A 112,985-nucleotide genomic window follows, 5' to 3' on the forward strand; every position below is an offset into this window, starting at 1 on the left:
ACTCGACGCACGCCGTCGCCTTCGCCCAGGCGCGCTGTCCGATCCCCGTGCTCGGGACGACGCACGCCGACACCTTCAACGGGCCCGTCCCCGTGACGGCGGACCTCAGCGCCGAGCAGTGCGCGAAGGACTACGAGTACAACACCGGGCAGGTGATCGTCGCCCGGCTCGACGGCGATCCCCGCCGGGCGGAAGAGGTCCCCGGAGCGCTCGTCTCACGGCACGGCCCCTTCACCTGGGGCCCGACCGCGAAGGCCGCGCTGGAGAACGCCATCGTCTGCGAGGCCGTGGCGGAGATGGCGCTGCACACGCTGGCGCTGGGGTCCCGCCTCGGGGACGCCTCCGAACCGCCGAGGCATCTGCTGGAGCGGCACTTCACCCGTAAGCACGGACCGGACGCCTACTACGGCAACCCCCCTCACGGACGGGGCGCCTGAGGCGGGTGGCTGCCGCAGCCGCTGCCGTCCGACGGCAGTGTGACCGGCTGCGGCCCCCCGTTCCCCGCGAGAGGTTACGTCCGGGTCCACCGCTGGTTGCTGCCGGCCGAGCAGGAGTAGAGCTGGATCAGGGTGCCGTTGGCCGTGCCGTTGCCGGCGGCGTCGAGGCAGAGGCCGGACTGGACTCCTACGATGGATCCGTCGGAGTTGAGGCGCCATTTCTGGTTGTCGCCGCCCCAGCAGCTGTAGATCTGGACCTTGGCGCCGTTTCCGGTGCCGGCGGCGTCCAGGCACTTGTTGCCGTAGACCCTGAGCTCGCCCGCGGCGGTGTACGACCACTGCTGGTTGGTGCGGTTGTTGCAGTCCCACAGGTTCAGCTGGGTGCCGTCGGTGGTGCTGGCGCCGGGCACGTCCAGGCAGCGGCCCGACCCGACGCCCTTGATCTGTCCGGAGCCGGTCCCGGGCGAGCCGGAGTTGAGCGCGTTGAGCACGGAGGCGTAGGCCGGCTTCTTGTTGCCGTTGCCGTCGAACAGCAGCGGTGACTGCTCCGAGCGCCAGGAATCGGTGTCGCGCACACCCCAGACGGTGATGCCGAGGCAGCGCGGGACGGCCAGGCAGTCGTTGGTCACGTTGGCGTAGGTCGCCGCCGCGGCACCCTGGATGTCGAGTTCGGTGACGGCCACGTCGACGCCGAGCGCGGCGAAGTTCTGCAGGGTGGTGCGGAAGTTGCTGTTGTACGGGCTGTCGTTGTTGAAGTGTGACTGGAAGCCGACGCAGTCGATCGGCACACCGCGCTGCTTGAAGTCCCGGACCATGGCGTACATGGCCTGGGTCTTGGCCCAGGTCCAGTTCTCCACGTTGTAGTCGTTGTAGCAGAGCTTGGCGGCCGGGTCGGCGGCGCGCGCGGTGCGGAAGGCGACCTCGATCCAGTCATTGCCGGTGCGTTGCAGGTTGGAGTCGCGCCTGGCTCCCGAACTGCCGTCCGCGAAGGCCTCGTTCACGACGTCCCACTGGACCACCTTGCCCTTGTAGTGGGCCATCACGCCGTTGATGTGGTTGGTCATCGCCTGGCGCAGCGCGCCGCCGCTGAGGCTCTGCATCCAGCCGGGCTGCTGGGAGTGCCAGGCCAGGGTGTGGCCGCGTACCTGCTTGCCGTTCTGTACCGCCCAGTTGTGGACGCGGTCACCGGCGGCGAAGTTGAACTGGCCCTGCTGCGGTTCGGTGGCGTCGATCTTCATCTCGTTCTCGGGCGTCACCGAGTTGAACTCGCGGCCGGCGATCGACGTGTACGCCGCGTCGCCCAGCCTGCCCGAGGCGATGGCGGTGCCGAAGTAGCGGCCGCTCTGCGCCGCCGCGGCGCCGAGCGTGCTCTCGGCGGCGTGCGAGGCGGGTGGAGCCACCATTACGGCGGCCGAACCGAGGACGCCGACGAGCAGGGCCGTACGAAGACCGCCGATCAGTCGGCGGACGGTGCGTGGGGGAATGGCATGTGAGCCCATGAAAGAGCCTCCAGGACGGAAATGCGGGGAAGGACGGGAGCGCGGTCAGCGTGAATCCGTGTGAACGACGCCCGCGTCCCGTGACGAAGGACGCTCATCGCGAGGGCGTACAGATCCAAGGCGGCCGACACCCGGCACCCGGACGAAGACGTGACACCACGTCAGACCTCAGTCTGGAAACCCCGCCGAAACAAGTCAAGGGTTTCGAAAGCATTTCGAAAATCCAGGGCCCCTTGGGCTCTTTATAGGCCCCTCAGCATAAAGCGACCCCATCGAAAGTATTTCGACGGGGATCGCTCAAGAAAGAGGAGGGCGTGTATTTCGCTCCGGCCGCCTCTCCGTACGCGGTCAGCGCAGGACCGTGCTGAACTCCAGGGCCGGGTGGGCGTTGCGGACGAGGGACTTGGCCTGGTCCGGCCACCACACGCCGGCCGCGGGGTCGACGATGCCGTACTCCGGGTCGATGGTGCCGCCCGGGATGCCGCGGTTGCACTGGCCGTCGGACTGGCCGACGGTTTTGATCCACAGGTAGGCGTCGACGAGCGGGACGCGGGTGTTCGCGGTCGGCCGGTCGCCTATGCCGCGGCCGGGGGCGTTGCACCAGGTCTGCGGGTCGCCGCTGTACTTGCCCGGCGGCGGGGTCCAGGCGCCCCTGCCGTTGCGGCTGGTGTCGACGACGAAGTGGGTGAGCTCCTGTGCGGGCGGGCTGCCGACGTTCTGCTCGAACCACTGGTCGGTCCAGTGCCAGGTGGACGGGTCGTCCACGTTCACGGAGTTGCCCGGCTGCCCGTCGTTCGGTGCCGCGGGGGAGTAGTACTGGCTCGCGCACCAGTCGGGGTGGCCCCTGGCCCAGTCCGGGCCCTCGGTGGCGAACCACAGGCACTGGGAGACCCAGCTGCCGTAGTGGGTGGACAGATCGGTGGCCAGATAGTTCGACACGTTCAGCGAGAAGCCCTGGGTACGGGTGACGCCGGCCTGGAGCAGGCGTTGCGCGATGTCGCCGACGCTGCGCCAGTGGCTGTTGCCGGCGTCCAGGTAGACGACGCTGTTCGGCTGTCGTCCCAGTACGTCGATCGCGTGGTTCAGGTCGGCGAAGCGTCCGGTGGTGATCGCGCCGGTGGGGTCGCTGTCGGGACCGCAGTCGGAGGGAAGGTTGGCCAGCCCGTCCGGTTCGAGGACGACGACGGCCTTGCTGCGGCCGATCCCCCGGGCGAAGGCGCTGATCCAGGCCTGGTACTCGGCGTCGGACTGCGCACCGCCGGAGGAGTACTGGGAGCAGTCCCGCAGCGGGATGTTGTAGGCCACCAGGACGGGCACCGTCCGGGTTCGCTCGGCGCGGCGTACGAGGTCGCGTACGCGGGATTCGACCTGCGCCGGGGTGCCGTCGGTGAACCAGGCGGCCTCCGGCCAACTGGCCAGCTTGGCCATGGACGTGGCGCCCGCGAAGTCTCCGTGGAGGAGGTCGGTGACGGCCTGGCGGGCCGCGTCGCCGTCGGGATCGACGAAGAAGCGGGTGTTCGTGGGGAGCGTGTGGGAGTCCGGCGCCGGGCCCGTCGCCGCGGCGGCGGGGGAGGGGGCGGCGGCGCCGAGGAGCAGCGTCAGTGCGCTCGCTGCCAGGGCCCATCGGTGCAGGGGGATGCGCACGGGGTTCCTTCGGTAGGGGGTTCGGGGGCGCGGGTCCCGGCGTCGGGCCGCGTGGGGGTCGGCGGCCCGGCGCCGCGGCCCGACCGGCCGGGCTGTCTTCGGCGGGGGCAGGGCTCAGTAGCCGTAGACCATCTTGTAGGCGACCTCCGGCAGGAACTGGCCCGCCGAAGAGCCAGCACCCACACCGCAGTTGCCGTCCGACTCGCCGGGGATCTTGATCCACAGCAGCATCTCGGCGCCGCCGCCGCGCTGGCTGGGCGTACCGATCCGGCGGCCGGCGGGGTTGCACCACTGGCCGTTGGAGCCGTTGCCGTTGCGGCTGGTGTCGACGACGAACGGCTTGGTGTAACCGTAGGAGGAGGCCAGCGCCGAGTTGACCGCGTTGCCGTAGGAGGTGTTCTGGTCGGTGGTGAAGTAGTTGGAGACGTTCAGCGAGAAGCCGTGCGCCCCGCCGACACCGGCGGCGGCGAGCTGGTGTGCCATGGTCGAGGCGCCGACCCAGCCGGGGTTCCCGGCGTCGAGGTAGACCCAGGTGTTGGGTGCCTTCGCCTTGAACTGGGCGATGGCGTTCTTCAGCATGGCGTTGCGCTCGGCGATCTGGCCGGACGTCATACAGCTTTCGTGGCCGAGCGCGTCGGGTTCGAGGACGACGACGGCCGGACGGCTGCCGATGCCACTGGCGAAGGCGGCGATCCAGGCGTCGTACGCGGCGCGGCTCCCGGCGCCGCCGCCGGAGTGGCCGGCGCAGATGTCACGGTTGGGGATGTTGTAGGCGACCAGGATCGGGAGCTTGTCGACGGAGTCCGCGCGGCCGACGTAGGCGCCGGCGGCCGCTCCGATGTCGCCGCTCCAGTTGCCGAACCAGCGGGCTGCCGGGGTGTTGGCGATGGACGTCCGGATCGCGGCCGCCCGCCCGTCCCCCGGGTTGGCGTTGGCCCACCGCAGGGCGGAGTTGTCGGGATCGGCGTAGAAACCGCTGGTCATCGTGGTCGGGTCGGCGGCGTACGCCGGGCTGGCGTTGATCACGCCGAGGCCGCCGACGAGGACGGCGGCCAGCAGGGCGGATGCGGCTCGGACGGACTTGCGCATGGTTCTTCCTCCGATGGATGGGGAAGTGGAAGCGCTTCCAGTTTTGACGGTGCGTCGGACCGCGCTGATGGGATGATTGGGTCCGCCGCCAGGGTGTGTCAAGAGGTTGAACGCGGCAGCACCCACAACGGCCGGTATGACGCGATAGGTTGGAAGCGCTACCGGATCCAGGCCAAGGGAAGCCTCCGCGCACGGGCCCGAAGTCGGGACGGCGCATGAAATCATGGCCGCCCGTTCGCCGTTCGCCGTTCGCCGTCCGTCGCCCCGCGTGAGCCCGAGGAGCAGCCTGTCCATGGAGCCGTCACCCAAGCGCATGCCCACGCTCGACGAGGTGGCCGCACGAGCCGGTGTGTCGCGCACGGCGGCCTCCCGAGTGATCAACAACGCCCCGCACGTCAGCCGCGCCAAGCGCGAGGCGGTCCAACGAGCCGTGCGCGAGCTGGATTTCGTGCCCAACCCGTCCGCCCAGGCCCTGGCGACCCGCCGGGTCGGAGCGGTGGTGCTGGCGCTCTCCAGCGACGAGCCGGGGCTCTTCGCGGACCCGTTCTTCGCGGAGATCATCGTCGGCGTCAGTGCGGCGCTGGAGCAGACCGATCTGGAACTGATCCTTCTGCTGGCCAACACCCCGCGCGGCCGCGAGCGGTTCGAGCGGTTGCTGCGCTCCCGGCGGGCCGACGGGGTCATGCTGATGGCACTGCGCGGCGACGATCCGCTGGCCCGCCTGGGCGAGCAAGTCGACCTCCCCGTCGTCTTCGGCGGACTCCCGCTCGTCGGCGAGCCCACGTGGTACGTCGACGCCGACAACCGGGGCGGTGCCCGCCTCGCCGCCGAGCACTTCGCGCGCACGGACCGCCGACGGCCCGTCATGATCACCGGACAGGTGGACGCCAGGGCCTCCGTCGCGCGGGAGCAGGGCTTCAACGAGGGGCTGCTGTTGTCCGGCCTGACGCTGCTCGGGGTCGAGCCCGGGCAGTTCACCGAGGACGGCGGCGCCGAGGCGATGGAGCGGCTGCTGCGGGCACACCCCGGCCTCGACGCGGTGTTCGCGGCCTCCGACGCCATGGCCATCGGCGCTCTGCGCACCTTGCGGGAACGCGGGCTGCGCGTGCCCGAGGACGTCGCGGTGATCGGCTTCAACGACCTGGCGAGCGCCCGGCACACCAGCCCACCGCTGACCACGGTCCATCAGCCGGTGCGGGCGCTGGGGCAGGAGATGGCCAGGATGCTGGTCAGCGCCATAGAAGGACACCGCCCCACCCCGTTGATCCTCCCGACCCGCCTGACCGTGCGCGAGTCCGCCCCCGATGTGCCCGCGCCGGCCTGACCGGTGGGCGCGGTGAGGTGGCCGCCGTGCCGTGCCTCGACGACGACGGTGAACGTCATCCACGCTGTTGTCCAGCCGCCTCCTCCTTGCTCGGGTACCTGATGTCGAACCACGTGAAGCGGGCGTGCCGGGTGGAGGGGCGGCCGTTGGAGGAGGCGTAGAGACCGAGCTGCACGCTGGTGAACAGCGGGGTCAGGAAGGTGGCTTCGACGGTGGTTAGGTCCTGCCAGACGCCGTCGGGGCCCGCGTGGGCGAAGGTGTGGCTGAAACCGCGGATGCGGACCCCCAGACGGACGGGGCCCGGGGGGACGGGGACGCCGGCCAGGACCTCGGATCCGTGGCGCAGGCTGAGTCCTTCCGTGGTGCGGAGGAAGAGGAGATGGGCGTCGTCGTCGAGGAGCACGGCGAGGCCCGCCTCTTCCTCCGGTGCGGCGGGAGTGAAGTGCAATTCGGTGGACACGTCGCAGTCGGGCTGTTCCTGGGGGCGGACCAGGAGGGACGGGGCCGTGCGTGCACCGAGGCGTTCGGGACGGAGCCGCAGGCGCAGCCCGTCGCCGGTGGTCCAGAACCGCGTGCGGGGGGTGCGTAGTGTGTTCCAGTCGGGGCAGAGGGTGGCGAAGTCGTCGTGGACGGGCCGGCGTTGAGCGGTGTGAGCGACGGGGGAGAAGACCGGCCAGCCGTCGTCCCAGGTGATCCGGCCGAGGAAGGTCTCGCGGCCGAGGGCGGAACCGGGGCGCACGCCCAGGAGGACGGCCCGCCAGTCGCCGTGCGGGGTCTGCACGAGGTCGGCGTGCCCGGTGCAGGTGACCGGGCCCTGGGCGGGTGGGAGCACCGGGTTGCCGGGGGCGCCCACGTACGGGCCGCTCACGCGGTCGGCGCGGGCAGCCACCACGGTGTGGTCCACATCGGTGCCGCCCTCCGCGGTGAGCAGGAGGTAGGTGCCGTCGACCTTGTACAGGTGCGGGGCCTCCGACCATCGGGCGCCCGGGTGGCTTCCCGACCACAGGACGTGCTCGGGCCCGGTGAGCCGTCGCTCTCGGGGTAGGTACTCGCGCATCCAGATCTCGGTGCGCCCGGCGGCCTCGTCCAGCACGCGGGCGGCGGTGAACCAGGCCCGGCCGTCGCCGGCGCCCGCCCGATCGCCCGTCCCGTCGTCGAAGAACAGCGACGGGTCGAAGCCCTCGCCCTCCAGCCAGTGCGGCTGCGACCACGGACCCGCCGGGTCGGTCGCCGTGACGACGAAGTGGCCGGGGCCGTCCATCAGCGTGCAGACGAGGTGGAAAACCCCGTCATGGTGCCGGATCGTCGGTGCGAACAGACCTCGCGAGGGCGCGCACCCGTCGAGGTCGAGCTGGGAGGGCCGGTCGAGCGCGGAGCCGATGCGCCGCCAGTTCACGAGATCGCGGCTGTGGAACACGGGAAGGCCCGGGAACCATTCAAAACTTGACGTCACCAGGTAGTAGTCCGCTCCCACCCGGCAGACGGACGGATCGGGCCGGAACCCGGGCAGCACGGGATCACCGCAGAAGCCGTTCACGGCACCGGGACGATCTCGACCGGCACGGACAGCACCCGGTCGGCGCCCGGATGACGTACGGGACCCTCCAGGGTGAAGGAGCCCTGGAGCGGAAGGTCTCCGCTGGACCGCCCGACGGCCACGCCGATCTCCCCGGGCTCCACTCTTCTGCGCAGGTCCAGCCCCGTGAAGGAGGTCCGGTCGGCGTGGACGCGGAAGGTGATGCGGGCGGCCGCGCCCGGCCGCAGCTCGACCCTGGCGAATCCGGCGAGCCACCGCAGCGGCCGTACCACGGACGCCACCGGGTCCGAGAGGTACAGCTGGACGACCTCGGTCCCGGCCACCTCGCCCACGTTGCGTACGGTGACCGAGACCGCGACGGCCCCGTCCGTCGCGGCGACGGGGTCCACCGAGAGCTCCGAGTACGTGAAGCTGGTCCAGCTCAGCCCGTGTCCGAAGGGGAACAGCGGCGTCGGGTCCGCCGAGCTCCAGTCGGTGCGCCCGCCGAGCCGGGCGTGAAGGTAGGTGCCGGGCTGGCCGCCGGCCTGACGGGGGATGGAGACGGGCAGCCGCCCGGAGGGTTCCGCGGCGCCGCTGATGATCCGGGCCAGCGCCGTCCCGCCCTCCTCGCCGGGGAAGAAGGCCTGCACCACGGCGGAGGCGCGCTCCGCCAGCGTGCCGAGCGCGTAGGGCCGTCCGGAGACGAGGACCAGGACGGTCGGCACCCCGGAGTCCAGCACGGCGGAGGCCAGTGCGGCCTGGTCGCCGGGCAGGTCGAGGGTCTCGGCGTCGCAGCCCTCGCCGGAGGTGCCCCGGCCGAACATGCCCGCCCGGTCCCCGAGCACCAACACGTGCACGTCCGGATCGTCGTCGGTGGCGGTGGCGGTGGCGGTGGCGGTGGCGGTGGCGGTGGCGGTGGCGGTGGCGGTGTCGGTGACGGTGAATCCGGCGGCGGTGAGCGCCTCGCCGAGCGTCGGTATCCCCAGCCCGAGGTCCCCGGGCAGCGCGACGTGGTTGGGGAAGGAGTAGCAGCCGAGGAAGGACCGGGGGTCGTCGGCGTAGGGTCCGCTGACCGCCACCCGGCACGGGCGCAGCGGCAGGATGCCGTCGTTGGCGAGCAGTACGGTGGACCGTTCGGCCAGGAGTCCGGCCAGGGCCCGGTTCTCCGGCGGATCGAGGTCGACCGGCTCGGGCGTGACGGGTTCCCAGCCGGGGTCGAGCAGCCCGAGTCCGGCCTTCTGGAGCAGGACCCGTTCCGCGGCCCGGTCGATGAGCTCCTCGGACACGCCTCCCGACCGTACGAGGTCGAGCAGAGGCTCCCCGTAGCAGCGGGCCGTGGGCAGTTCGACGTCGATGCCGGCGGTCAGCGCGAGCGCGCCGGCCGCGCCGCGCGAGCCGGCGACACCGTGCCGGGTCTCCAGGAAGGAGACGGCGTAGTAGTCGGCGACGACCACACCGCCGAAACCGAGCTCGTCCCTGAGCAATCCGGTCAGCAGCCGTTCGTCGGCGGCCACCGGCACCCCGTCGACGTCGGTGTAACTGTTCATCACCGAGCGGGCGCCGCCCTCGCGCAGGGCCCGTACGAAGGGCTCGACGAGCACATCGGCGAACTCGCGCGGTCCCGAGGCGACGGGGGCCATGTTCCGGCCGCCGCGCGAGGCCGAGTACCCGGCGAAGTGCTTGAGCGTCGCCACGATTCCGGCGCCCTCCAGGCCCTGTACGTAGGCGCTGCCGATGGCTCCGACGAGATAGGGGTCCTCGCCGATGCATTCCTCGGTCCTGCCCCACCGGTAGTCGCGGACCACGTCGAGCACCGGAGCGAGCCCCTGGTGGACGCCGACCCGCCGCATCGCCGCGCCGATGGCGCCGGCCATCTCGCGCACGAGGCCGGGATCGAAGGAGGCGCCCCAGGCCAGCGGCCCGGGGAAGACCGTCGCCCCGAAGGTCATGAAGCCGGTCAGGCACTCCTCGTGGGCGAGCGCCGGGATCCCGAACCGGCCGGCTCCGGTCACCTGCCGCTGGAGCGAGGCGAGGCGCCGCATCCCGGCTTCGGCGGTGATCGGCGCGGTGCCGTACACCCGGGTGAGCTGGCCGAGCCCGTTAGCGACGATGTCGTCCAGGCCCGGCGCGGACTCGCCGGAGTCGTCCTCCATGGGCGCCACCGGGGCGCCCGTTTCCGAGGGGAGCGCCCAGAAGCCGGCGAGCTGGCCCGCCTTCTCCTCCAGCGTCATCCGTTCCAGCAGATCGGCGACTCGTACGGACACGGGCAGGAGGGGGTCGCGCCAGGGCTCGGTCAAGGAGTTCTCCTAGAGACGGGGCGGGGCGGGGGGCGGGGCGGTGGAGAGCCGGACCTTGAGCTCGGTCGAGAGCTCCATCCGGGGGCTGACCAGGGGCGGGCCGTCCAGGAGCTGGAACAGCGTGCGGGCGGCGAGCCGGCCCATCTCCTCCAGGGGCTGGCGCACGGTCGTCAGCGGCGGTGACAGCCATTCGCACATCGGCAGGTCGTCGAAGCCGACCACGCTGAGGTCCTGCGGGATGCTCAGCCCGGCCTGCCGTGCGGCTTCGTAGACGCCCATCGCCTGCTGGTCGCTGCCCGCGAAAATGGCGGTCGGCGGCTCGGGGAGGGCGAGCAGTTCCCGGGCGCACCGGAAGCCGCCCTCGTGCTGGAAGTCGCCGAACCGGATCAGGTCGCGGTCGACCTCGATCCCGGCCCGCTCCAGCGCGGCACGGTACCCGTCGATGCGGGCCTGGCTGCACAGCATCTCCTTGCGCCCGCCGATGGTGGCGATCCGGCGGTGCCCCAGCCCCAGCAGGTGCTCGGTGGCGGCGAGGCCGCCCGCCCAGTTGGTCGCGCCGATGCTCGGCACCCCGTTGCCCGGCAGGTCGATCGGGTCGATGACGACCAGCGCCACCCCGGCCTGTTCGACCTGGGCGCGCTGGGCCTGGGTGACCGAGGCGGTGACGAGGATGACGCCGTCGCTGTGGTGCAGGACGGGCAGTGCGGCCCAGCTCGACGGCGTGGCCTCGCCCGGCGGGACGAGCGATACGACGGTGCCGACGCTGCGCTGGGCGCACTCGGCCTCGACGCCGCGCAGGATCTCCACCGCCCACGCACTGTCCAGACCGCCGATGATCAGGTCGACCAGGCCCGACCTGCGCGCCCTGCCCTGCCGGCCGGGGTGGAGGTAGTTGCGGGAGCGCAGCAGGCCCTCGATGCGTTCGCGCGTCGCGGGTGCGACATCGGAGCGGCCGTTGATCACCTTGGACACGGTGGCCTGGGACACCCCCGCCTCCGCGGCGATGAGGGCCAGGGTCGGACGCTGCTCGCTCAACTTCTCTCCTCTGCGCCTACACCGTGGGCCGGGCGACACATATCGCAAACTTTCGAAGAGTTTCCGGTCGGCGCAACCTGGTTGTCAAGCCTCAAGAGGGCTGCTGTGCAAGGAAATTCGGTAAGAAGGCTTGACCGGCGGGCCGGGCGTTCCTAGTTTGTGGCAGCACTCGATCCGAGAAGGTTACGAAATGTTTTCGAGGTCGAACCGGCATCCCCCACCCCGGAGGTTCCATGCCCAGCACACCCCCGAGCCGACGTAGCTTCCTGGCGCTCTCGGGCCTGACCGTCCTGTCCGTCTCGCTGACCGCGGCCTGCGGCGGCGGCGACTCCGGCGCGGGCCCGGCCGCCGACGGCAAGGTGAGCTTCGCCTGGTGGAACATTGCCACCACGGAACCGGGCAAGTCCCTCTTCCCGCAGATCTCCTCGGCGTTCACGGACGCCCACCCGAACGTCGCCATCAAGACGACGTCGTTGGAGAACGAGGCGTTCAAGTCCAAGCTCACCGCGACCACTTCCTCGGGCCGGCTTCCCGACGTCTTCCAGACCTGGGGCGGCGGCGTGCTGCGGCAGCAGGTCGACGCGGGGCTGGTGGAGGACCTCACCGACCTGCTCGGCTGGTCGTCCGAGCTCACCCCCGTCTCGCTGGAGGCCTATCAGTTCGAGGGCCGGACGTACGCGGTGCCCTACGACGTCGGCATGGTCGGCTTCTGGTACAACAAGAAACTCTTCGCCCAGGCCGGGATCACCGCTCCGCCGGCCACCTGGACCGCGTTCCTCGACGCCGTCAGGAAGCTCAAGGCGGCCGGCCTCACCCCGATCGCCCTCGCGGGCAAGGAGAAATGGCCGGGCCACTACTACTGGGCCTACCTCGCCATGCGCGTCGCAGGACTTCCCGCGCTGCAAGAGGCGGCGAAAACCAAGGACTTCACCGGCGCCGGCTTCGTCCGGGCCGGCGTCCACCTCAGGGAGCTGGTCGACCTCCAGCCGTTCCAGACGGGGTTCCTCGGCGCCGGCTACTCCACCCCCGGCGGCCAGGCCGCGACCATGGGCAACGGCAAAGCCGCCATGGAGCTGATGGGGCAGTGGGCGCCGTCGGTGCAGAAGGACGCGGGCGCGGACCTCGGAGCGGACCTGGGCTTCTTCCCCTTCCCGACGGTCGAGGGCGGCGTCGGCCAGGTCACCGAGGTGTTCGGCGGGGGAAACGGTTTCGCGCTGCGCAAGGGCGCGCCGAAGGAGGCGCTGGAGTTCCTGAAGTTCTTCGTGCTGGAGAACGAGTCCAAGCTGCTGGCCTCCAACGGCTACCTGCCGGTGGTCAAGGGTGCCGAGAGCCAGCTCACGGAGCCCAACAGGAAGGCGGTCGCCGAAAGTCTGGTCAAGGCGACGGGCTTCCAGCTCTTCCTCGACCAGGCCTACCCGCCCGCGGTGGGCCAGGAGGTCAACGACAGCGTCGCGGACCTCATCGCGGGCAAGAAGACGCCCGAGCAGGTCACCGCGTCGATCACCGAGGCTGCGAAGGGTGCCTAGCCCCGTGGCCACCCCGACCAAGGACCCGGCCGAGGACCCGGCCGAGGAGCGCACGCGGGACGCCCAGCCGGTGCACCCGCCCGCCCCGAGGCGTTCGCTCCTGCGCCGGTGGGGGGACTGGGCGTCGGTCGCGTGGTTCCTCCTCCCGGCCCTGGCCCTCTTCCTCGTCTTCGTCCTCGCCCCGATCGCGGTCGCCGTCTACACCGGTTTCTTCAAGTGGGGCGGCGTCGGCCCCATGGACGACTTCGTCGGCTTCGGCAACTACACCAAGCTCTTCGACGACGAGGTCTTCCTCGGTGATCTGGGCCGCGGGCTGTACCTGATCGCCCTGTCGCTCACGGTGCAGTTGCCCTTCGCGCTGTTCACCGCGGTCCTGCTCAACCAGCGGCTGCGCGGCCGGGCCGTCTACCGGATGCTGTTCTTCGCGCCGTACATCCTGTCCGAGGTGGTCACGGCGGTCCTCTTCACGATGATCTTCCTGCCCGACGCCGGCATGGCCGACCACCTCGCCGGCGCGCTCGGCCTGGAGGGGCTGCAGGGCAGGTGGCTCGCCGACCCGTCGACGGTCATGCCGACCCTGTTCGTGGTCATGACGTGGAAGTACTTCGGGTTCCACATGATGCTCTTCCTCGCCGGTCTGCAGGGCATCCCGGGCGAGATCCTCGAAGCCGCCTCCATCGACGGCGCCGGCGCCTGGCAGCGCTTCCGGAACGTGACGCTGCCGCTGCTCGGCCCGACGATCAGGATCAGCGCCTTCCTCTCGGTCATCGGGGCCATCCAACTCTTCGACCTCGTCTGGGTCATGACCGCGGGCGGACCCAACCACTCCTCCGAGACGATGGCCGTCTCGATCTTCCAGTACGGGTTCAAGCGCTACCAGGTCGGCTACGCCAGCGCGATCAGCGTCGTGCTGTTCCTGATCAGCCTGGTCTTCTCCCTCTTCTACCAGCGCTACGTGCTCCGCCGCGACCTGAGCGGGGCCATCACCTCGGGAGGCGGCCGATGAACGCCCGCAGGACCGCACGCGGCCTGTCCCTGCACGCCGTCATCTGGTTGATCGGCGCGTTCGTCGCCGTGCCACTGGTCTACGCCGTGCTGTCCGGGTTCAAGAGCACCGGCGAGCTGACCACCAACCCGTTCGGGCTGCCGGAGCACTGGAAGACCGGCAACTACACCGCCATCCTCGGCGACGGAATGTTCTGGCGGCAGATCGCCAACAGCGCGGGCATCGCGATCGGTACGACCTGCTGCACGGTGGCGGTGTCCGCGATGGCGGCGTTCGTACTGGCCCGCTACGCCTTCCGCGGCCGGGAGTTGTTCTACACGCTGTTCACGATCGGGCTCATGTTCCCGTTCGCCGTGGCCGTCCTGCCGCTGTTCCTGCTGCTGCGCGACGTCGAACTGCTGGACAACCCGCTCGGGGTGATCCTCCCGCAGGCGGCCTTCGGGCTCCCCATGACGATCATCATCCTGCGCGGCTTCTTCCGGACCATCCCGGCCGAGGTCGAGGAGGCGGCCATCATGGACGGCTGCGGCAAGCTCCGCTTCTTCTGGAAGATCCTGCTGCCGATGGCCCGTCCGGCGCTCGGCACGGTGTCGGTGCTGGCGATCGTCGCGAGCTGGAACAACTTCCTCCTGCCGCTGCTGGTGTTCAACGGCCCGACCTGGCAGACGGTCCCCGTCGGAGTCCAGCAGTTCCAGGGCCAGTACTCGACCGACTACGCGCTCGTCCTCGCCTACATCGTGCTCGCCATGGTCCCCGCCCTCGCCTTCTACGCCGTCGCCGAGCGGCAGTTGATCGGCGGCCTCACCGCAGGCGCCACCAAGGGCTGACGCGTCGGGTGTGACCTGCCCCCTCCCGAGGAGACTCCGTGAAACATGTGACCGCACACCCGCGCGCGAGTTTGTTAGCGCTAACATCCCGGCGGGCGCCTTCCCGCCCCTCCCGTCCCTGACCTGCGAAGGAGCTCTTCCCATGTGGTTTCGCCATCCGTCCCCGGTCGATCTGAGGCGACGCCTGCTCGCCGTCCTCACGCCCCTGCTGCTCCTGGCCGCCTTCCTCGGTGTCCAGCCCGCCGGCGCCGCGACGACCATCGACCCCAACGCCTCGTACGTGCTGGTCAACCGCAACAGCGGCAAGGCCCTGGACGTCTACAACCTGGCGACCGGCGACGGCGCCCGCATCACCCAGTGGACCAGGAACGACCAGAACCAGCAGCAGTGGCAGTTCGTCGACTCCGGCGGCGGTTACTACCGCATCAAGTCCCGCCACTCCGGCAAGGTGCTCGACGTCCAGAACGGGTCCACCGCGAACGGCGCCCCGATCGTCCAGTGGACGGACCTGAACGCCGCCAACCAGCAGTGGCGGCTGGCCGAGAGCCCCGACGGCCATGTCAGGCTCATCGCGCGCCACAGCAACAAGGCCCTGGAAGTACAAGGCGGCTCCACCGCCGACAACGCGAACGTCGTCCAGTACGACGACTGGGGCGGCACCAACCAGCAGTGGCAGCTCGTCCGGGTCGGCGGCGGCAGCCCCGGCACCTGCGCCCTCCCCTCCACGTACCGCTGGACGTCGACGGGCCCGCTGGCGCAGCCGAAGGCGGGGTGGGCCTCGCTGAAGGACTTCACCGTCGCCCCCTACAACGGCCGACACCTCGTCTACGCGACCACGCACGACACGGGCAAGAACTGGGGCTCGATGAACTTCGGCCTGTTCACCAACTGGTCGGAGATGGCCTCGGCCAGCCAGAACACGATGTCGACGTCCACCGTCGCGCCCACGCTCTTCTACTTCGCGCCGAAGAACATCTGGGTACTGGCCTACCAGTGGGGCTCGTGGCCCTTCATCTACCGCACGTCCAGCGACCCCGCCAACCCCAACGGCTGGTCCGCGCCGCAGCCGCTGTTCACCGGCAGCCTTCCCGACTCGCCCACGGGCCCGATCGACCAGACCCTGATCGCGGACGGCCAGAACATGTACCTGTTCTTCGCCGGTGACAACGGCAAGATCTACCGGGCGAGCATGCCGATCGGGAACTTCCCGGGCAACTTCGGCTCCTCGTACACGACGGTCATGAGCGACTCGGAGAACAACCTGTTCGAGGCGCCGCAGGTCTACAAGGTCCAGGGCCAGAACCAGTACCTCATGATCGTGGAGGCGAAGGGGGCCGGCGGCCGCTACTTCCGCTCGTTCACGGCCTCCAGCCTGAGCGGTACGTGGACCCCCCAGGCCGCCACCGAGAGCAACCCCTTCGCCGGAAAGGCCAACAGCGGCGCCACCTGGACCAACGACATCAGCCACGGCGAACTGATCCGCACCAGCGCCGACCAGACCTTCACCGTCGACCCGTGCAACCTGCAGTTCCTCTACCAGGGACGCAACCCCAACGTCGGCGGCGACTACGGCCTGTGGCCCTACCGGCCGGGTCTGCTGACACTCCAGCGCTGACGGCGTGACACCGGTCCGGCTCCGCAGCGGAGCCGGACCGGTGTCACAGCTGGGGGACGTACGGGGCGAGACCGACGATCAGGACGGACCGTTCGCCCGGGCCCGCCCCCGAGGCCGCGCGGACCGGGCCGACGTAATGGCTGACCCTGTGGTCGTGGACGGCGTACCCGTCCAGCGGCTCGGCGAGCGTGAAAGCGGCGTGGACGTCCGCCCACGGGTCCTCGGGCTGGAGACCCGCGCTGCCCGGTGTCGCGATGACGTTCTGCCCGCCGGTGACGTTGGTACGGCTGATCAGATGGGCGAAGGTGAACGTACTGGCCGAACCGCCGTCCTGGTGCAGGCAGTCCGGGGACGAGACGGCGACCTGGCCCGGGTGGTCGACGCCGAGCCTGATCAGGTGGACGCCGGCCCACAGTGGCCGGCGCCCCAGGTCCCTCAGCGACAGGACCTGCTCGATGTCCCAGCGCAGGAGCCGCACCAGCAGGGCGTTGCCGCGCAGCGCCCCGGGGAGGTCGGGGAGCACGCGCCGCGTGCGCGGACGCCCGGGGTCGCCCTCGCCCTGGGAGAAGTCGGTGACCGTGCCGTGGACGGGGTCCGGGGTACCGGGGATCCAGGACAGTTCGTCCTTCCAGGGCAGGTACACGGCATGGGAGTACCGCCGGAACCGGTTCGTCCCCGGTGCGTACGGGTCGGGCGGCAGCGCCGCGCAGACCTCCCGGATCCCGGCCAGGTCCCGGGCGGCGGAGCCGGTCAGGGTGATGCCCAGCTGCTCCGCGCCGTAGCGGGCGAACCCGTGCTCGCGCAGCGCATCCCCGCCCTCACCCGGACCCGCTGCGTCCCCGTGCGGGGGCTCCGCCTTCTCCACGTGTTCCTCCCACGGGCCACCGCCCGCGCGGCGTGCGGAGGGGTCAGGGCCGGTAGTACTTTACGCACTTGAGCGGTTTGGCGTTCGCGTCGTCCAAGCAGACGACGACACTCGCGGCCCCACCGGGGGCGTCCGCGGGGATCGAGACGCTGAAGGGATACGTCACGTCGCACTTGGTACTGGTGCTCCTGGCATCGAACTGGTTGCCGGAGGCATCGTACGCGGCGAACCACGCCCTGCGGCAGCCGACGGCCCGCAGTGTCCCGTTGAATCCGACCGACCGGTTGTACCAGGTCAGGGTGCCGTGGATATAGCTCGCCCCGTAGGGGACGTCGACGGTGGTGGTCGGGTAGGCGGTGGTCTGCGCACTGGCGGCGGGAGCGCCCAGCAGCATGCCCGCGGCCAGGGCGACGGAACCGAGGGCGGCGGCGAAACGAGTCTTCATGCGATCTCCAGGAGACGATGAGCCGGTTGCGGCTTCACATCCTGGGCGGCCGGGCCGCCCGCGGCCCAGCCCTTAAGCCACGGCTTAAAGGGGGGCCGGGACAGTGGGCGCCGCGCCGCCCCCGTCTCCCTCCCCGTCTCCCTCCGCGCTTCCCGTTTCCGGCAGGGCTCCGGTCCGCAGCAGGGCCAGACCGAGCGGAGTGACGCGGTGCAGCACGGACCCGCCCCGGCGGCTGGTGGTGATGAGGCCCGCGTTCCGCAGCACGGTCGCGTGCTGACTGGCCGCCGCCGCCGTGACGCCGAGGCGGCGGGCCAGTTCGCTCGTCGTGCACCCCTGCGCCGTCACGTGCAGCGCGGCCGCTCGGGTGCGGCCGAGCAGGGGCCCCAGGTCCCGCACGGCGGCGCCCTCCGCCTCCGCCGGCCCCGCACCGGCCAGCGGCCCGCGTAGAGCCGGTACGGTCAGCCGGGGCGGCTGGGCGGTGTCCAGCGGATCCCACAGGAAGCTCACCGGGCGCTTCGAGAAGACCGTGGGCGTGATGATCAGGCCCCTCCCCTGGAGACGCACCTCGACCCGGCGCGGGTAGGGGGCTTCGAGCACCGGCGGCCGCCAGCGCACCAGGGGCGCGCCGATCGAACGCAGCAGCAGATCGATGCCTCCCTCCACCATCAGGTCCGCGCACCGGGTGGACAGCGCGACCAGGTCGGACCGTCCCCGCTGCCAGTACGGCTCCACGGTCACCCGGTGGCAGGCGCGTACGGCCCCGGCCAGCTCCCGGCGCGCCTCACGGTCGCCCTCGGCCACCCGCCCGGCCCATGACCGGTGTCCGGGGTGGAAGTCGAGACCCTCGAACTCGCGTCGCAGCCGGGACACGGGGGCGCGCAGCAAGTTGTCCACGGCGTGGTCCAGCGAGGGCACGTCGCCCATCAGGGCCAGCAGGTCGAGTCCGGGACCGCGCACCGGGACCAGGGACGTCAGGGGGCGCGTATCGGCTCCCATCCGGCCCGCGACCGCCGACCGCCACGCGCGGAAGTGGGGCAGTTCCCGCTGGTCCCTCAGCAGCTCCAGGCTGTAGTAGACCTCCGCCGCGACGCCGATCGTCGCGGCCACCCGTGTCCGGGCGAGGTCCTCCCTCGTGAAGTGGATGCGTAACACCGGTCGGCCCCCTGCCACCGAAGTCGAGCGCGCGAGCACTCCCAGCATGCCCCAACCCACCGCGCGCCACGCCGAGTTCCGCGTCGTCAGGCGGGGGCGGAACGCCCGGGGGCGGGCGTGGCCGTGGCCTCGGCGATGAGCAGGGCGACGTCGTCGTGGTCGTCGGGGTGACGCAGCGAGTCGAGGAGCCAGTGGCAGGTCTCCTCCAGCGGCCGCCGCGGCGCCTCCAGGGTGCGCAGCAGGGTGTTCAGGCGGTCGTCGATGGGATGGCGGCGGGTTTCGACGAGACCGTCGGTGTACAGGACGAGCCGGTCGCCCGTGCCCAGGTCGAAGGAGGTGGTGTGGAAGGGGACGCCGCCGACGCCGAGCGGCGCGCCGGTGGGCAGGTCCAGCAGCCGCGGGGGTCCGTCGGCGGGGGCGAGGACGGGCGGCAGGTGCCCGGCGTTGGCGATGCGGCAGGTGTGGTCGTGGGGGTCGTAGACGGCGTAGATGCACGTGGCGATGTAGTGCTCCAGCCCTTGGGTGATCTTGTCGAGGTGGTGGAGGACCTCCTCGGGGGTCAGGTCGAGGTCGGCGAAGGCGCAGGTCGCGGTGCGCAGGCGGCCCATGGTGGCGGCGGCGTCGATGCCGTTGCCCATGACGTCGCCGACCACCAGGGCGGTCCTGTCGCGTGCCAGGGGGATGACGTCGTACCAGTCGCCTCCCACCTCGTGGGTGGCCTGGGCCGGCTGGTAGAGGGAGGCGATCGTCAGCCCGGCGAGGGGAGGCGGGGGACTGGGCAGGAGGCTGCGCTGGAGGGTCTCGGCGGTGTTGCGGACGCTCTGGTGCCAGCGGGCGTTGTCGATGGCGATGGCGGCCCGGGCGGCCAGCTCGCCGGCGAGCAGGACGTCGTCCTCGTCGAAGGGCTGGGGGCTGCGCGCGCGCAGCAGGTCGAGGACGCCGAGGACCTCGTTGCGGGCGATCAGCGGCACCGCGAGGTAGGAGTGCACGCCGGCCTCGGCGAAGGCGGCCGCGGTGGCGGCGTCGCGGGCGATGTGCTGGAGATCGCTGCCGCTGGTGTGGGTGACGAGGATGGGTGCCCCGGTGTGCACGCAGCGGGTGATGAGCCGGTCGGCTCCGTAGGTCGCGAGGTCGCCGGCGGCCAGTGCGGCGGTGGCCGCGGGGGTGGGGTAGGCGGCCGCCACGGCGAGCGCCCGGAACATCTCCGGGCCCGGCTCCCGGGGCGGTGCGGCCCGGCGGAAGGCCAGGACGTCGTCGAGGACGTCGACGGTGGCGATGTCCGCGAGGTCGGGAACGGCGACGTCGACCAGCTCCCGCGCGGTGTGCTCCACCTCCAGGGTCGTGCCGACGCGGGCGGAGGCGTGGGCGATCACGGCCAGGCGGCGCCGGGCCCGGTCCGCCGCGGTGGTGGCCTGGTGGCGTTCGCTGACGTCGACCACCGAGTTCGCCACGCCGATGACGCGGCCGCCGGCGCCCTCGATGCGGAAGTACGACACCGACCAGGCGTGGTCGTGCTCCAGGTCGGCCGGGGTGCGTCCGACGGTGTACTGGTCGACCACCGGAGTGCCGGTGAGCAGTACTTGGCGCAGCGCCGACTCGATGGTGTCCACGTCGAGGAAGGTGAGGAGGTCGCGGGGGTGCTTGCCGATGTGGTCGGCGGCCGGGACGCCGTTGATGCGTTCCAGGGCCGGGTTGACCAGCAGGTAGCGCAGGTCGGTGTCGAGGAGGGCGATGCCGATGGGAGCCTGCGCCACCAGGCGCTGGGACAGTGCCAGGTCGGTCTCGACCTGCTGCAGGGTGCTCTGGTCGGCTGCGATGCCCAGGGCGTAGACGTCGCCGAGGTCGTCCAGCAGCCGCATGTTGCGGAACTCCACCAGGCGCGTGCTGCCGTCCTTGTGCCGGATCGGGAACGCCCCCGCCCAGCTCGTCCCGGTGCTCATCACCTCGGCGAACAGCCTGGTCACCAGGTCGCGGTGCTCGTCCCGTACCAGCATGGCCGCGTACTGGCCGAGCGCCTCCCTGGCGGTGTAGCCGAAGACCTCCTCCGCCTGGGGGCTCCAGAACACGATGCGCCCCCGGGTGTCGAGCACCACGGCGGCCACGCTGAGCAGATCGAGCAGCCCTCCCGGCGGCAACGGCCCCGCCGAGCGGTCCCGCTCGTCCCACCGGAGCGGCTCATGTGCGGCCATGACGGAACGCTCCCTAGAAGCGCCTGCCCGCAGGACCTTCCCGTCGGACAGGGGTCGTTCAGGTCGTTCAGCGCGTGATCGCCCCGGGTTCCCCGTCGCACGCAGGCACCTTCAACGCTACCGGCAGGTCCGAGGACGCGCACAAGGGACGTGGGGGCGTGCGGCGGTGGGCCCGCGGGTGGTGACGGCGCCGCGTGGCGGGCGTACGGGCCACCCGGTAGCGTCGAAACCGTGCGTTCCGCCTCAAACCGCTGCGGCCTGGCCCGGCAGGGCCGCCGCCGATGTCGGCAGAGGAACGAATCTCATGCCAAAGCACACCCTTCCCGCGATGACTGCCGCGGCGGCGCTGGTCTGTCTGGCGGCATTGGGCCCCACCACCGGCAGCGCCGCATCAGCACCCGCCCAGCCCACCGGGCAGCCCGACCCGGCCAGCCCGTCCCGGTTCGTGCCCGGCTCCTGCCCGAAGCCTCCCGAGCCGATCGAAGCGCTGACCGACGCACGGTGCGGTTTCCTCGAGGTCCCCGAGAACCGCTCCCGCCCCGGCGGCCGGACCATCAGGCTGGCCGTGGCCGTCATCCCGGCTGTGAACCCCGCGAAGCCCGTGCAGGCCCCCGTGGTGTTCATGGCGGGCGGCCCCGGAGCCGACACGTTCGACGACATTCCGTTCCTCATCGACTCCGGCCTGAACAAGGACCGCGAGCTGATCATCATGGCTCAGCGCGGCAACCTCTACGACCAGCCGAACCTCGCCTGCCCGGAGGTCGACCGGTTCAACGCGCAGGCCGTCGGCCTGGGCTACGACTCGCAGGAGGCAGAGCAGCGCTTCCTGAAAGCGGTGAAGGACTGCCGGGACCGCCTGACGGCCGACGGCACCGATCTGAGTGCCTACAACACCACCGAGAACGCCGCCGACTTCGCCGACCTGCGCACGGCGCTGGGCATCCCGCAGTGGAACGTCTACGGCTACTCCTACGGCAGCAACCTGGCCCTCACGTACCTGCGCCTGCACCCCGAGGGGATCCGCTCGTTCGCGATCGACTCGATCACCCCTCCCCAGGTCGTGACCCTGCCGTGGACATGGGGCAGCACCGCCGAGGGGATCGACAACATCTTCGGGGCCTGCGCGGCGCAGCCCGCCTGCGAGGACCGGTACCCGGACCTCCCCGGGACGCTGACGGAGCAGGTGCGCAAGCTGGAGGCGCAGCCCCTGACACTGAACGTCCCGCCGCCGAGCGGCGGCAAGCCGGTCAAGGTCGTCCTCGACGGGGGCGCGCTGCTGAACGCGATCGTCGCCTTCAACCCCCGTCCCAAGGACCTCCCGGCGGCGCTCGCGGAACTGAGCAACGGAAACCCGGAGCGCTTCGCGAAGGCCCGCGCGGCCGGCTCGGTCCAGAACGTGGGCGCGTTCGCCCACGGCCTGACGAACTCTGTGGTGTGCAGCGAGTGGGCCCCGGGGTACTCGGAGGCCGACGTGCTGAAGGCGGGCCGTGAGGCCTACCCCGGATGGCCGGACACGGTCCTGGCCCAGGTGCCGCAACTTCCCTTCCAGTACGCGGCATGCGGAATCTGGAACGTTCCGGATCGCGCGTCCGTCCAGCGGGTGGCCACGGTCAGCTCCGTACCGGCGCTCGTCATCTCCGGCACGTTCGACGTGAAGACCGCAGTGAGCTGGGCGAAGGACGTCGCCCGTAACCTGTCCGGCTCGACTGCCATTCAGGTCCCCGGAATCGGCCACTGGGTGGTCCCGCAGTCGCATTGCGCGCAGAGCGTGCTGGCCTCGTTCTTCGCCCGCCCGACCGCGCCCGACACCCGATGTGTGGACGACCTCAGGCCCGAACCGTTCACGATCATCCCGAAGTAGCGTGGAGGGCAGATGACACCTCGTCAAGCGCACCGCCGTCACCGCACCCCGCGACGCCTCCTGGCCCCGCCGGCCGGCATCGCCACGGGCCTCCTCGTCGCCGGCCTGCTCACAGCGCCCGCTCAGGCCCGTTCCCACGCCGACGACGGCACCGGAGCGCCGATCGGCACGACCACCCGGACGGTGGGCGACGCCCGCTACGAGCCGGGCCCCTGCCCGAAGACGGCGGAACCGATCGAGGAGCTCGAAGGGGCCCGCTGCGGCACGCTCACCGTGCCCGAGAACCGTGCCCGACCCAGCAGCAGAACGATCAGCCTCGGTGTCGCGATCGTGCCCGCCTTGGCCGGGACACCGAAACCCGACCCCATCGTGTGGCTCGCGGGCGGACCCGGAGACGACGCCGTGGGGGAGGCGAAGATGGCGGTCGACGGCGGCCTGAACCGTGACCGTGACGTGATCCTCATGTCCCAGCGCGGTACGTACTCGGCCGACCCGGATCTCCTGTGTCCCAACATCGACGAGTTCAACGCCCGCGTGGTCGGCCTCGTCTACGACGCGCCGTCCACCGAACGCCTGCACGTCGAGGCCACGAAGGCCTGCCGCGACAAGCTGGCCGGCCGCGGAACGGACCTCGGCGCCTACAACGACACCGAGAGCGCCGCCGACTACGCCGACCTGCGCACCGCGCTGGGCATCGAGCAGTGGAACCTGTACGGCATCTCGTACGGCACCCACCTGGCGCTGGTCACCATGCGCCTGCACCCCGAGGGCCTGCGGTCGGTGGGCATCGACGGCATACTGCCGCCGTCCACGTCCGGTTCGGCCTCGACCTGGAGCAGCTTCCGGCAGGGAGTCGACGGCCTGTTCAAAGCATGCGCGGACCAGCCGGCCTGCAACGAGCGCTATCCGAACCTGCCGGCCACCTTCGCCAAGCTCGTCAGCGACTTGGAGGCGAAGCCGGTCACGACCACCGTCACGCTCCCGGGCAACGACAAGCCCGTGAAGGTCGTGCTGGACGGCGGAACCCTGGTGAACTGGCTGACCTCCGCCACCCACACGGCACAGACCGTACCCATCGCGCTCGATGAGCTGGCGAACGGCGATCCGCAGCGGATCGCCCGACAGTGGGCGGGCTGGAGGACCAACCCCAAGAGCATCGGAGTGGTTTCGCACGGTCTGTCCTACGGAGTCTTCTGCAGCGAGTGGACGCCGTTCGAGAGCAAGGATGCGGCGCTGCAGGGCGGCAAGAAGGAGTTCCCCTCGTTCCCTCGATCGGTGCAGGCCCAGGCTCCGCTGCTCACCTTCCTCCATCCTGACTGCGACGCCTGGAACATTCCCGCGGCGACGCGCTCCGTCCGGGACGTCACGACCAGCGACATCCCCACCCTCGCCCTGTCGGGTGCGTTCGACGCGCAGACCGGGGCGGACAACGGGCCGTACGTCGCCCGCACGCTGAGCAAGGCCACGGTCGTCACGATTCCCTACGAGCCGCACGTGGTGTTCGCCACGTCGAAGTGCGCCCAGGAGATCACCCTCTCGTTCTTCGAGAACCCGGCCGAGCCGAAGACCGGATGCGTGAAGGGCCTGGAGCCGCCCGAGTTCGAGATCGCTCCTTGACCACCGCCATGGCCTCCACCTGGGATCCACGTCACCCACGTCAACCACGCCGCTCCGGGCCCTCGATCCTGACGGTCCTGCTTCCCCTCGCGGTGCTGATCGTGGTGGCGGTGGCGGTGGGGTCGTGGCTGCAGTTCACCGAGCGGCAGGCGCTCGATGCGGTCCACACCGTCGGATCCCGGGCCGCCGACCGGGTGGACGTGCAGGCCGACGTCCAACGCGTCGACGCCGCGGGCAGAGAGCTGGCACTGCGGGTCCGGGTCACGGCGCGCGGGGCCCTCGGTGAGGAGGATGGCACCGCCCCGGTGGCCGATCTCAGCCTCCAGACCTCCGCGCAGACCCTCGACGACTTGGAGTTCACGGCGCACGAGCGGCTCACGACCAGGGACGTGCAGGTCGCGATCACGAATGGATCGATCAGCGACTACCCCTTCGACACCTACGAGACCGACATAGAGTTCTGGGCGCAGCTCGACGGCAAGCCGGTGCCGGTGCGGATGCTGTTCACCAACAACGACACGCTCTTCTCGGTCTCCGCGTCACCCTCTGCGTCCGAGCAGGGGGCTGTGGGCGCGGGACTGAGGCTGGGGTTGGCCCGATCGGGCAGCCTACTCGTCTTCGTGGTCTTCATGATGGCCGTGATGTGGGCGCTGGCGGCAGCCGTGCTCATGGGCGCGTGGTACCTGACGACCCGGGGAGAGGGCCTGGTCTGGGCCGCCCTCGGCTGGATGGCCGCCACCCTGTTCGCACTCTCCGCCTTCCGCAACAACGCGCCCGGCACGCCGCCGATCGGCTGCGTGATGGATTGGTTCGCCTTCCTGTGGGCCGAGACCCTCATCGCCCTCTGCCTGATCGCCGTGGTCGTCGCCGGCGTCCGCACCGCCCTGCGGCACGACGCAGCGCTCTCCCCCTGACCGCCGCGGAGGGTGCGCGCCGCCGGGAGCCGGTCAGGACCCGGCGGTGCCGGGCCGGTCGAGGAGGTCGGCCAGCGGTACGTCGGGATCGGCGAGCCGCGCCGGGTCGACCGGGTGCCCGCTGGTCACCAGGGCGCGGATCGGGTCGGTGACGTCCCAGACGTTGACGTTCATGCCGGCCAGGACGCGGCCCGCGGAGAGCCAGAAGGCGATGAACTCGCGGGACTCCCGCCGGCCGCGGAAGACGACCTGGTCGTAGCCGCCGGGGTCCACGTAGCCGGTGTACTCCATGCCCAGGTCGTACTGGTCGGTGAAGAAGTACGGGACGCGGTCGTAGGCCACGTCCTGGCCGAGCATCGCCTTGGCCGCGGCCTGGGGCTGGTTGACGGCGTTGGCCCAGTGCTCGACACGGATGTGCTTGCCGAGCAGCGGGTGGAAGGCGTTGGCGACGTCCCCGGCGGCGTGGACGTCCGGGTGCGAGGTGCGCAGGCGGGCGTCGACGCGGATGCCGTTGTCGACCTCCAGGCGTGCCGCCTCGGCCAGCCCGGTGTTGGGCGTGATGCCGACCCCGACGATGACCGCGTCGGCGTCGATGCGGGTGCCGTCGGCCAGCAGTACGCCGTCCGCCCGGCCGCCGTCGCCCGTGATCTCGGCGATCCGGACACCGAAGCGCAGATCCACTCCGTGATCGGCGTGCAGGTCGGCGAAGACCTGGGAGACCTCCCGGCCTAGCACGCGCAGCAGCGGCAGCTCCGCCATCTCCAGTACGGTGACCTGCGCGCCCGCCGCGCGGGCGGCCGCCGCCGTCTCCAGGCCGATCCAGCCGGCGCCGATCACCGCGATGCGGGAGGCCGACGCGAACGACTCCCTGATGCGGTCGCTGTCGGCGAGCCGGCGCAGGTAGAGCACTCCGTCGAGGCCGGCCCCGGGCACGGTGAGGCGGCGCGGGGAGGAGCCCGTGGTCAGGAGGAGTTTCGCGTAGCCGATGCGACTGCCGTCGGCGAGCGTCACCTCGTGCCCGTCCGGGTCGATCGCGGTGACCGCGGTGCCCAGGCGCAGGTCGATGTCGTGCTCGGCGTACCACGGCTCGGGATGGACGTAGACCGTGTCCCGCTGCGTTTCTACGGTGTGGTGCCCTCGCCCGCGGCGCGCAGCTCGACGCAGCACCGCCCGGGGCCACCGGGGTGACGCGTCACCGGTCGGAGGCCTGGAGGAGCAGGAGGGCGATGTCGTCGTGGCGGGGCGCGGACGCGGTGGCGTAGGCGACGAGGCGGTCGGCGACCTCGTCCATCGTGCGGCCCTCCACGTCGGCCAGTTGGCGGGCGAGGTCGGCCGTGGTGTCGTCGATGTCGCTGCCCGGGATCTCGACGAGTCCATCGGTGTACAGGGCGAGCATGCTCCCGGGAGGCAGCGGCACCTCGGTGGTCGGGTAGCGCGCGTCGGGGTCGATGCCGAGGAGCAGACCCGGAGGCACGTGCAGCACCTCGGTGCGTCCGTCGGGGTGGCGCAGGATCGGCGGCGGGTGCCCGGCGGTGGCGAGGTGCGCCCGGTGCCGCGTGAGATCGATGTGGGCGATCAGGCAGCTGGTGAAGAGCCCCGGGTCGAGGTCGACCAGCAGGCGGTTGGTGCGGGCGAGCACCTCGCCGGGCGGGGTGCCGATGGTGGCGTGGGCGTGGACGGCGGTGCGGACCTGCCCCATCAGGGCCGCGGCGGTGATGCTGTGGCCCTGGACGTCACCGATCGCGACGGTGACCGTGGTGTCGTCGCGGCGGATGAGGTCGTAGAAGTCGCCGCCGATGTCCACGCCGCGGCCGGCGGGCAGGTAGCGGGCGGCCACGTCGAGGCCCTGCACGCGCGGGAGGGTGTGCGGCAGCAGACCCGATTGCAGGGTGTGGGCCAGCTCGTGCTTGGTGTCGTAGAGGCGGGCGCGGTCCAGTGCCTGGGCGACGAGGCCAGCCAGTGACGTCAGTACGGCGCGGTCGGCGGGCGTGAAGGAGTGGGGCTGGCCGTAGGCGAGGACCAGGGAGCCGACGACGCGGTCGGACGCGATCAACGGCAGGAAGGCCCAGGACGCCATGCCGTCGAGATGGACGGCCGAGGAGTACTCGCGCTGCAGCTCGGCGAAGGTGGTGAAGAAGCTGGGCACCCCGGTGTTCAGCACCCGCGCCGTCGGCGTGTGGGCGGTCAGCGGCTGGAGGTCGAACCGCTCCATCAGCTCGGCGGTGTATCCGCGGTAGCCGACGGTGCGGAGCCTGCCCTCCTCCGCTGTCAGCACGGCCATGGCCTGGGGGCCGAAGGCGGGCACGATCTGGTCCGCCACCAGATCGACGACCTCCTGCACCCCCACGGCCTCCGTCAGGGCAGCGGCCAGGTGCATCAGGTGGTAGAGCGAGGTCACCCCGGCCAGCTCCCCGGAGGGCAGCGGATCGCGTCGGGTGTCCGACCCCTCCGGGCCCGCGACGGGGGTGATGTGGACGCTGATGCCCGACGCGTCGGGGTACAGCTGGAACGACAGCCACGTGTCCGGTGGACGCAGCGCCGTGAACGAGGTGGGCAGGCGGCTGACCACCGCCGCCCGGTAGTGGTCTTCGAAGACGGGCTCGCGCATCCACGCCAGCACCTCCCACGGCCGGGCACCTCGCAGGACCGCGCCGTCGGCGCCGACGAGGCCGGTGGCGGCGGAGTTGATGAAGGTGATCCGGCCGTCCAGGTCCATGGCGCAGCAGCCCACCGGCAGCCGCTCCGCGAAGCTGACCCCGGCCAGCGCCTCGTCCGGATCGGGGACGCGGGAAGCGGGCGGGGGCAGCACGCGGGGCGTGTTCCCCGGCGTCAGGTGCCCGTGGTCGGCGGCCTGCCGCAGCACGCCGCACGCCGTACGGCAGAAGGAGTCGATCGCCGCCCGTTCGGCCGGGCTCGGTTCCGGCGGGCGGAAGACGGGCCACAGCAGCACGAGTCCGCCCGACGCGACGGCGCCGTCGGTGACCGGGGCGGCGGCGAGCATGAAGTCGTACGGCAGCACGAGCCCGAGCCGGGGGTAGCGTCGCGCCACCTCTTCCCGGCCGCCCAGCCACACCAGGCGGTCTTCGCGTACGGCGTCCGCGACCGGGATGGGCGCGCCCAGGTCGATGCGCGCCCACGGGGCGGTGATGTGCCCCGGGGCTCCGGCGACCACCGCCAGGTGCAGGACGCGCTCGCCGCGCGGAAGGACGTAGACGAGGGCCACGGAAGCCCCGGTGGCCTGGACCACTTCGGCTACGGCGGCGTCGAGCCGCTCCAGACCGGCCCCTGCGGCGCCATCAGCCGGCCGCACGTCTTCAGCGCCCGTCGTCCGCGGCCGCGGTGCCGTGGCAGCACCGGGCGGCGACGGACGCGCCGCACCCGCCACACCGGCCGTCACCCATAGGCCGACGATATGCCCGCCGTGCGGTGACGGCATCCCCGGCCGCGTCAGGCCCCGGTGGTGACCCGCACCCGGGGACCGCCCGCCGCCGCGCGGCGGCGCCGCACGGCCCCACCGGCCAGGACGGCGGCTCCGGCGAGGGCATACGCCACCGTGCCCGTCGCCCCGCCGAACGGCCGGGCGGCGACGTAGACGGCGGCGCCCGCGACGGCGACGCCGAGCCATTCCCAGCGGCCGTCGAGGGCGACCAGCGCGATCAGCAGGAGCGCGTACCAGGAGTAGCCGGGGGTCAGGAGCAGGAACGCGGTGCCGGTGACCAGCAGGGCGCCGCTCCACGGGCGGTCGGGATCGCCGCGGCGCACGACGTACGCCACCACCCCCGCCATCCCGGCCACGACCAGTGCCAACGCCCACGCGTCAGGAAGGAGGAGACGCAGCAGGGCGTACCGCCCGCCGGCCGTGGCGTCCTCGTAGCCCTCCTCCGCGGCGTACCCCCCGAGGTACCCGAACACGGACGAACGCGACCACAGGACGTACGGCAGGTAGACCAGCACGACGACCGCGGCGGCGGGCAGCAGCACGCGGACGACGTCCCGCCCGCGCCGCACCCCGGACAGGGCTCCGGGCAGCAGGACCGCAGGCAGCATCTTGGTGGCGACGGCCAGGCCGAACAGCGCGCCGCCCGTCACCTTGTGCCGGGCGACCACCCCCAGCGCGGCCACGGAGAGCAGTACGGCGAGGACGTCCACGTGGGCGTTGTTCACCGCCTCGACCGGCACGGCCGGACACCACGCCCAGTAGGCGGCGTTACGGGGATCACCGCGGCGGCGCAGGACCAGCAGCAGCGCGCCGGCCGTCGCCACGGACAGCAGGGCCCCGCCGGTCTGGAGGGCCTTGTGGCGCACGTGCGACGGCGACAGGGCGTGGACCAGCAGAAAGTGGCCCTCGGCCACGGGCGGGTAGACGGTGTGCACCCCGGGGCGGTTGATCCGCGTGCAGACCCCCTCGGCCAGCGCTACCCGGTCCGGCCCCGCGCAGGCGGCGGCGCCCCGCGGGAAGAGCCAGTCGTCGCGCAGGCCGGCGAGCGCGGGGGCCGAGGGAGCATGGTCGTACGGCGAGACGCCGGCGGCCTGCACCCGGCCGTCCCAGGCGTAGCGGAACGAGTCGGTACTGGTACGGGGAGCGGCGACCAGCCCGGTGGCGGCGACGGCCACCGCGCCGGCCAGCACCAGCGGGGCGACGTGCCGGGCGGGGACCGCGCGCAGGGCGTGTACGGCCGCCGCGAACAGCGCCCACGAGGCCGCGTACCACCAGAACAGCCCCGCCGGGTCGGCGAAGTAGTCGTCCTTGCGCACGGTCAGCACGAGGACGGCGGTCAGAGCCGCCAGCAGCGAGGTGGTGACGGCGGTGCGGGGGCTGGTCATGGCGACAGCCTGGCAGCGCGAGAGGGGGAACCTGCCGCACCCGGCCGGGGCGTCCGCGTTTCGTAAGGTGTCGAAGGCTCCGCGCGGTGTCCGGGGGCGCTTCGATGGGAGACATGACTCCCCGGACCCGTTGGCGCCCTGTTCTCCCGCCCGTGCGGCCGCCCTCCTTCTCGGGCCGTCTGCACGACGCCCGGACCGCGACGTCCGTCGGGCGCTGGCTGGGCCTCGCCTTCGCCGTGTGCTTCGTGACCGGCCTCATCAGCCACTACCTCCAGCATCCGCCGGGCTGGCTGGCCAACGGCCTGCCGAGCCGGCCCGTCTGGGGATACCGGCTCACCCAGGGGCTGCACATCGCCTCGGGACTCGCCGCGATCGTGCTGCTCCTGGCGAAGCTGTGGGCCGTCTACCCCCGGCTGTTCCTCTGGCCACCTCTGCGGTCCGTGCGGCACGCGCTGGAGCGGCTCTCGGTGGCGGTCCTGGTGGCCACCGCGGTCTTCCAGGTCTTCACCGGGCTGCTCAACATCGTCGAGTGGTACCCGTGGCCGTTCTCCTTCGTACCGGTGCACTTCGCCGTGGCGTGGGTGGTGGCGGGCTCGATCCTGTTGCACCTCGCGGTGAAGGCACCGGAGATCAGGGCGCATTGGAGCCGGCGGTCGGCCGGGACCCTGGAGCTGCCCGCCGAGGACGCCCGGGACCGGCGCTCGCTCCTGCTGGGTGTCGGCGCGGCGGTCGGCGCGGTGACGCTGACCACGGTCGGGCAGTCCTTCACCCCGTTGAAGCGGCTCGACCTGCTGGCTCCGCGACACCCGGATCACGGGCCGCAGCGGCTGCCGGTGAACCGTACCGCGGCCGCGGCGGGCGTGACTCCGGCGGCCCTGCGCGACTGGAGGCTGGAGGTGCTCGGGCCCCGGCCCCTCAGCCTGACGCTCGATCAGCTGCGGGCGCTGCCCCAGGCGCGGGCGAGGCTGCCGATCGCGTGCGTCGAGGGCTGGAGCGTGGAGGCGTACTGGAGCGGCGTACGGCTGCGTGACCTGGTGGCGCGCGCCGGGGGGCGCCCGGACGCGGGGGTGCGCGTGGTCTCCCTGGAAGTGCGGGGCGCCTACCGGGTGATGGAGATGGGCCGGGAGTACGTGGAGGATCCCCTGACGTTGCTCGCCCTCACCCTGAACGGCGAGGTCCTCTCGCAGGACCACGGCTACCCGGCGCGCATCATCGCGCCGAACCGGCCCGGCGTGCTGCAGACGAAGTGGGTCACCCGGCTGGAGGTCGTGTGAACGGCGAGGAGTCCGGGCCGCGCCGGGTGGGAGGCGGCCGTTGGGTGCTCGGTGCCTTCGGCCTGCTGGTGATGGGAATCGGGGGCCGGCAGCTCGCGGCGGTCGCGGCGGCCGAGGACGTGGGCGTGTGGCTCCTGGGTGCGCTGATCCTGCACGACGCGCTGATCGCCCCGCTGGTCCTGGCCGTCGGGTTCCTGATCGCCGCCGTCCCGGCCCGCGGGCCGCTGCGCGGCGCCCTGATCGCCAGCGGCTCGCTGGTGCTGATCACCCTGCCGCTGCTGGTCCGGCCGGGCGCCCCTCCCAACCCCTCCGCGCTGCCCCTGCCCTACGGGCGCAACCTGCTGCTGGTGATCGGGGCGGTGGCGGTGTGCGCCGCCCTGCTGGCGGTGGTCTCACGCCACAGGCAGCTACGCGGCACAGAGGCAGAGGCTGCCGGGCCGGAGCCCGAGTCCGAACCCGAACCGGGGCCGGGGCCCGGAAGCGGTCCGGAGCCGGGACCCGGGCCTCAGGCCCGCGGTGACGGGGTCTGAGGCCGCCGCGCGAGTTCCACGAAGACCCGCCCCGCCGTCGACCACTCGTCCGTGGGACACCAGTCGGTGGTCCGGGCGTGCCGGTGCAGGGCGCGCCTGCCGAGCCGGGCCCAGGCGAAGGGCGCGCCGAGCCCGCCCCTGCCGTTGTCGAGCCGCACCTCACAGCGCTCGTCGACGTCCACCGCCTCGCATTCGACGATGAGCCGCGCGGCGGAGCCGGTCACGTCTGCCAGGCGCGTCAGCAGGGCCGCGGGGTCCGCGCCGATGCCGATGTTGCCGTCCATGAGCAGTGCCGTGTCCCAGCGGCCCTCCGCGGGCAGTCGCTCGAACACCGACCGGCACAGGGCGAGGCCGCCCAGCCGCTCGGTACGCGCCACCGCCGCCGGACTCACGTCGACGCCCAGCGCCCGGTGCCCGCGTGCCGCCAGCGCGGCGACCAGCCGTCCCGGACCGCATCCGACGTCCAGTACCGCGCCCCGGCACCGGGCCAGCACGCTCAGGTCCGCCGCGTCCGGGGCCGCGCACCAGCGTTCCACCTCCAGGGGCAGCAGCCAGCCGTCATTGCGGCGCAGGAACAGGGGGCCTCGCCCGTCGTCCAATGCGTCGGCGTACGGGTCCTCGCACCAGGCGGTCGGCCGGGGGAGGGCGCCGGAGGCCCGGACCTCTTCCCTTGCCCCGCGGAGCCTCATCGGAGCACCGGTCCGCCGGGGGACGGTGCCGGGGCCGCCGTGAGCCGCGCGTACAGGGCCGCGAAGCGGCCGCCCGGTGCCTCACCGGCCACGATCCGGGCGTCCTGCGCGGTGTCCACGTCCCGCAGCGACGGCAGCCGTCCGACGCGGAGCCCGGCGCCGGCCAGCCGTGCGAGCTGCACCGCGCCCGTCTCCGGCACCGACATCGGTACGCCGCGCACCAGCGCGGGATCCGGTGCGGCCAGCCCGAGCGCCCAGAAGCCCCCGTCCAGGGCGGGGCCGAACCATGCCCCGTACTCCTGCCAGGCGTCCGGCCCGACCGCGGGAGCCAGCAGGGCGGGGGTGACCTGCGGCGTGTCCATGCCGATCAGCAGCGCCGGCCCGGTGCACGAGGCGAAGGCGGCGGCGAGCCGCTCGTCCAGGCCTCCGGCGCACTGCGGGACGACCTCGAACCCCCGCGGCAGCCAGGGTCCGGGACGGCCGTCCAGGACGAGGACCCGCCGCCCGGCGGGAGTGGCGGCGACCGCCTCCAGGGTGTCGGCCAGGGCGGCCTCGGCCAGCCCGGCCGCCTCGGCCGAGGTGAAGGGGGGCGTGAGCCGTGTCTTCACCCGTCCCGGCACGGGTTCCTTCGCGATCACCAGCAGGGTGGTCACCCGCGGCCCCCCGCCCCCGTCGCGGCGGTGGTGGCCACCGGTTCGGCGAGGACCCGGCTCATGTCGCGCACCGCCTGGTAGGTGCCCCGCCAGGTACCCGTGACCTTGGACCTGCCGGTCCGGGGGAGGTAGGGCACGTCCACCTCCCGGATCCGCCATCCGCAGTCGGCGGCGCGGACCACCATCTGGAGCGGGTAACCGCTGCGCCGGTCGGTGAGGCCGAGCCCGAGGAGCGCCTCGCGGCGCGCCGCCCGCATCGGTCCCAGGTCGTGCAGCCGCAGGCCCGTACGACGGCGCAGCATCCGGGACAGCACCAGGTTCCCGGCGCGGGCGTGGAGCGGCCAGGCCCCACGGCCCTGCGGCCGGCGCCGTCCGAGTACGAGGTCGGCCGCACCGGCCTCGACCGTACGGGCGAAGTCGGCCAGCAGGCCGGGGTCGAGCGAGGCGTCGCAGTCGCAGAAGCAGACGATCTCGGCTTCCGCGGCCGTCAGTCCGGCGTGGCAGGCGGCGCCGAAGCCGCGCCGCTGCTCGTGGACCACGGTGGCGCCGAGGCCGCGGGCGATCTCGGCGGATCCGTCGGTGGAGCCGTTGTCGACCACGACGGCACGCCAGCCGTCGGGGATGCGGGCGAGGACCCAGGGCAGCGCCTCGGCCTCGTTGAGGCAGGGGAGTACGACGTCTACGGTCACGGATGCGGTCACGGATTTCACCGTAGGGACGGCGGAGGGGCAGCGGGGCCACCGACTCCTTACGAAACGCGGACGTCCCCCTCAGCGGCGCCGCAGCCGGGCCGCGTGCGCGACGGACGATGAGACCCTTGGCCGCATGAGCATGGGAGACACACCGGCCAGGGTCCTCGTCGTGGACGACGACCCGACGGTCGCCGAAGTGGTGACCGGCTATCTGGCACGCGCCGGATTCACCGTGGAACACGCCGCGGACGGTGCCACGGCCCTCGCGAGCGCCGGGCGGACCTGGCCGGACCTCGTCGTCCTGGACCTCATGCTGCCCGGGATGGACGGCCTCGACGTGTGCCGCCGGCTCCGGGCGAGCGGCCCGGTGCCGGTGGTCATGCTCACCGCGCGCGGCGACGAGGAAGACCGCATCGCGGGACTGGAACTGGGCGCGGACGACTACGTCACCAAGCCCTTCAGCCCGCGCGAACTCGTCCTGCGGGTCGAGTCCGTCCTGCGCCGCAGCCGCGGCCGGACCCTTCCGGTGTCCCCGGCGCCCGGGCCCGCGCTGGGCGGCGGGGGACTGGCCCTGGACCCCGGCACCCGCCGCGCCTCGAAGGACCGTCGGCCGCTCGCCCTCACCGTGCGGGAGTTCGATCTCCTCGCGCACTTCCTGAGCCACCCCGGCCGGGCCCACCGCCGCGAAGACCTGATGCGGGAGGTGTGGGGCTGGGAGTTCGGTGACCTGTCCACCGTGACCGTCCACGTCCGCAGGCTGCGCGCCAAGATCGAGGACGACCCGGCCCAGCCGCGGTTCATCCAGACGGTGTGGGGCGTCGGATACCGCTTCGACATCCCGTCCACGGCCGGGGAGGCGCTGTGAAGGACCTGCTGCTCATCGCCGCCTTCGCGCTCGGCGGGGCCGCCTGTGCGGGAGCGGTCGGCGCAGTCGTCCTGCGCCTGCTGCGCCACCGCTCGGTCGCCGTCTCCCTCACCGTGGTGGCCGCCGTCACCGTCACCGCCATGCTCGCCGGCACCCTCGCCGTCGCCCGGGCGATGTTCCTCTCCCCGCACGACCTCACCGTCGTCACGCTCGTCGTCGCGATGGCCGCCGTGGTCTCCCTGGCGACCGCCCTCTTCCTCGGGCGGTGGGTCGTCGCCCGCAGCCGCGATCTCGCGCGCGCCGCACGCCACTTCGGGGACGACGGCAGTTTCGCCGCTCCGGCCGCCCCGGCCACCGCCGAACTCGCCGCCCTGTCCCGGGAACTGGCCGCCACCAGCGCCAGACTCGCCGCCTCCCGCGAGCGGGAACGGGCACTGGAGACCTCGCGCCGCGAGCTGGTCGCCTGGATCTCGCACGACCTGCGCACACCGCTGGCAGGCCTACGGGCCATGGCGGAGGCCCTGGAAGACGGTGTGGCCACGGACCCGGCCCGCTACCACCGGCAGATCGGCGCCGAGGTCGAACGCCTCAACGCCATGGTCGGCGACCTGTTCGAGCTCTCCCGGATCCACGCCGGCGCCCTCACCCTCACCCCCACCAGGATCTCGGTCTACGACCTCGTCGGCGACGCGCTGTCCGGCGCCGACCCGCTCGCCCACGCACACGGGGTACGGCTCGTGGGCGCCGAGGTCGAGCCGGTGCCCGTGGACGTCGACGGCAAGGAGATGACCAGGGTCCTGGCGAACCTCCTGGTCAACGCGATCCGTCACACCCCCGCCGACGGAACGGTCGCGATCGCCGCCGAACGCCGCGCCGACGCCGTGATCCTCTCGGTGACCGACGGCTGCGGCGGCATCCCCGACGAGGACCTGCCGCGCGTCTTCGACACGGGCTGGCGCGGCACCCCGGCCCGGACCCCGCCCGCCGGCGCCGGCCTCGGTCTCGCCATCGTGCGGGGCATCGTGGAAGCGCACGACGGCCGCGCCGAGGTCCGCAACGTGCCGGGCGGCTGCCGCTTCGAGGTGACCCTGCCCCTGCCCGCCCCGGTCGGCTGAGGCGGGTACCGGCCCCAGGACTACAGACGCTGGGCGGCGTCGGCCGAGGCGCGCAGGTGCGCCCGCGCGAACTCCGCCATCCCCTCGGCGAAGCCCACCCGGGGCAGCCACCCCAGCTCGCGTCGCAGCCGCGACGCATCGGCCGTGACGTGCCGCACGTCCCCGAGCCGGAACTCACCCGTCACCACCGGATCGGGCCCTCCGTGCGCGGCCGCCAGCGCCGAGGCCATCTCCCCGATCGTGTGCGGCTCACCGCTGCCCGTGTTGTAGGCGGTGAACGAACCCGCCGCGAGGCCGCCCACCGCCTCCAACGCCACCACGTTGGCCGCCGCCACGTCCCGTACGTGTACGAAGTCCCGCCGCTGGCCCCCGTCCTCGAAGACCCGCGGCGCCTCTCCCCGGGCCAGCGCCGACCGGAAGAACGAGGCCACCCCGGCGTACGGGGTGTCGCGCGGCATCCCCGGCCCGTACACGTTGTGGTAGCGCAGCGACACCGCCCGCCCGCCGGTGGACCGCGCCCAGGCCGAAGCCAGGTGCTCCTGCGCCAGCTTGGTCGTCGCGTACACGTTGCGCGGATCGGCCGGGGCGTCCTCGTCCACCAGGCCCGGGACCAGCTCCGCCCCGCACACCGGGCAGCGCGGCTCGAACAGCCCGGCCTCCAGATCGGCGACCTCGCGGGGGCCGGGCCGTACGAGCCCGTCGCGCGGGCATGCGTACCGGCCCTCCCCGTAGACCACCATCGACCCGGCCAGCACCAGCCGGGACACCCGGGCCCGCGCCGATTCGGCCAGCAGCACCGCCGTCCCCAGGTCGTTGCAGCCGACGTACGCGGGCGCGTCCGCGAAGTCCTTGCCCAGGCCGACCATCGCTGCCTGATGGCACACCGCGTCCACGCCGCGCAGAGCCGCGCGCACCGCTTCCGCGTCCCGCACGTCCGCCCGGATCAGTTCGGCGTCGGGCAGTTCGGGCGGGCCGGGGTGTGCGGTGGGCAGCAGGGCGTCCAGGACCACGGGCTCGTGGCCGCTGCTGACCAGGGCCGTGACGATGTGCGCGCCGATGAACCCCGCGCCTCCGGTGACGAGTACTCGCATGGCGCGGACGCTACGCAGTCCCGCGGGCGCAACGCCCGCTCCACGCCCGGCCGTAAGACTTCCGTCACCGGATGGGGCGCGCCGGCGCCGGTCGATACGGAACGGGCCGAGGGCGTGGGCCGTACCCGCAGCACGCGACCCGTCCTCGCTCGCACACCCGTCCGTGGCCTGCGTTAGTCTCTCGGAGCGCGGAAGCGGAACGCACATGCAGACGGGGGAGCCGTGTCCTATTCGGAGCGCTGGCAGGAGTTGTTCGGACCGGCGGACGGTCCGACGGGCGGAGCGGCGGACGGACCGACGGGCGGCGGGCCCGCGATGCGGCTCGCCTCGACGGCCCCCGAGCCCACGACCGGCGCGGGCGGGACCGGAAACCTCCAGCACAGCAAGGGCCCCTGGACCAGCGCCTCCGCCACCGCCGGCGAACTGCGCACCAGCACGGAGACCAGCCGGGCGGCGCTCGGCCCCGGCCACGAGGGCGTCGAGGCGGGAGCCGCCGGTCTCAGCTCCGTCGCGGCCCTCAAGAGCGTGCTGACGTCCTGGGAGGAACGCCTCCAGGCCGTGCGGGACGAGTGCCAGCAGCTGGAGGGGACCCTGCTGAAGGTCGCCAAGGAGATGGGCGAGACGGACGCCGCGATCGAGACCTCCTTCAAGGGCGTCGGCGGCGGCAAGGCGGATGCGAAGCGATGACCTCGACCCTCACCTGGCAGCAGCTGCGCGACCTCAAGACCTCCGAGTTCACGGAGGCGGGCGACACCTGGCACAAGGTCTCGGACCGCTCGGACTCCGACCGCGTACGGGTCGACCGCGCCATGTCCGCGAAGCTCCGGGAGACCCAGCAGAGCGAATCGGCGGCGGCGGCCCTCGGCAGACTCCAGCGCCTCAGCCGCAACTTCCAGTACCTGCACACCGAGTGCGGGCTCGTCCGTACGGTGCTCAACGGGCTCGCCGCCGATCTCGCCGAGCCCAAGAACCAGCTGAAGCAGGCCCTCGCGGACGCCGCCGCCCTGAACTTCACCGTGCACGAGGACGGTTCCGTCAGCTATCCGGCCACCGAGGTGGCGGACCTGACCGGCGCGAAGAAGCAGGCCCCGGGAAGCACCGTCCAGGGCAGCTCCCGCCTCCCGCTGGAACCGCCCGGCTTCGGTGCGCAGGGGCAGTCGCCGTTCTACCCCGGCTACTCGGGCTTCAAGCCGCTCAACCCGAACGCGGCGAAGGCGCAGGACGTGGCCGACCGCATCGCCCGGGCCGTACGGTCCGCCCGCGAGACGGACGCCCGGTACGCGAAGACCCTCGCCGCCCTCAAAGCGGAGAAGGGCCTCGACGTCACCGAGGCCACCCTGAAGGACGTCTTCCGCGACACCTCCGACGTCCGCTCCACCGCGGGCGCGTACCTCGGTGAGGGCGTTCCGCAGGACAAGAGCCCCGCCGACCGTAAGAAGTGGTGGGACGGCCTGACCGAGGAACAGCGCCAGGAGTACCTGGAGGTCGCGCCGGACCTGATCGGCGGCCTGGACGGCATCCCGGCGGTCTCCCGCGACGAGGCGAACCGCAACTACCTTCCGGTCCTCATCGACGACCTCGCGCACCGGGGCGGCGACGACGCGAAGACCAAGCTCGACGCCCTGCGCATGATCCAGGACAAACTCAACGAGCCCAGCCGCCCGCCCATGTTCCTCCTGGGCATCGGGGACGAGGGCAACGGGCGCGCGATCGTCTCCTACGGCAACCCCGACACCTCCAAGAACGTCTCGGCGTACGTCCCCGGTCTCAGCACCAGGCTGAACGAGGAGTTCGTCAAGGACACGATGAAGCGGGCCCAGGACACGGCCATCGGCGCCCAGCGACTGGACCCGTCCAGTGCCGCGATCGTCTGGCTGGGCTACGACGCCCCGCAGAACGTGGACGTGATGACGAGGGGCGACGCGCAGCGCGGCGCCCCGGCGTACAACCAGTTCATGGCGGGCCTCTCGGCGACGAACGAGAACGCGGACCCCCATGTGACGGCCATCGGCCATTCCTACGGCTCGCTCACCGTCGGCACGGCCGCCCAGCAGTCCGGCGGGATCCCGGGCGTCGACGACGTGATCCTGCTCGGCAGCCCCGGCGTGGACGCGCAGAAGGCGACGGAGCTCGGCGTGGGCAAGGACCACGTTTTCGTCGGCGCCGCCGACAACGACCCGGTCACCCATCTGCCCTCGAAGGACGAGGCGGCGCTCGGCTGGCTGGTGGGAGGCCCGCTGGGAGTCGCGGTCGGACGTGACCTCTTCGACATCGGCGACGACGACGTGTACTTCGGCAAGGATCCGGCGAGCGAGGCCTTCGGGGCACAGCGCTTCCTGGTCGACGACGGGCCCAGGATGGTCTTCGACGGCGGAGGGTTCGACGCCCACTCCCAGTACTTCACTCCGGAGAAGGACCAGACGTCGGCGAACAACATCGCCAGGATCGTCGCCGGACACCCCGAGGACATCGTGAGGGAAGATTACCGATGAAGCGCATCACCCGGACCGTTCGCCTGACCTGCGCGCTGGCCTTGGCCGGCGCGCTGCTCGCAGGATGCGGGCCGTCGGACGGCACCAAGGACGGACACGGACGAGGGACAGTGGCAGGCATGGACATGCAGGGAGCGGCGGAGCGCGCCGACGCGATGTTCTACGCGACGGTCGGCGCGATCAAGCCGGAGGTCGAATGGGTTCATTACACGACGACGACCGGCAGCTGCGACGTGACGCGCTACTGGAACGTGATGACGATCGTCTCCGAGCAGCGCCGCGGCAACTTCCTCGGAGTGGTCGAGAGCTTCTGGAAGGCCAGCGGCTATCAGATCAAGACGGTGAATCCGGACAAGGACATGCCCGAGATCGTCGCCACGTCCCCCGACGGCTTCGGCATCATGGTCCTCTTCGGTCACGAGGGGCAGGCCTTCTTCGAGGTCACCACCCCGTGCGTGAAGGAGTCGAAGGTGGCGGCGCCGACGAAGGCGGCGAACGGCCGCACGTACGAGGGCGAGATCCCCACCCCCAACGTCCGCTCCGACTTCTGGTCCGCCGAGACCCCGGCGCCGAGCCCCGCCTCCTAGGGTCGGGGGCGACGGCCCGGCACGTCACCACGCGCGTGATCCGGGGCAGGGCCCGGCGCGGCGATGAGTCCGGGTGCTCCCGTAGGTCTATCTCTTGACGGAGACAACCGACTCATCGGGAGCAAGACATGGGCCTCATCCACATCGAGATGTTCGCGACCCTCGACCTCGTCGGCCAGGCACCCGGCGGCCCCGACGAGGACCCGGCGGGTTTCCCGTTCGGCGGCTGGCAGGCGCCCCTGCTGGACGAGGTCGCCGGGGCGCAGGTCGGGGCCGCGTACGAGGACACGGACGCCCTCCTGCTCGGCCGGCGGACCTACGACATCTTCGCCGCCTACTGGCCTCACCAGGAGGGCGGCGCCGACGACGCGATCGCCACGCTCTTCAACCGCGTCCCGAAGTACGTCGCCTCCCGCGGCCGGCCCGACCTCTCCTGGGCCGGATCCACGCAGCTCGGCCCGGACCTCGCGGGCGCGGTGCGTGAGATCCGTGAACGGCACGAGCACGTGAAGGTCGTCGGCAGCCTGAACCTCGTGCAGACGCTCCTGCGGGAGAAGCTCTTCGACCGTCTCGACCTCTGGCTGCACCCGATCGTGCTCGGCGTCGGCAAGAAGGTGTTCGACGAGGGCGCGGTGCCCACCAACGTGACGCTCCTCGCGCCCCCGGCGGCCAGCCCGAACGGCATCGTCCACCTGCGCTACGGGCTCGCCGACGGCATTCCGGCGACGGGGGACATGAGTGCGCCCGACCGAGGTCTCTGAAGCGTCGACTGACTCCATTGAGCGCTGGTGGATCCAGATCCGGGGGCGCCCTGTCGAGGCAGCGCGTCGTGGTGCGCATGTGGGGGGTTCTCCTCGCGACTCGGGAAAGTGCGGGGCGTGCGAAGTGCGTGAGCACAAGCTCTGAACCAGTGGGAGCGCTCCCACTGTGGGGACCGGGGGCAGCGGCGTCAAGACGCCCGAAGAAATGAAGGCGCGCCCGGGGCAATTCGGTGACTGCCCTTTCGCACGGCGTCAGTTGCCGCTACGGTCTGGCCCCAACCAGTGGGAGCGATTCCGTCAGTCGGCGCGCCGTCAGGGCGTGGCCCTTCTGCAAGGAGTCGCTCATGCGACACCCCCCGCGTTTTTCCGCCCTGCTCGGCGGAGCGGTGCTCACCTTGGCGAGCACCGCTCTCGCCGTAGTGGGTACGGCCCCAGGAGCAGCGGCCGCACCTTCCTGCACCGTCCAGTACTCCGTCGTGAGTTCCTGGCCCGGCGGCTTCCAGGGGTCCGTCACCCTCACCAACAACAGCACACCCTTGAACGGCTGGAGCCTCGGCTTCGGCTTTCCCGACGGCCAGCAGATCAGTCAGGGCTGGGGCGCCGCCTGGTCCCAGTCCGGGGCGAGCGCCACAGCCGTGAACGAGAGCTGGAACGGGACGCTGGGCGAGGGCGCCAGCGTCACCGCCGGCTTCATCGCCTCGTGGTCGTTCTCCAACAGTGCGCCCCGCACGTTCACCCTCAACGGCGTGGCCTGCACCACAGCGCCGGGCCCCACCGACCCCACCCCCACCCCCACCCCCACCCCGACCCCTACCCCCACGCCCACCCCCACCGGTCCCACCGATCCCCCCGGCCCGGTCTCCGGGGCGCCCGAGCTGAGCGTCAGCGGGAACCGTCTCACCGACCAGAAGGGCGCCACCCGCCGCCTCCTCGGCGTCAACCGGTCCGGGGCCGAGTTCATGTGCGTCCAGGGCCACGGCATCTTCGACGGTCCCGTCGACGACGCCGCGGTGCGCGCCATCGCCGACTGGAAGGCCAACACCGTCCGCATCCCCCTCAACGAGGAGTGCTGGCTCGGCCTCGACCACATCAAGCCCGAATACCGCGGCGCGCAGTACGTCGACGCCGTCAAGGGCCTGGTGGGCCGGGTCCTGGCCCACGGCATGACCCCGATCGTCGAACTGCACTGGACGTACGGCCAGTACACCGGCAACTCCTCGGGGTGCTCCGACGTCCACGCCTCCTGCCAGAAGCCGATGCCGGACGCGCAGTACACCCCCGCCTTCTGGACCTCGGTGGCGGACACCTTCAAGAACGACCGCCGGGTCGTGTTCGACCTGTTCAACGAGCCGTACCCCGACCGGGCCACCCCCACCGCCGGCCAGGCCTGGTCCTGCTGGCGCGACGGCGGCACCTGCCCGGGCATCGGTTACGAGGTCGCCGGCATGCAGGACCTCGTGGACGCGGTCCGCGCGACCGGGGCCCGCAACCTCGTCCTCGTACCCGGCATCGCCTACTCCAACGACCTGAGCCAGTGGCTCACCCACGCACCCGTCGACCCGACGGGCAATCTGGCCGCGGCCTGGCACGTCTACAACTTCAACGCCTGTGTCAACGAAGCGTGCTGGCAGAGCAGCCTGGCACCGGTCGCGGCCAAGGTCCCCCTGGTGGCGGGCGAGATCGGTGAGAACACCTGCGGACACGGGTTCATCGACCAGGTCATGAAGTGGTTCGACGACCGCTCCCTCTCGTATCTCGGATGGACCTGGAACACCTGGAACTGTGCCTCCGGTCCCGCCCTGATCACCTCGTACGACGGCACGCCCACCGCATTCGGAGCCGGGCTGCGCGACCACCTGCGCGCCCTGACGGAAAGGAACACCTCGAAATGAGCCGCACGCCCCAGCGCACGCCCCACCGCACAACCCAGCGCACCATCAGCCGCACGACCAGCCGTACCGCCCTGCTGGCGGCCCTCGGCCTCGTCACGGCCGCCGGCGCCACCGCCACCGTGTTCGGCACCACCGCCGGCGCCGCCACCGCCGGCTGCAAGGTCGAGTACCAGGTCACCAACCAGTGGAACACCGGGTTCGGCGCCAATGTGAGCGTCACCAACACCGGCGACCCGCTCACCGCATGGACCCTGGAATGGTCCTACGGGGGCGATCAGACCGTCACCCAGGGCTGGAACGCCGCCATCACCCAGTCCGGTACGGCCGTGACCGCCAAGAACGTCTCCTACAACGGGTCCTTAGCCACGGGCGCTTCGACGTCCTTCGGCTTCAACGCCTCGTACAGCGGTACCAACGCCGTCCCCGCCACCTTCAAGCTCAACGGCGTCACCTGCAACGGCGCCACCGTGCCGACGCAGCCGCCGACCACTCCGCCCACGACGCCCCCCACGACCCCGCCGCCCTCCGGCGGCAAGGCCGACAACCCGTACGCCGGCGCCAAGGTGTACGTGAACCCCGAATGGTCCGCCAAGGCGGCTGCCGAACCGGGCGGCACCAAGGTGTCGAACCAGCCCACCGGCGTCTGGCTGGACCGCATCGCCTCCCTCCAGGGTGGGAACGGCAGGATGGGCCTGCGCGACCACCTGGACGCGGCCCTGGCGCAGAAGGGCAGCGGCGAGCTCGTCGTCCAACTGGTGGTCTACAACCTGCCGGGCCGCGACTGCTCCGCGCTCGCCTCCAACGGTGAACTGGGCCCCACCGAGATCGACAAGTACAAGACGCAGTACATCGACCCCCTCGCCGCGATCCTCGCCGACCCCAAGTACGCGGGGCTGCGGATCGTCACCACGGTCGAGATCGACTCCCTGCCGAACCTGGTCACCAACGTCTCAGGCCGCCCGACGGCCACCCCGAACTGCGACGTCATGAAGACCAACGGCAACTACATCAAGGGCGTCGGCTACGCGCTGAACAAGCTGGGCTCGATCGCCAACGTCTACAACTACGTGGACGCGGGCCACCACGGCTGGCTCGGCTGGGACGACAACTTCGGCGCCTCCGCCGAGCTGTTCAAGCAGGCGGCCACCGCCGAGGGCTCCACGCTCTCCAAGGTGCACGGCTTCATCGTGAACACGGCCAACTTCAGCGCCTTGAAGGAGGACCACTTCAAGATCGAGGACTCCGTCAACGGCACCTCCGTACGGCAGTCGAAGTGGGTCGACTGGAACCGGTACACCGACGAGTTGTCCTACGCCCAGGCCATGCGGGCCAAGGCGGTCTCCCTGGGCTTCGACGCGAACGTCGGCATGCTCATCGACACCTCCCGCAACGGGTGGGGCGGTGCGGCCCGGCCCACCGGACCCGGCGCGCTGACCAGCGTCGACACGTACGTCAACGGGGGCCGCTACGACCGGCGCATCCACCTCGGCAACTGGTGCAACCAGGCGGGGGCCGGGCTCGGCGAGCGGCCGCAGGCGGCTCCGGCCGCGGGCATCGACGCGTACGTGTGGATGAAGCCCCCGGGCGAGTCGGACGGGGCGAGCAAGGAGATCCCGAACGACGAGGGCAAGGGCTTCGACCGGATGTGCGACCCGACCTACACCGGCAACGCCCGCAACGGGAACAGCATGTCGGGTTCCCTGCCGAACGCGCCCCTGGCCGGCCAGTGGTTCTCGGCCCAGTTCCAGGAGCTCCTGAAGAACGCCCACCCGGCGCTGTGACGCAGCGCCCCTGAGGAACGCGTGAGCCGTACGGAACCCCCGGGTTCCGTACGGCTCGCGGCTCCCGTACGCACCGCCGCGTGACGCACACCACACGAACTCTCGCCTCTGCGCGGCAACTCCCGTGGCCGCGGCGGCAACTGAGGGGTGACAGAGCAGTACTCCGCCCCACCCCCCAAGGAACGCCACCCGATGCCCTCTTCCTCTCGCCGTCGCCTCCCCGCCCGTCGCCGTCTCGCCCTGGTCACCTCGGGACTCGTCACCGCGGCGGGTCTGGGCGTCCTGCCGTTCGCCGCGCGCGCCGACGCGGGCGCCGTCGATCTCGCACATGAGGCCCTGGCCGCCCAGGACGGCTGGGCGTCGAGCGGCTCCGGCACCACCGGCGGACGGGCCGCCGACGCCCAGCACGACGTCACCGTCACCACACGGGCGGAACTGGTCAAGGCGCTCCGCGCGGGCCCGTCCGGCGCCGCGCGGATCATCCGGGTGAAGGGCCGGATCGACGCCAACACCGACGACCAGGGACGCCGGTTGGGCTGTGCGGACTACGCGAAGGGCACCGGCTACACGCTCGCCGCCTACCTCAAGGCCTACGACCCCGCGGTATGGGGACGCTCCAAGCTGCCGTCCGGCCCGCAGGAGTCCGCGCGGGCCGCGGCCCAGGCCAAGCAGGCCGAGCGGGTGGGCATCACCGTGCCGTCGAACACCACGATCATCGGCGTGCCCGGCACCGACGCGGGCATCGACGGGGGCAGCCTGCTCGTGCAGAAGGCGGACAACGTCATCATCCGCAACCTCACCTTCGCCGACACCCGCGACTGCTTCCCCCAGTGGGACCCCACGGACGGCTCCGAGGGCAACTGGAACTCCGCGTACGACGCCGTCACCCTGCGAGGGTCGACGCACGTGTGGGCCGACCACAACACCTTCACCGACACCCCGAACGTCGACACCACCAACCCGCGCTACTTCGGCCGCGAGTACCAGGTCCACGACGGCGCCCTCGACATCACCAACGCCTCGGACCTGGTCACCGCCTCGTACAACCGCTTCAGCGACCACGACAAGACCATGCTCATCGGCAGCAGCGACAAGGACACGAAACTCCGCGTCACGCTGCACCACAACGTCTTCCAGGGCATCGTGCAGCGCGCACCGCTGGCCCGGGTCGGGCAGGTCCACCTCTACAACAACCACTTCGACACCACCCCGCGCAACGGCTACACCCACAGCTACAGCGTGAACGCGCGCGCAGGTGTCCAGATCGTGGCGCAGAACAACCACTGGACGCTCTCCTCCGACCGCAAGACCTCCCAGCTCCTGTCGGGCGACGGCACGGGCGCGTTCGCCGGAAGCGGCAACATGGTCAACGGCACGGTCACCGACCTCGTCGCCGCGCACAACGCGGCGAACAAGAAGAAGATCAAGCCCGAGGTCACCTGGAAGCCCGCCCTGGCCAGGGGCCTGGAGTCTTCCGCCGCGGACCTGCCCGCGTCACTCGCCCGCCGTGCCGGGGCGGGCGTCCTGAAGTGATCCACCGCCCCGCTCCCGCCCGGCGGCGGGAGCGGGGGCCGCTGCGGTCACAGGCTCGTCGGCGACGTGCTCGTCGTTCTCCCAGTTGCGAAAGCCGGGCAGGTCGCCGTTGGCGCCGCACTCGCGGGTGTTCTGGGCGGTGGGCTGCCCGTTCATCTGGAGGACGCCGGCGCCCGGCCGCCCCAGCATGCCGCGCACGAGGTGCAGGTTGTTGACCTGCACGGCGGCGGCGGTGGCCTGGTGGGACTGGTAGACGCCCTGGAGCACCGTGGACAGCAGCCTGTCGGCCGTGCCGAGCAGCTCGGCCGCCTCCCCGATCCTCGACGCGGGGACGTCACAGATGCCCGAGGCCCAGGCGGGAGTGCAGTGCGCCACCGTCTGGGCCAGCTCTTCGAAGCCGACCGTGTGGGCCTCCACGTAGGCGCGGTCGATCCGTTCCGTACGGATGATCTCGTGCAGGAGCGCGTTGAGCAGGGCCACGTTCGTCCCGCCGCGCGGGGCGAGGTGGACGGCGGCGCGGCGCGCCACCTGCGTCGGGCGGGGGTCGACGCACAGGAGGCGCGGGGGATCGGCGCCGTCGAGCCGGTCGAGGACGCGCATCCACTGCACGGGCTGCGTCTCGGCGATGTTGTGTCCGAACAGGGCGATGACGTCGGCGTGGTCGATGTCGTCGAAGCAGCCGGGCTGCCCGTCACACCCGAAGGACTGCTTGAGCGCCTCGGCCGCGGTGGAGGTGCACAGGCGCGTGTTGCCGTCCAGGTGGTTGGTGCCGATGCCGGCCCGGGCCAGGACCGCGAGCGTGTAGTACTCCTCCAGGAACAGCTGGCCGGTGGTGTAGAAGCCGATCGACCCCGGACCACGCTCGGCGAGCAGCTCGCGGGAGCGGGAGACGACCAGGTCCATGGCGGTGTCCCAGTCCGACTCGACGAGCCGGCCGCCCCGGCGTACCAGCGGCCTGGTGAGCCGGTCCGGTGAGGCGTTGGCCTGCCAGCCGAACGCGTCCTTGGGACCGAGCCGCCCGCGGTTGACCCGGTCCACGGCCCGGCCGCGCACGCCGACCACGGCGCCGTCCTTGACGGCGATGTCCATGGCGTCACCGCCCGAGTGGAGGATCGACGCGGTCTGCACCCACCGGCCGACGTCGTCCGGACCCACGCCCTCGGCCAGGTACGTGTCCAGGCGCTCGGGCCACGGCTCGTCCCGTGCGTACGGGGTACGGCCGCCCCAGGGCGACGCGATCCGGTCCACCCAGTTGCCCATGCTGCCTGCCGGCGGAACACCGGCGGCGGCCGCCGCTACGTCGGCCGCCCATCCGTGCGCGGATCCCTTCCCGCGCGGGCTCCGCTCGCATCCGGGCCGGGGGCGCTGTCACTCCTGGGACCAGGCGACTCGGCCGTTCAGGGGCGCCCCGCGTCCGCGTCCAGGAGGCGGGCCGCCGCCTCCACGGCCGGTGGCAGCGGACGACGTGAGCGCAGCGCCGCCGGAAGCCGCTTGAGCACCCCCGCCAGCGCCTGGCGGGCGTCCGGGTCGCGCGGGGCCTGCACGGCGAGTCGGCGGGTGTGCCGCACGGCGACGCCCACGGGACGCCGTAGCCACGCGGCGAGGGCGGCGTTGCGGCGCTGGACCGCGGGCCGGCCTGGCCGCACCCCACCGGTCGGCCGGTGGACGGCCACCACGTCCGGAACGTGGCACACGCCCCATCCGTACGCGGTCAGGTCGTAGGCGAGCAGGGTCTCCTCGCCTCCGAGGAACAGGACCGGGTGGTAGCCGCCCGCCTGGAGGTAGGCGTCCCGCCGGGCGACGGCGGCGCAGGCCAGGAACCCGAGCACCTGTGGCCCGGGCAGATCGACGGCGCGGCCGAGCGGGGAGGCGGCGAGCAGGCCGTTCAGCGGATCGGGGTCGGCGTCGGGGCCCACGCGGACGCAGGCGGCGACCAGCCCGAGGCGCGCGTAGCGGTCCAGCAGGTCCGCCGCGCGCGTCAGGGATCCCGCCTCCCACCAGGAGTCGTCGTCGCTGAACGCCACGTACGGCGTACGGGCGTGGCGCACGCCCAGATTCCGGCCCGGCGCTCCGAGATTGCGGCCGGGAGAAAGGAGGGTGACCTCCGGCCGCAGCCGCGCGACGGCTTCCGGGGTCCCGTCGGTCGAGGCGTTGTCGACCACGATCACGGGCGGACGCTCGGGGAGCGCTGCCAGCCGGTCGAGGGTGTGCAGCAGCTGGTCGCGGCGGTTGTGGGTGATGACGACGACGGTGGTGCGGGGGTCGGGGCTCACGGCCGGGCCACCTCGGGTGGGATCGACGGGATGGTGCGCGAGGCCCAGGGGAGGCCGGGTCGGACGGTCGCTCGCCCGGTGCGGTCGTCGGTCGTCGGTCGTCGGTCGCCGGTCGCCGGTCGCCGGTCGTCGGCCGTCGGCCGTCGGCCGGACGGTGGGGTCGGGTTCACGCGCCCAGGTGCGTGATCGCGGTGTCCAGCCGCGAAGCCAGGGCGTCGAGGTCCTGCTCGCTCGGTGTGCCGGAGGGCATCGTCGCGGCCAGATCATGGCCGGAGGCGATTTCCACGGCCCCGGAGTACGGCTCCGACGTCAGCCGGGCCGAGGGGACGACCTCCGTACGACCCTCCAGCAGCACGAGGGAGTGGTCCTCACCGGAGGGATCGAGGAGGGCGCGGACCTGCGCGCGGGTGACGGCCACGGCCCCGTCCTCCTCACCGGCTCCCGGAGCCCTTGTCCGGGCGATCCTCGGCTGTCTCCTTGGCTGTCTCCTCGGGTGCGGCCTCGACACCGGCCAACGGCTCCCCGCTCCCGGTGCCGGCCTGGTGGTAGCCCTCGCGGGCGCTCGCCGTGCCGGGTACGACACGCTCGCGCGCCTGACTCTCCGAGCCGGAGTGGGCTCCCGGTTCCTCGCTGCTCCGGGCGCGCTCGTAGCCGTTCGGCCGCGCGGCGTCCGGTGTGTGCCCGGTCATCTCCGTGTCCTTCCGTCTCGATGACCCCGTGGGGCGGCTGCCCGCGCGAGGGCGGGCGAAACGGTGAGACGGCCGGGCGCGGCGCCGGGCCGGCGGCACCCGGTCACGCGGGTGCCGCCGGCCCGGCGGAGGTCGGCGTGGGGGCGCAGGGAGGTTCAGGAAGGTTCCTTGCCCCGGCCGCTCATCGCGTCACGCAGGCGGTCGACGAGCCCGACCCCCGGGGCCAGGAGCTTGTTGGCGGGCGGCTTGTCCGGGGCGGACGGGTGCGGGCGCGTGGGGGCCGTCTTCTTGGCCTGGCGCACCTTGTCGCCGAGCTTCTCCAGCATCTCCGCGGAGCAGGCCTGCCGCAGGCGGGGGAACAGGTTGTTCTCCTCGTCGTTCACGTGGCTGCGGATCTCCGTCATCAGCTTCGTGACGAGCTCGTCGAACCGGGGATGGTCGGCGTCGCATCCCTCCAGTTCCTTCATGATGCGTTCCGCCGTGGCGTGATCCTCCAGCTCCTTGTCGGCGATGGCGTCGCCGCCCGGAACGTGCTCGCGGACGGCGGGATACAGGTACGCCTCTTCGGCCACCGAATGCCGGACGAGTTCCATGGTCACCTGGTCGGCGTACATCTTCCTGCGGGCGTCACCCGAGGGCGTTTCCTCGATGTTCGCGAAAAGCTCCTCGACCTCCTGGTGATCGGTCATCAATTCCGCGATCACGTCACCGCCATGTCCCATGGGGAGTGCCCTTCTCTGTGAGGTTCCTGGACCCCCAGTGAATCGCGCGGCGCTCACAGAGCGTGGTTCCCCTCCACCCAGCGTGTCGGTCTCAGGTGCTCGGAAAGGCCTGTGACCTGCGCCATTCCTGGAAAGGCCGGGAGGGGATACGATCCCTTTTTCCTCCTTTTCGCCTCCCCCTTACTCCGAATTGGCCACCCGTGTCGGCAGACTCCTCTCTCTCCTCGCTCATAGCGGCGACGGCCCAGTGGATCACCCACGCCTATCCCTCCGGCCGCGGCGCCTTGCAGCGCGCCCTCGCCGAGGCCCAAGCGCGCCAGGCCGTCACCGTCGCCGCGTGGCTGAGGTATCCCACGGAGATGGACGCCCAGCTGATGAACCTGACGGGGCCCGGCGGCTCCGCACGGCTGGACTGGGTCACGGGCGCGGCGACCGAGGAGTCCTCGGACCCGGAGCTGCACGCGTGGCGCACGTGGGTGGACGAGGTCGTGGCGAGCTGGGCCGCCTGCCTGCTCGGCACGCCGGACCTGGTCACCGCGGCGCTCGCCACGCTCGCCGGGTCGACGCGGGCGACGGGCGAAACGATCGATTTCCGGCGCCTGAGCCATCCGAACGAGAACGACCGGCACGCGGCCGCGCTGCTGCGCCACCCGGACCTCCTCGCCCCGGTGGCCGACCTCCATCACGCGCAGCTCAAGGACCTCCTGGAGAGCGGCGCGCCCTCCTCATCCTGACCCGGGAGCGTCCGGCGCCCCACACCGCCGCCACACCGCCGCCGCACCGCGGGCGTCTCGTCGGGCGACGTCTCGTGTTGCGCCGCCGCGCGAGTGAACGTTCCATGAGCAGATAGCCGCTCAGCCCCCTACCGGGCGGGACCGGCAGCCGGGCCCGGGTCTCGCGGGAGGTACTGCATGCTGAATCGATGGTGTTGGCGAGGCATCGCGGCGATGGCGGCCGTCCTCACCCTCACCTCCTGCGGTTCCCTCTCCGAGCGGCGTGACGGCGCCGCCGCGGAGGTCGTCCGCTTCGAGCGGGCCCTGAGCGCCGGGCAGCACGACCGGCTGTGTGCCGCCCTCGCGCCCTCCACCCGAGAAGAGCTGGAGCAGTCGGCCAAGAGCCGCTGCGAGCAGGCGATCGGCGAGGAGGAACTACCCGCGGCCGGCGCCGTGCGCACGGTGGACGTGTACGGCGACCAGGCCAGGGTGGTACTGGAGCAGGACACCGTCTTCCTGGCCCGGTTCCCCGCGGGATGGAAGGTGACCGCTGCCGGTTGTACGCCGCGGCACCAGCAGCCGTACCAATGCGCGATCAAAGGCGGGTGACACGGCCATGAGGACGCTGTTCGCGGGAACGCTGCTGCTGATCTTCCTCGGGTTGGCGTACTTCATGACGTTGGGGCTGATGCACCGATGAGCACGGAACCCGCATCCGGCAAGCAGAACGCAGCGCCCGGCCACCGGGTCGGACGCTTCCTCCACCACAACGGTCTGGGGCTGTTCTTCCTCATCGGCTTCCTGCTCGCACTGGCCGGCCAGGCCGTGGCGGGGCACGCCGACTTCAACAACCAGCTCGTCAGCGACGGTATGGCGCCCATCGGTTTCGGCGCCTACCTGACCTCGTCCGACTTCGCCGTCGACGTCACCGAGAACTGGCAGTCGGAGTACCTGCAGTTCTTCCTCTTCATCTTCGCCACCGTCTGGCTGGTGCAACGCGGCTCACCGGAATCGAAAGAACTCCACAAGGCCGGCACCGAGTCGGACAAGGAACAGATGGTGGGCCCGCACGCGAAGGAGGACTCCCCCCGCTGGGCCGCGGCCACGGACTGGCGCGGTTTCCTCTACTCGCGTTCCCTCGGCCTGGTCATGGGAGTCGTCTTCCTGCTGTCCTGGCTGGCCCAGTCCGTCGCGGGAGTCGCCGCCTACAACGAACAACAGCTGCGCGGGCTCCAGGCCCCCACCACCTGGGCCCAGTACATCTCCTCCGCGGACTTCTGGAGCCGCACGCTGCAGAACTGGCAGTCCGAGCTGCTGGCCGTGGCCTCCATGGCGATCCTCGCCATCTACCTGAGGCAGCGAGGATCGCCGGAGTCCAAGCCGGTGGGGGCACCCCACTCGGCGACCGGTGTGGAGGGCTGAGCCGAAGCTCCTGCTCCTCCCGTACGGTCACGCCTGCGCGGACCGGGCGTGCAGTGCGGCGAGTTCGCCCAGGACGCGGGCCGCCGGCGCGGGGTCGACCAGCCACTTCAGGTGGCTGCCCGCGCAGGTGCGGACGTCGTACGGATTGTCCGGCGTCAGCTCGTCGCCCTCGCGGATCAGGCGGTCCTGGAGGGCGAGGGGCAGGCTCGCGTCGTCGGCCAGGCGGATGTACGTCCTGGGGATGCGGCCCCAGGTCGCCGCCTGGGCCCGGTCGGCGGAGCCGCCCACGTCCAGGTTCTCGTCGGGCTGGAAGGTGTTCAGGAACGTGAGGAACTGCTCGTCGGTGCCGTCGGCGAGGAAGGCCGACTTGAACGCCGCGAGCGACTCCGGGTCCGCCGTGCGGAAGTTGACGCGGAGCAGGCCCAGGTCGGCGGGGCTGCCGGCCAGAGCCGAAGCGAAGGCGGCGGGGTCGACCCCGGCCATCTCCGGCTCCCCGTAGTAGTCGTTGACGTCGAGCCGGACCGGGCACCAGGCCGAGACGTAGACGACGCGGTCGATCAGATCCGGGCGGGCGTTGGCCGCGGCCGTGACCGTGACACCGCCCCGGCTGTGGGCGACGAGGATCACGGGGCCGTTGCGCTTGGCCCGTTCGAGGACCCCGATGAGGTGGGCGACGTTGTCGGCGAGGGTGACGCCCTTGATCCCACCGGGCGCACTGGCGAGGCCCGCGGGGTCCTGCGGTGCCTGGTAGGCGCGGGTGAAGGTCGCCTGGAACCCGTGGCCGGGCAGGTCGACGGCGACCGAACGGTGCCCGAGGAGGCCGAGTTCGGCCTGGAGCGGCGCGAAGGAGAAGGAGTTCGCGAAGGCTCCGTGTACCAGTACGAACGTCGGGTGCATCGGTGTGCTCACTTTCCGGCCGCCGCGGTCGGCGTCGGCCATGGCATGGTCCAGCGGACGAACGAAGGCCGGTCGGCCCCAACCGGCGCGGTCACTGCGAGGTCCGGCGCAGGACCAGGCACAGGAAGCCGAAGCTGTCCCGGTACACGCGCAGCCACTGCGCGCGCTGGGCGGTGGCCGTCTCCAGCGCCTGCGCGCCGGCCGGATCGGCGGGGTGGTCCAGGGCCCACGAGGCCAGGGAACCCCAGCAGGCCCACTCGTAGGCGTCCAGCTCACCGCGGGTGCTGATGTGGCCGTGGACGGGGGTCCATCCGTCGGCGACGATCCGGTCCACCGTGGTCGCCAGGTCGGCGAGGTCACCGAACATCTCGACGGCCTCCGGTGACGGGGCGCGGTCCCAGAACGACTCGCCGATCAGGACGCGGCCGCCGGGAGCCAGGTGCCTGCGGGCCGCCGCGAGGGTGGGGAGGAGACCGCCGAAGGCATGGGTGGCACCGACGCTGACCACCAGGTCGAACGCGTGCGGAGAGCTGAAGTCCGCGGCCTCCTGGTGGTGGAGGAGCAGGCGCTCGCCGACTCCGCGGCCGCCCGCTGCCCGGCGGGCCTGCGTCAGGGAGACTTCCGAGACGTCGACGCCCTCGGCGCGCAGGCGGGGGCGGGACTCCAGGGCGCGCAGGAGCCATTCCGCCGTGCCGCAGCCGAGGTCGAGCACCCGCTCGTCGCCTCGCGGGAGGCCGCGTTCGAGCAGCACGCTGACCGAGTCGTCGTCGAGCGGCGCCTTGATGGGGTGGTCGGCGTGGGCGATCATGGAGATCTGTTCGCGGCTCAACGGCGCGGCCTGCCCCGTCTCCAGGAGCAGCTGCGCGGCCACGGCGGCCCCGTCGGTGCGGACGGTGCCGGCGACGGCCTTCGCCCGTGCCTCCGTCTCGGGGTCCAGGGCCGTCCCGAGCGCCGCGGACAGGGACTCGAGGGTCGGGACGGGGCCGTCGTGCGCGGCGCCGATGCCCAGCTCGGCCACGCGGGCGGCCCAGTGCGGCTGGTCCACGAACTGGGGCACCACCACCTGCGGCGCACCGGCTACGGCGGCGGTGGTCGTGGTGCCCGCGCCGCCGTGGTGCACGACGGCCGCGACCCGGCGGAACAGGGCCTGGTGGTTGACGTCGCCCACGGCGAAGCAGTCGTCCGAGTCGTCCAGCGGGTCCAGGTCCGCCCAGCCCCGGGAGACGAGCACGCGCCGGCCCAGCGCACGCGCCGCCTCGACGGCCGTACGGGCGATGTCGGAGGCCGAGCCCAGGGGCATGCTGCCGAAGCCGACGTACACCGGCGCGGTCCCGGCGGCCAGGAACGCCTCCAGGTCGGCGGGCAGGGGGCGTTCGTCGGGCAGGATCCACGCACCGGTCTGCACGACGTCGAGGTCCGTCAGCCGCTCCCACGGGCCCAGCACCGGGTCCACCGCCAGCCACGGCCGCTCGGTGAAGACGTGGTCGCGGACGTTGTCCACGGGCGCGAGGCCGAGCGCCGCGCGGTGGGCGTTGAGGGGCTCCCGGTAGAGGGCGTTGACCTTTTGGGCGTCCAGGTCCCACAGGGCCTGGTGATCGGTCAGGTCCGGCGGGACCGGCGGGCCGGGCCGCGGGGACGGCCGGTAGTGCGGGGAGGGCATCTCGAACGGGTGGAAGCCCGCGTACACGTAGCGGATGCCCAGCTTCTCGGCCACCGAGCGGGCACCGGCCGGCATCAGTCCGCTCGCCACCAGCACGTCACAGCCCTCGGCCGCCTTGCCGACCGTCTCGAAGTGCGCGGCGACCAGCTCGGCCGCGAACGCGCCCGCGTCCGACGGCGGCGCTCCCGTCCGCAGCGCGCGCACGTCCCGCCCGAAGGGCACCAGTTCGGCGCCGACACCGGCCACCAGTTCCGCGAACTCCTCGTCCGGGGGCGCGCACACGCGTACCTCCGCGCCTCGTTCGCGCAATCGCGCCGCCAGTCCCGCCAGCGGCGCGACGTCGCCGCGCGATCCGTACGCCATCAACAGCACACGCATGTCGTCTTACTCATTCCTGTGGAGGCCGGCCCGGGGCGGGCCGGTGTCGGGTGGAGCCGTCCGCATCGGCTGCGCTGCCTCCGCTGCCCGCACCGTCTGCGCCCCAGCGGTCGAGGACGGCGTACGCCGGGATCCACCGCCCGGTGCAGGCGGCGTGGGCCGGCGGGGGCAGCCGGGCGAGGAGCCGCTGCGCCGTCGGTGCGTCGGTACCGTCCAGCAGCCACGGCAGCAGCAGCGCGTCCTGGTCGATGCGCTGGGCGTGGACGCGGCTGAAGCGGTCCCACTGCCCGGCCGTCAGCTCCCGCCGGATCAGCGGGAACGCCGCCTCCTCCTCGTGCTCCAGGTGGCCGGCCAGGCCGCGGACCAGCGCGTCGGTCAGCTGACCCAGCGGCAGCGAGCCGCCGCCCGGGTCGGCCAGCGCGGCGTCGATGGCGTGGATCACCGGGGTGATGGCGGCGTGTTCGGCCTCCATCACCTCCAGCAGGGCCAGGTCCTTCGGCCGGCCGGCCAGACCGCGTCGCAGCGGCGGCCACAGGGCGTCGTCCTCGGCCGTGTGGTGGGCGTGCAGGGCGTTCTTGAGCAGCGTCCACCCGGCGGCCGTGGTCAGCACCTGCCGCGGGTCGCGGTCCGCGGCCGTGGTGAGGCGGTCCAGATGGGCCAGTTCCCGGCGCAGGGCGTCGTGCGTCGCGTACAGCACGGTCAGGTCGACGGCGTCGTTCACGGACGGTTCCAGGGCGCTCGGGTGTGCTCGGCGAAGGGCGGGTCGGGCACGCGTGACGGCATGCCTCACACGATGGTGGGGCCCGCACATATGATCAACGAACACGTGTGCGTGATTCGATAACCGCTGGATTATTGATCGAGGAAGGGCCGGGGCCGGTGGAGCTGCGGGACATCCAGATCTTCCTGGTGCTGGCCGAGGAGTTGCACTTCGGCCGGACCGCGCAGCGGCTGCACGTCTCCCAGGCACGCGTCAGCCAGGCCATCAAGAAGCAGGAGCGGCGCATCGGCGCCGAGCTCTTCACCCGCACCAGCCGCGCGGTGCGCCTGACCGAGATCGGCCGGCAGTTCCGCGACGACCTGCAGCCGGTCTACGCGGGCCTGCACGACTCCATGGAGCGGGCCCAGTTGGCCGCGCGCGGCATCACCGCGCAGCTGCGCGTCAGCCTGATGCCCTTCAACGTGGCCGAACTGCACCCGTACTGGAAGGCGTTCCGCGCACGCCACCCGCACTGGGGACTGCGGGTCCGTCAGGCCACCTTCACCAACGTGTTCGGCCAGCTCCGCAGCGGTGCCATGGACGTCCTGGTCGCCTGGCTGCCGGTGGAGGAGCCGGACTTCACCGTCGGACCGCGGCTGTGCACCGACTCCCGGATCCTCTCCGTGGCCGCCGACCACCGGCTCGCCGGACGCGACCACGTACCCCTGGAGCTGCTCGCCGACTTCCCGCACGCCACCGCCCTCGGCCTGCCGGACTACTGGGAGGACAGCTACCTGCCCTTCCACACCCCCCGCGGCCGTACGATCGAGCGCGTCACGGCCGCGGCGTCGGACACCGCCGACGAGCTGATCGGCCACGTCGGCATGGGCGACATCATCCACACCTTCCCCGGTCACGTCACCCGGTACTGGGGCATGTCGCACATCCGGTGGCTTCCCCTCCCCGACATGCCCAGGCTGGACTTCGCCCTGGTCTGGAGGACCGAAGCCGAGAACGACCTCATCCGCGCTCTGGCCGATACGGTGCGCGACCTCGGCGTCTTCCGGTTCTGACCGTCCGGGCTCACGCGTCCGGCCCGCCGAGCACCGCCTCGACCACCTGGTCGACGGTGATGCGCAGGAGCCGGGCGTCGGGCCGCGAGGCGTGCGCGTCGCCCGGCCGCAAAGGGTCCTCACCGGCGCGGGGACACCACAGCACGCGGTGTCTCGGGTGCGGCGGCGGGCCCCACAGGCTGGGCGCCACGGGGCCGAAGAGCACGACGGACGAGGTGCCCAGAGCCGTGGCGAGGTGCGCGAGACCCGTGTCGCCGACCAGGACGCAGCGCGCACCGGCCACCAGCGCGCAGAGCTCGTCGAAGGGCACGTCGCCGGAGCCGCCGACCACCGCCTCCTGCGGCAGCCCGGCCCCGCGCGCCACCCGCCGCGCCAGCTCCCCCTCGCCCGCGCCCGCCGTGACGACCACGTCCAGGCCCGCCCGGCGCAGCGCCCGTGCGACCGCCGCGAACCGTTCGGCAGGCCACCGGCGTGCCCCGGCGTCGGCGCCGGGATGGACGACGACGGCGCCGGGGGCGGGGGAGGCGCAGGCCGGGGCGGCGATCGCCAGGTCCGTGGGATCGGCCTCGATGCCGTACCAGCCCAACAGGCGGCACCACCGCTCCCGCTCGTGCTCGTCGTCGCGCCACTCGGGTCCGGGGATGTCGGGGGTCCGGGCGTGCCGGTAGGCGAGGAGCCGGCGCGGCCGCAGCCGCTGGAGGAGCCGGTGGCTGGGCGGTCCGTTCCCGTGCAGGTCCACCGCCAGCTCCGGGGGCGGCCCCTCCCAGTGCAGTACGGCGGGCACGCTGCGGCCCGGCGCGGTCGTGGGCAGGACGCGGTCCACGAGGCCGGTGGCGACGGCGACCGCGGCCAGCCGGCCGGGCGCCGCCAGGACGAGGTCGTGACCCGGCAGGCTCCTGCGCAGGGCCCGCAGGCAGGGCACGATCGTCAGCAGGTCGCCGAGGCCCAGGGCCCGGAGGACTACCACGCTCGGGCGGCCGTCCGCGGCCCGGTGCTCCGTCAGGGCGGGGCCCGCTCGCTCGTGCACCGTCATGAGCCCGAGGCGGCGGCCCGGGCCGCGCGATCGGCGAGACCGGTGGTGGAACGCCCGTCGAGATAGGGCAGGACGACGGCCTGGCCGCCCCAGGCGCGCAGCGCCTGCGCCTCCGGGAGATCGTCGGCCGAGTAGTCGCCGCCCTTGACCCACACGTCCGGCCGCAGCCGGTCCAGCAGCGTCTCGGGCGTGTCCTCCTCGAAGGCCACGACGGCGTCGACGCTGCCGAGCGCCGCCAGCACCCGTATGCGGTCCTCCAACGGGTTCAGCGGGCGCCCCGGCCCCTTGAGCCGCCGCAGCGAGGCGTCCGAGTTCACGCAGACGATCAAGCAGTCACCGATCCGCCGCGCGCTCTCCAGCAGGCCGACGTGCCCGGCGTGCAGCAGGTCGAAGCAGCCGCCCGTGGCGACCACCGTGCCGCCACGGGCCCGTACGCTCGCCGCCGTCGCGAAGGCGTCGCCGCCCACGGGCCGGGCCAAGTCCGTCGCGGGGGGAGTGCGCCACAGGGCGGGGTCACCGGCGCCGCCCGCCGATACGAAGGCGGCGGCCGAGGCGACCGCCAGCTGCAGCGCCTCCTCCGGCAGGCATCCGTCGGCGAGCGCGCAGGCCGCCACGGCGGCGAAGCAGTCGCCGGCCCCGCACGGATCGCCCACGGCACGGTACGGGGGCGGTACGAGCATCGGAGCGTCCGCCCGGGGCCGGGTCAGCAGGACCCCGCGCTCGCCGAGGGTGACGGCCACCGCGGCGGCGCTCCAGCGCTCCGCCAGCTCCGCGCCGCGCCGGGCGTGCGCCGCCAGGGAGTCCCCCTCACCGGGGCACAGTGCGGTCGCCTCCGCCGCGTTCGGTGTCACCAGCCGCGCCCCGGGCACGGGCGGTCCGCCCCGCGGGTGCGGGTCCCACACCAGGGGGACGCGGCGCGCGGCGCCGGTCAGCAGGCTCCGCAGCGCCTGCGCCGTGCCCCGGCCGTAGTCCGCTACGAGGACGGCGTGCGCCTCGGCCAGGGCCCGGCCCACGGCGGCGTCGGCGCGGCCGACCTCACCGCCGCCCCGGTCGATCCGGACCAGGGGGCGGCCGTCGGCCAGCACCCGCGTCTTGACCGGCAGCGAGCCGTCCAGCGGGAGCTCCACCAGCCGGACGCGGCCGTCCAGCGCCTCCCGCACGCGGTCGCTGGCACGGTCCTCGCCCAGCGCCGTGACCAGGACGACCTCCCGGCCCGAGCGGGCCGCCAGCACGGCCGCCAGACCGGCGCCGCCGGGCCGTGAGACGTCGTCCGTGACGTCGACGACGGGCGCCGGGGCGTCCGGAGCGAGACGGGACGCGACCCCCCGGACGTCGCGGTCCAGCAGGACGTCGCCGACCACGACCAGCGGTTCGAGGCCGGTCACCGGGCCCTCCTGACGGAGGCGACGGCGCGCCGGGGCGCCGAACGCACGGTGGTGGTGGCGGAGGAGGGCGCAGAGGAGCCGAGGGCCGCGTCGAAGGCCTCGCACAGCAGGTGCACCGCCACCAGGTGTGCCTCCTGCACGGTCGCCGTGGAGGCCGCGTCGATGCACAGGGTCTGGTCGGCGGCCTCCGCCAGCGGGTTGGGGCCGGCGCCGGTCAGGGCCCAGACCTCCACGCCGGCCGCGCGGGCCGTCATCGCGGCCGACAGCAGGTTCCCGCTGCGCCCCGACGTCGACAGCAGGACCAGGACGTCACCGTCCCGGCCGTGGGCCGCCACCTGCCGGGCGAAGATCTGCTCGAATCCGTAGTCGTTGCCGATCGCGGTGACGCTGGACGTCTCGGCGTGCAGGGCGATGGCCGAGTAGGCCGGCCGCTCCTCGCGGTAGCGGCCGACCAGCTCCGCGGTCAGGTGCTGGGCCTGGGCGGCGCTGCCGCCGTTGCCGGCCGCCAGGAGGCGGCCTCCGGCGGGGAGCACCGCGGCGAGCCGGTGACCCCAGTGGGTGAGCTGGTCCAGACCGTTGACGCGCAGACGTCTCAGCGCGTCCTCGAGCGACTGGCAGTGCTGGTGGGCTCCTGTGGTTGCGGGAGATCGGCTCATGGCGTCGGGGCGGACGCTCCGCAGAGCGGTCCGCACCCCACCTCCTTCAGACGGTCGGTACGGCGCGGTAGGCGGTCCGGTCGTGGCCGACCGGAGGCGTTCGTCGGACGGGGGCGGGACGGACGGATGAGCGGCGCAGGGGGCTCACGTCCTCGTCCCGGCGCCCACGAGCCGCCCGGCGAGCACCGAACGGTAGGAGCGTTCCGTCGCGGCGGCGACCTGGGACCAGCCGTACCGGCTCAGTACGCGCCGCCGCCCGGCGGCCCCGTACGCCCGGCGTACGGAGTCGTCGGCCAGGAGCTCGGCGGTGGCCGCCGCGAGCGCGAGCGCGTCCCCGGGCGGCACGAGCCGTCCGGTCTCCCGGTCGGCCACGGTGTCCAGCTGGCCGCCGACGGCGCTGGCCACGACGGGCCGGCCGCAGGCCATCGCCTCCAGCGGCACGATGCCGAACGGCTCGTAGTCCGCCGGGCACAGCACCACGTCGGCGCTGCGCAACAGGGCGGGCACGCCGTCGCAGGGCACCGCCCCGACGAAGCGCACGCGGTCGAGGACGCCCGCTCCCCGGGCGAGGGCGCGCAGGCGCCGCACCTCCAGGTCCCCGTCGAGGTCCCCGGGCGCGGGGCCGCCCGCGATCACGAGCTCCGCCTCCGGCAGGTGGGCGAGGGCGGCGACGGACAGGGCCGCCCCCTTGCGGGGGACCAGCCGGCCCAGCTGGAGCAGCCGGTGGCGGGGGGCGCTCCCGCGCTCGGCGACCGGCCCCTCCGGCTGGAACCGCTCGGTGTCCACGCCGCAGGGAACGACGTCGGCCTTGTCCTCGGGAAGGCCCATCCGGACGAGCTCGGCGACCTCGTCGCGGCACGTCGCCACGACCCGGTCGCAGCCGAATCCGACCTCCCGCTCGCATCCGATGCGCGAGGGCGGACTGGTGTCGGCGGCGCCCTGGTGGCGTCGCTTGACGGTTCCCAGCGCGTGGTAGGTGTGCAGCATCGGCAGACCCAGCTCCCGCGCGGCCGCCAGCGAGGCCAGCCCGGACATCCAGAAGTGCGAGTGGACCAGGTCCGGTGGACCGGCCTCCCGCCAGTGGCGCATCAGGTAGTAGCCGAACTCCCTCATGTGCGGCAGCAGTTCGTCCTTGGGCAGGGGTTCGGCCGGTCCGGCCGGCACGTGGTGGACCGTCACGCCCGGGCGCAACCGGCTGACGACCGGCAGGTCCCGGGAATCCCGCCGCGTGTACACGGTGACGCGGTGACCCCGGTCGGCCAGCGCCCCGGCGAGGCAGGCCACGTGCACGTTCTGGCCGCCGGCGTCGACACCGCCGAGGGTCGCCAGGGGGCTCGCGTGCTCCGAGACCAGGGCCAGCGACAGGGGCCGGAGCCGGTGGGGCGACCGTATCGGACGGGCCGTGGGGGATGTCATGACCGTACCTCCGTCATCACGCGCTCCCAATCGGCCAGGAAGCGCTTGAGGCCGTACCGTTCGAGCGCGGCCTGCCGGGCGCGCGCGCCGTCCTCGGCGGCCGCCTGGGGTTCGTTGAGGTAGCGGGTGACCGCCCGCGCCAGCACCTCCGGCCGGGTCGACAGGACCCCGGTGCCCGGCAGGACGGCCTCCACGGCCTCCGTGGACGCCAGCGCCACGACGGGCATGCCCAGGTGCATGGCTTCCAGGAGCGACAGGCCGAGGGAGGTCCAGCGCACGGGGTGCAGGTACAGACGGCGCTCGGCCATCGCCGCGTGCAGCTCGCGCTGGGGGAGCTCGTAGGACCGGCACCGCTCCGCGGGCAGCCCCAGGTGCTCGGCGAGGCCCTCGGTGCGCATGCCGAAGACGTCCAGCGGCGCCGCCCGGGCCAGGTCGGGCAGGAGGTCCGTCCCGGTGTGACGGCCCCGCCTGATCGGCTCGTTCGTCACCACGGCCGCGCGCGGGACCGCACCGGTGTAGAGGTGCCCCGGGTCGACGATGCCGTGTTCGACGACCTCGGTGCGGGTGGCACCGTTGTCCCAGAACAGCCGGTTGAAGTGGGTGACGTGGACGAGCGTCAGATCGTCGCGGTCCGCGCAGGGGTGACGGGTGCGCGGCACGTCGCCGTCCGGGGCGTTGTGCTCCAGGTAGACGGCGGGCAGGTCGCGGCCGGGGCGCCGGCCCAGCCAGCGTTCGGCCAGCTCCAGCTCATGGGGCCGCTGGAGCACGACGAGGTCCACCGGCGCATCGGCCAGTTCGGCCGGAGTGACCTCGCGCACCGAGTCGGGCCAGCTGAAGGTGCGGGCGCGGCCCAGCCCGTCGGGGCCCCGGTCCGGGGTGACCGGGACGAGGTAGGTGTGCGGTCCCTGGACGAACGCGGTGGTCCAGGAACCGTGCACGTGCCACAGCAGGATGTTCATAGCGTCGCTCCTCGATCGGTCGCGCTCGGACGGGACGGCCGCGGGCCGCGCCCGCCCGGGGGAGCGTCCCCGAGCAGCCCGGCCACGGCCGCCAGCACCTCGTCGTCGGCCACCGAGTCCAGACAGGGATGGCCCTCCACCGGGCACACCCGCGCCCTGCTGCCCGCGCACGAGGCCCGCTGGTCGCCGAGCAGCACGTGCGGCACCCGGTACGGCCGCCACCGGCCGGCCGGCACCACGGGTGCGAACAGGCACACCACGGGCGTGCCCACGGCGGCGGCCAGATGGGTGGGGCCCGTGTTGCCCGCCACCACGACCTGCGCGGAGGCCAGGACACCGGCCAGTTCGTGCAGGTCGCCCGTGACACCGCCCAGGTCGAGCCCGTGACGGCCGGCCACTTCGGCGGTGAGCTCCTTCTCCGCGGGACTGCCGGTGACCACCACCCGGTGTCCCGCCTCGTGCAGCGCGGCCGCGGCGCGCGTGGCCCTGGCCGGGCTCCACGCGCGGGCGGCCACCGCCGCGCCCGGGTGCAGCACCACGTACGGTTCGGGACCCGTCAGCCGCGTCGTGTCGGGCGGGACGCACACCCGCAGTGCGCCGTCGTCGCCGTCGGGAAGCGAGAAACCGAAGTCGCGCACCAGGTCGAGGGCCGCGTCCGCCTCGTGCCGCTCCGGAAGCCGGTGGTGGCGCAGCGCGAGCAGGGATCCCGGGTACTCCTCGCAGTCGGCCGCGACCCGCTCCACACCCGCGAGCGCGAGCAGCAGGGCCGCCGGGAGCGGGCTCTGGTGGTGGGACACCAGGATCACGCCCCGGTCGAAGCGTCCGGCCGCCAGGGCGTCGACCAGCAGGCCGCACTCCTCGCGCGAGGTGCGGCCCGGCTCCAGCCCCACCCAGGGGGCCTCGTACACCAGTACCTGGTCCACGCCCGGCAACAGCCGCGCGGCGGCGACACCCTGGGGCCCGCAGAGCAGCGTGGTGTGGGAGGAGCCGGCCGCCACCGCGCGTACGGCGGGACCGGCCAGCAGCACGTCCCCGGCGCTGTCGAGGCGCACGACGAGACTGCGCGGGGCGTTCACCGGTCACCGCCGGGGCGGGGCGGGCGGGCGAGGAGCCGGACGGCGGCGAGCAGATCGCGCGCCGTCTCGCCGGCGGCCGCGACCTCCTCGGGGAGGGTGACGGGCGTCGGCACCAGCACCCCGCGCGCCCCGGCGGCGGCCGCGGCCCGCACGTCGGCGCCGATGTCCCCGATGACCGCCGTTCGTTCGGGGGCCGCGCCCAGCCGCTCGCACGCGGCGAGGACCAGACCCGGGGCCGGCTTGCGGCAGCCACAGCCGTCCTCGGGGCCGTGGGGGCACACCGCCCACACGTCGAACGGCCCGAAGAGCTCGTCCACGCGTCCTCGTACCGCCAGCACCTGCTCCCGCGTCAGGAGTCCGCGTGCGACACCCGACTGGTTGCTCACGACACCGACCGGGACGCCGAGCTCGCGCAGCGCGGTCACAGCGGCCCGCGCCGTGGGCATCGGAGCGACGAGGGCGGGGTCGCCGTTGTACGGGACATCGGCGACGAGCGTGCCGTCCCGGTCGAGGAGGACCGCTTCGGGAAGCCGGCCGTCCCTCCCGTACGGACGCCTGGTACGCGCCGCCCCGGGGGCCTCCCACACCCAGGGGAGGGCCACGGCGGCGGCGCCGGCGACCGAGGCGCCCCCGGCGGGCAGGTGCCTCATGACGCCACCTGATCGCGGGGAGCCGCCTGCGGGGCCGCCGAGCGGCTCGCGGGGGGCGCCGCCGGGTCCGCTCGGCGGATCCTGCGGTGCACGGCCGTCCCGCGCAGCCAGTGCCAGACCGCCACGACGGGGATGACCGCGCTCGTGACGGTCATGGTGAGGACCTCTGACGGGGTGCGCGGCCCGGGGGCGATGCGGGCAGCGGCGAACTCGGCGGTGCCCGCCGCCCAGCCGGCCGCGCACCACGCGGCGGCGCCCCTGCGGCCGGCCAGCGCACAGCCGACGGCCGCGGCGGCGGCCGCGGTCACGGCGAGGTGGCGCGGCAGCCGCCCGCGAGGGGCCCCCGCCCGGCCCCACCAGTCGTGGCCGTGCAGCCGGCCCATCAGTACGTCGTCGGCGTTGCCGGCCTGGACCCGCACGGACACCCAGCGGTCGGCGGGCCGGACCGGGTGGGTGGTACGGCGGCTTCCGGGGGCCAGGACCCAGCCGCCCTGGATCAGGCGCAGCGCCAGCTCGGCGTCCTCGCGGAAGGCGCGCCGGAAGCGCTCGTCGAAGCCGCCGGCGGCGTTCAGCGCCTCCCGGCGGAAGGCCATGTCGGCGGTGATCCAGCGGGCGGTGGCCAGACCGGCGGTGTTGCGCTCCCAGTCCGTGGGACGGCGGCCGGGCGGCAGGGGGACGTCGATGCGGGCCGTGACGGCCGCGGTGTCGTGGGAGGCGGCCACCAGATCACGAGCCAGGGCCTCGCCCCAGCCCTGTCCCGGCACCACGTCGTCGTCGAGGAAGACGATCCAGGGCACCGGACCCGCCGCCCGCGCCCCCGTGTTGCGGGCGGCCGCGGGGCCACGGGCCGGGCCGGCCACGACGGTGGTGATCGGGCGCAGCGCCGACGGGACGTCCAGAGCGGGCACAGTCCCGTCGGGGCCGGGACGGTCGTGCACGAGGACGATCCGTACGGGTCCGTGCCCTGCGGCCGTGGCGGCCGCCACGGCGTCCAGACAGGCCCGGAGACTGGGCCGGCCGAGGGTGGGCACGACGATCGCGTACGGAGGCGGGTGCGCGGACACCTCGGTCATCGCGGTCAACCTTCCTCTCCCGCACGGAAGATGGCGTCCCGGCGGACCGCGTACGGCCCGATGGCCAGCAGGTCCACCGGCGACGAGCCGAAGCACTCCAGCGCGTCCCGGGGGTCGTCGACCATCGGCCGGCCGGCGGTGTTCAGACTGGTGTTGACGACGACCGGCAGTCCGGTACGCCGCTCGAACTCGGTGAGCATCCTCGCCACCAGGGGCTCGCGCTGCGGGTCCACGGTCTGGATGCGGGCGGTGCCGTCGACGTGGACCACCGCCGGGATGCGCTCGCGCCAGCCGGGAGCCACGTCGTGCACGAACAGCATGTACGGGCTGGGCAGCGGCCCGTCGAAGATCTCGGACGCCCGCTCGGCGAGCACCATCGGGGCCACGGGGCGGAACTGCTCACGGCCCTTGACGTCGTTCAGCCGCTCCAGGTTCCCCGCGTGCCCGGGATGTGCCAGCAGCGAGCGGTGGCCGAGGGCCCGCGGGCCGAATTCGGAACGGCCCTGGAACCAGGCCACGATGGCGTTGTCGGCGAGCGCCTGCGCGACGGTGGCCGCGATGTCCGGGGGCCGCTCGAAGGGGACCCCGGCCGTCTTGAGCCAGGCGCCGAGCTCCGCGTCCGACCAGTCGCGGCCCAGGTCCGCGCCGTCCATGGGCTCGGGGTCGTCACCCGCCCCGGCGGCGAGGAGCAGCGCGGAACCGAGGGCCGTACCGGCGTCTCCGGCGGCCGGCTGGACCCACACGCGGGAGAACGGACCCTCGCGCGCGATGCGGGAGTTGGCCACGCAGTTCAGCGCGACGCCGCCGGCGAGGGTGAGCACGTCGTCGTGGGTGCGGCCGTGGAGCCAGCGGACCAGGTCCAGCAGCGTCTCCTCCAGTACGGCCTGTGCGCTCGCGGCGAGATCGGCGTGAGCCCCGTTCCACGGCTCGTCGGGGCCGCGGCGCGGGCAGAACTCGCTCCAGGGGACGCCGGTGGCGTGGAAGCCGCCGTCTCCCGTCGGGTACACGTAGCGGCGCAGTTCGGCCAGCATCCGCGGGGTGCCGTGGGAGGCGAGGGCCATCACCTTGAACTCGTCGGAGGACCTCAGGAAGCCCAGGTGGTCGGTGAGTTCCTCGTACACGAGCCCGAGCGAGTGGGGGAGGTCCTGTGCGTACAGCGGCTCCAGCCGGGCGCCCGTCCGGCGCGCCGCCAGGTGGGAGGCGCGTTCCCCGCGCCCGTCGAGGACCAGTACGGACGAGCGGGCGGCGCCCTGGGCCGCGAAGGCGCCGGACGCGGCATGGGCCATGTGGTGCGGAACGAAGCGCACGAGGCCGGGGTCGAGCCCGGGCAGCGCGGTCGCGAGGAATCCGGGGGCCTCGCGCGCGTACGTCTGGCGGAGGTGGTCCCACGGGTCGTCCAGGCCCATGGCGTCCGCCGGGAGCGCCAGGGCCGGGTCGTAGGAATACGCCACGGCGTCGAGGTCCTGCGGGCGCAGACCGGCACGCTTCAGGCACCAGGCGGCGGCCTGTTCCGGTAGTTCCCAGGCGGAGAAGGGCACCGGCCGTTTGCCGTGCTTCCGTCTGGAGAATCGTTCCTCCTCGGTGGCGGCGACCGTACGGCCGTCGATGACGAGGGCGGCGGAAGGGTCGTGGAAGAGCGCGTTGATTCCGAGAATGCGCATCGCGGAAGGGACCTTTCGGCGGAGGAGCCGGGCGGGGCCGGGCAGGGACGGGCGGGGAGGGGCGCGGCCGCCGGCGGACGTGCGTCGGGAGCCGAAGACGGTCAGTCGTCGCCTTCCGCGCGGAACCAGGCGATCGTGCGGCGCAGCCCGTCCTCGGCGGCCACCCGCGGCTCCCACTGGAGCTTGTCCCGGGCGAGCGTGATGTCGGGGCAGCGCACGGTGGGGTCGTCGGTCGGCCGCTCGACGAAGGTGATCTCCGACCGGGAACCGGTCAGTTCGACGATCCACCGGGCCAGCTCCAGCATGGTGAGCTCGTCGGGATTGCCGAGGTTCACCGGTCCCCGCATGCCGTGGTCCGCCGCCGCGAGGATCCCCGCGACGGTGTCGTCGACGTAGCACAGGGAGCGGGTCTGCAGGCCGTCGCCGGTGACGGTCAGCGGGGCGCCCGCCAGCGCCTGGCGGATGAAGGTGGGAACGGCGCGACCGTCGTAGCCCCGCATGCGCGGGCCGTAGGTGTTGAACAGCCGCACGATGCACACGTCCGTGCCCAGGGCCGAGGCGTGCGCGGTGCTCAGTGCCTCACCGAAACGCTTGGCCTCGTCGTAGACGCTGCGCGGGCCGACCGGGTTGACGTGCCCCCAGTACCGCTCGTTCTGGGGATGCTCCCGCGGATCGCCGTAGACCTCGGACGTGGAGGCCAGGACGAAGCGTGCCTCGCTGCGGTGCGCGAGTTCCAGGGCGTTGCGCGTACCGAGGCTTCCCGCCTCCAGCGTGTGCAGCGGCAGCCGGAGGTAGTCGGCGGGGGACGCGGGGGAGGCCAGGTGCAGAACGAGATCCGGGTCCCCCTCGACGGTGAAGGGGCGCGAGACGTTCGTCTCCAGCAGGGTGAAGCCGGGACGGCCGGCCAGTTCGGATATGTTCTCCGGCCGCCCCGTGCTGAAGTCGTCGACGCAGGTGACGGCGGTCCCCGCGGCCAGCAGGGCGGAGCACAGGTGGGAGCCGACGAAGCCCGCACCGCCGGTGACGACAGCATGCTTCCAGCGCGGCGCATGCGATGAGCTCACGGTGATCTCCTCGTGCGACAGGGACACGCGGGACGCAGGAACCGGGAGGGGCGCCGAGCCGGGCCCGCTCGTACCGGGATGAACCCCGCGGGGACGGCCCCAGCCTGCCGGAGCCGGGGGAGGGCGGCACGTGGGAGCGGCCAATCGGGTGAGTCCACGGCGCGGCGGACCGGGTCCTGTCCGGGAGGGTCCGCCGCCGCGCCCGGGTCCTGCCGTCGGGCCGCCGTCAGGCGAGGACGACGCAGGCGGCGGCCGGGACGTCCAGCTTTCCGGCCAGGTGCGGGCGGCCGCTGGCGGGATCGATGTCGAACCAGGTCACGTCACCGGACCACTCGTTGGTCACGTAGAGGTGCCGACCCGACGGGCCCGCCGCCAGATGCCGCGGCCAGTGACCACCGCAGCTCACGACCTCCGTGATCCGGGGCTTCTCGGGACCGTCCTCCAACGACAGGGTGACGAGGAGGTCGCTGCCCCGGATCGCCGCCCACACGAAGCGGCCGTCCCCCGAGGCGAGGGCGACCGACGGGTACTCCCGGGTGTCCGGCGCGGCCCCGGCCGAGCCCAGCGCCACCTCCGCCGTCGGCTCCAGGCGCCCGGCGCCCGCGTCCCACCGGCAGACGGTCAGCTGCGGTTCCAGCTCGTGGATCACGTACGCCACGTCCCCGCGCGGGTGGAACGCCACCTCCCGCGGACCGCTCCCGGCACGCAGCGGCGTCTCGGCCCGTACGCGCAGGGGCCCGCCTGCCGGATCGGGCGTGTACACGCGTACCGAGTCGGTCCCGAGGTCCACGCCGAGCACCCAGCGGCCGCTCGGATCGGGCGTCACCTGGTGGGCGTGCGGGCCGGCCTGACGTTCGGGGTCGGGCCCGCGGCCGCGGTGGCCGAGGACGGCGGCCGGGCCCTGCGGGCTGCCGTCGCCCGCGACGCGGATGCTGCTGACACTGCCGGACGTGTAGTTGGCGACCAGCAGCCGGTCCCCGCACACGCTCAGGTACGCGGGCCCGTCCCCGCCGACGGGCACGGGCCGCCCGAGCGGGGCGAGGGCGTCGGCCGTGATCCGGTAGGCGGCCACCAGCCCCTCGGCGCCGCCGGCGGCGTAGAGCGTCCGCCGGTCGGCGGACAGGGCCAGACACGAGGGGTCCTCGAAGCCGTCGACGACGCCCAGTGCGGTGAGCGCCCCCGTGACGGGGTCCACGGCCGCCGTGGTGATCCCGCGGCCTCCACCGGAGGTGAACGAGCCGATGTGGGCGCGCCGTCCGGCGCCCTGGTCCGTGTTCGCCGCGCCGTCCACCGGGTGGTCCTCTCGCCGTGGGTCCGCTGCCACGGGGCGAAGCTAACAGCCGCCTGCCGCGCATCCGCGTGACCGGGCCGGGACGGGGCGGCGGGCTCAGCCGCAGGGGTCAGGGCCCGGACGGGGCGGCCGGCTCAGCAGACGGGATCAGGGCCGGCGCCACCGGTCGTGTTCCATGTGAGACCCGGCCATGGGGCCCATCCGCAGCATGCCGCCGTCCACCGTCCAGGAGGCGCCGGTGACGTACGAGGCCGAGGGCCCGGCCAGGAACTCGATGACGGCGGCCACCTCGCGGGCATCGCCCGGACGGCCGGCGGGGATGCCCGGCCGGGGCTGCGTCCGCACGTCCTCGTCCTCCTGGCCGGTCATGGGGGTGGCGATCTCGCCGGGAGCCACCGCGTTCACGGTGATGCCGTGTTCGGCCAGTTCGAGTGCCATCACCTGCGTGAGGAGGCCCAGTCCGCCCTTGGCGGCGCAGTACGGGCCGGCGCCGACGCGCGGCTGGTGCTCGTGGACCGAGGTGACGTTGATGATCCGGCCGCCGGCGCCCTGACGGATCATGTGCCGCGCCGCCCGTTGACCGCACAGCAGCGGGCCCACGAGGTCGACGTCCAGGACCTGGCGCACGGTGGCCAGGTCCAGGTCCAGGAAGGGTGTGGCGGTCCCGGTGCCCGCGTTGTTCACGAGCACGTCGATGCGCCCGAGTCCGTCGGCGAGCCCGTCGATGACGTCGGCGGCGGCGGGCAGGTCGGTGAGGTCGAGCCGGGCGAGCACGGCGCGCCGGCCGCGCGCCCGGACCTCCTCGGCCGTGCGCTCGGCTCCCTCCTCGTCCTCGTGCCAGGTGATGCCGACGTCCAGGCCGGCCGTGGCCAGCCGCACGGCGACGGCGCGGCCGATTCCGGAGTCGGAACCGGTGACCACCGCCGTGGCGGGGGCGAAGTCCAGCGGACTGATCATGGTCGCGACCCTTTCCGTCAGGGCCAGGACGGTTCGCGGCGGGGCACCACGACCAGTTCGCCGACCACGCTCCCGGCGGGCACGGACAGCGCGTACATGACGGTGTCGGCCACGATGTCCGGGCTCTGGAGCAGAGCGGTGTCGGCCTCGGGGAACCGGTCCATGATGAAGGCGGTCTCCATTCCGCCGGCGATGATCCCGGTGACACCGATCCCGGTGCAGTCCCGCTGTGCCTCCTTGAACAGGGTGTGGGTGAACGCCCGCAGTCCGGACTTGCTCGCCGCGTACGGGCCCGCCTCCGTCCACGTACGGTTCGCGGCGGTGGAGAGGATGTTGACGATGTGGCCCCCGCCCGCGGTCACCATGCGCCGGTAGGTCTGCAGGCACAGGTACATCGGTCCGAGCAGGTTGGTGGTCACCACGTGCCTGACCTCCTCCGCCGTCAGGTGCTCGACGGACTTGGACACGTCGACGGCCGCGTTGTTGACGAGGACGTCCACACGGCCCCCGTCCGCCTCCACGTCCCCGAGGACGGCCGCGACCGCGTCGGGGTCGCACACGTCCATCTCGACGAAACGGGCCCGCCCGCCCGCCACCACGAGGTCCGCGCACAGCTCCTGGGCGAGGTCCTTGCGTACGTCGGCGACCAGGACCGAGGCGCCCGCCGCGGCGAGCCGCCGCGCGATGGCGGCGCCCAGGCCCCGGGCCCCGCCGGTGACCAGAGCCTGCTTGTCCGTCAGGTCGACCTGTACCGCGCTGTTCATGCTGTCCCTTGCCTTCCCTCTGTTCCGGGCGGTCCGGCGCCCTCCCGCAGGGAAGGGCCCGGCGACCGTCGCCTCTCGTGGGACCCACTCTGGGCAGGGACCGGGCACCGGGCGCGCGGGGTTAGGCCACCAGGCGGCGCGCCGCCCCCGCCCGCGTCATACGTGGCCCGTCCGCAGCAGTTTCAGGACGGCGCCCTCGACGGCCCCCTGGGTGGCCGGGCGGCCGAAGAGGCCCTCCTGGCCCAGCTTGCCGAGCACCGGGGCGATGGTCCGTCCGTCCTCGTAGAGCTCGATGACGCGGGGGTCGATGTAGGAGGACCGGCAGACGGCGGGCGTGTTGCCGAGGTAGTCGGAGACCTCGCGGACGGCGCGTGCCACGACCCGGCCGCGCCGGGCGGGGGAGGCGTCGGCCGTCTCCGCGGAGACGGCCAGGGCGACGGCGGCCAGGACGGTGGCGTACCAGGTCCTGAAGTCCTTGGCCGTCACGTCCTGCCCCGAGCGCTCGCGCAGGTAGCCGTTCAGGTCCTCGGCGCGGACCTCGCGCCACGCGCCGTGCTCCCGGTACGCGAACAGCCGCGGGCCCGGCTCCTTGCGCCGCAGCAGCGCCCGCACCACGGCGTGGGCCTGCTCGTCGACCAGGGACCGGGTCACCGTCCGGCCGGACTTGGCGGGGAAGTGCAGACGGATCTCGCCGCGCCGGCAGGTGACGTGATCCCGCAGCAGGGTGGTCAGGCCGTAGCTGCCGTTGTCGCGGGCATAGCGTTCGCCGCCGATCCGCAGGAAGCCCAGGTCCAGGATCCGGGTGAGGCAGGCCAGCACCCGGGCGCGGGTCAGACCGCGCCCGGCGAGATCCCGTGTCACGTGCTCCCGCAGCTGCGGCAGGGAGCGGGCGACGCGCTGCACGTGCTCGTGCTTGGCGGCGTCCTGCTGTTCGCGGAAGAGGGGATGGTAGAGGTACTGGCGCCGGCCCGCGGCGTCCGTCCCGACGGCCTGGATGTGGCCGTTGGGCCAGGGGCAGATCCACACCTCCTGCCAGGCAGGGGGGATCACCAGGGCGCGTACCCGGTCCCGGTCCGCCCCGGACAGGGGCCGGCCGTCGGTGTCCAGGTAACGGAACCCCCGGCCGTGGCGCATTCGGCGCCAGCCCGGCGCGTGCGGGTCGCTGGTCCGCAGTCGCACGGCAGGCACCCGTCAGTCCGCGCGCATGCCGCGCTGCGCCACCGTCCCGCCGGGTTTCCGCTGCTCTGTGTCACTCATGCGGGGCGTCTACCCGCGCAGACGCCTCCGCACGCCGGGGTCTGGGCCGTTGGTGTGGGCATGGCGCGGCGGCCGGCAACCAGGTTGCCGGCAGCCGTCGTTGGGGCCGTGCGGGGACCGTTGACGCAGGTCGTTGCTCACGGGTGGCCGGGCTGCTGCTCGGGAGGCGTCCCGCCACCCTTGCCGCCACCCTTGTGCCCTCGGTCCGTTCCGTGGGGGCGGCTCTTGCGGGCGCCCGCCGTGCCTGCCTCGTCGGCCTGCATTTCCCTGCTGTCCTGCGGTGTGGCCGCGCCGTTGCCGCTGCGCCGGGCCTCGGGCTGCTGTGGACTGGACATGCCTGCTCCCTCTGCTCGCGACGGGCCGCGCGCCGAGCCCTTTCGGCGCCGGTTCTTCTCGTACCGCTCCGGCGGCTACCCTGGCCAACAGGGGCCAACCACCGGCCGATCCGGTCGCTCGCATCCCCCCCCGGGCCTATGCCGTGCTCCCGTGCCGCGGGCTGCGGTCCAAGGGGCCCCAGTGTCCGCGCTGGCGGCGGATCTCCCGGGTGGCTTCCTCGATCACCGCCGGGTCGATCCACCCGAGGGGCCGGACGTCGGTGACGAGCGGCTCGTTGTCGGGGCCCCGCCCGTTCTCCGTGCCGTGGAGCAGCCAGGGACGCACGCGGCGGTCCTTCACGTGGGGCAGGTGGGCGTAGTCGTAGAGGCGGCGCGCGGCCCAGACCCGTAGCGGCCGGTCGCCCCACCAGGGCTCGACGTCGAGGGGGTTCGCGGACAGCCCCGGCAGGGGAATCCCCGTGAGCTCGTCACGGCTCGCGGGTGCGGGCAGGTCGGCGTCCGGTCCCATGGACCAGCGCACGTACAGACCCGTCCGCCGGGCGATGAGACCCGCCAGCTCGTCCAGTGACCTGATCGCCTGCATGTGCGTCAGGTGGTCCTCGTGGTGCACGTGGGGCGCCTACCCGGCCCTGCGGCCGCCATTCGGGAGCCGCCCGGCGTTCGACGAACCGGCAGGGCCTGCCCCATAGTTCGTTAGACAGGCGAAGAGTTTCCTTACATAATCCTTAGACATGGGAAAGACTTATGAACGCATCGACGGCCGCCTGCGCACTTTCATAGAGCAGCAGCCGATCTTCTTCACCGCGACCGCTCCGCTGGCCGGCGACGGCACGGTCAACCTTTCGCCCAAGGGCCTCAAGGGCTCCTTCGCGGTGCTCGACGAGACGACGGTCGCCTACCTCGACTTCGCGGGCAGCACGGCCGAGACCGTCGCGCACCTGCGGGAGAACGGCCGCATCACGATGATGTGGTGCGCCTTCCAGGGGCCGCCCAACATCGTCCGCGTGCACGGCCGGGGCGAGCCCGTCTTCCGTGACGACCCCCGCTTCAAGGAACTCCTCGCACACTTCCCGGACATCGACCCGACGCAGCACGGCCTGCGCGCGATCATCGTGGTGACGGCCGAACTCGTCCGCGACTCCTGTGGCTACGCGGTGCCCTTCATGTCGTACGACGAAGAGCGCGACCTGCACGGCAAGCGCTTCGCGCGCGAGGACGACGCCTCGCTGAGCGCCTACTTCGCCAAGAAGGACCACATCGCGCAGAGCCTCGACGGCCTGCCCGGGCTGCCCCTTCCGCTGCCGCCCGGTGACTTCTGAGCAACCGTCGCCCCCGTGTGATGCGGGTGCAAAGCGGGGCAGACGCGCGGCATGGCGATGTCGTCCCCGATGAAACGGAGCGCGTGATGAGTGAGAAGAAGCAGCACCACCCCGTCCCCACCCCGCCGTCGAAGGCTCCCGGCGAGAGCGGCGACCCGGAGGCCCGCAGGGAGGCGGAGGAAGCGGTGCTCCCCGAGACGCACGACGGCGAGGCCGCGGACGCACTGAGTCCGAGCACCGACGCACAGCGTCGCGCCGCGCAGAAGAAGGGCGCTGACCGGACGTCGTCCGAGTAACCGCCCGGCTGGAGCGAGGCGGCGACGGGGCGGGGCGAGGTGGGGCGAAGGGGCCCCGGGAATCAGCCGGCGCTGCGCTTTCCGGGCGGGTCCTGCGGGTCCACGCCGGTGGTGGCGGACGCGTCCTTGGTTCCGCTGGGGCGTTGCGAACGGCCCTTGGGGCCCATGTCGTGCATGCCCTCCTCGCCCCGTCCCGTCTTGCTCTGGTCCTCGCCGCGACGGCTCGTGCTCTTCGTGGGCTCACCGTGCGGATCTCCGGCCTCCTCCTTGGAGACCTTGCGCCCGGTGCCCTTTTCGGGGGCGTACTGGTCGGGGTGGAACGAGCGGTGGGCGCTCGGGTTGTCCTGCTGACGCGTCTCGTCGACGTCGGGGGACCAGCCGTGCTGCTCGGTTCCCTTGTGGGGGCTCGGGCCTTCGCCGTGCCGGGGGTGGGATGACTTCGGCTGCTTGGCCATCGTGTCCGCCTGCCTTCCGGAGAGGGGGCCTGGTCCTTCCAGCCTAGGCTCATCCGGCGGACGGCGGCGGAGTCACCGAGCCGGGGCCATGCCGCCGCAACCCGGTCCGGTAGACCTGCCGATCGCGGGTAAGCGCCCGTCATGATTGCTACCGAGATGTACGCGGCCGAAGCCCGCCCGGCGCTCCTGCTCATCCTCGCCGGAGTGGCCGTGGCCGTGCTCCTGATCAGCGCCTTCTGGTACGGCAGCCGACGCAGCGCGCGACGCCGTGCCCCCGCCCGGGCGGCCGAGCAGAACCCCGTGGCGCAGCAGCGCGCCCAGTCCTGGGAGACGCCGGACGAGGGGCCGGGCGGGCGCGAGAGCCGCCCATGAGCCCGCCCATGAGCCGGACGAGCCGGATGGGCCGAACGGGTCACAGGGGGCCGCCCGGGCCGGCGCCGCCTGACGCGAGCAGCCCGGGCCGGCCCGGCAGCCGCCTGCCGGCGCCGGCCCCCGCGGTCACATGAGGCGGAGCTCGAAGCCGCTGCGGGGCAGTGTGGGCATGCGGGACAGCGGAATGCGGAGGTCCTGGTCGGGGACCTCGTAGTCGAGCCGGGCCAGTTCCGTCGCGATGACCGCCAGCGCCGTGACGGTGATGTCCTCTCCCGGGCAGCGGTGACCGTCGGCCGGGTCCCCGCCGCCCTGGGGAATGAGGTCGTCCAGCGGGTTGTGCGGCCCGTCCGTGCTGGTGAAACGCCGCGGGTCGAACCGGTACGGGTCCTCCCACAGCGCGGGATCGTGGTTCTGCCCGTACAGGTCGAGCAGGACCATGCCGTCCTTGCGGATGTCCTCCCCCTGCCAGGTCAGGTCCTGCGCCGCGAGGCCCGCCACGAAGGGGGCGAAGGGGTAGAACCTGCGCACCTCCTGGGCGAACGCCTCGGCGTAGGCGCCCGCGCTGTCGTCGCGTAGTAGCTCGCGGTGCTGGGGCCACCGGTGCAGTGCGTGAGCGGCGAACGCGGCGAACCAGGCGATGGCGACCGTGGGCCGGATGACGTTCAGCAGCTCGACCGCGGCGGTGCGGGGGTCGAGCAGGGTCCCTTCGAGGTCGCGATGCCAGGTCACCGCCTCCAGTGCCGTACGCGCACCGCCCTTCGGCGAGGTCTGGCGCACCTCGGTGATCAGAGCGGCGAGGGCGTCCTCCTGGCGGCGACGGGCCCGGCGGGCGCGCAGGTGGCGGGGGCCGGGGGAGGCGAATCCGTCGACCATGGACGTGCAGTCGCGTGCCAGCTCGGCGGTGGCCGCGTCGGAGAGCGGCACGCCCGCCCAGTCGCGGACCGCGAGCCCCAGGACCGTGGCGGCCAGGTCGAAGACGACCACACGGTCCTCGTGCCGCGCGGCCACCGCCTCGCGCCACCGCCGACGGACGTGCCCGCCCAGGGAGGCGACGCCGTCGCCGTCCTTGAGGAGGGCGAGGAACATCGCCTTGCGCACCCGGTGCACTTCTCCGTCGAGCGTGTGGACGGCGCCCTGGCCGAAGAGGGTGTCCAGGACGGCGTCGGGCAGGGCGCAGGTGCGTACGACGTGCTTCTCGTCGTAGAAGAAGGCGACCGCGTCCGGGCCGCGCAGGGCGACGGTGGGCCGGCCCATCAGACGGGTCCGGACGACGCCGTCGGCGGCGCCGCGCATCCGGTTGGGCAGCCATGCGTAGCCGTGGGCGAGGAGCCCGAGCGTGCTGTCGTGCCAGGGGGCGGACTTCATGGAGGGAGGCATGGAGCGCGCGTACCCGGCCGGGGCCCGGGGCACGCACGAGACTGCCTGAGGTCACTCGTGCGGGGCCGTACGGGAGCGCAACGGGACGTACGGAGCCATACGCGCCCGTGCGGTCGGCACCGGCCGTGCTGCTCAGACGCGTTGGGCCCGGTGGAGGAAGGAGTGCAGGCCGTGAGGACGCAGGGCGGCGCGGGCGGCGTTCGCGCCGGGCGCGCCGTGGACCCCTCCGCCGGGATGGGCTGCGGCGGAGGCCAGGTACAGGTTCTTGACGGGGGTCTCGGGCCGGCCCGTGCCGGGGGTGGGGCGGAAGACCGTCTGCTGGTGCAGGGCGGTGGTGCCGTTGTTGATGGCTCCGTTGTGGAGGTTCTCGTCCATGGCCTGGAGGGTGGTGGGGGACAGGATCCGGCGGGCGCGGATCAGTGCGCGGAAGCCGGGCGCGCAGCGCTCCACCTGGGCTTCGACGCGGTCGGCCATGGCCTCCTCCTCGCGCGTGTCCCACCGTCCGGTGAGGCGGTCGGGGCCGGCGTCGGCGCTGACGCGCTGGGGGAGGTGGGTGTAGGCCCACGCCGACTCCGTCCCGGCGGGGGAGCGGCTGGGGTCCGCGGTGGTCATCTGGCCGAACAGGACGAACGGCTCGTCCGGCACGTGTCCCGTGGCGATCTGTGCGGCGAACCGGGTCAGGCCGTCGACGCCGTCGGCGAGGTGGACCGTACCCGCCCCGACCGCCCCCGGCGCCGTCCACGGCACCGGGCCCGTCAGCGCCCAGTCGACCTTGAAGGTCGCGAAGTCCCACTGGAAGCGCTCCAGGTCGCGCAGGAGCCGTGGCGGCAAATGGGCCTCGCCGACGAGGTCGCGGTACAGGGACTGCGCCGACGTGTCGGCCAGGACCGCGCGGCGCGCGCCGATCCTCTCCCCGCCCGCGGTCTCGACCCCGACCGCAGTGCCGCCCCGTACGTCGACCGACGTGACGCGCTCCCCGCAGCGCAGGACGCCTCCGAGACGCCGCAGGCGGCTCACGAGCGCGTCGGTCAGCGCGCCCGCTCCACCGACGGGCACCGGGAAGCCGTGGCTCTGCCCGAGCATCGACATCAGCCAGCCGAAGCCCCCGCTACCGGCGGCTTCGGGAGCCAGGTCGGCGTGCAGGGCGTTGCCGGCCAGCAGAAGACGGCCGCCCTCCCCGGCGAACTCCTCCTCACCCAGCCGGCGCACCGGCAGGGCCAGCTTGCGGGCCAGCCGCAGCCCTCCACCGGCGCGGAGCTTCGCCGCCAGCCGGAGCCCGGAGCGCACCGGGGGGAACGGGGTGAACAGGGCCTGGACGAGGTCGGGCCCCACCCGGCACCACGTCCGGTACAGGGCCTCCCAGGCCTCGGCGTCGGCGGGCGCGAAGCCCGCCAGGCCGGCGCAGGTGTCCTCCACCCGCCGCTCCAGCACCGCGCACCGGCCGTCCGGCAGCGGATGGGCCAGCACGGCCGGGGCGTGGGCCCAGCGCAGCCCCTCGGCGGCGAGGTCGAGCCTGGCCAGGACGGGGGAGGCGGCGGCCAGGGGGTAGAAGGCGCTGAAGACGTCCGTGACGTAGTCCGGGTGCACCCCGCGGTCACTGCGTACCGCTCCTCCGGGCTCGTCCTGCGCCTCCAGGACCTCCACGCTCCACCCGGCGTCGAGCAGGACGTTCGCGGCCACCAGGCCGTTGGGCCCCGCGCCGATCACCACCGCGTCAGGCACGGACCACCTCGTCGTGCCGCTTTTCCACGAGCCTGGCCAGGCGGGCCAGCATGCCCCGGTGGCGGAGCTGGATGGCCGCTTCGCTCAGGGGGTTGTGCAGCGTCCCTCCCAGACCGCGCAGCGGATGCTCGTCGCAGACGACGAGGGTCTCCTCGCCCCACGGCCTGAGCTGGAGGAAGATCCGGGCCGTGCCCAGTGCCTTGAACGCCGCCTCCAACTCCAGCTCCCGGCCGGGTTCCTGGTGGCGGACGGTCGTCGTGCCCTGCACGGACCACGGGCCGAGCCGGACCGTGTACCGCAGCCGGGAACCCGCTGCGGGCCAACCGTGGTCGAGCGGCTCGGACTCGGACGGGCCCACCACCCACTCCCCGTACAGGGACGGGTCGGCGAGCACCGCCCACACACTGCGAGGAGGACGCCGGATGAGCTGATGACGCACGGCCACGGGGGACTCCTCAGCGGCCGAGTGCGCTCTTGAGCTGGTCCTTGGTCATCGTGGAGCGGCCTTCGATGCCGCGCTTCTTCGCCTCCTGGTACAGCTCGTCCTTGGTGCGTTCGGACGAACCGCCGCCGCCACGGGACTTCTCGCCGCCGCGCTGCGAGGCGGACTTGCCCTGGGTGGAGCTGCTGCTCGCCGTCTTGCTCTCCCCGGAACGCGCGCGTTCCTTGTTCACCGTGCGGGAGGCCATCTCCTTCGCACGGTCCTCCGACATGCCGCGCTGCTCACCCGACTCCTTGATGTGTTCGTACTGACGCTCGCGCTTGGGGCTGGATCCTCGGGGCATGACAGGCCCTTTCATCGGTGGGTGGTGTCACGGTCATCGTGCGCCTACCCCGCTCGCGCCGCATCTCACACGGTCCGAACCGGGCACCCTCCGCGCACGGGTGTGGGGTCGGCCGGAGCCGCCGGGCCCGGTCACGGCAGGGGCGTACCGCCGGTGGCATTGACGATCTCGCCGGTGATGTAGCTCGCCTGGGGGGAGGCCAAGAAGACGTACGCGGGCGCCATTTCGGCGGGCTGGGCCGGGCGGCCCAAGGGCGACTGTTCGCCGAACCGCGCCACCTCGGGCATCGTGGCCGGGATCAGCGGCGTCCACACCGGGCCGGGGGCGACCCCGTTGACCCGGATGCCGCGCTCGGCGAGCATCTGCGCCAACCCGTGGGTGAAGGAGACGATCGCCGACTTCGTCATCGCGTAGTCGAGGAGGTGCGGGCTCGGCTGGTAGCCCTGTACGGAGGTGGTGTTGATGATCGCCCCGCCGCGCGGCATGTGCGCCAGCGCCTTGCGGGTGAGCCAGAACATCCCGTACAGGTTGGTCTTCATCACCCGGTCGAACTGCTCCGTGGTGATCGCCTCGATGCCGTCGGGCTGGGACATCTGGTAGGCCGCGTTGTTGACGAGGAGGTCGACGCGCCCGAAGGCGTCCACGGCCCGGTCGATCAGGGCCGTGCACTGCTCCTCGTCACGGATGTCGCAGGCGACCGGTACCGCCGTGCGGCCCGCGGCGCGGATCAGGCGCGTCGTCTCCGCTGCCTCGTCCGCCTCCTCGGGGAGGTGGGTGAAGACGACGTCCGCGCCCTCGCGCGCGAAGGCCAGGCAGACCGCCCTGCCGATTCCGGAATCGCCGCCGGTGACGACCGCCGCCCGGTCGAGCAGGACGTCGTGACCCTGGTAGGAGTCCTCCCCGTGGTCGGGTCGCGGCGACATCCGCTCCGTGGAGCCGGGATGGTCCTGCTTCCGCTCGGGAAAGGGAGGGCTGGGGTGGCGTGTCACCGGGTCGGGGACCCGGGGCGCTTCCTGGGGCATGAGATCTCCGTCGTGCGCCCTTCTCGGGCTGGTGAGGGGATGGGGGACGTCAACGTCATGGTGCGTGTCCGCGCATCTGCCCGCATCCGTCCGCCGTGAACACGAACCGGGTCGCTCCGGTCCGACGGGCCGTGAGGAGTGTGCCGCCAGGCGGTGGGTAGGCGCCGGTCAGGCCTGGTCGACCTGCCGACAGGGCGGCCCCCGGCCTTCGCGGAGAGGAGGCAGACATGTCCGCACACGTTCCAGAACCAGGCGCGGGGAACGTTCCGGAACCCGGCTCGGGGAACGTTCCGGAACCAGACGCGGGGAACGCTCCGGAATCCGGCCCTGGGAACACGTCGCGCCCGCCAGTCGGCGGCGTACCGCCGGGCGAGACTCCACCCGGTGAGTCGAGCACCGGCTCCGGCGCGGGTCCGTACCGTCCCCTCACGCGCGGCTGGGGGAAAGGTCCCCTCCTGGTCATCTGCCTGCTGGCCCTGGCCTGCGCCCTCTTCTTCCTCGCCTACGCCATCATGCTGAACGTCTGAGCGGCCCCGGGACCGCCGTGGAAGCCGTGGAACCCGCGGGGACGGCCGGCCGGGCCGACCGGGTCGACGCCGAAGACCCGGCCGACCCGGCCGACCCGGTCGGCTCGGCCGACCTGGCCGACCTGGCGCACTGGGTGGGCATCGCGTCCGTGTCGTCCGACGCGCACCGGGCCGATGACGTACGGCGCTCCGCGCGATGGCTGGCGCGGACCATGAGCCGGACCGGGTTCCCCCGTGCGGAGGTGTGGGAGACGTCCGGGCTGCCGGCCGTCTACGGCTGCTGGCCGGCCGCCGATCCGGACGCCCCGGTCCTGCTGGTCTACAGCCACCACGACGTGCATGCGGTCGAGCCCTCCGCCTGGCACGTCACCGCGCCCTTCGCACCCCTCCGGCGCGCCGGGCGCCTCCACGGGCGGGGCGCGTCCGACGCCAAGGGGCAGGTCATGTGCCACCTGTGGGCCCTGCGGACGCGCGCGGGCTCGCGCGCGGCCCCGCCCGTCACGGTGAAGTACCTGATCGAGGGGGAGGAGGAGATCGGCTCCGTGCGCATGGCCGATCTGCTGTCGGAGCACGCCGCCGACCTCGCGGCGGACGTGGTCATGGTCTCCGACTCCATGCTCTGGTCCCTGGACGAGCCGACCGTCTGCGTCGTGGTCCGCGGGTCGGTCACCGCCACCCTCACCGTCCGGGGAGCCCGGCGCGACCTCCACAGCGGAGCGGTGTCCGGCGCCGCCGCGAACGCGGCCTTCGAGTTGTGCCGGTTGCTGGACCTCCTCGTCGACTTGTCCGGCCGCATCGCCCTGCCCGGTTTCTACGACGCGGTGGCCGACCCCCGAACCGTCCTCGCCGGACTGGACTCCCTGCCCTTCGACCTGACGGCGTGGCTGGACGACACCGGGACGTTCGAAGCCGCCGGGGAGACGGGGTTCACGGTGCCCCAGCGGCTGTGGACCCGTCCCTCCGCCGAGGTCGCCCGCCTCACGGCCGGGCGCACCGAGGCTCCCGCTCTCGGACTCATCCCGGCGAAGGCCAGTGCGGACCTGCTGTTCAGGCTCGTACCGGACCAGCGGGCCGACCGGGTCGCCGACCAGCTGCGCGCCTGGCTGGACGAGCACCGCCGACCGGGTTTCGCCTACGACCTGGAGGTGTCCTCGACCATCTCCGACCCGTACCGGACGCCTCCCGACCACCCCGCGCTGGCGGCCCTGACCCGGGCGGTCAGCCACGCCTACGGAGCCCCCGCCCGGCACATCGGCAACGGCGGGGCCACCCCCGCCGCCCAGCTCGCCCGCGCCTGCGACGCCCCCGTGCTCTTCTTCGGTACGGGGCTGCCCGGGGACCGCTGGCACGCGGCCGAGGAACGGGTGGAGCTCGAAGCGCTGCGCCTCGGTGTCCGCACGCTGGCCTGTTTTCTCGGAGAGCTGGCGTCGGAGCCCGCCCTGCGCGGGGCCGCGCGGGGACGGGGGCCGTCCCCGTAACGGCACGTACCGGGCGGAATCCACCCGGTTCGTCGGCACGGCAGGGGGCACGCGCAGGGTGAGGAGCACGGCCACAGGGCCCCCGGCGGGCAGTGACCGGGCCGAGCGGCAGCACCGTCCCCAAGGAGGCGTCATGAGGGCACTCACCTGGCACGGCAAGCGCGACGTACGCGTCGACACCGTGCCCGATCCCACGATCCACGACCCCGACGACGTGATCGTCAAAGTCACCACGACGGGCCTGTGCGGCTCGGACCTCCACCTCTACGAGGTGCTCGGAGCGTTTCTCGACCCCGGCGACATCCTGGGCCACGAGCCCATGGGCACCGTGGTGGAGGTGGGACCCGAGGTCACCTCGCTCAAGGCCGGCGACCGGGTGGTCGTCCCCTTCAACATCTCGTGCGGCTCGTGCTTCATGTGCGACCGGGGCCTGCAGTCCCAGTGCGAGACGACACAGGTCCACGAGCACGGCACCGGAGCCTCCCTCTTCGGCTACACGAAGCTCTACGGGCAGGTCCCGGGCGGCCAGGCCGAGTACCTGCGCGTCCCGTTCGGGAACTCCCTGCCCATCCAGGTGCCGGTCGGGCCCTCCGACGAGCGTTTCGTCTACCTGTCCGACGTCCTGCCCACGGCCTGGCAGGCCGTCGAGTACGCGTCCGTCCCGCCGGGCGGCAGCGTCGCCGTCCTCGGCCTGGGCCCCATCGGGGACATGAGCTGCCGCATCGCCGCTCACCGCGGCGCCGACACGGTCATCGGCATCGACCTCGTCCCCGAACGCCTGGAGCGGGCCCGCAGCCGCGGCGTCCACACCCTGGACGTCCAGGAGCGCGGCGACGACCTGGTGGACGCCGTACGAGCCCTCACGGGCGGGCGCGGCCCCGACGCCGTCATCGACGCGGTGGGCATGGAGGCCCACGGCAGCCGCATGGCCGCCGCCGCGCAGGGCGTGACCACCCGTCTGCCCGACGCCCTGGCCGCTCCCCTGATGAAGCGGGCGGGAATCGACCGGCTGTCCGCGCTCCACACCGCCATCGACCTCGTCCGACGCGGCGGCACCCTGTCGGTGTCCGGGGTCTACGGAGGCGCGGTCGATCCGCTGCCGCTGCTGACGATGTTCGACAAGCAGCTCACCCTGCGCATGGGCCAGGCCAACGTCCGGCGCTGGGTCGACGACATCCTCCCCCTGCTCGTCGACGGCGATCCCCTCGGCGTCGACGACTTCGCCACGCACCGCTTGCCCCTCGAAGAGGCGCCGGACGCCTACGAGATGTTCCAGAAGAAGAAGGACGGCGCCGTGAAGGTCCTCTTCAAGCCGTGAACGAGCCGCGACCGACTGAGCACCCGACCCACTTGGGAGACACGATGACGACGAAGCACACCTCTGCGGCCCCGGAGCCCGACGGGGACGGCGTGCCGGGCAAGCCGGGACCGGTGTCCCCGCCCGTGCCCGAGCCGACGCAGCCCGCGCAGCCCCTCCCGGCGAAGCCGGACCAGGAAGGTCCGGAGACCGTGAGCCCCACCGGGCAGGCCACCGGGGCGGAGCAGGCGCGCACGGCCCAGAGCGGTGCGTACCTCACCACCGCCCAGGGGGCCAGGCTCCACGACACCGACCACGCGCTGAAGGCCGGCGCGCGGGGGCCGGTCCTGCTCCAGGACCACCATCTGCGCGAGAAGATCACTCACTTCGACCACGAGCGGATCCCGGAGCGCGTGGTCCACGCGCGCGGCGCCGCCGCGCACGGAGTCTTCCGGGGCTACGGCACGGCCTCGGAGGTGACACGGGCCGCGTTCCTGGCGAAGGACGTGGAGACCCCGGTGTTCGTGCGGTTCTCCACCGTCCTCGGATCGCGCGGTTCGGCCGACACCGTGCGCGACACCCGGGGCTTCGCGACGAAGTTCTACACCGACGAGGGCACCTTCGACCTGGTGGGCAACAACATCCCGGTGTTCTTCATCCAGGACGCGATCAAGTTCCCCGACATCATCCACGCCGGCAAGCCGCATCCGGACCGGGAGATCCCGCAGGCGCAGAGCGCGCACGACACGTTCTGGGACTTCGTGTCCCTGCACACCGAGGCCACCCACCACACCCTCTGGAACATGTCCGACCGCGGGATCCCGAGGTCGTTCCGCATGATGGAGGGCTTCGGCGTCCACACCTTCCGCCTGGTCAACGCGGCCGGTGACACCGCCCTGGTGAAGTTCCACTGGAAGCCGAAACTGGGTGTGCACTCACTGGTCTGGGAGGAAGCCCAGCTCATCAACGGCATGGATCCCGACTTCCACCGCCGGGACCTGTTCGACGCCATCGAGTCGGGTGCGTTCCCCCAGTGGGAACTGGGCATCCAGGTCTTCCCCGACACCCCGGAGCAGACGTTCGAGGGCATCGACCTCCTCGACCCGACGAAGATCGTCCCCGAGGAGCGCGCGCCGGTCCAGCCCATCGGGCTCATGACCCTGAACGCCAACACGAAGAACTTCTTCGCCGAGACGGAACAGGTCGCCTTCCACCCCGGTCACCTCGTCCCCGGTATCGACGTCACCGACGACCCGCTGCTCGCCGGCCGGCTCTTCTCCTACCTCGACACCCAGATCAGCCGGCTCGGCGGGCCCAACTTCGGCCAGATCCCGATCAACCGGCCGCAGGCCCCCGTCAACGACATGCTCCGCGACGGCATGCACCAGACCGCCGTCCACACCGGCGTCGCCCCGTACCGGCCCAACAGCCTCGACGGCGGCTGCCCCTTCCTCGCCGGAGGCGACACCGGCGCCTTCATCGAGGCACCCGTGAAGGTCCCTGCGGCGAGCAAGGTCCGCGAGGCGCCCGCATCCTTCTCGGACCACTTCTCCCAGCCGCGGCTCTTCTGGCTCAGCATGACCCCGCCCGAACGCGAACACATCATCGCCGCCTACACCTTCGAGCTGGGCAAGTGCTACGAACCAGCCGTCAAGGAACGGATGCTGACGGTCCTCGCGAACATCGATCGGCAGCTGTGCGAAGAGGTCGCCGCGGGCCTCGGCCTGCCGGCCCCGGAGGCCACCGTCCCGCACGCCGAGGTGGACCCCAGCCCGGCCCTCTCGCAGCTGGGAGGGACCTGGCCGACCGACGGCCGCGTGATCGGCATCGTCGTCGGAGCCGAGGCCGAGCCGGACGGCGTACGGGCCGCCCGGCAGGCCGTCCTGGACGCCGGCATGCTGCCCCTCGTCGTCGCCCCGACCGGCGCCGCCCTCGATTCCGACGGCGACCCGATCACCGTGCGGCGCACCTTCGCCACCGCCCGCTCGGTCGAGTTCGACGCCCTCCTGTTCGTCGGCGTGCCCGGGGCGGGTGCGGACGCTTACGGTGCCCGCGACGCCAAGGCCGGTACGGCCCGGCCCCCCGAAGCGCCCGACCCGCGCGTCCTGCTGCTCCTCACCGAGGCCTACCGGCACGGCAAGGCCATCGGCGGCTGGAACGGCGCGGAACGGCTCTTCGAGGCCGCCGGCCTCGACACGGACGGCCCCGGCATCGCCCTGGGCGAGGGTGGCGCGGCCGTCGTGGAGAGCGTCGCCGCGGCCCTGGCCGAGCACCGGGCCTGGGACAGGTTTCCGGCCGGGACCTGATCCCGGCGCGGAACGGGAGTGAGCGGACGGGTGGAGGCACAGTGATCACGCAGAGACGCACCCGGCCCCTGAGGGGCCGCACCGTCGTGGTGACCGGCGCCGCGCGCGGACTGGGAGCCGCGCTGGCGCGGGCCTTCGACGCCCGGGGCGCCCGGCTGGCCCTGCTGGGCCTGGAGCAGGCGGGTTTGCGGCGGGTGGCCGGGACACTGCGCAACGACACCGCCTGCTGGAGCGTGGACGTGACCGATGACGCGGCCATGGCGGCCACCGCCCGCGAGGTACGCACCCGCCTGGGGCCGGCGTCCGTGGTCGTGGGCAACGCCGGCATCGCCGAGGGCGGGCCGTTCGCCGACTCCGACCCGCGGACCTGGCGCCGCGTGGTCGAGGTCAACCTCATCGGCAGTGCCGCAACCGTGCGCTCCTTCCTGCCCGACCTCTTCGACACCAGCGGTTACTACCTCCAGATCGCCTCCTTGGCGTCCATGGGGGCGTCCCCGATGATGAGCGCCTACTGCGCGTCCAAGGCCGGCGTCGAGTCCATGGCCCAGGCCCTGCGGGCCGAGCTCGCACCCCGCGGTGTCGCCGTCGCGATCGCCTACATCAACTGGACGGACACCGACATGATCCGGGACGCCGACCGGCACGCCGTCCTGCGGGAACTGCGTGCCCACATGCCGCCGCCCGCGCGCACGGTGTATCCGGCGGAGCAGGTCGCGGACCGGCTGGCGAGCGCGGCGGAGCACCGGCGGCCCACGGTGTACGTACCCGCTTGGCTGCGCGCCGTCCAGCCCGTGCGTGCCGCCCTTCCGGCCCTCGTCACCCGCGTCGCACGCACCGAACTGCCCCGCCTCGAACGGGCCGCCCCCTTCGAGGCCACGGGCCTGCTGGGCGCCGGCGGGCGCGCTGACGGGGAGCGGTGGGATTCCCCCTGAAGCGCCGCTCCCCGCCCGCCCCGCTCCCCGCCCGTCCCGCGGGCACTGGGCAGGGCCCTCTCGCTCATGCGGCCGGGCCGGCCTCCTCGTTCAAGAGGCCGGTCCGCCCGGCGGGACCGGCGAGGAGTTCCTCCGCCGCGCGCAGGGCCTCGTGAGTGGTGGGACGGCCCATGAGCACGCACAGCGTGTAGGTGACGTCGTCCATGTCCCGCAGGGCCGCCGGGTCGTCGGGGGCCGCGGCCAGGCGTGCCCGGCAGACCCGCAGCCGGTTCAGCACCTCTTCGGTCCGGGCCCGGCTGGGCACGAGGGCGGTGCCGCGGATCTGCGCCACGGGCCCGGCCCTGCGCGCCGCTTCGACCGCGTGGCGCAGGGCCCGCTCCACCGGTGCGGGCAGCGGCGTGCCCCGGGAGGCGGCGGTCATCGCGGCCGCCAGGTGCTGCACGGTGGTCCGCGCGAGCTCGGCGGCCGCGGCCAGGATCGCCTTCGCGTCACGGGCCGAGCACGGCGTGGCGGCCATCAGCATCCCCACCGCCCCCGCGGTCGTCGGCGCTGCCGTGGGATCCCCGGCGTCCTGACCGGCGGCCACGACGAGGGGGAACGGGTCGGAGGGTGTGGCCATGGAGGTCCCTTCGGTCGGGCCAGGCAGCAGGAGGAGGAGGCCACAGCGCGGGCACCCCCCGGGGGTTATGCCCTGTATCGTCGCGACCGGCACACCCCGCGCCGGTGCGACACCCGCTCGCGTCGAGGCATTCCGCGGTGCCCCTGAAGGGCGCGTTCGGCTGCCTCCGTGGAGGAGGATGGAAGGAGCGGGCTGTGGCTGGAGGTGAGGCACCGTGGATCCGGTCCAACCCCAGGACGGCGAAGGACCCGAGAACGGATCGTTCCCGGGTGGCGGCCGCGAGTACGGGCGCCTGAGCGAACTCTTCCTGGGAGGCCTCGACGGATCGGCCGCCCAAGAGGCGCCGGCCGCTCTGGCGAGGGCCTGCGTCGAGCTCATGGACGTCAGCGGGGCCTCGGTCTCCCTGCACGGGGACGCGGACGTCCGCAGCGTGTGGTGGTCCAGCGACGGCGTGGCCAGCCGGCTGGCGGAGGTCCAGTACTCGCTCGGCGAGGGCCCGTGCCGCACCGTGCTGGAACAGGCCGCGCCCGTCTTCGCCCCCGACCTCACGCGGGGTCCGGACGCCGGCCGATGGCCGCTGTTCGCCCAGCAGGCCGTCGATCTCGGCGTACAGGCCGTGTTCAGCCTGCCGCTCGGCAGCAGCGGCCTGGCGATCGGCACCCTCGACCTCTACCGCGACCGGCCGGGCCCCCTCACCGAGAAGGACCGGTCCCTCGCCTTTCCCGCCGCTGAGGCGATCACCACCGCCCTGCTCGCGCTCCAGGCACAGGACCCCGGAGCGGGGACCGATCTGGACGGGTCGTGGCTGGACGCGGCCGAAACCGATCACGAGGAGGTTCACCAGGCCACTGGAATGATCATGGTGTATCTCGGGGTCGATCCCCAGGATGCACTGGCCCGCCTGAGGGCCCACGCCTTCTCCCACGGACAGTCCGTGACGGAGGCGGCTTTCGACGTGATCGCCGGGAGAATCAGGTTCCATGACTAAGCCCGCCCCCATGGACGGCTGGAGCAGGGAAACGGTGACACCGGCATGACCACCACCCGAGAGCAGCAGCTCACCGAGGCGTTCGTCGCGCTCAGCGACACCCTCGGTGACGACGTCGACCCCCTCGTCCTCCTCGGACACCTCGTCCGGCACAGTGTCGCGCTGACGTCCGCCGACGCGGCCGGCGTCATGCTCGTCAACTCACGCGGCGGCCTGCGGTCCGCGATCACCACGGAGTCCGCCGCCGAACTCACCGAAATCTGGCAGGCCGAGACCAAGCAGGGCCCCTGTATCGACGCCTTCACCACCGGCGAGGCGGTGCACGCCCCCGAGCTGGCGTCCCAGGAGGAGCGCTGGCCCGTCTTCACGCCGCTCGCCCGGGCGGCCGGCTACCAGAGCGCCCACGCCCTCCCCCTCCAGCACCGCGGGCACGTCATCGGCGCGCTCAACCTGCTGGCCCACCGGCCGACCGGCCTCACGGACGCCGACAACGCCCTCCTGCGGGCCCTGGCCGACGTCGCCACCACCGCGGTCCTGACCTGGGACCGGCAGCCGCTGCGGCCCGAGGACATCGCCCTGCGCACGCAGGCCGCCCTGGCCGGGAAAGCGGTCTTCGACACCGCCAGCGGCATGCTCGCCGCCACGGCGGACATCACCCCGTCCGAAGGCGCCCGCCACCTCTACACCTACTGCCGCCGCCACCACCTGCGCCCCACGGACGTGGCGGACCAGCTCGTACGCCGCACCCTCGACCCCCACACCGTCCTGGCGCCATGACGACCGCCGTATGGGCGAGCCTCAAGGCGAACGGCGGCCCCGTTGGCCAGGATGACGGCCAAACGGGGGGCTCGTACGCCCACCGCTGTCGTGAGGAGAACGCATTGATCAGCATGGACGCCGAAGCCCGCGGCCACACGCTCCTGATCGGCCTGGCCGGGGCCCTCGACGAGGCAGCGGCCCCGGTGCTCCAGCGGGCGCTGGACCACCTCCCGGCCGAAGCGCGGGTCCTCATGATCGATCTGCACCGGGCGACGTCCATGGACCCGGCGGGTCTGCTCCACCTCCTCGACCTGCACCGGCGCGGGGAATGCCTGGGCCTGCGCGTCCTCGTCGTGGGATGGCAGGACCAGCCCCAGCAGCTCCTGGCCGAGATCGCCGGCCTCACCGGGCCCGGCTCACTGGCCGGGGAGCGCTACGCCCTGGCCGGCTTCCGCCGCCTGATCGGCGAGCGCGCCCAGCGGGCCCAGGACCTCGGGGCCGCCGAGGCGGCCACCGACACCACCGTGACCTGCCGCTGACGGGGCTTGGCCGCGCTGCGGACGCTCGCCGCGGCCCGGACCGCGCGCGGCGGCCGCTGGCCCGAGAGCCGCTTGCCGGACAGCCCCGGCCGGGCCCAAAATCGTGACGAGAGACGTGTCGTCGGGACACCCCGTGAGGTGAGACGCCATGCAACCGGCTTTCCGCATCGCGGTCAGGCGCTCCGGAACGACCCTGTGCCTTGCTCCCTCCGGGGAACTGGACCTGGAGAGCTGCCCGGCCTTCGACCAGATCGAACAGCTGGCCGACGCGCACACCACGGCCGTGAACTGCACCATGGCGGGCGTACCGTTCATGGACCTCAGCGGCCTGCACTGCCTTCTCACCCTGGCCGCGCACCTCGAAGCCCGCGGTGTGCCCCTGGCCGTGTACGACTGGCAGCCCCAGCCCCGGCGCCTGCTCGACGTGGTGCAGCACCTCAGCAGCTTGCCCGAAGGCAGGGCCCGCGAACGTCAGGCGGCGGCCGCCGCACTGCGCGGACTGCTCAACTCCCGTGCCCGGGCAGGACGCGAGCACGGCATGCGCCAGGCCGACGGCGCGTACGCGCCCTCTCGTGCGGTGGCGGGCCGCAGCCGCAGGCCGGGCTCCTTCCGCACCCCCGCCTGACCATCCCCGCCACCACATCGCGGCGAAATGGCGCGGCCGCTGAATTACCGGGGCCGGAATTCCTGGCACTGATTATCGCGGTGACGCGCTATATGCGGAAAAGCAGCCGTGCCATGAGGCGGTCGAAGGAGTCGAAGGGGTCCTCGTACGGAGGTGGGGCGGCCGGCCGAACCCTTTCCGCGGGCGGCGGAAACGGCCGCGCCGTAGTCCCCGGCGCGGACCGCACGCGGACGGGGATCCGCACCCGGTGGCCCGCGGCGGTCTGCCCCTCCCGAGCGCGTTCGGCGTCGTAGGCGGTCCGCCGCAGCGGATCGTGCAAGGTCCGGTAGGCGTCGATGACCTCGGCGAGTTCGCCCTCGGCCGTGAGCCCGCCCGGCCGGGTGTCCGGGTGCAGGGCGCGGATCAGCGCGCGGTAGGCGCTGGTGATCTGCTGCGGGGACGCCTCCGCGGGGAGTCCGAGGACGGTGTAATGGTCGCGCGGCGGGCGCGAGCCGCCCATTTCCCTCACCTCCACGATGACCGGCACCTCTCCTCTTCCACCCGTGATAAAGCCGGTCCGCTATGTTGTCAAGGCGACCCCGTATGGGTAATCGACTGTGAGGAGAAGGTCGCAGCCGAAGGGAGGCGACGGACATGATTACCGAGATGGCCTTGGAACGGGCGGAATTCACGTGCGGCCGGTGCTGGCACCAATGGAGCATCGACTACGACGTCCAGCAGTACCGCGACGAAGAGGGCGGGACGTGGGAGTACTTCTCGCGCGACGGCATTCCCGTGCCCTCCCCGTACACGCCTGCCGGCGCCTCCCCGTGCCCGGCGTGCGGTCGGCACTGGGTGGGCCGTCTCCTGGCCCGCCGGGTGATTCCCGCGGCACCCGGAGCGGCGGACACTCCGCGCGAGAGGGTGGCCGACACCGCAGGTCACCGGCCCGAACGGCAGGGCGCACCGCTGCTCGGCGCCACCGAGCACATCCAGCCGGAACAGCTCGGCATGCCCGCTCAGCGGCCCTCCGCGCCGGCGCCCGGCTGATCGTCACCTCGTCACCTCGTCACCTCATCGCCTCATCGCCTCTACCGGCCTGGCGCACGCCAGGCCGGTACGCGTCCCTCAGGTCGCGGCACTGGTCTGTGCTTCCTCCCGGTCGGGCGGCTCGCTCACCGTCACCTGGGCCGGGCGCAGGAGGTGCTCACCGACCCGGTAGCCGCGGCGCAGCACGGTGGTGCAGGTGGGCCGGTCGACCTCATCGGACCGCTGGTAGGAGATCGCTTCGTGATGGGTGGGGTCGAAGGGCTCTCCCGGGGCCCCGACTTCCTGGAGACCGAGCGTGGCGAGCTGGGTTTCCAGCGCGTCGGCGACGGCGCGCAGGCCGGGGTCGACGTCGCCGTGATCCCGGGCGCGGTCGATCGCGTCCAGGACGGGCAGCAGCCCGGCCAGGACGTTGGCGACCGCGATCTCCCGCACCGCGAGGCGGTCGCGCTGAACCCGCTTGCGGTAGTTGTCGTATTCCGCCTTCAGGCGCTGCAGATCGGCGGTCCGTTCCGCGAGCTCGCTCTGCGGAGCGGTGCTCCCGGCGGCGGGGGCGCCGCCGGGGGAGCCGTGTCCGGCGGCGCCGGTCCGCGACGGCTCGGGACCACCGCTGTCGGCTGCCCTCAGCTGCAGGGTGACGGGGTCGATGCGCCGCTTGTCCCTGATCACGACCGGGGGCTGCTGCTTCCGCGGTCCGTCGGAGGCCTTCGGCGGGCTCATCGCGCCTCTCCTTTCGCGCTGTCCTCGTCCACGATCTCCGCGTCGACGACGTCTTCATCCGCACCACCGGACGCTCCGGGCTCGGACGCTCCGGCGCCGGACGCCTGACCGTCACCGCCCCCGGCGCTTGGCTGGGCGGCTTCGTAGAGGGCGGTGCCGATCTTCTGCGCGACGGCACCGGCATGCTCCGTCGCCGTGCGGATTGCGGCCGTGTCCTGTCCCTTCAGCTTCTCCTTCAGGTCCCCGATCGCCGTCTCGGTCTCGGTCTTCAGATCGGCCGGGATCTTGGACTCGTTGTCCCGCAGCAGCCTCTCCGTCTGGTAGACCAGCTGTTCGGCGCGGTTGCGCGTCTCGGCCTCCTCCTTGCGGCGGCGGTCCTCCTCGGCGTGCTGCTCGGCCTCGCGGACCATGCGGTCGATGTCCTGGCGGGGGAGCGAGGAGCCGCCGGTGACGGTCATCTTCTGCTCCTTGCCCGTGCCGAGGTCCTTGGCCGTGACGTGCATGATGCCGTTGGCGTCGATGTCGAAGGAGACCTCGATCTGCGGGACGCCGCGCGGGGCCGGCGGCAGGCCCGTCAGCTCGAACATGCCGAGCTTCTTGTTGTACGCCGCGATCTCGCGCTCGCCCTGGTAGACCTGGATCTGCACGGACGGCTGGTTGTCCTCGGCCGTCGTGAAGATCTCCGAGCGCTTGGTCGGGATCGTGGTGTTGCGCTCGATGAGCTTGGTCATGATGCCGCCCTTGGTCTCGATGCCCAGGGACAGCGGGGTCACGTCGAGGAGCAGGACGTCCTTGACCTCACCCTTGAGCACACCGGCCTGGAGGGTGGCGCCGATGGCGACGACCTCGTCCGGGTTGACGCCCTTGTGCGGATCCTTGCCGGTCAGCTCCCTGACCAGCTCGGTCACCGCCGGCATGCGGGTCGAGCCACCGACGAGGATGACGTGGTCGATGTCCGACACCTTGATCTTCGCGTCCTTGACCGCGTTGTGGAACGGCGCCTTGCAGCGCTCCAGCAGGTCGGCGGTCAGCTGCTCGAACTGGCTGCGGGTGAGCTTCTCGTCCAGGTGCAGCGGGCCCTCGGCGGACGCGGAGACGTACGGCAGGTTGATCGTCGTCTCCGTCGCGGCGGACAGTTCGATCTTCGCCTTCTCGGCGGCCTCCCGCAGACGCTGCAGTGCCATCTTGTCCTGGGACAGATCGATCCCGTAGGCATTGCGGAACTGCTTCACGAGGTGGTCGACGATCTTCTGGTCCCAGTCGTCGCCACCCAGGTGGGTGTCACCGTTGGTGGACTTGACCTCCACCAGCCCCTCGCCGATCTCCAGGAGCGACACGTCGAAGGTGCCGCCACCGAGGTCGAAGACGAGGATCGTCTGGTCGTTCTCCTTGTCCAGGCCGTACGCGAGCGCGGCGGACGTCGGCTCGTTGATGATGCGCAGGACGTTCAGGCCCGCGATCTCACCCGCCTCCTTCGTGGCGGTGCGCTGCGCGTCGTTGAAGTACGCCGGGACGGTGATCACGGCGTCCGTGACGTCCTCCCCGAGGTACGCCTCGGCGTCGCGCTTCAGCTTCTGCAGGACGCGCGCGGAGATCTCCTGAGCCGTGTAGCGCTTGCCGTCGATGTCGCCGGACTCCGGGAAGCGCCAGTTCGTCTCGCCGACATGGCGCTTGACGGACCGCGCGGTCCGGTCGACGTTCGTGACCGCCTGCCGCTTGGCGATCTCTCCGACGAGGACCTCTCCGCCCTTGCCGAAGGCCACCACGGAAGGGGTGGTCCTGTTTCCCTCGGTGTTGGTGATGACCGTGGGCTCGCCGCCCTCGAGGACGGCGACGACGGAGTTGGTCGTGCCCAGGTCGATCCCGACTGCGCGTGCCATCATGCGCTCCTCTCGGATCAAAAACCTCGATTGCTGATCGCTTCGACTGTTCGACGGGTCCGCCTGTTCACTGCGCCGGACGGCCGAGCAGGCCGGCCGTTCCGGTCCCGCGCAGGAGCCGCCGCACCAGGGGCGAGGTCACGCTCACCACGCGCAGGACCGTGCCCCGTTCTCCCGCACGACGGCGGGCTTCCAGCAGGACGCCGAGTCCGTAGCAGTCGCAGAACTCGACCTCGCTGAAGTCGAGCTCCACCACGCGGGCACCGTCGGACAGCGCCTCGTCGAGGATCACGCGCAGCCGCGGCGCGCTCTGGATGTCGAGCTCCCCCGACACGGCGACCTTGAGGTACCCATCGGCGCGCTGCCTGATCTCGGCCGCGAGAGGCGGCGTTTCGGGCATCACGGCGGACCTCGCTTTCTCCACCGGCCGACGTGGACGGCGGGGGAGAGGGCGGCCCCGGCGGAGGCCGCCCGTCCTCCGCGTTCCCACCGCGCGCGTCAGGCGTTGATCTCCTTGTGCGAGCCTTCTCCGGCCCTGATCTCGATCTTCCGCGGCTTCGCCTGCTCGGCGACCGGAATGGTCAGCCGCAGCACGCCGGCCTCGTAGGAGGCCTCGATGCGGTCGGCGTCCAGCGTCTCGCCGAGGAACAGCTGGCGGCTGAAGGTGCCGGAGGGGCGCTCCGCGATCAGCACGTCGCTGTCGTCGCCGGAGGCGGTGGTCCGCCGCTCCGCCTTGACGTTGAGGACGTTCTGGTCGACGTCCAGGTCGATGGACGCGGGGTCGACACCGGGCAGGTCCAGCTCGACGACGAAGGAGTCCCCCTCGCGGAAGGCGTCCAAGGGCAAGGCCGCCGCCCGGTTGGCGCTTCCCAGGACCTGCTGGGTCATACGGTCCAGTTCACGGAAGGGATCGGTTCGCATGAGCATCGTCGTTCACTCCTCTCCTGTGTGTCCCAGATGCACATGGCCACACCACCTATATAGCGCGCCGCCATAAAACTTGACAAGAGCCGACTCAAGATAAATGCGCGTCTTGGCCGGGGCGGGTGCGCCCCGTAAAGGGCCCGCTCAGCCCGAGGGGCGCCTTTGCCGAAAGATCACTCGATGGTGCATCGGGCCTGCCCGGCGCGGCTCCAGCGGCCAGACTCGAAGTGCGTGGCGGGCGAACGCCGTGACGCGCTGCTCCGTGCCGGCCGGCCCGGAGCCGGGGCGGGCCCTTCCGTGCAGGAGACATGCTGTGGCACACCATGACGGCCGCGAGCCGCGGCTGACCGAGGACGCGGTGGCCCTGGTGGCCGGTCTCGCCGATCTCGCGGTCAGCGGCCTGACCAGCGCGGTCGGCGGACTGAGCGGCCTGCTGCGCCGCGCCGATCTCGGGGACCTCCTCGTCGACGGCCAGGAGGAGACCAAGGCGCGCGGCCGGCTGTTCCTCGACCGGCACGCGGTCACGCCGCCCGCCCACCTGGAGGTCCTGGCCCGCACCCTCACCGCCCCCACCCCCGCGGAGCGCGTCGGTGACTGAACGGGAGGAGCGCGCCTCGCTCAAGCAGCGCGTCGACCACGTCCTGGACGAGTTCGTCTCCGCGGAAGCCCGGGCGCTGGCCGACATCGACGCCTCGCTGGCCCCGGTCGCAGACCAACTCCATGCGGCGACCGCGCACGGCAAGCGGCTGAGGGCGGCGTTCTGCTACTGGGGCTGGCGCGGGGTCGGCCAGCCCGACAGCGAGGCGCTGGTACGCGCCGCCGGCGCCATCGAGCTGGTCCACGCGGCCGCCGTCGTCCACGACGACCTGATCGACCACAGCCGCACCCGGCACGGCCGCCCGACCGGGCACATCGCCCTGCGCGCGGCCCTCCCCGATCACGCGCGGCCGAAGGCCGGCGCCCGGGCGCTGGCCATGCTCGTGGGTGATCTGCTGATGTCCATGGCCGGGCAGCTGTTCACCTCGTCGGGCCTGCCCGGCGCCTTCCTGAACCGGGCCCGGCCCGTGTGGACGCTCCTGGCCCGCGAACTGGTGGCCGGTGAGTGCCTGGAGGTCCTGCGCACCGGCTGCGCACCGGACCCCGACGCATCGGTGAAGGTGATCCGCTACAAGACCGCCAAATACACGGTCGAACACCCCTTGCAGATCGGCGGCCTGCTCGCCGGCGCCCCACCGCGGCTGATCCGGGCGTACAGCGACTACGGCCTGCCGCTCGGCGAGGCGTTCCAGCTCCGCGACGACCTGCTCGGCCTGTTCGGCGATCCGGAGCGGACCGGCAAGGACCCGGCCGACGACCTGGCCGGGAACCGGCCCACGGCCCTGATGGCCCACGCCCTCGCCTCCGCCACCCCGGCGGAGCGCGCGGAGCTGCACCACCTGCTCGGGCAGGCGGACCTCGGCGCACGGCAGGTGGAACGCGTGCGGGAGATCGCCCGCCGCACCGGGGCCGTCGCCCGTGTCGAGGACATGATCACCGCCAGGCTGCGGGAGGCACACGACGCCCTGGCCCACGCCGACCTGACCACCGAGGCACGCAGCGCCCTGGCGGACCTGGCGACCGTCTCGGCCACCCGCACGCACTGACCGCCCCACCCCACCCGGAACCCCCGAGCAGCCGAGCATCCGAGCACCCGAGCACCCGAGCACCCGAGCACCCGAGTACCGGAGTTTCACGATGACCTACACCCGGGCGTCCATGGACGCCCTGCGCACCACAGGGGACGAACTCGCCGACGCGACCGTGGCGGCCTTGTTCGAACGCGGCGAGGTGGGCACGTTCAACACGCTCATGCGCTACTTCTCCACCGTCGGCCAGGACCTCCCCGAGGGCCTGCCGGAGGTCGCCCGCGCCTACCTCCACGAGACCAGTGCGCCGCCGTCGTGGGTGGACTGGGGGGAGATGGAGAAGGCCCGGCTGTTCTTCATCGACAACAACGTGCACATCGCCACCGCGCTGTCGTTCGCCTCGATGCCCGCCTGCTACGTCCTGCCGCACGTGGCCAAGCTGCTGTCGGCCACCCACTCGCTGAAGTACCCCTCGAAGCGGATGGCCGAGACGGGCCAGTTCACCGTCTACCTCATGCAGCCCAACGCCTTCGAGGCGGGCAGCCGCTTCATCCCCGCCGCCCAGAAGGTACGGCTGCTGCACGCCTCCATCCGCCACCACCTCAAGCGCGAGGACCGCTGGGACACCGCCGCCCTGGGCACGCCGATCTGTCAGGAGGACATGATCGGCGGGCAGATGATGTTCTCCATCCAAGTCCTCGACGCCCTGCACCGCCTCGGCATCCACATGAGCAACGAAGGCGCCGAGTCCTACTACTACGCCTGGAGGGTGGTCGGGGCCATCCTCGGCGTCGACCAGGACCACGCCCCCGCGGACCTGCGGTCGGCCCGCGCCTTCTCCGACCTGTACATGACCCGCCACATGGGCCCCAGCGAGGAGGGCGCCCAGCTCACCCGCCAGCTCATCGACCTCTACGAAGAGGTCGTGCCCGGCACCTTCTTCGACCCGATCGTCTCCGCCCTGATCCGCTACCTGATCGGCGACACCTGCGCCGACTGGCTCCAGGTCCCCCGCACCACCTGGGACACCGTCGTCAAGGCCGCCCCCACCCTGCTGGGCGTACTGGAAACCATCGAGGACCGCTCACCGCTGGCGGGCTGGGCCCTGGACCGGCTCGGCCACCTCACCAGCCTCTTCGAACTGTCCGCCCTCACCCGCGGCCGCGTCATGCACTACGCCATCCCCGAACAGCTCAAGAGCGACTTCGGAGTCAGCGCCGCCATCCCGCCCAAGAGCCGCTGGACCCCGCCGCCCGCCACCGTCCGCTAGGCGCGTGCCCTTCACCGCTTCTGCGGGTGCCGGCCGGCCTTCCCCGGCGCCTCCCACTTGCGGTCGCGTAGGTCCGCGAAACCCTGGAAGGGAGCGCAGCGGGCAGCCGGGGGACGAGCCCGGTCGAGAGCACGGGCGCCGTCGCGCACCGGCAGTCATCCCGAGAGGGCGTGAGGATCATGGGCACGACGCAGTCGCGGCCGCCCACTGGGCACACCGATCTGGGGCGGCGCATCGCCGCCCGGCGCGAGGAGCTGGGTCTCACCCGGGAACAGGTGGGCAGGCGCTGCGGGGCCGACGCCTCGTACATCGCCTACATGGAGGAGCACGCCGCGTCCCCGGCGATCGGCTCCCTCCTGCGCCTCGCCGACGCGCTGGGGACCACGGTCGCGGAACTGACCGGGGCGACGACCGAGCTCCCGCCCGGCAGGACCACGGCCCTGCACGACGTCCAGCTGATGACGCTGGGCGACGAGGAATGCCTGCGCCTGCTGTCCACCCACGGCATCGGCAGGATCGCCGTCGTCACCCCGCAGGGTCCGGCGATCTTCCCCGTGAACTACGTGACGGCGGGCCGGGACATCGCCTTCCGGACCCTCGGTGACGCCGTACTGGCCCGGGCCGACGGGACGGAGGTGGCCTTCGAGGTCGACCACATCGACGACGTCACCAGACTCGGCTGGAGCGTCCTGGCCGTGGGCGAGGCGGAAGGCGTCATGGACCCGGAGGAACTCGTACGGCTGGACGCCCTCGCCCGCTCGCTCCCGTGGGCGGGCGGCCCCCGCACCCACTGGATGAGGGTCAGGCCGACCCGGGTCACCGGGCGCCGCCTCGTGGAGCGCTGAGGGCAGGGGTTCCGGCCGAGGAGGCGTCATGGAAGGCACCGTCAGCGGGTCCGGTCTCGGTTCCGTCATCGTCGGAGTCGACGGCTCGCAGTCCGCCCGTCAGGCGGCGCTGTGGGCCGCGGCCGAGGCCGTTCGCCGCGAGCGCCCCCTGCACGTCCTCTACGCGGCGGACACCGACGGCCGGGCCCTCTACCTGTCGGCCCCCACCGTCGAGCGCATCCACCGGGCCGGCCGCGCGCTGCTCGACGACACCGCCGCCGCGCTCGCACAGCGGCATCGGGACCTGAGCGTCACCACGGAGCTCAGCCGCGCGGCGCCCGTACCCAGCCTGCACCGGTGCGCCGGCCGGCGCGGCACGATCGTGGTGGGGAACCGGGGCCTGGGCGGCTTCAACTCCCTGATGCTCGGCTCCGTAGGACTGAAGACCGTCATGGGCGCCCAGACGCCCGTCGTCGTGGTCAGAGGCGTCGACGACGGGGCGGAGACCGGTGCGGACACCGGTGCGGAGACCGGTGCGGTGCTCGCCGCGGTCCGCGACGAGCAGGACCTCGCGGTCGCCCGCCACGCGGCGCGCGAAGCCGCCGTCCGGGGCGCCTCGCTGCGCATGCTGCACGTGTGGCACGTCCTGCAGTCGGTGGGCAGCGTCGTGAGCATGCTCGACGACGTCGAGGAGATCGCCGCTGAGCACGCACGGCGCCTGAACGCCGTGGCCGACCGGATCCGCGAGGAGTTCCCCGCCCTGAGCGTGCGGGCGGAGGCGGAGAAGAGCGTGTCCGTGGCCGGTGTCCTCGTCGAGGCCTCGCGCGACGCGGACCTGCTGGTGATGGGCGGCCGCCGCTCGTCCGCCGGCATGGGGCCCACCCTCGGGCGGGCGACGCACAGCCTCCTGCACCACTCCCACTGCCCCGTCGAGCTCCTCCCGCGCAACGCCGGGACGTCCGCGAGCGCGTCCTGACCGTGACATCAGGCGGCGGACGCACGCCGCCAGGTCGCTCAGAGGGAGGTGCCGCTGCCGTACGGGGCGTACAGGTCCAGCAGCCGGACCCGCGCGGCGTGCAGCCGCTGGGCGAGCACCTGCGCGACCCAACGCCCGATCGAGGCGCCGAAAGCGGGATCCGCCTCCATCAGCGCCAGCACGACCGCCGCGTCGAACTCGTGCGTGCGCACCGGTGTCGTCGCCTCCGCGCCCAGCCGCCACCGGTGCGGCGCCAGCATCCACGAACAGCCCACCAGCTCGCCGGGACCGAGACTCTCGATCACGGCGGCCTTCCTGCCGGGTACGTGGACGTCGAGGGCGACGACGCCCGTCCGTACGATCCAGAACCGGTCCGCGTGGCCGCCTTCGTTGAAGAGCCGGGCCCCGTCGGGGAAGTCGACCTCCCGGGCCGTGCTCATCAGCCTCTCCCGGTGGGCGGCGGGCAGTGCGGCGGCGATCCGGGTGGGGGACGGTGTGGTCATGGCAGCCTCCTCGTGCCGGTCCGCTTCCAGTATCCGGGGCCGCCGCGCATCCGGCCCGGCCGGCGGCGGCCCCGTACGGCGCGGGCTGCGGCCGGCGCACGGGGTCGTGCGGGAGCCTGGGGAGGCGACGGAGGAGGGTGCCTGATGGAGTGGCTGGTGTCGGCCGCGGGAGCGGCCCTGGTCCTGCTCATCCTGCGGGACGTGTTCCACACGCTGTGGCACCCCACCCGCCACGGCGGCTTGAGCCGCCTGGTCATGACGGCGCTCTGGCGGGCCTCCACCGTCCTCACCTCCCGCCGCGGGGCCTCCGGACTCGCCGGCCCGCTCGGCATGGTGTCGGTCGTCGCGCTGTGGGCCGTGACGGTGGTGGCGGGCTGGGCCCTGATCTACTGGCCCCACGTGCCCGGCGCCTTCGTCTACGCGGGCGGGCTGCGCCCCGCCGAGTACGGCAGCCTCCTGGACGCCGTGTACATTTCGCTGGTCCACGCCTCCACACTCGGCCTCGGCGACATCGCCCCGGCCGGAGGGTGGCTGCGCGTCCTCGCCCCGCTGGAGGCCCTGGTCGGTTTCGCACTCCTGACCGCGACGGTCTCCTGGATCCTCGGCGTCTATCCCGCGCTGGCCCGGCGCCGGGCGCTGGCGCTGCGCCTCTCCCACCTGCGCCGTACGCATCCCTCGCGGGACCAGGTCGACTCCCCGGCGGGGGCCGCCATGCTCGACGGCCTGGCCGCGCAGTTCTCGGTCGTCGCCGTCGACTTCCTCCAGTACGCCGAGTCCTACTACTTCCACGACGTCGACGACCGGACCTCGCTCGCCCACCAGATCGACTACGCCCTGGACATCGCCGACCAGGCCGCCGAGGCCCGCCACCCCGACACCCGGCTCGGCGCCGCCGTGCTGCGCACCGCGCTCGAAGACCTCGCCGACATCCTGGACCAGCGCTTCCTGCACACCGACGGCCCGCTCCGGCACGTCCTGGAGGCCTTCACCCGCGACCACGGCCGCCGGGCGGGCACCCCCGGTCAGTAGGGCCAGGACCAGTCGGTGACCTCCGGGAGGTCGGTGCCGTGGGCGCGGATCCAGGCGTGGTGGCGGAACCGCTGGTCCGCCATGGTCTGGCGCAGGGCGGCGGCGCGGCCGGTGGCGAGGCCGGGGACCCGGTCGATGACGTCCATGACGAGCCGGTAGCGGTCGAGGTCGTTGCGCACGACCATGTCGAAGGGCGTGGTCGTGGTCCCCGACTCCTTGTAGCCGCGCACGTGCAGGTCCGGATGGCCGGAGCGACGGTAGGCGAGCCGGTGGATCAGCCAGGGATAGCCGTGGTACGCGAAGACCACCGGCCTGTCCGCCGTGAACAGGGCGTCGTACTCGGCGTCCGTCATCCCGTGCGGATGCTCCTCCCGGGGCATCAGGCGGGCGATGTCCACGACGTTGACCACCCGCACGGCCAGCGAGGGCAGGTGCTCGCGCAGCAGCGCGGCGGCGGCGAGCACCTCCAGCGTCGGCACGTCGCCGGCGCACGCGAGCACGACGTCCGGGGCGCCCGCTCCCTGCTCCGTGCCCGCCCACTCCCAGATCCCGGCCCCCCGGGCGCAGTGGGCGCGCGCGGCGTCGATCGACAGCCAGTCGTGGCACGGCTGCTTGCCAGCGACGATCACGTTGACCTGGTCCCGGCTGCGCAGGACGTGATCGGCCACCGCCAGGAGGCTGTTCGCGTCGGGCGGGAAGTACGCCCGCACGACGTCGGGGCTCTTGTTGAGGACGTGGTCGACGAAGCCGGGGTCCTGGTGGGAGAAGCCGTTGTGGTCCTGGCGCCAGACGTGCGAGGTGAGGAGGTAGTTGAGGGAGGCCAGCGGTGCGCGCCAGGTCAGCTCCCGGGAGGTCTTCAGCCATTTGATGTGCTGGGCGACCATGGAGTCGACGATGTGCGCGAAGGCCTCGTAGGTGGAGAAGAGCCCGTGGCGGCCGGTGAGGAGGTAGCCCTCCAGCCAGCCCTGGCAGACGTGCTCGGAGAGGATCTCCATCACCCGCCCGTCCCGGGACAGGTTGCGGTCGGTGGGTTCGGTCAGGGCCTGCCAGGCCTTGCCCGTGACGTCGTACAGGTCGTCCAGGCGGTTGGAGGCCGTCTCGTCCGGCCCCACGACCCGGAAGTCCCGCCGCCCGGCCGTGTCCCGCATGACCTGGGTGAGGAAGCGCCCCAGCACCCGGGTCGGCTCGTGGAGGGTGACCCCCGGCTTGTCCACGGGCACGGCGTAGTCGTCGAGCGCGCGCAGCGGCAGCGGTCGCAGCCGCCGGCCCCCGTTGGCGTACGGGCTCGCCCCGAGCCGGCGCTCCGCCCCCGGCACGCACGCCAGGACCTTCGCGGTGGGCCGCCCCTCGGAGTCGAAGAGCTCCTGCGGCCGGTACGAGCGCAGCCACTCCTCCAGTTGCCTCAGGTGCGCCGGGTTCTCGCGTACGCCCGCCAGCGGGACCTGGTGGGCCCGCCAGGTGCCCTCGACCGGATCGCCGTCGACGACCGCCGGTCCGGTCCAGCCTTTGGGCGTCCGCAGGACGATCACCGGCCAGCGCGGGTACTCCCGTCCCGGGTCCGGCTCCCCGGCTCCCGCCCGCGCCTCCTGCTGGATGAGCGCGATGCGGTCGAGGGCGTGGTCCATCGCGCGCGCCATGGCCTGGTGGACCAGGGCCGGGTCACCGCCCTCGACGTACAGCGGGTGGTGGCCGTAGCCCCGCAGCAGGGCGTCGAGCTCGTCCTCGGGGATCCGGGACAGCACCGTGGGGTTGGAGATCTTGTACCCGTTCAGGTGCAGGATCGGGAGCACGGCGCCGTCGTGGACCGGGTCGAGGAACTTGTTCGAGTGCCAGGACGCGGCCAGCGGCCCCGTCTCCGCCTCGCCGTCGCCGATGACGCAGGCGACGAGCAGCCCCGGGTGGTCGAAGGCGGCTCCGTAGGCGTGGGAGAGGGCGTAACCGAGCTCACCGCCCTCGTGGACCGAGCCCGGGGTCTCCGGCGCGACATGGCTCGGCACACCGCCGGGGAAGGAGAACTGCCGGAACAGCGCCGCCATGCCGGCCGCGTCCCGCGTCACGGCCGGATAGGTCTCGCTGTACGTGCCCTCCAGCCAGGAGTTCGCGAGGACCGCCGGACCGCCGTGCCCCGGTCCCCAGATGCAGAGGGCCTCCAGCCCGCGCTCCTCGATCACACGGTTCAGGTGGGTGTGGACCAGGTTCAGCCCCGGCGAGGTGCCCCAGTGCCCGAGCAGCCGGGGCTTGATGTGCTCCGGGCGCAGCGGCTCGGTCAGCAGCGGGTTGTCCATGAGGTAGATCTGGCCGACGGCGAGGTAGTTGGCGGCGCGCCAGTGCGCGTCGAGCTCCGAGATGGGATACGCGGTCATGTGCGCTCCTCCGTGCGGCGGTCCGGGACGTGCGTCGGCTGAGCCGACGCCCCTCACCCTGCGCCCGGCCGGAGCCCGGCGCCAGGGGAGGACCGGCCCCCGGGAAGGGACGGTCGGCCCTTCTGCCCGCCTGCCCCGAACCGGCACGGTGAGTCCCGGCGGCGCCGGTTTCCCCCGGCCGGCGCCACCGGGGCCCGCCGCCCTCCCGGGAACCGTGAAGAACACCCTGGTCGCGGAGCGCCGGGCGCGTCCCGTCCGCGGCGCGGGTCAGCTGATCCGCGGGCTGCGGCGCTCCAGCAGGACCACGTCGCGCCACACGCCGTGGTGGCGGCCGATGCGCTCGCGGGTGCCGATGATCCGGAAGCCGGCCCGCTGGTGGAGGGCGAGGCTGGCACGGTTCTCGGGGAAGACGCCGGACTGGATCGTCCAGATCCCCGCGGCCTCCGTCGAGTCGATGAGCGCCGTCAGCAGGGCGGAGGCCACACCCCGGCCACGGGCCGCGGGGTGGACGTAGACCGAGTGCTCGACCACGCCCGCGTACGCGCAGCGGTCCGAGACCGCGCTCGCCGCGACCCAGCCCAGGACCTCGCCGTCCTCGCCCAGGGCGACGAAGCGGTGCTCCGGCAGCCTGCCCGCGTCGAACGCCTCCCAGGCGGGGGCGGTGGTCTCGAAGGTGGCCTGGCCCTCGTCGATCCCCGCCCGGTAGATCGCCAGGACCTGCTCCGCGTGCGCTTGCGCCAGCGGCGCGACGGTGACGCTCACGCGGCGGCCGCGCGGGTCAGCAGCTGTCCCATGGCGGCGAGCACCGAGGGCTCGACCCGGTAGTAGACCCAGGTACCGCGCCGTTCGCTGGACAGCAGTCCGGCCTCGCGCAGCTTCTTCAGGTGGTGGGAGACCGTCGGCTGGGAGACGCCCACGTCGGAGATGTCGCACACGCACGCCTCGCCGCCCTCGTGCGAGGCGACCAGCGAGAACAGCCGCAGGCGCACCGGATCGCCCAGCGCCTTGAACATGACGGCGGTCCGCTCGGCCTCCTCGGCCGTCAGCGGGCGCTCCGACAGGGGCGGGCAGCACGCCGCCCCGCCCTGCGGCTCCAGCAGCGGCAACACCTTCGTAGTCATGGCTCCATCATCCGTAAAAATTCGATGGATGTCTATGTTGACGAACGTCGATGCAAGGTCCACTCTGGAGGCGTCAGGACATCGACAGACGTCGAATCAGTCTGGAACCACCTGGAATCACGTCGAACCGACGTCCCATCACCCGGGAGCCCACCGTGAACGCATCCACCGAAACCCTGCCCGTCGTCGTGATCGGCGCCGGCCCCATCGGCCTCGCCGCGGCGGCCCGTCTCATCGAGCGGGACATCGAACCGCTGGTCCTGGAGGCCGGACCGGCCGCCGCGTCCGCGGTGCGCGACTGGTCGCACGTACGGCTCTTCTCCACCTGGTCCGAGGTCGTCGACCCCGCGGCCGAAAAGCTCCTCGCCCCCACCGGATGGGTGAAGCCGGACGGCTCCACCTACCCCTCGGGCGGCGAATGGGCCGAGCTCTACCTCCAGCCCCTGGCCGACGTGATCGGCGACCGCGTCCGCTACGACGCGACCGTCACCGGCGTCTCGCGCAGCGGCCGGGACCGCATCGTCGACGCCGACCGCGAGGACCAGCCCTTCGTGGTCCACCTCACCGGCCCCGGCGGCCGTGAGGAGAGGATCTTCGCCCGCGCCGTCATCGACGCCTCGGGAACCTGGTCCACCCCCGGCCCGGCCGGCGGCAGCGGCCTGCCCGCACTGGGCGAGAGGAGCGCGGCCGACCGCGTCACCTACCGCGTCCCCGACCTCAAGGACCCCGCCGTCCGCACCCGGTACGCGGGCAAGCGCACCGCCGTCATCGGCTCCGGCGCCTCCGCCTTCACCGCGCTGGCCTACCTCGCCGACCTCGCCGCGCACGCGGGGGACGGCGCCGGGACGCACGCGACCTGGATCCTGCGGCGCGGCATCAGCGGCTCCACCTTCGGCGGCGGCGAGGCCGACCAGCTGCCCGCCCGCGGCGCCCTCGGCCTCGCCGCCAAGGCCGCGGTCGACGGCGGCTACGCCGACGCGGTCACCGGCTTCCGCACCGACGCCGTCGAGAGGACCGCGGACGGCCGCCTGGTCCTCGTCGGCGAGGACGGCCGCCGCCTGGAGCCGGTCGACGAGGTCATCGTCCTGACGGGCTTCCGCCCCGACCTCACCTTCCTGGACGAGCTCCGCCTCGGCCTGGACGAGCGCCTCCAGGCCCCGGTCCGGCTCGCCCCGCTGATCGACCCCAACCAGCACTCCTGCGGCACCGTCTACCCGCACGGCGCCGGCGAGCTCTCCCACCCGGAGAAGGACCTCTACCTCGTCGGCATGAAGTCCTACGGCCGCGCCCCCACCTTCCTCGCCATGACCGGCTACGAGCAGGTCCGCTCGATCGCCGCCCACCTCGCGGGCGACCACGACGCCGCCGCACGCGTCGAGCTCACGCTCCCCGAGACCGGAGTCTGCGGCGGCGCAGGCCTCTTCGACCAGCCCGAGGCCGCCGAGGAGACCGGCGGCGGCTGCTGCGCCGCCCCGGCCACCCTCACCATCGGAGCCCCCGCCTCCGCCTCCGGCGGCTGCTGACCACCGTGCCCGGCACCCGGGCCGACGGGCCCCGCACCCCGGCCGACGGGCCCCGCACCCCGGCCGACGAGGCCCGCACCCCGGCCGACGAGGTTCTCACGCCAGCCGACGAGGCCGTGACCGGAACGGGGGTCCGGTCGCGGCCGCGCGCCGCCCTGCCCGCCCTGTGCGCCACCCAGATCACCGGCTGGGGCGTCGTCTACTACGCCTTTCCCGTCCTGGCCCCCCGGATCACCGCCGACACCGGCTGGTCCCCGGCCGCCACCACCGCGGCCTTCTCCGCAGCCCTGCTCGTCTCCGCTCTCGCGGGCATCCCCCTGGGCCGCGTCCTGGACCGGCGCGGCCCGCGCGCCGTCATGACGGGCGGCTCGGTCCTGGCGGCGGTGGCGATCGTGACCATCGCCTGCGCGCCGGACCTCGCCGTCTTCACCGCGGGGTGGCTGCTCGCGGGCGTGGCCATGGCCGCGACGTTCTACCGACCCGCGTTCGCGGCCCTCACCCGCTGGTGGGGCGATGACCGGGTCCGGGCCCTGACCGTCGTGACCCTGGCCGGGGGACTGGCCTCCACCGTCTTCGCGCCCCTGACCGCGGTCCTCGCCGAACACCTCACCTGGCGCGCCACCTACCTCGTCCTGGCGGGCGTCCTCGCCGTCGTGACCGTCCCCGCCCACGCCCTGGCCCTGCGGGCGCCCTGGCCGCCCGCCGCGGCGCCCCACCTCGCACCAGACGCCGCCCCGGGGCCGGCGGTGGAGCGCAGCCGCCCCTTCCTCCTCCTCGCCGCGGCCCTGACGCTGTCGGGCTTCGCCATGTACGCCGTCGTCATGGGCCTGGTGCCGCTCCTCATCGCACGCGGAGCCACCCCCACCGAAGCGGCCTGGGTCCTCGGGCTCGGAGGCGTCGGACAGACCCTCGGACGCCTGCTCTACGCCACCCTGGCCGACCGGACCGGCCCCACCGCGCGCACCGTGGCCCTGATCGCCGCCGGCGGCGTCACGACGGCGGCCCTGGCCCTCATCCCGGGCCCGCTCCTGGCCCTGGTCGCGGTCATCGCCGGCACGGTCCGCGGCAACCTGACGCTGCTCCAGGCCACCGCCGTCACCGACCGCTGGGGCGTCGCCCAGTACGGGCGCCTCTCCGGGCTCCTCACCGCGCCCGCGTCCCTCGCCGCGGCCCTCGCCCCCTTCGCCGGGGCCGCGCTGGCGGGCGCGCTCGGCCACCCGCGCCTCTTCCTCGTCCTCGCCGCTCTGTCGCTGGCCGCGGCGGCCCTCTCCCTGGGCGCGACGCCGCCCCTCGCAGCGGGAGGCGCACCGACCCGCAGTCGGCGGCCGTGGGGGCGGGAAGCGGGGGCGGGAAAACGGGGCCGGAAAACTGGTCAGCCCCGCTAAGCGGGGCTGCGACTGACACCTGCCCGGTTTCGGACGTCCCACACCTGTGCCGGGCGCTCGCACCGGCGCGCGCCGCCCGGACGCTCGTTTTCGCCGGACGCCACGGGGCAAGCGGTGCGGCATGGACCAGTCGAAGGCACCAGTACTCGATGCGTTGGCCGCCTACCACGAGAGCGGCCAGACCCCCTTCACACCCCCGGGGCACAAACAGGGACGGGGCGCCGACCGGCGGGTGCGGGCCGTGCTCGGCGACGCGGTGTTCCGGTCCGACGTCCTCGCCACCAGCGGCCTGGACGACCGTACGTCCTCCCACGGGATCGTGGAGGAGGCGCAGGCCCTGATGGCCGAGGCCGTCGGAGCCGAGCACGCGTTCTTCTCCACCTGCGGCAGTTCCCTCTCGGTCAAGTCGGCGATGCTGTCCGTCGCCGGCCCCCACGAGAAACTGCTGGTCGGGCGCGACGCCCACAAATCCGTGGTGTCGGGCCTGATCCTCTGCGGCATCCGCCCCGTCTGGGTGGATCCCCAGTGGGACGCCGAGCGCCACCTCGCCCACCCGCCGTCCGCCGCGGCCTTCGAGGTGGCGTTCGCCGAGCACCCCGACGCCCGCGGGGCGCTGGTGACCACGCCCACCCCCTACGGCACCTGCTCGGACCTCGCCGCCATCGCCGAGGTCTGCCACCGGAGGGACAGGCCCCTGATCGTCGACGAGGCCTGGGGCGCGCACCTGCCGTTCCATCCCGGCCTTCCCACCTGGGCCATGGACGCCGGGGCCGACGTGTGCGTCACCTCGGTCCACAAGATGGGTTCCGGCCTGGAGCAGAGCTCCGTCTTCCATCTCCAGGGCGATCTGGTCGACCCCGACGTGCTCAGGAGCCGTGAGGACCTGCTGGGCACCACCAGCCCCTCCGTACTGGTGTACGCGGCGCTGGACGGCTGGCGCCGGCAGATGGTCGAACACGGCAAGGCCCTCTACGACCACGCGCTCGGCCTCGCCGAGCGGACCCGAGAGCGCGTGTCCCGCATCGACGGCATGCGGGTGCACGGCCGCGAGGACTTCTGCGGACCGGGCAAGGCGCAGGACATGGACCCCCTCCAGCTCGTCATCGACCTCAGCGCCACACAGGTCAGCGGCTACCGGGCCGCCGACTGGCTGCGGCGCAACCACCGGATCAACCTCCACGTCTCCGACCACCGCCGCATCAGCGCCCAGCTCACCCACGCCGACGACAGCGACACGGCCGGGGCCCTGGTGACCGCCCTGACCGACCTGACCGCGCACGCCGAGGAGCTCCGGACGCCGCGCACCGTGCACGTCCCGCCGCCCTCGAAGCTGCGGCTGGAGCAGGCGGCGCTGCCCCGCGACGCCTTCTTCGGCCCCACGGAGCAGGTGCCCTGGGAGAAGGCGGACGGCCGCATCGCCGCCGAGATGCTCACCCCGTACCCGCCGGGCATTCCGGTGGCGGTGCCCGGCGAGCGCCTCACCGCGGACGTCCTGCGCTACCTGCGTACGGGGGTGGAGGCGGGCATGGTCGTACCGGACGCGGTCGACACGGAGGTCACGAGCGTCCGGGTGCTGCGCGAGGAGTGAGCGCCGCCTGAGGTGCGGGCGTGCGCCTGAACTGTGGGCGCGCGCCTGCGCCTCAGGCGGAAGGCCCGGCCGCGGACGGGCGGTCGGGCCTTTCGGGTCAGCGCGGGTCGGCGCGGGTCAGCCGGGCCGGACGCCCGCCCGCCCGGATCAGAGTTCTCCCGGATCCCGTCGCTCCAGCGGGTGCAGGGCCGGTCCCTGCAGGATCTCGCCGTCGATGCCGAAGCGCGAGCCGTGGCAGGGGCACTCCCACGTCCGCTCGGCGTTGTTGAAGGCGACGAGGCACCCGAGGTGCGTACAGACGGCGGACACGGCGTGCAGTTCGCCCTGATCGTCACGGTGCACGGCGCACGGTGCGCCCCCGGCCCGGACCACGGTCCCCTCACCCGGACGCAGGCTGGAGACGGGCCCGTGGGTGCCCTCGCCGAGCGTGTCCAGGCGGTCCTTGACGAATCGCTTCCCCACGTCCCACTGCGCCTTCAGGAACTCCGGCGCGGAGCGCAGGGCGGGCCCGAGGCGGCCGGGGTCGTAGAGGCCGCCCCAGGGCTCCGGTTCCCCGTTGACGAGGGAGGTGATGACCATGCCGGCCAGGACCCCGCCCGTCATGCCCCAGCCGGCGAAGCCGGTGGCGACGTAGACGTTGTCGCCGTCCGTGGGCAGCCGGCCGATGAGGGGCAGCTTGTCCGTGGCGCTGTTGTCCTGTGCCGCCCACCGGTGGGAGAGCGTGAAGCCGGGGAAGTGCTGCTGCGCCCAGGACTGCAGGCGGTCGTACCCGGCCTCGGTGTCACCCCCGGAGCCGGGGGTGAACATCTCGCCGGTGACGATCAGGAGCCGTTCGCCGTCCGAAAGCGGCGCCGTGCGGACGGACCGCTTGCCGCCCTCCTCGGTGATGTACAGCCCCTCGGGGTCCCGGTCGGCCGGGATCAAGCCCGCGATCACCAGGTCGCGGTGCTGCGTGAGGCGGGTGGCCAGCAGGGCGTGGTCGAAGACGGGGTGGTGGGTGGCCACGACGACGTGCCGGGCCGACACGGTGGCCCCGGAGGCGGTGGTGAGCCGGCACGGGTCCCCGTCGGCGAGCTCGGTGACCCGGGTGCCCTCGTGGATCCGGCCGCCGAGCGCGACGATGTCCTCGACCAGGCCGCGCAGGTACTTGAGCGGATGGAACTGTGCCTGGTCCTCCACCCGCACGGCGCCCGCGATGGGGAAGGGCAGCCCGCTCGCGGTGACGAACGAAGCGCCGAGACCGGCGGCCCGGGCCGCCTCGGCCTCGGCGCGCAGCGCCTCGACGCCCTCCGGCTGCTCGCAGTACGTGAAGGCCGGGCGCACCTCCAGCTCGCAGTCGACGCCGAGCTCCCCGGCCACGTCGATGACGCGCCGCAGCGCGGTGCTCTGGGATGCCGCGTACCGGCTTGCGGCGTCCTCTCCGTGCTTGGACCGCAGCGTGTCGTAGGCGGCGGTGTGCAGCGCGGTGAGCTTTCCCGTCGTATGGCCGGTGACACCTCCGGCGAGCCGGTCCGCTTCCAGCACGACGACCCTCAGCCCGGCGCGGGCGAGTTCCCACGCCGTGCTGAGGCCGACGATGCCGCTTCCGATGACCGCCGCATCCGCCTCCGCGTCGCCCGCGAGGGGGGCGAAGGACGGAAAGGGGGCCGTCCGCATCCAGTAGGAGCGTCCGCTGTCCAGTAGTCGGTTCATAACCGGCGACTGCCCAGGCGAACCCGCCTGATGCACCGGACGCCGTGGATCAGGAGGAGAGGGCTTCGAGGAGGTCGCCGACCTGCGGGTCGGGCAGCGAACGGGCGACATCGGCCTGGGCGACGATGCCCACGAGGCTGTGGCCGTCGATGACCGGCAGACGGCGCACCTGGTGCTCCGTCATGGTCCGCAGGATCTCCTGCGCGTCGTCGTCGGCTCCGATGGTGACGGCTTCCCCTTGTGCCAGTTCCCCGGCCTTGGTCTGCCCGGGGTCCTTCCCCGCGGCCAGGACCTTCACCACGATGTCCCGGTCGGTGAGCATGCCCTTCAGCTTGTTGTCCTCACCACAGATCGGCAGCGCACCCACTCCCAGATCGGCCATCTTCTTCGCTGCTTCCAGCACGGTCTCCTGAGCACCGATACAGGTGGCGTCCGGAGTCATGATGTCGCGTGCGGTCGTCATGATGCTCCCTCCTCACGTCGCGTGGGGGCAGTGGTGGACTTGTTCCGTGGTGCGCCTGCCCCACCTGGCGGCCCGTACGCAAGCGGGATGGGGTCGCGTTGCCCTCTTCTGCGCGAAGGAGTGAATGAGGGGGAGCAGGTGAGTCGCCCGCGTCCGGGGTAGCGGTACGGAAGACGGCTTCGGTAGGCGAGACTGGGCGTGGCCACCGCGGAACGGACCGCGGGGCCGGCCTGCCGGGAACCGGGTCCCTCGGACCCGGGGCGTGGCATGCTCGACCTATGGAGGGCGAATTCGTGCTTCCCGATGCCGGTGTCGGGGCGACACCCGAGGTGCTGGCGTTGGCCAAGGTCGTGACCAGGCTGCGTGCCGAGGTGGCGGACCTTGAGGCCCTCGCCTCGGTGACGGCCGTCGTGGAGCGCGCCAAGGGCGCTCTGATGGTCCAGGAGGGCGTGACGCCGGACGTCGCCTACCAGCTGCTCCTCGAAAGGGCCGCGCCGCACCGGCGGACCCTCCTGGAGGAGTGCTGGATCACCCTGAGCCGGACCGGCGCGGCCCCCGTGCCGCCGCAGGTGGCCGTGGCCCCCGCGCCCGCCGCGGGTCCGGAGCCCGCCCCCTCGCCCTTCCGCACGAGCCAGTACCTCTCCGACGGCGCCGCGACCGCCGGGCACCGGACCCCTCTCGCCCGGCTCGCCCAGGGCCTGGCCAGCACCAGCAGCCGTACACCGGACGACGTCGCGGAGCTGCTGCGGGCCGCGCTGGGCGACCCGGAGGGCGTCGACGCGGTGATGATCTACTCGGTGGCCGCTGCCGGAAGCCTGGAGCTGGTCGGTCACGCCGGCATCGGCGACGCGATGGCCGAGCAGTGGAGCCACATCCCTCCCCTCAGCGGTGTCGCCGCACTGGAGGCCATCGCGGGCCAGGAAGCGGTGTGGCTCGAAGACCCGGAGCGGGACGCGGTGCGGTACCTGCTGATCGGCGATCCGCCCGAGCGGTGGCCCTCGCGTGCCTGGATCCTCGTACCCGGCAACCGTCCGATGACGATGGTCGTCGGGTTCTTCCGCACCCGGCCCGGCCCTTTCGACAACGGCACCCGCACCCTGTTCAGACGGGCCGTCAGGCTGTGCGGAGGGCCCCTGAGGGAGGACCGCGGTCCTCGCGGGGCCGACACCCTCCAGCAGGACGTCGGCGCCATCCAGGCGATCTTCGACGCGCTCTCGGGACCGGCGGCCCTGCTGACCCCCCTGCGCTCGCACACGGGCGAGGTGGAGGACTACCGGATCGACGCGGCGGCGCCGCAGTCCGTCGACGTGGCCGGGCGCCGCGGCAAGGAGCTGGTCGGCCGGCGGATCCTGGAGACCTACCCCACCGTGGCGGGCACCGCCCTGTGGGACGGGTACCTGGAGACCCTGGCCACGGGCCTGGTCTACGAGGGCGAACCCTTCACCTACGAGGAGGTGGCCGCGGGAGTCCCCCAGCAGTCCGTGTTCTCGGTCCGGGTGTCCAGGCTGGGGGACCGGCTGGTGGTGACCTGGGTCCGCCACGACACCAGCGAGCGCGAGACCCGCAGGCTCGCCGAACTGCAGCGCCTGGGCAACCTCGGCTGGGCCGGCTGGAACCTGGTGACGGACACCATCACCTGGTCCGACCAGGTCTACGCCGTCTTCGACCGCGATCCCGCGCTGGGCCCGATGCGGCTGGAGGAACTGCCCGAGCACCTGGTGGCGGAGGACCTGCCGAGGCTGGGGGCGGCCGTCCAGCGGCTGCTGCGCGACGGCGAGGCCATCGACCAGTACTTCCGCATCACCTGCGCGACCGGCGTACGGCACCTGCGCATCGTCGCGGAGGCGCAGCGCGACGCGGACGGCACGCCGGTGGAGGTGCACGGCTTCTTCCAGGACCTGACCGCCCAGCGGGCCGCCGAACTGGCCCTGCGGGAGAGCGAGCGCGCCAATCTCGTCCAGCGCGGCATGCTGAAGGCCGAACGGGCGCTCGCCGCCCGGCTCCAGGACACCCTGCTGCCGATCCCGGAGCAGTCGCTGGAGCTCGCCGGTCTGCGCGTGGACGTGGCCTACCTCCCCGCCGACAGCGGCCTCAACGTCGGAGGCGACTGGTACTCCGCGATCGAACTCCCGGACCAGAGCGCGCTGTTCGTCGTCGGCGACGTGGCCGGACACGGTCTGGCGGCCGTGGGAACCATGGCCCAGCTGCGGTTCACCACCAAGGGCATGACCATCACGGGATCACCCCTCTCCGAGGTGCTGGGCCGGCTCAACACCCTGCTGCTGCACACCGCTTCGGACACCTACAGCGCCACCGCCACCATGGTCATGGGGCGCTACCAGCCCTGGGACCACCGGCTGACCTGGGTGCGGGCGGGCCACCTGCCGCCGCTGCTGATCCGCGGCGGCGAGGCGAGGTACCTCGCGCAGCCCGAGGGCAGCCTCCTCGGCGCCGCCTTCGACTCCCGGTACGGGCAGGAGGTGACCGACCTGCTGCCCGGGGACAACCTGCTCTTCTACACGGACGGTCTCGTGGAGGAGCCGGGCGAGGACATAGGGACCGGCCTCGCCCGCCTCGCCGAGACGGCACTGCGTCTCGTCCAGGAGGGCCGCAGCGGCACGCTCGCCAAGACCTTGGCCGCCCTGCGGTCGGGGAACCGTGACGACATCTGCGTAGTGGAGATCCACCTGCCCGACGCACCGTGACGAACCACGGACCGTGACGAGACCCTCGCCTGTTACCCGACGGTAAGGAATGATGGCGCAGGACCCTCCACACGGCCGGATGACGAGGTAGCGGTGACGACTTCCGAAGAAATGGCCCCGGTGCACGCCTTCCGGGACGACGCCCTGGGTGAGCACGACGCCGTGGGTCTCGCGACGGCGCTGCGCCGGGGCGAGGTGGGCGCCGCCGA

Annotated in this window: 106 protein-coding genes and 2 pseudogenes (2 of these 108 only partly in view); 48 read left to right on the forward strand and 60 right to left on the reverse strand. The window is 72.9% G+C overall.

Features of this window, described 5'->3' with window-relative positions; all coding sequences use genetic code 11:
• Nucleotides 1-437, forward strand: the 3' portion of a protein-coding gene (araD, locus tag ACF059_RS13395; RefSeq protein ID WP_392055620.1) for an L-ribulose-5-phosphate 4-epimerase AraD. The gene continues 301 nt to the left of window position 1, outside the view; the window shows 437 of its 738 coding nt (coding positions 302-738); the start codon falls outside the window, past its left edge; its stop codon occupies nt 435-437.
• A gap of 74 nt (nt 438-511) precedes the next feature.
• Here araD and ACF059_RS13400 read toward each other — a convergent pair whose 3' ends face one another.
• The 3 genes from ACF059_RS13400 to ACF059_RS13410 all read right to left on the reverse strand — a co-directional run bounded on the left by ACF059_RS13400 (nt 512) and on the right by ACF059_RS13410 (nt 4,669).
• Nucleotides 512-1,936 (reverse strand): endo-1,4-beta-xylanase, encoded by a 1,425-nt coding sequence (locus ACF059_RS13400; RefSeq protein ID WP_392055622.1) that lies wholly within the window; start codon nt 1,934-1,936, stop codon nt 512-514.
• A 348-nt stretch (nt 1,937-2,284) separates the two neighbouring features.
• Nucleotides 2,285-3,580, reverse strand: coding sequence for a glycoside hydrolase family 6 protein (locus ACF059_RS13405; RefSeq protein ID WP_392055624.1), 1,296 nt, complete (start codon nt 3,578-3,580; stop codon nt 2,285-2,287).
• Between the two features lie 114 nt (nt 3,581-3,694).
• On the reverse strand, nt 3,695-4,669 hold the full coding sequence (locus ACF059_RS13410) for a glycoside hydrolase family 6 protein (protein ID WP_392055628.1): 975 nt from the start codon (nt 4,667-4,669) through the stop codon (nt 3,695-3,697).
• A gap of 292 nt (nt 4,670-4,961) precedes the next feature.
• Here ACF059_RS13410 and ACF059_RS13415 point away from each other — a divergent pair, with 292 nt between their 5' ends.
• On the forward strand, nt 4,962-5,993 hold the full coding sequence (locus ACF059_RS13415) for a LacI family DNA-binding transcriptional regulator (RefSeq protein WP_392055631.1): 1,032 nt from the start codon (nt 4,962-4,964) through the stop codon (nt 5,991-5,993).
• 55 nt (nt 5,994-6,048) lie between these two features.
• Here the strand turns inward: ACF059_RS13415 and ACF059_RS13420 are convergent, their stop codons facing one another.
• From ACF059_RS13420 to ACF059_RS13430, 3 genes are read right to left on the reverse strand one after another with little or no spacing between them, the layout of a single operon-like run.
• Nucleotides 6,049-7,506, reverse strand: a complete 1,458-nt coding sequence (locus tag ACF059_RS13420; protein ID WP_392055634.1) for a family 43 glycosylhydrolase — start codon at nt 7,504-7,506, stop codon at nt 6,049-6,051.
• Nucleotides 7,507-7,526: 20 nt separating this feature from the next.
• A complete protein-coding gene (locus tag ACF059_RS13425; RefSeq protein ID WP_392055637.1) occupies nt 7,527-9,806 on the reverse strand; it encodes a glycoside hydrolase family 3 N-terminal domain-containing protein in 2,280 nt (759 codons plus the stop codon).
• A gap of 9 nt (nt 9,807-9,815) precedes the next feature.
• Nucleotides 9,816-10,841, reverse strand: a complete 1,026-nt coding sequence (locus ACF059_RS13430; RefSeq protein ID WP_392055640.1) for a LacI family DNA-binding transcriptional regulator — start codon at nt 10,839-10,841, stop codon at nt 9,816-9,818.
• A 233-nt stretch (nt 10,842-11,074) separates the two neighbouring features.
• On the opposite strand from ACF059_RS13430, the gene ACF059_RS13435 reads away from it, so the two are divergent.
• The 4 genes from ACF059_RS13435 to ACF059_RS13450 all read left to right on the forward strand — a co-directional run bounded on the left by ACF059_RS13435 (nt 11,075) and on the right by ACF059_RS13450 (nt 15,815).
• The gene (locus ACF059_RS13435) at nt 11,075-12,367 is read left to right on the forward strand and encodes an extracellular solute-binding protein (protein WP_392055643.1); all 1,293 of its coding nucleotides are present in this window, start codon (nt 11,075-11,077) and stop codon (nt 12,365-12,367) included.
• A gap of 4 nt (nt 12,368-12,371) precedes the next feature.
• Nucleotides 12,372-13,373: a carbohydrate ABC transporter permease gene (locus ACF059_RS13440; protein ID WP_392055646.1), complete on the forward strand. Its 1,002-nt coding sequence runs from the start codon at nt 12,372-12,374 to the stop codon at nt 13,371-13,373.
• Nucleotides 13,370-14,200 carry a carbohydrate ABC transporter permease gene (locus ACF059_RS13445; RefSeq protein ID WP_392055649.1) on the forward strand — a complete coding sequence of 277 codons (831 nt, stop codon included), beginning with the start codon at nt 13,370-13,372 and terminating at the stop codon, nt 14,198-14,200. Before ACF059_RS13440 ends, ACF059_RS13445 begins: the two co-directional genes overlap by 4 nt.
• Before the next feature lie 142 nt (nt 14,201-14,342).
• Nucleotides 14,343-15,815, forward strand: coding sequence for a non-reducing end alpha-L-arabinofuranosidase family hydrolase (locus ACF059_RS13450; protein WP_392055652.1), 1,473 nt, complete (start codon nt 14,343-14,345; stop codon nt 15,813-15,815).
• Between the two features lie 43 nt (nt 15,816-15,858).
• On the opposite strand, the gene ACF059_RS13455 is transcribed toward ACF059_RS13450, so the two are convergent.
• The 4 genes from ACF059_RS13455 to ACF059_RS13470 form a co-directional block, all read right to left on the reverse strand.
• Complete coding sequence (locus ACF059_RS13455) at nt 15,859-16,680, reverse strand: 2OG-Fe dioxygenase family protein (RefSeq protein WP_392055655.1); 822 nt, start codon at nt 16,678-16,680, stop codon at nt 15,859-15,861.
• 43 nt (nt 16,681-16,723) lie between these two features.
• Nucleotides 16,724-17,125: a hypothetical protein gene (locus tag ACF059_RS13460; RefSeq protein ID WP_392055658.1), complete on the reverse strand. Its 402-nt coding sequence runs from the start codon at nt 17,123-17,125 to the stop codon at nt 16,724-16,726.
• Between the two features lie 84 nt (nt 17,126-17,209).
• On the reverse strand, nt 17,210-18,277 hold the full coding sequence (locus tag ACF059_RS13465; RefSeq protein WP_392055661.1) for an ArsR/SmtB family transcription factor: 1,068 nt from the start codon (nt 18,275-18,277) through the stop codon (nt 17,210-17,212).
• An 86-nt stretch (nt 18,278-18,363) separates the two neighbouring features.
• Nucleotides 18,364-20,466 (reverse strand): SpoIIE family protein phosphatase, encoded by a 2,103-nt coding sequence (locus ACF059_RS13470; protein ID WP_392055664.1) that lies wholly within the window; start codon nt 20,464-20,466, stop codon nt 18,364-18,366.
• A 304-nt stretch (nt 20,467-20,770) separates the two neighbouring features.
• Here ACF059_RS13470 and ACF059_RS13475 point away from each other — a divergent pair, with 304 nt between their 5' ends.
• The 3 genes from ACF059_RS13475 to ACF059_RS13485 are packed head-to-tail and all read left to right on the forward strand — an operon-like array spanning nt 20,771 to nt 24,858.
• Complete coding sequence (locus tag ACF059_RS13475) at nt 20,771-22,327, forward strand: alpha/beta fold hydrolase (protein ID WP_392055667.1); 1,557 nt, start codon at nt 20,771-20,773, stop codon at nt 22,325-22,327.
• 12 nt (nt 22,328-22,339) lie between these two features.
• Complete coding sequence (locus ACF059_RS13480; RefSeq protein WP_392055670.1) at nt 22,340-23,944, forward strand: alpha/beta fold hydrolase; 1,605 nt, start codon at nt 22,340-22,342, stop codon at nt 23,942-23,944.
• Between the two features lie 8 nt (nt 23,945-23,952).
• Nucleotides 23,953-24,858, forward strand: coding sequence for a DUF4436 family protein (locus ACF059_RS13485; protein WP_392056679.1), 906 nt, complete (start codon nt 23,953-23,955; stop codon nt 24,856-24,858).
• Nucleotides 24,859-24,891: 33 nt separating this feature from the next.
• On the opposite strand, the gene ACF059_RS13490 is transcribed toward ACF059_RS13485, so the two are convergent.
• From ACF059_RS13490 to ACF059_RS13500, 3 genes are all read right to left on the reverse strand, one after another.
• On the reverse strand, nt 24,892-26,022 hold the full coding sequence (locus ACF059_RS13490; protein WP_392056681.1) for an NAD(P)/FAD-dependent oxidoreductase: 1,131 nt from the start codon (nt 26,020-26,022) through the stop codon (nt 24,892-24,894).
• Between the two features lie 28 nt (nt 26,023-26,050).
• The gene (locus tag ACF059_RS13495) at nt 26,051-28,168 is read right to left on the reverse strand and encodes a SpoIIE family protein phosphatase (RefSeq protein WP_392055673.1); all 2,118 of its coding nucleotides are present in this window, start codon (nt 28,166-28,168) and stop codon (nt 26,051-26,053) included.
• 137 nt (nt 28,169-28,305) lie between these two features.
• Nucleotides 28,306-29,682: a glycosyltransferase 87 family protein gene (locus tag ACF059_RS13500; protein ID WP_392055676.1), complete on the reverse strand. Its 1,377-nt coding sequence runs from the start codon at nt 29,680-29,682 to the stop codon at nt 28,306-28,308.
• Nucleotides 29,683-29,795: 113 nt separating this feature from the next.
• On the opposite strand from ACF059_RS13500, the gene ACF059_RS13505 reads away from it, so the two are divergent.
• Both ACF059_RS13505 and ACF059_RS13510 read left to right on the forward strand, forming a co-directional pair.
• Nucleotides 29,796-30,956: a molybdopterin-dependent oxidoreductase gene (locus tag ACF059_RS13505; protein ID WP_392055679.1), complete on the forward strand. Its 1,161-nt coding sequence runs from the start codon at nt 29,796-29,798 to the stop codon at nt 30,954-30,956.
• On the forward strand, nt 30,953-31,486 hold the full coding sequence (locus tag ACF059_RS13510) for a hypothetical protein (RefSeq protein WP_392055682.1): 534 nt from the start codon (nt 30,953-30,955) through the stop codon (nt 31,484-31,486). The genes ACF059_RS13505 and ACF059_RS13510 overlap by 4 nt, the downstream gene beginning before the upstream one ends.
• Here the strand turns inward: ACF059_RS13510 and ACF059_RS13515 are convergent.
• The 3 genes from ACF059_RS13515 to ACF059_RS13525 are packed head-to-tail and all read right to left on the reverse strand — an operon-like array spanning nt 31,462 to nt 33,538.
• Nucleotides 31,462-32,175: a class I SAM-dependent methyltransferase gene (locus tag ACF059_RS13515; protein WP_392055685.1), complete on the reverse strand. Its 714-nt coding sequence runs from the start codon at nt 32,173-32,175 to the stop codon at nt 31,462-31,464. The two genes, ACF059_RS13510 and ACF059_RS13515, sit on opposite strands and share 25 nt — an antisense overlap.
• Nucleotides 32,172-32,828, reverse strand: coding sequence for a DUF2064 domain-containing protein (locus ACF059_RS13520; protein ID WP_392055688.1), 657 nt, complete (start codon nt 32,826-32,828; stop codon nt 32,172-32,174). The genes ACF059_RS13515 and ACF059_RS13520 overlap by 4 nt, the downstream gene beginning before the upstream one ends.
• The gene (locus ACF059_RS13525) at nt 32,825-33,538 is read right to left on the reverse strand and encodes a glycosyltransferase family 2 protein (RefSeq protein ID WP_392055691.1); all 714 of its coding nucleotides are present in this window, start codon (nt 33,536-33,538) and stop codon (nt 32,825-32,827) included. The genes ACF059_RS13520 and ACF059_RS13525 overlap by 4 nt, the downstream gene beginning before the upstream one ends.
• 115 nt (nt 33,539-33,653) lie before the next feature.
• Here ACF059_RS13525 and ACF059_RS13530 point away from each other — a divergent pair, with 115 nt between their 5' ends.
• Entirely contained in the window at nt 33,654-34,385 is a 732-nt protein-coding gene (locus ACF059_RS13530; RefSeq protein WP_392055694.1) for a response regulator transcription factor, read from the forward strand.
• On the forward strand, nt 34,382-35,500 hold the full coding sequence (locus tag ACF059_RS13535; RefSeq protein ID WP_392055697.1) for a sensor histidine kinase: 1,119 nt from the start codon (nt 34,382-34,384) through the stop codon (nt 35,498-35,500). The genes ACF059_RS13530 and ACF059_RS13535 overlap by 4 nt, the downstream gene beginning before the upstream one ends.
• Before the next feature lie 20 nt (nt 35,501-35,520).
• Here ACF059_RS13535 and ACF059_RS13540 read toward each other — a convergent pair whose 3' ends face one another.
• On the reverse strand, nt 35,521-36,591 hold the full coding sequence (locus ACF059_RS13540) for an NAD-dependent epimerase/dehydratase family protein (protein ID WP_392055700.1): 1,071 nt from the start codon (nt 36,589-36,591) through the stop codon (nt 35,521-35,523).
• Between the two features lie 222 nt (nt 36,592-36,813).
• On the opposite strand from ACF059_RS13540, the gene ACF059_RS13545 reads away from it, so the two are divergent.
• The 7 genes from ACF059_RS13545 to ACF059_RS13575 all read left to right on the forward strand — a co-directional run bounded on the left by ACF059_RS13545 (nt 36,814) and on the right by ACF059_RS13575 (nt 45,637).
• Nucleotides 36,814-37,278: a hypothetical protein gene (locus ACF059_RS13545; protein ID WP_392055702.1), complete on the forward strand. Its 465-nt coding sequence runs from the start codon at nt 36,814-36,816 to the stop codon at nt 37,276-37,278.
• Nucleotides 37,275-39,083, forward strand: coding sequence for an alpha/beta hydrolase (locus tag ACF059_RS13550; RefSeq protein ID WP_392055705.1), 1,809 nt, complete (start codon nt 37,275-37,277; stop codon nt 39,081-39,083). The genes ACF059_RS13545 and ACF059_RS13550 overlap by 4 nt, the downstream gene beginning before the upstream one ends.
• A complete protein-coding gene (locus tag ACF059_RS13555) occupies nt 39,080-39,670 on the forward strand; it encodes a hypothetical protein (RefSeq protein ID WP_392055708.1) in 591 nt (196 codons plus the stop codon). The genes ACF059_RS13550 and ACF059_RS13555 overlap by 4 nt, the downstream gene beginning before the upstream one ends.
• Before the next feature lie 128 nt (nt 39,671-39,798).
• Nucleotides 39,799-40,431 (forward strand): dihydrofolate reductase family protein, encoded by a 633-nt coding sequence (locus ACF059_RS13560; RefSeq protein WP_392055711.1) that lies wholly within the window; start codon nt 39,799-39,801, stop codon nt 40,429-40,431.
• 344 nt (nt 40,432-40,775) lie between these two features.
• Complete coding sequence (locus tag ACF059_RS13565; RefSeq protein ID WP_392055714.1) at nt 40,776-42,323, forward strand: cellulase family glycosylhydrolase; 1,548 nt, start codon at nt 40,776-40,778, stop codon at nt 42,321-42,323.
• Nucleotides 42,320-44,104, forward strand: a complete 1,785-nt coding sequence (locus tag ACF059_RS13570) for a glycoside hydrolase family 6 protein (RefSeq protein WP_392055717.1) — start codon at nt 42,320-42,322, stop codon at nt 44,102-44,104. The genes ACF059_RS13565 and ACF059_RS13570 overlap by 4 nt, the downstream gene beginning before the upstream one ends.
• Nucleotides 44,105-44,296: 192 nt before the next feature.
• Nucleotides 44,297-45,637, forward strand: a complete 1,341-nt coding sequence (locus ACF059_RS13575) for a polysaccharide lyase family 1 protein (RefSeq protein ID WP_392055720.1) — start codon at nt 44,297-44,299, stop codon at nt 45,635-45,637.
• A gap of 57 nt (nt 45,638-45,694) precedes the next feature.
• Here ACF059_RS13575 and ACF059_RS13580 read toward each other — a convergent pair.
• The 5 genes and pseudogenes from ACF059_RS13580 to ACF059_RS13600 all read right to left on the reverse strand — a co-directional run.
• A pseudogene (locus ACF059_RS13580) lies at nt 45,695-46,897 on the reverse strand (molybdopterin-dependent oxidoreductase); the annotation flags it as partial.
• Between the two features lie 137 nt (nt 46,898-47,034).
• Nucleotides 47,035-47,910, reverse strand: a complete 876-nt coding sequence (locus ACF059_RS13585; RefSeq protein WP_392055723.1) for a glycosyltransferase family 2 protein — start codon at nt 47,908-47,910, stop codon at nt 47,035-47,037.
• A 166-nt stretch (nt 47,911-48,076) separates the two neighbouring features.
• Nucleotides 48,077-48,328, reverse strand: coding sequence for a hypothetical protein (locus ACF059_RS13590; protein WP_392055726.1), 252 nt, complete (start codon nt 48,326-48,328; stop codon nt 48,077-48,079).
• Nucleotides 48,329-48,341: 13 nt separating this feature from the next.
• Nucleotides 48,342-48,599 (reverse strand): hypothetical protein, encoded by a 258-nt coding sequence (locus ACF059_RS13595; protein ID WP_392055729.1) that lies wholly within the window; start codon nt 48,597-48,599, stop codon nt 48,342-48,344.
• 155 nt (nt 48,600-48,754) lie between these two features.
• Nucleotides 48,755-49,321, reverse strand: coding sequence for a hemerythrin domain-containing protein (locus ACF059_RS13600; protein WP_392055732.1), 567 nt, complete (start codon nt 49,319-49,321; stop codon nt 48,755-48,757).
• A gap of 200 nt (nt 49,322-49,521) precedes the next feature.
• On the opposite strand from ACF059_RS13600, the gene ACF059_RS13605 reads away from it, so the two are divergent.
• From ACF059_RS13605 to ACF059_RS13615, 3 genes are all read left to right on the forward strand, one after another.
• Nucleotides 49,522-50,055: a hypothetical protein gene (locus ACF059_RS13605; protein ID WP_392055735.1), complete on the forward strand. Its 534-nt coding sequence runs from the start codon at nt 49,522-49,524 to the stop codon at nt 50,053-50,055.
• 177 nt (nt 50,056-50,232) lie between these two features.
• On the forward strand, nt 50,233-50,643 hold the full coding sequence (locus ACF059_RS13610; protein WP_392055738.1) for a hypothetical protein: 411 nt from the start codon (nt 50,233-50,235) through the stop codon (nt 50,641-50,643).
• Nucleotides 50,644-50,730: 87 nt separating this feature from the next.
• Nucleotides 50,731-51,456, forward strand: a complete 726-nt coding sequence (locus ACF059_RS13615) for a DUF6766 family protein (protein WP_392055741.1) — start codon at nt 50,731-50,733, stop codon at nt 51,454-51,456.
• A gap of 27 nt (nt 51,457-51,483) precedes the next feature.
• Here the strand turns inward: ACF059_RS13615 and ACF059_RS13620 are convergent, their stop codons facing one another.
• The 4 genes and pseudogenes from ACF059_RS13620 to ACF059_RS13635 form a co-directional block, all read right to left on the reverse strand.
• The gene (locus ACF059_RS13620; RefSeq protein WP_392055744.1) at nt 51,484-52,353 is read right to left on the reverse strand and encodes an alpha/beta fold hydrolase; all 870 of its coding nucleotides are present in this window, start codon (nt 52,351-52,353) and stop codon (nt 51,484-51,486) included.
• A 91-nt stretch (nt 52,354-52,444) separates the two neighbouring features.
• On the reverse strand, nt 52,445-53,182 hold the full coding sequence (locus ACF059_RS13625; protein ID WP_392056684.1) for an SAM-dependent methyltransferase: 738 nt from the start codon (nt 53,180-53,182) through the stop codon (nt 52,445-52,447).
• Between the two features lie 18 nt (nt 53,183-53,200).
• Nucleotides 53,201-54,391: pseudogene (locus tag ACF059_RS13630) on the reverse strand (glycosyltransferase); the annotation flags it as partial.
• A gap of 10 nt (nt 54,392-54,401) precedes the next feature.
• Nucleotides 54,402-55,112: a hemerythrin domain-containing protein gene (locus ACF059_RS13635; protein WP_392055747.1), complete on the reverse strand. Its 711-nt coding sequence runs from the start codon at nt 55,110-55,112 to the stop codon at nt 54,402-54,404.
• A 134-nt stretch (nt 55,113-55,246) separates the two neighbouring features.
• Here ACF059_RS13635 and ACF059_RS13640 point away from each other — a divergent pair, with 134 nt between their 5' ends.
• On the forward strand, nt 55,247-56,164 hold the full coding sequence (locus ACF059_RS13640; protein ID WP_392055750.1) for a LysR family transcriptional regulator: 918 nt from the start codon (nt 55,247-55,249) through the stop codon (nt 56,162-56,164).
• 10 nt (nt 56,165-56,174) lie between these two features.
• On the opposite strand, the gene ACF059_RS13645 is transcribed toward ACF059_RS13640, so the two are convergent.
• From ACF059_RS13645 to ACF059_RS13720, 16 genes are all read right to left on the reverse strand, one after another.
• Nucleotides 56,175-57,197: a glycosyltransferase family 9 protein gene (locus tag ACF059_RS13645; protein WP_392055754.1), complete on the reverse strand. Its 1,023-nt coding sequence runs from the start codon at nt 57,195-57,197 to the stop codon at nt 56,175-56,177.
• The gene (gene rfaE2, locus ACF059_RS13650; protein WP_392055757.1) at nt 57,194-58,582 is read right to left on the reverse strand and encodes a D-glycero-beta-D-manno-heptose 1-phosphate adenylyltransferase; all 1,389 of its coding nucleotides are present in this window, start codon (nt 58,580-58,582) and stop codon (nt 57,194-57,196) included. The genes ACF059_RS13645 and rfaE2 overlap by 4 nt, the downstream gene beginning before the upstream one ends.
• Nucleotides 58,579-59,238 (reverse strand): SIS domain-containing protein, encoded by a 660-nt coding sequence (locus ACF059_RS13655; protein WP_392055760.1) that lies wholly within the window; start codon nt 59,236-59,238, stop codon nt 58,579-58,581. Before ACF059_RS13655 ends, rfaE2 begins: the two co-directional genes overlap by 4 nt.
• 144 nt (nt 59,239-59,382) lie before the next feature.
• Complete coding sequence (locus ACF059_RS13660; protein ID WP_392055763.1) at nt 59,383-60,654, reverse strand: glycosyltransferase; 1,272 nt, start codon at nt 60,652-60,654, stop codon at nt 59,383-59,385.
• On the reverse strand, nt 60,651-61,613 hold the full coding sequence (locus ACF059_RS13665; RefSeq protein WP_392055766.1) for a glycosyltransferase: 963 nt from the start codon (nt 61,611-61,613) through the stop codon (nt 60,651-60,653). The genes ACF059_RS13660 and ACF059_RS13665 overlap by 4 nt, the downstream gene beginning before the upstream one ends.
• A complete protein-coding gene (locus ACF059_RS13670; RefSeq protein WP_392055769.1) occupies nt 61,610-62,689 on the reverse strand; it encodes a glycosyltransferase family 9 protein in 1,080 nt (359 codons plus the stop codon). The genes ACF059_RS13665 and ACF059_RS13670 overlap by 4 nt, the downstream gene beginning before the upstream one ends.
• A complete protein-coding gene (locus ACF059_RS13675; RefSeq protein WP_392055772.1) occupies nt 62,686-63,339 on the reverse strand; it encodes a D-glycero-alpha-D-manno-heptose-1,7-bisphosphate 7-phosphatase in 654 nt (217 codons plus the stop codon). The genes ACF059_RS13670 and ACF059_RS13675 overlap by 4 nt, the downstream gene beginning before the upstream one ends.
• Complete coding sequence (locus tag ACF059_RS13680; RefSeq protein ID WP_392055775.1) at nt 63,336-64,412, reverse strand: glycosyltransferase family 2 protein; 1,077 nt, start codon at nt 64,410-64,412, stop codon at nt 63,336-63,338. The genes ACF059_RS13675 and ACF059_RS13680 overlap by 4 nt, the downstream gene beginning before the upstream one ends.
• 5 nt (nt 64,413-64,417) lie before the next feature.
• On the reverse strand, nt 64,418-66,073 hold the full coding sequence (locus ACF059_RS13685) for a carbamoyltransferase (protein WP_392055778.1): 1,656 nt from the start codon (nt 66,071-66,073) through the stop codon (nt 64,418-64,420).
• 101 nt (nt 66,074-66,174) lie between these two features.
• Nucleotides 66,175-67,137, reverse strand: coding sequence for an NAD-dependent epimerase/dehydratase family protein (locus ACF059_RS13690; RefSeq protein WP_392055781.1), 963 nt, complete (start codon nt 67,135-67,137; stop codon nt 66,175-66,177).
• Nucleotides 67,138-67,363: 226 nt separating this feature from the next.
• A complete protein-coding gene (locus ACF059_RS13695) occupies nt 67,364-68,461 on the reverse strand; it encodes a lactonase family protein (RefSeq protein ID WP_392055784.1) in 1,098 nt (365 codons plus the stop codon).
• 114 nt (nt 68,462-68,575) lie between these two features.
• Nucleotides 68,576-69,385, reverse strand: coding sequence for an SDR family oxidoreductase (locus ACF059_RS13700; RefSeq protein WP_392055787.1), 810 nt, complete (start codon nt 69,383-69,385; stop codon nt 68,576-68,578).
• Between the two features lie 17 nt (nt 69,386-69,402).
• Nucleotides 69,403-70,149 (reverse strand): SDR family oxidoreductase, encoded by a 747-nt coding sequence (locus tag ACF059_RS13705; RefSeq protein ID WP_392055790.1) that lies wholly within the window; start codon nt 70,147-70,149, stop codon nt 69,403-69,405.
• Between the two features lie 156 nt (nt 70,150-70,305).
• On the reverse strand, nt 70,306-71,328 hold the full coding sequence (locus ACF059_RS13710; RefSeq protein WP_392055793.1) for a DNA topoisomerase IB: 1,023 nt from the start codon (nt 71,326-71,328) through the stop codon (nt 70,306-70,308).
• A gap of 215 nt (nt 71,329-71,543) precedes the next feature.
• Complete coding sequence (locus tag ACF059_RS13715) at nt 71,544-71,741, reverse strand: hypothetical protein (protein ID WP_392055796.1); 198 nt, start codon at nt 71,739-71,741, stop codon at nt 71,544-71,546.
• 136 nt (nt 71,742-71,877) lie between these two features.
• Complete coding sequence (locus ACF059_RS13720; protein WP_392056687.1) at nt 71,878-72,324, reverse strand: DUF6098 family protein; 447 nt, start codon at nt 72,322-72,324, stop codon at nt 71,878-71,880.
• A gap of 148 nt (nt 72,325-72,472) precedes the next feature.
• Here ACF059_RS13720 and ACF059_RS13725 point away from each other — a divergent pair, with 148 nt between their 5' ends.
• Both ACF059_RS13725 and ACF059_RS13730 read left to right on the forward strand, forming a co-directional pair.
• Nucleotides 72,473-73,060, forward strand: coding sequence for a pyridoxamine 5'-phosphate oxidase family protein (locus ACF059_RS13725; RefSeq protein WP_366864582.1), 588 nt, complete (start codon nt 72,473-72,475; stop codon nt 73,058-73,060).
• Between the two features lie 86 nt (nt 73,061-73,146).
• A complete protein-coding gene (locus tag ACF059_RS13730) occupies nt 73,147-73,356 on the forward strand; it encodes a hypothetical protein (protein ID WP_392055799.1) in 210 nt (69 codons plus the stop codon).
• A gap of 62 nt (nt 73,357-73,418) precedes the next feature.
• Here ACF059_RS13730 and ACF059_RS13735 read toward each other — a convergent pair whose 3' ends face one another.
• Nucleotides 73,419-73,811 (reverse strand): hypothetical protein, encoded by a 393-nt coding sequence (locus tag ACF059_RS13735; RefSeq protein WP_392055802.1) that lies wholly within the window; start codon nt 73,809-73,811, stop codon nt 73,419-73,421.
• 141 nt (nt 73,812-73,952) lie between these two features.
• Here ACF059_RS13735 and ACF059_RS13740 point away from each other — a divergent pair, with 141 nt between their 5' ends.
• Nucleotides 73,953-74,183, forward strand: coding sequence for a DUF6479 family protein (locus ACF059_RS13740; RefSeq protein WP_392055805.1), 231 nt, complete (start codon nt 73,953-73,955; stop codon nt 74,181-74,183).
• 126 nt (nt 74,184-74,309) lie between these two features.
• Here ACF059_RS13740 and ACF059_RS13745 read toward each other — a convergent pair whose 3' ends face one another.
• From ACF059_RS13745 to ACF059_RS13765, 5 genes are all read right to left on the reverse strand, one after another.
• The gene (locus ACF059_RS13745) at nt 74,310-75,548 is read right to left on the reverse strand and encodes a cytochrome P450 (RefSeq protein ID WP_392055808.1); all 1,239 of its coding nucleotides are present in this window, start codon (nt 75,546-75,548) and stop codon (nt 74,310-74,312) included.
• Between the two features lie 144 nt (nt 75,549-75,692).
• Nucleotides 75,693-77,282 (reverse strand): phytoene desaturase family protein, encoded by a 1,590-nt coding sequence (locus ACF059_RS13750; RefSeq protein WP_392055810.1) that lies wholly within the window; start codon nt 77,280-77,282, stop codon nt 75,693-75,695.
• On the reverse strand, nt 77,275-77,727 hold the full coding sequence (locus tag ACF059_RS13755) for an SRPBCC family protein (protein ID WP_392055813.1): 453 nt from the start codon (nt 77,725-77,727) through the stop codon (nt 77,275-77,277). The genes ACF059_RS13750 and ACF059_RS13755 overlap by 8 nt, the downstream gene beginning before the upstream one ends.
• Before the next feature lie 10 nt (nt 77,728-77,737).
• Nucleotides 77,738-78,067, reverse strand: coding sequence for a plasmid stabilization protein (locus ACF059_RS13760; RefSeq protein ID WP_392055816.1), 330 nt, complete (start codon nt 78,065-78,067; stop codon nt 77,738-77,740).
• A 131-nt stretch (nt 78,068-78,198) separates the two neighbouring features.
• Entirely contained in the window at nt 78,199-79,089 is an 891-nt protein-coding gene (locus ACF059_RS13765) for an SDR family oxidoreductase (RefSeq protein WP_392055819.1), read from the reverse strand.
• Nucleotides 79,090-79,316: 227 nt separating this feature from the next.
• On the opposite strand from ACF059_RS13765, the gene ACF059_RS13770 reads away from it, so the two are divergent.
• The 5 genes from ACF059_RS13770 to ACF059_RS13790 all read left to right on the forward strand — a co-directional run bounded on the left by ACF059_RS13770 (nt 79,317) and on the right by ACF059_RS13790 (nt 85,629).
• Nucleotides 79,317-79,616: a DUF6480 family protein gene (locus ACF059_RS13770; protein ID WP_392055821.1), complete on the forward strand. Its 300-nt coding sequence runs from the start codon at nt 79,317-79,319 to the stop codon at nt 79,614-79,616.
• 17 nt (nt 79,617-79,633) lie between these two features.
• On the forward strand, nt 79,634-81,094 hold the full coding sequence (locus tag ACF059_RS13775) for a M20/M25/M40 family metallo-hydrolase (protein WP_392055824.1): 1,461 nt from the start codon (nt 79,634-79,636) through the stop codon (nt 81,092-81,094).
• 133 nt (nt 81,095-81,227) lie between these two features.
• Nucleotides 81,228-82,412: a zinc-dependent alcohol dehydrogenase gene (locus ACF059_RS13780; protein ID WP_392055827.1), complete on the forward strand. Its 1,185-nt coding sequence runs from the start codon at nt 81,228-81,230 to the stop codon at nt 82,410-82,412.
• A 44-nt stretch (nt 82,413-82,456) separates the two neighbouring features.
• Nucleotides 82,457-84,697, forward strand: a complete 2,241-nt coding sequence (locus ACF059_RS13785; RefSeq protein ID WP_392055830.1) for a catalase — start codon at nt 82,457-82,459, stop codon at nt 84,695-84,697.
• 41 nt (nt 84,698-84,738) lie between these two features.
• Nucleotides 84,739-85,629, forward strand: coding sequence for an SDR family oxidoreductase (locus tag ACF059_RS13790; RefSeq protein WP_392055833.1), 891 nt, complete (start codon nt 84,739-84,741; stop codon nt 85,627-85,629).
• Between the two features lie 64 nt (nt 85,630-85,693).
• Here the strand turns inward: ACF059_RS13790 and ACF059_RS13795 are convergent, their stop codons facing one another.
• A complete protein-coding gene (locus ACF059_RS13795) occupies nt 85,694-86,248 on the reverse strand; it encodes a DUF5133 domain-containing protein (RefSeq protein ID WP_392055835.1) in 555 nt (184 codons plus the stop codon).
• A 214-nt stretch (nt 86,249-86,462) separates the two neighbouring features.
• On the opposite strand from ACF059_RS13795, the gene ACF059_RS13800 reads away from it, so the two are divergent.
• The 4 genes from ACF059_RS13800 to ACF059_RS13815 all read left to right on the forward strand — a co-directional run bounded on the left by ACF059_RS13800 (nt 86,463) and on the right by ACF059_RS13815 (nt 89,159).
• Entirely contained in the window at nt 86,463-87,236 is a 774-nt protein-coding gene (locus ACF059_RS13800; RefSeq protein WP_392055838.1) for a GAF and ANTAR domain-containing protein, read from the forward strand.
• Between the two features lie 45 nt (nt 87,237-87,281).
• On the forward strand, nt 87,282-88,013 hold the full coding sequence (locus ACF059_RS13805) for a GAF and ANTAR domain-containing protein (protein WP_392055841.1): 732 nt from the start codon (nt 87,282-87,284) through the stop codon (nt 88,011-88,013).
• A 113-nt stretch (nt 88,014-88,126) separates the two neighbouring features.
• On the forward strand, nt 88,127-88,534 hold the full coding sequence (locus ACF059_RS13810; RefSeq protein WP_392056690.1) for an STAS domain-containing protein: 408 nt from the start codon (nt 88,127-88,129) through the stop codon (nt 88,532-88,534).
• A 148-nt stretch (nt 88,535-88,682) separates the two neighbouring features.
• Nucleotides 88,683-89,159 carry an STAS domain-containing protein gene (locus tag ACF059_RS13815; RefSeq protein WP_392055843.1) on the forward strand — a complete coding sequence of 159 codons (477 nt, stop codon included), beginning with the start codon at nt 88,683-88,685 and terminating at the stop codon, nt 89,157-89,159.
• Nucleotides 89,160-89,247: 88 nt separating this feature from the next.
• Here ACF059_RS13815 and ACF059_RS13820 read toward each other — a convergent pair whose 3' ends face one another.
• Complete coding sequence (locus tag ACF059_RS13820; protein ID WP_392055846.1) at nt 89,248-89,673, reverse strand: J domain-containing protein; 426 nt, start codon at nt 89,671-89,673, stop codon at nt 89,248-89,250.
• Between the two features lie 119 nt (nt 89,674-89,792).
• Between ACF059_RS13820 and ACF059_RS13825 the strand changes: the two genes are divergently transcribed.
• The gene (locus tag ACF059_RS13825) at nt 89,793-90,188 is read left to right on the forward strand and encodes a hypothetical protein (protein ID WP_392055849.1); all 396 of its coding nucleotides are present in this window, start codon (nt 89,793-89,795) and stop codon (nt 90,186-90,188) included.
• A gap of 78 nt (nt 90,189-90,266) precedes the next feature.
• Here the strand turns inward: ACF059_RS13825 and grpE are convergent, their stop codons facing one another.
• From grpE to ACF059_RS13845, 4 genes are all read right to left on the reverse strand, one after another.
• Nucleotides 90,267-90,905, reverse strand: coding sequence for a nucleotide exchange factor GrpE (grpE, locus tag ACF059_RS13830; RefSeq protein WP_392055852.1), 639 nt, complete (start codon nt 90,903-90,905; stop codon nt 90,267-90,269).
• Nucleotides 90,902-92,785, reverse strand: coding sequence for a molecular chaperone DnaK (dnaK, locus tag ACF059_RS13835; protein ID WP_392055855.1), 1,884 nt, complete (start codon nt 92,783-92,785; stop codon nt 90,902-90,904). The genes grpE and dnaK overlap by 4 nt, the downstream gene beginning before the upstream one ends.
• A 67-nt stretch (nt 92,786-92,852) precedes the next feature.
• On the reverse strand, nt 92,853-93,185 hold the full coding sequence (locus tag ACF059_RS13840; RefSeq protein WP_392055858.1) for an STAS domain-containing protein: 333 nt from the start codon (nt 93,183-93,185) through the stop codon (nt 92,853-92,855).
• A 98-nt stretch (nt 93,186-93,283) separates the two neighbouring features.
• Nucleotides 93,284-93,712 carry an Hsp20/alpha crystallin family protein gene (locus tag ACF059_RS13845; RefSeq protein WP_392055861.1) on the reverse strand — a complete coding sequence of 143 codons (429 nt, stop codon included), beginning with the start codon at nt 93,710-93,712 and terminating at the stop codon, nt 93,284-93,286.
• A 310-nt stretch (nt 93,713-94,022) separates the two neighbouring features.
• On the opposite strand from ACF059_RS13845, the gene ACF059_RS13850 reads away from it, so the two are divergent.
• The 5 genes from ACF059_RS13850 (at nt 94,023) to ACF059_RS13870 (ending at nt 98,404) form a co-directional block, all read left to right on the forward strand.
• Nucleotides 94,023-94,307 carry a polyprenyl synthetase gene (locus ACF059_RS13850; RefSeq protein WP_392055864.1) on the forward strand — a complete coding sequence of 95 codons (285 nt, stop codon included), beginning with the start codon at nt 94,023-94,025 and terminating at the stop codon, nt 94,305-94,307.
• Nucleotides 94,300-95,352 (forward strand): polyprenyl synthetase family protein, encoded by a 1,053-nt coding sequence (locus tag ACF059_RS13855; protein WP_392055866.1) that lies wholly within the window; start codon nt 94,300-94,302, stop codon nt 95,350-95,352. Before ACF059_RS13850 ends, ACF059_RS13855 begins: the two co-directional genes overlap by 8 nt.
• A 91-nt stretch (nt 95,353-95,443) precedes the next feature.
• Nucleotides 95,444-96,604, forward strand: a complete 1,161-nt coding sequence (locus ACF059_RS13860) for an oxygenase MpaB family protein (RefSeq protein WP_392055869.1) — start codon at nt 95,444-95,446, stop codon at nt 96,602-96,604.
• 179 nt (nt 96,605-96,783) lie between these two features.
• Complete coding sequence (locus tag ACF059_RS13865) at nt 96,784-97,449, forward strand: helix-turn-helix domain-containing protein (protein WP_392055872.1); 666 nt, start codon at nt 96,784-96,786, stop codon at nt 97,447-97,449.
• A 28-nt stretch (nt 97,450-97,477) separates the two neighbouring features.
• On the forward strand, nt 97,478-98,404 hold the full coding sequence (locus tag ACF059_RS13870) for a universal stress protein (RefSeq protein ID WP_392055875.1): 927 nt from the start codon (nt 97,478-97,480) through the stop codon (nt 98,402-98,404).
• Nucleotides 98,405-98,442: 38 nt separating this feature from the next.
• Here the strand turns inward: ACF059_RS13870 and ACF059_RS13875 are convergent, their stop codons facing one another.
• A complete protein-coding gene (locus ACF059_RS13875; RefSeq protein ID WP_392055878.1) occupies nt 98,443-98,907 on the reverse strand; it encodes a Crp/Fnr family transcriptional regulator in 465 nt (154 codons plus the stop codon).
• A gap of 144 nt (nt 98,908-99,051) precedes the next feature.
• Between ACF059_RS13875 and ACF059_RS13880 the strand changes: the two genes are divergently transcribed.
• On the forward strand, nt 99,052-99,936 hold the full coding sequence (locus ACF059_RS13880) for a potassium channel family protein (RefSeq protein WP_392055881.1): 885 nt from the start codon (nt 99,052-99,054) through the stop codon (nt 99,934-99,936).
• Here the strand turns inward: ACF059_RS13880 and ACF059_RS13885 are convergent.
• From ACF059_RS13885 to ACF059_RS13895, 3 genes are all read right to left on the reverse strand, one after another.
• Nucleotides 99,930-102,299, reverse strand: a complete 2,370-nt coding sequence (locus ACF059_RS13885; protein ID WP_392055884.1) for a phosphoketolase — start codon at nt 102,297-102,299, stop codon at nt 99,930-99,932. The genes ACF059_RS13880 and ACF059_RS13885 overlap by 7 nt on opposite strands.
• A gap of 267 nt (nt 102,300-102,566) precedes the next feature.
• Nucleotides 102,567-103,061, reverse strand: coding sequence for a GNAT family N-acetyltransferase (locus tag ACF059_RS13890; protein WP_392055887.1), 495 nt, complete (start codon nt 103,059-103,061; stop codon nt 102,567-102,569).
• On the reverse strand, nt 103,058-103,420 hold the full coding sequence (locus ACF059_RS13895) for an ArsR/SmtB family transcription factor (RefSeq protein ID WP_392055890.1): 363 nt from the start codon (nt 103,418-103,420) through the stop codon (nt 103,058-103,060). Before ACF059_RS13895 ends, ACF059_RS13890 begins: the two co-directional genes overlap by 4 nt.
• 155 nt (nt 103,421-103,575) lie before the next feature.
• On the opposite strand from ACF059_RS13895, the gene ACF059_RS13900 reads away from it, so the two are divergent.
• The 3 genes from ACF059_RS13900 to ACF059_RS13910 all read left to right on the forward strand — a co-directional run bounded on the left by ACF059_RS13900 (nt 103,576) and on the right by ACF059_RS13910 (nt 107,916).
• A complete protein-coding gene (locus tag ACF059_RS13900) occupies nt 103,576-104,943 on the forward strand; it encodes an NAD(P)-binding domain-containing protein (RefSeq protein ID WP_392055893.1) in 1,368 nt (455 codons plus the stop codon).
• 116 nt (nt 104,944-105,059) lie between these two features.
• Nucleotides 105,060-106,328: an MFS transporter gene (locus ACF059_RS13905; protein WP_392056693.1), complete on the forward strand. Its 1,269-nt coding sequence runs from the start codon at nt 105,060-105,062 to the stop codon at nt 106,326-106,328.
• A gap of 121 nt (nt 106,329-106,449) precedes the next feature.
• Nucleotides 106,450-107,916: an aminotransferase class I/II-fold pyridoxal phosphate-dependent enzyme gene (locus ACF059_RS13910; protein ID WP_392055896.1), complete on the forward strand. Its 1,467-nt coding sequence runs from the start codon at nt 106,450-106,452 to the stop codon at nt 107,914-107,916.
• A 147-nt stretch (nt 107,917-108,063) separates the two neighbouring features.
• On the opposite strand, the gene ACF059_RS13915 is transcribed toward ACF059_RS13910, so the two are convergent.
• Complete coding sequence (locus ACF059_RS13915; protein ID WP_392055899.1) at nt 108,064-109,608, reverse strand: FAD-dependent oxidoreductase; 1,545 nt, start codon at nt 109,606-109,608, stop codon at nt 108,064-108,066.
• Nucleotides 109,609-109,657: 49 nt separating this feature from the next.
• Complete coding sequence (locus ACF059_RS13920; protein ID WP_392055901.1) at nt 109,658-110,071, reverse strand: CBS domain-containing protein; 414 nt, start codon at nt 110,069-110,071, stop codon at nt 109,658-109,660.
• A 278-nt stretch (nt 110,072-110,349) separates the two neighbouring features.
• On the opposite strand from ACF059_RS13920, the gene ACF059_RS13925 reads away from it, so the two are divergent.
• The gene (locus ACF059_RS13925) at nt 110,350-112,776 is read left to right on the forward strand and encodes a SpoIIE family protein phosphatase (protein ID WP_392055904.1); all 2,427 of its coding nucleotides are present in this window, start codon (nt 110,350-110,352) and stop codon (nt 112,774-112,776) included.
• Between the two features lie 93 nt (nt 112,777-112,869).
• A protein-coding gene (locus ACF059_RS13930) for an amidase (RefSeq protein ID WP_392055906.1) crosses the window boundary here: on the forward strand, nt 112,870-112,985 show its beginning. It continues 1,318 nt past the right edge of the window; only the first 116 of its 1,434 coding nucleotides appear in the window; it begins with the start codon at nt 112,870-112,872; the stop codon falls past the right edge of the window.

The sequence above is a fragment of the Streptomyces sp. NPDC016562 genome (assembly GCF_043076955.1).
Classification (GTDB): Bacteria; Actinomycetota; Actinomycetes; order Streptomycetales; family Streptomycetaceae; genus Streptomyces.

Excerpts from the sequence above, each read along its gene's own strand:
- ACF059_RS13400 (WP_392055622.1), bottom strand. The coding sequence starts at position 1,936 with ATGGGCTCACATGCCATTCCCCCACGCACCGTCCGCCGACTGATCGGC.
- ACF059_RS13410 (WP_392055628.1), bottom strand. The coding sequence starts at position 4,669 with ATGCGCAAGTCCGTCCGAGCCGCATCCGCCCTGCTGGCCGCCGTCCTC.
- ACF059_RS13415 (WP_392055631.1), top strand. The coding sequence starts at position 4,962 with ATGGAGCCGTCACCCAAGCGCATGCCCACGCTCGACGAGGTGGCCGCA.
- ACF059_RS13435 (WP_392055643.1), top strand. The coding sequence starts at position 11,075 with ATGCCCAGCACACCCCCGAGCCGACGTAGCTTCCTGGCGCTCTCGGGC.
- ACF059_RS13445 (WP_392055649.1), top strand. The coding sequence starts at position 13,370 with ATGAACGCCCGCAGGACCGCACGCGGCCTGTCCCTGCACGCCGTCATC.
- ACF059_RS13450 (WP_392055652.1), top strand. The coding sequence starts at position 14,343 with ATGTGGTTTCGCCATCCGTCCCCGGTCGATCTGAGGCGACGCCTGCTC.
- ACF059_RS13460 (WP_392055658.1), bottom strand. The coding sequence starts at position 17,125 with ATGAAGACTCGTTTCGCCGCCGCCCTCGGTTCCGTCGCCCTGGCCGCG.
- ACF059_RS13470 (WP_392055664.1), bottom strand. The coding sequence starts at position 20,466 with ATGGCCGCACATGAGCCGCTCCGGTGGGACGAGCGGGACCGCTCGGCG.
- ACF059_RS13475 (WP_392055667.1), top strand. The coding sequence starts at position 20,771 with ATGCCAAAGCACACCCTTCCCGCGATGACTGCCGCGGCGGCGCTGGTC.
- ACF059_RS13480 (WP_392055670.1), top strand. The coding sequence starts at position 22,340 with ATGACACCTCGTCAAGCGCACCGCCGTCACCGCACCCCGCGACGCCTC.
- ACF059_RS13485 (WP_392056679.1), top strand. The coding sequence starts at position 23,953 with ATGGCCTCCACCTGGGATCCACGTCACCCACGTCAACCACGCCGCTCC.
- ACF059_RS13500 (WP_392055676.1), bottom strand. The coding sequence starts at position 29,682 with ATGACCAGCCCCCGCACCGCCGTCACCACCTCGCTGCTGGCGGCTCTG.
- ACF059_RS13505 (WP_392055679.1), top strand. The coding sequence starts at position 29,796 with ATGACTCCCCGGACCCGTTGGCGCCCTGTTCTCCCGCCCGTGCGGCCG.
- ACF059_RS13515 (WP_392055685.1), bottom strand. The coding sequence starts at position 32,175 with ATGAGGCTCCGCGGGGCAAGGGAAGAGGTCCGGGCCTCCGGCGCCCTC.
- ACF059_RS13530 (WP_392055694.1), top strand. The coding sequence starts at position 33,654 with ATGAGCATGGGAGACACACCGGCCAGGGTCCTCGTCGTGGACGACGAC.
- ACF059_RS13540 (WP_392055700.1), bottom strand. The coding sequence starts at position 36,591 with ATGCGAGTACTCGTCACCGGAGGCGCGGGGTTCATCGGCGCGCACATC.
- ACF059_RS13550 (WP_392055705.1), top strand. The coding sequence starts at position 37,275 with ATGACCTCGACCCTCACCTGGCAGCAGCTGCGCGACCTCAAGACCTCC.
- ACF059_RS13555 (WP_392055708.1), top strand. The coding sequence starts at position 39,080 with ATGAAGCGCATCACCCGGACCGTTCGCCTGACCTGCGCGCTGGCCTTG.
- ACF059_RS13560 (WP_392055711.1), top strand. The coding sequence starts at position 39,799 with ATGGGCCTCATCCACATCGAGATGTTCGCGACCCTCGACCTCGTCGGC.
- ACF059_RS13565 (WP_392055714.1), top strand. The coding sequence starts at position 40,776 with ATGCGACACCCCCCGCGTTTTTCCGCCCTGCTCGGCGGAGCGGTGCTC.
- ACF059_RS13570 (WP_392055717.1), top strand. The coding sequence starts at position 42,320 with ATGAGCCGCACGCCCCAGCGCACGCCCCACCGCACAACCCAGCGCACC.
- ACF059_RS13575 (WP_392055720.1), top strand. The coding sequence starts at position 44,297 with ATGCCCTCTTCCTCTCGCCGTCGCCTCCCCGCCCGTCGCCGTCTCGCC.
- ACF059_RS13595 (WP_392055729.1), bottom strand. The coding sequence starts at position 48,599 with ATGACCGGGCACACACCGGACGCCGCGCGGCCGAACGGCTACGAGCGC.
- ACF059_RS13600 (WP_392055732.1), bottom strand. The coding sequence starts at position 49,321 with ATGGGACATGGCGGTGACGTGATCGCGGAATTGATGACCGATCACCAG.
- ACF059_RS13610 (WP_392055738.1), top strand. The coding sequence starts at position 50,233 with ATGCTGAATCGATGGTGTTGGCGAGGCATCGCGGCGATGGCGGCCGTC.
- ACF059_RS13615 (WP_392055741.1), top strand. The coding sequence starts at position 50,731 with ATGAGCACGGAACCCGCATCCGGCAAGCAGAACGCAGCGCCCGGCCAC.
- ACF059_RS13620 (WP_392055744.1), bottom strand. The coding sequence starts at position 52,353 with ATGCACCCGACGTTCGTACTGGTACACGGAGCCTTCGCGAACTCCTTC.
- ACF059_RS13645 (WP_392055754.1), bottom strand. The coding sequence starts at position 57,197 with ATGACGGTGCACGAGCGAGCGGGCCCCGCCCTGACGGAGCACCGGGCC.
- ACF059_RS13655 (WP_392055760.1), bottom strand. The coding sequence starts at position 59,238 with ATGAGCCGATCTCCCGCAACCACAGGAGCCCACCAGCACTGCCAGTCG.
- ACF059_RS13660 (WP_392055763.1), bottom strand. The coding sequence starts at position 60,654 with ATGACATCCCCCACGGCCCGTCCGATACGGTCGCCCCACCGGCTCCGG.
- ACF059_RS13665 (WP_392055766.1), bottom strand. The coding sequence starts at position 61,613 with ATGAACATCCTGCTGTGGCACGTGCACGGTTCCTGGACCACCGCGTTC.
- ACF059_RS13675 (WP_392055772.1), bottom strand. The coding sequence starts at position 63,339 with ATGAGGCACCTGCCCGCCGGGGGCGCCTCGGTCGCCGGCGCCGCCGCC.
- ACF059_RS13680 (WP_392055775.1), bottom strand. The coding sequence starts at position 64,412 with ATGACCGAGGTGTCCGCGCACCCGCCTCCGTACGCGATCGTCGTGCCC.
- ACF059_RS13685 (WP_392055778.1), bottom strand. The coding sequence starts at position 66,073 with ATGCGCATTCTCGGAATCAACGCGCTCTTCCACGACCCTTCCGCCGCC.
- ACF059_RS13700 (WP_392055787.1), bottom strand. The coding sequence starts at position 69,385 with ATGATCAGTCCGCTGGACTTCGCCCCCGCCACGGCGGTGGTCACCGGT.
- ACF059_RS13705 (WP_392055790.1), bottom strand. The coding sequence starts at position 70,149 with ATGAACAGCGCGGTACAGGTCGACCTGACGGACAAGCAGGCTCTGGTC.
- ACF059_RS13715 (WP_392055796.1), bottom strand. The coding sequence starts at position 71,741 with ATGTCCAGTCCACAGCAGCCCGAGGCCCGGCGCAGCGGCAACGGCGCG.
- ACF059_RS13720 (WP_392056687.1), bottom strand. The coding sequence starts at position 72,324 with ATGCAGGCGATCAGGTCACTGGACGAGCTGGCGGGTCTCATCGCCCGG.
- ACF059_RS13725 (WP_366864582.1), top strand. The coding sequence starts at position 72,473 with ATGGGAAAGACTTATGAACGCATCGACGGCCGCCTGCGCACTTTCATA.
- ACF059_RS13730 (WP_392055799.1), top strand. The coding sequence starts at position 73,147 with ATGAGTGAGAAGAAGCAGCACCACCCCGTCCCCACCCCGCCGTCGAAG.
- ACF059_RS13735 (WP_392055802.1), bottom strand. The coding sequence starts at position 73,811 with ATGGCCAAGCAGCCGAAGTCATCCCACCCCCGGCACGGCGAAGGCCCG.
- ACF059_RS13740 (WP_392055805.1), top strand. The coding sequence starts at position 73,953 with ATGATTGCTACCGAGATGTACGCGGCCGAAGCCCGCCCGGCGCTCCTG.
- ACF059_RS13745 (WP_392055808.1), bottom strand. The coding sequence starts at position 75,548 with ATGAAGTCCGCCCCCTGGCACGACAGCACGCTCGGGCTCCTCGCCCAC.
- ACF059_RS13760 (WP_392055816.1), bottom strand. The coding sequence starts at position 78,067 with ATGCCCCGAGGATCCAGCCCCAAGCGCGAGCGTCAGTACGAACACATC.
- ACF059_RS13765 (WP_392055819.1), bottom strand. The coding sequence starts at position 79,089 with ATGCCCCAGGAAGCGCCCCGGGTCCCCGACCCGGTGACACGCCACCCC.
- ACF059_RS13770 (WP_392055821.1), top strand. The coding sequence starts at position 79,317 with ATGTCCGCACACGTTCCAGAACCAGGCGCGGGGAACGTTCCGGAACCC.
- ACF059_RS13780 (WP_392055827.1), top strand. The coding sequence starts at position 81,228 with ATGAGGGCACTCACCTGGCACGGCAAGCGCGACGTACGCGTCGACACC.
- ACF059_RS13785 (WP_392055830.1), top strand. The coding sequence starts at position 82,457 with ATGACGACGAAGCACACCTCTGCGGCCCCGGAGCCCGACGGGGACGGC.
- ACF059_RS13795 (WP_392055835.1), bottom strand. The coding sequence starts at position 86,248 with ATGGCCACACCCTCCGACCCGTTCCCCCTCGTCGTGGCCGCCGGTCAG.
- ACF059_RS13805 (WP_392055841.1), top strand. The coding sequence starts at position 87,282 with ATGACCACCACCCGAGAGCAGCAGCTCACCGAGGCGTTCGTCGCGCTC.
- ACF059_RS13810 (WP_392056690.1), top strand. The coding sequence starts at position 88,127 with ATGGACGCCGAAGCCCGCGGCCACACGCTCCTGATCGGCCTGGCCGGG.
- ACF059_RS13815 (WP_392055843.1), top strand. The coding sequence starts at position 88,683 with ATGCAACCGGCTTTCCGCATCGCGGTCAGGCGCTCCGGAACGACCCTG.
- ACF059_RS13825 (WP_392055849.1), top strand. The coding sequence starts at position 89,793 with ATGATTACCGAGATGGCCTTGGAACGGGCGGAATTCACGTGCGGCCGG.
- grpE (WP_392055852.1), bottom strand. The coding sequence starts at position 90,905 with ATGAGCCCGCCGAAGGCCTCCGACGGACCGCGGAAGCAGCAGCCCCCG.
- dnaK (WP_392055855.1), bottom strand. The coding sequence starts at position 92,785 with ATGGCACGCGCAGTCGGGATCGACCTGGGCACGACCAACTCCGTCGTC.
- ACF059_RS13840 (WP_392055858.1), bottom strand. The coding sequence starts at position 93,185 with ATGCCCGAAACGCCGCCTCTCGCGGCCGAGATCAGGCAGCGCGCCGAT.
- ACF059_RS13845 (WP_392055861.1), bottom strand. The coding sequence starts at position 93,712 with ATGCTCATGCGAACCGATCCCTTCCGTGAACTGGACCGTATGACCCAG.
- ACF059_RS13860 (WP_392055869.1), top strand. The coding sequence starts at position 95,444 with ATGACCTACACCCGGGCGTCCATGGACGCCCTGCGCACCACAGGGGAC.
- ACF059_RS13865 (WP_392055872.1), top strand. The coding sequence starts at position 96,784 with ATGGGCACGACGCAGTCGCGGCCGCCCACTGGGCACACCGATCTGGGG.
- ACF059_RS13870 (WP_392055875.1), top strand. The coding sequence starts at position 97,478 with ATGGAAGGCACCGTCAGCGGGTCCGGTCTCGGTTCCGTCATCGTCGGA.
- ACF059_RS13875 (WP_392055878.1), bottom strand. The coding sequence starts at position 98,907 with ATGACCACACCGTCCCCCACCCGGATCGCCGCCGCACTGCCCGCCGCC.
- ACF059_RS13880 (WP_392055881.1), top strand. The coding sequence starts at position 99,052 with ATGGAGTGGCTGGTGTCGGCCGCGGGAGCGGCCCTGGTCCTGCTCATC.
- ACF059_RS13885 (WP_392055884.1), bottom strand. The coding sequence starts at position 102,299 with ATGACCGCGTATCCCATCTCGGAGCTCGACGCGCACTGGCGCGCCGCC.
- ACF059_RS13895 (WP_392055890.1), bottom strand. The coding sequence starts at position 103,420 with ATGACTACGAAGGTGTTGCCGCTGCTGGAGCCGCAGGGCGGGGCGGCG.
- ACF059_RS13910 (WP_392055896.1), top strand. The coding sequence starts at position 106,450 with ATGGACCAGTCGAAGGCACCAGTACTCGATGCGTTGGCCGCCTACCAC.
- ACF059_RS13915 (WP_392055899.1), bottom strand. The coding sequence starts at position 109,608 with ATGAACCGACTACTGGACAGCGGACGCTCCTACTGGATGCGGACGGCC.
- ACF059_RS13920 (WP_392055901.1), bottom strand. The coding sequence starts at position 110,071 with ATGACGACCGCACGCGACATCATGACTCCGGACGCCACCTGTATCGGT.
- ACF059_RS13925 (WP_392055904.1), top strand. The coding sequence starts at position 110,350 with ATGGAGGGCGAATTCGTGCTTCCCGATGCCGGTGTCGGGGCGACACCC.